A 115343-nucleotide genomic window follows, 5' to 3' on the forward strand; every position below is an offset into this window, starting at 1 on the left:
CGCCGATGGTACTGCAGGGGGGACCCTGTGGGAGAGTAGGACACCGCCGGACTTGATTTGGTAGTAACGGGAAGGCCCGTCGCACATCGTGCGACGGGCCTTCTCGCGTTAACGCCCGCTGCATCGAGAACGACCCGTCATCTAGGTCATGCAGCCCCCGTCGTTGCCGTGGTCCTGCGACACGGCGGTCCTGCGTCGCCGTCGGGTCGGGCAGCGCGGTCCTCTCCCCGCGAAGGTGCCGAGGCGCTTGTCTTCCGTGGCTGCATGGCACCGCATTGGATGCTCGCAGGGGCCGTACTCGTGCGCGACTCGAGCAGCCGGCGCGGAGTAGTCGCCTGGGGGACCGCGTTCGAGAGCTCGCACCGGTTAGCCTGGGACCTGACTTCGGCGACACCCACAACACCACAGACATCATCTGGCCATGCGGCCGACAGGAGCACAGTGAGCGACTCATCCGACCGAGACAGCCGGCCCGAGGGCCAGGACCGCGGATCGTCGCACTCTGCGCGCGGCCGCGATGCGGGGAAGCCGCCCTACGAGCGCGGATCCTCCGGCGCTCCGCGTGGTCCTCGCGATGGCGGTCGGACGTCGGGTGCTCGGGGCGCCGCGGGAGACAGGCCGGTCCGCGACGGGGAGCGGAAGCCGTGGTCGAAGGACGGTGGCGCCGCGAGGCCGCAGCGTGACGGTGAGCGCAAGCCCTGGTCGCGCGACGGTGCTCCGGGTTCCGGTGCGGCTCGGCCGGCTCGTGATGGGGAGCGGAAGCCGTGGTCGAAGGACGGCGGCGCGGCGAGGCCGCAGCGCGACGGTGAGCGGAAGCCCTGGTCCCGCGACGGCGCTCCGGGATCCGGCTCGGCACGACCCGCCCGTGAGGGGGACCGGAAGCCGTGGTCGAAGGACGGCGGAGCCGCGAGGCCGCAGCGCGACGGTGAGCGGAAGCCCTGGTCCAAGGACGGCGGCCGTGAGAGTGGCGGGCGTCCGCCCGGAGGACGCGACGTCGGTCGTGGTGGCGCTCGACCGCCTCGCGAGGGTGACAAGCTCTGGACGCGCGACGGTCGTCCGGCGCGGAACGATCGCGATGCCCCTCGCTACGAGGAGGCCCTCACGGAGGAGCAGCTGCGAGCTCGGGAGCTGCGTTCCGTGCGGCCGCGGCACGAGGATCCGGAGATCCCCGAGGACGTGAAGCCGGGCGATCTCGATCGGATCGCCCGCAACGAGTTGAAGACCCTGAGCAAGGACAACGCCGAGGGCGTCGCGCAGCACCTCGTGATGGCCGCTCGGCTCATCGAGGACGATCCGGAGCTCGCGCACCAGCACGCCACCTCTGCCGCACGCCGGGCGGGTCGCATCGCGGTGGTCCGGGAGTCCCTGGCGATCACGGCGTACGCCGTGGGGGACTACGCGCTCGCCCTCCGCGAGCTGCGGACCTACCGGCGCATCTCGGGCAAGAACGACCAGCTCGCCCTCATGGTCGACAGCGAGCGCGGGCAGGGACGCCCTGACAAGGCCCTGGAGCTGGGACGTTCCGTGCCGAAGGAGACGCTGCCGGCGGCGGAGCAGGTCGCGCTCGCGATCGCGATGTCGGGCGCGCGGCTCGACCTCGGCCAGGCGGAGGCCGCTCTGGCGGAGCTCTCCATCGCGCAGCTGAACCGCGACGTGGCCTACTCCTACAGCGCGGGTCTGTTCCACGCCTACGCGGAGGTGCTCGAGGAGCTCGGCCGTGGCGCGGAGGCCGAGGAATGGCGGCAGCGGGCGGACGCGGCCGATGCGGCGTTCGCGGATCCCGACGAGGGGTGGGATGACATGGTCGAGGTCGTCGAGGAGGAGCTGGGGGACGAGGACCCGGTCGAGGAGGGCGCATCCACCGAGGAAGGCGCATCGAGCGCGGGCGACGGACCCGATTCGATGGCGGACACCGAGCGCGCCCCGCAGGCAGCGGACGCTGCGGACGAGGCGGAGGAGGCCGGCGAGGCTGACCCGGCGGGGACCGCGGATGACGGATCCGGCGATCCCGTCGCGGAGGAGCCCAGCCCGCCGAGCGAGGACGGCGACAGCGCGGACATCGCGGTGGACGTCGATGACGAGCTCCACGCGGATCCCGCCGCGGACGCCGCTGGGGAGGGCGAGCACGATGTTCGCTAGGGCGGCGAAGGGCAGCGCCCCCCTCGAGGGCGTGGACGTGATCCTCGCGGACCTCGACGGCGTCGTGTACGCGGGACCGGACAGCATCCCGCACGCCGTCGACGCGCTGAACCGCGCGGCCGGCGACGGGATCCGGCTGGGGTACATCACCAACAACGCGTCGCGCACGGATGCGTCCGTCGCCGAGCACCTGAGCTCGCTCGGGCTCACGGTCGCGCCCGACGACGTCGTCACGTCGCCGCAGGCCGCGCTGCGTCTCCTCGCGGACCGGGTGCCCGCGGGATCCACCGTGCTGGTCGTCGGCGGCGAGGGGCTCGTGCACGAGCTCGAGAAGGCCGGCTACGTGGTCACGCGCTCCACGGAGGACGGGCCGGCAGCCGTCGTGCAGGGATTCGCGCCGGAGGTGGGCTGGACCCAGCTCGCCGAGGCCGCCTTCGCGCTGGCCGACCCGGACGTGGTGTGGGTCGCGACCAACACCGACTGGACCATCCCCGTCGCGCGCGGCATCGCGCCCGGCAACGGCACGCTCGTCTCGGCCGTGCACACGGCCGTCGGCCGCCTGCCCGTGGTGGCCGGGAAGCCGGAGACGCCGATCTTCGACGTGGCCCGCGAGCGCTTCGGCGCGACGCGACCCGTGTTCCTCGGCGACCGGCTGGACACCGACATCCTCGGGGCGACGCGCGCCGGCATGGCGTCGGTGCACGTGCTGACCGGGATCGACCGGGCCAAGCAGCTCCTGGCGGCCGAGGAGGACCAGCGGCCGACCTTCATCCTCGAGCACCTCGGGCAGCTGCACGAGCCGTACCCGGAGACGCGCTTCTCCCAGGAGGGCCGCGTGGCCACGGTCGGGAAGTCGTCCGTCCGCATCGCGGGCGATCGCGTCGAGGTCGTGAAGGACGGCGGATCGACGATCGACACGCTGCGTGCCGCGTGCGCCGTCATCTGGAACTCGGGGCGGCCGATCTACGGGCTGGACGTGCAGGAGTCGCTGTACGTCGCCGCGGGCGTCGGTGCCGCCGGTCGGGCGTAGCGTGACGGCGTGAGCGACGACCCGGATGACCGCGGCCGAGCGGGTGCCGTGCCCGACGACGACCGCGACGACCGCGAGGACCGCGACGACCGCGAGGACCGCGACGTCGCCGAGGAGCTGGTCTCCCGGCTGCAGCTCATCGAGGAGCAGCCGCTCGGCGACCGCGCGGCGTCCTTCGCGCTGCTGCACGACGAGCTGCGCGCGCGGCTCGAGGGCGGCGACGGGGCCGCGGCGCGTGGCTGACCCGGGCGACGGATCCGCCGACGCGGCCCCGGCCCCGGCCCCGGCCGCGCCCGCGCCCGGCGAGGCGCTCGGCGGCGCCCTCCGGCTCGACGCCGCCCTGCCGGCCCTCGGCCTCGCGCGCTCGCGCACGCACGCCGCCCGTCTCATCGCGGACGGGCTCGTGACGGTCGACGGGCGCGGGGTCGTCAAGGCGTCGTACCGGGTGATGCCCGGATCCGTCGTCGAGGTGGCCGGGACGGACGCCTACGTGAGCCGCGGCGCCCACAAGCTCGTCGGCGCGCTCGACGCCTTCCCCGAGGTGGTCGTCGCCGGTCGGCTGGCGCTCGACGTCGGCGCGTCCACCGGCGGGTTCACGCAGGTGCTCCTCGAGCGGGGCGCGCGGCGCGTGATCGCGCTCGACGTGGGGCACGGTCAGCTCGATCCGCTCATCCGCGAGGATCCGCGCGTCGACGTCGTCGAGGGGTTCAACGTGCGCGACCTCACGCCGGAGTCCCTCGCCGGCGTGACCCCCGACGACCTCGCGGGGGAGCGGCCCGCGCTCGTCGTGGGCGACCTCTCCTTCATCTCGCTCGGGCTCGTGCTGCCGGCCATCGCCCGCACGATGGCGGAGGACGCGGACGTCGTGCTGCTCGTCAAGCCGCAGTTCGAGGTGGGGCGGACGGGGATCCGCGAGGGCATCGTGCACGACGCCGGGCTCCGCGACGACGCGGTGATGCGGGTGCTCTGGGCGGCCTGGGACCTGGGGCTCGGCACGGCCGGCCTCGTCTCCTCCCCGATCGTCGGCGGCGCCGGGAACCACGAGTACCTCGCCTGGTTCAGCGGTCGTGCCGGTGGCAATCCGACACAATGGAGATCGACGTCGAACGAGATCACAGGAGCGTGAGCGAAGTGGCTGGACCCGCGAGGCACATCCTGGTCGTCTCCCACACGGGGCGCCGCGACTCCATCGACGCCGCGCTCAGCGTGTGCGGCCAGCTCGCGGAGGCCGACGTGCAGCTCGTGCTCACGGCCGAGGAGAAGGCCGACATCCTGCCGTTCGCGCCCGGCATGCAGGGCGTCGCGGTCCTCGGGCAGGACGTCCAGACGGCGGACCTGGAGATCGTCATCGTCCTCGGCGGCGACGGCACCATCCTCCGCTCGGCCGAGCTCGTGCGCGGCACCTCGGTCCCGCTGCTCGGGGTGAACCTCGGCCACGTCGGGTTCCTCGCGGAGAGCGAGCGGGAGGACCTCGCGGCCACCGTGCGCCGCGTGCTCGACCGCGACTACACGGTCGAGGAGCGCATGACGCTCGACGTCACGCTCAAGGTCGGAGCCGACATCGTCTACCGCACCTGGGCGCTCAACGAGGCGACCGTCGAGAAGGCCAGCCGCGAGCGGATGCTCGAGGTGGTCGTGGAGATCGACGGCCGGCCGCTCGCGTCCTACGGCTGCGACGGCATGGTGGTGTCGACGCCCACGGGATCCACCGCGTACGCGTTCTCGGCCGGCGGCCCCATCGTGTGGCCGAGCCTCGAGGCGATGCTCGTCGTGCCGCTCAGCCCGCACACGCTCTTCGCGCGCTCGCTCGTCGTGGGCCCGGAGTCCACGGTCGCCGTCGAGGTGCTCAGCCGCACCTCCGGATCCGGCGTGCTCTGGTGCGACGGACGCCGCACGCGCGACATGCCGCCGGGCGCGCGCGTCGAGGCCCGCAGGTCGCCCATCCCCGTGCGCCTCGCGCGCCTCAAGCAGTCGCCGTTCACCGACCGCCTCGTCAACAAGTTCGAGCTGCCGGTCACCGGCTGGAGGGGGCCGGTCGACCGTGATTGAGGAGATCACCATCCGCGACCTCGGGGTGATCGGCCAGGCCACGCTGCCGCTCGGGCCCGGCTTCACGGCCGTCACGGGCGAGACCGGCGCCGGCAAGACCATGGTCGTCACCGCCCTCGGCCTGCTGCTCGGCGCGCGCGCCGACTCCGGCGCCGTGCGGCAGGGCAGCGAGCGCGCGGTCGTGGAGGGCCGCTGGATCATCGCGGCCGACGGTCCCGTGCCCGAGCGCGTGCGCGACGCCGGGGGAGACGTGGATCCCTTCGGCGACGGCACGCGCGGCGAGCTCATCGTCACGCGGCAGCTGTCGTCCGAGGGGCGCAGCCGCGCGTCGGTCGGGGGTCGGGGCGCGCCGGCGGCGCTGCTGACCGAGATCGGCGAGCAGCTCGTCGTGGTGCACGGCCAGTCCGACCAGATGCGGCTGCGGTCGTCCACCGCGCAGCGTCAGGCGCTCGACCGGTTCGCCGGATCCGCGCTCGCGCCCGTGCTCGGCGAGTACCAGGACGTGTTCCGCCGCTGGCAGGGCGCCCGCGCGGAGCTCGACCGGCTCGTCACGGAGCAGGACGCCCGCACGCGCGAGGCCGAGGAGCTGCGCGCGGCGATCGACGCCATCGAGGCCGTGGCGCCGCAGCCCGGCGAGGACGAGGAGCTGCGCGAGCGCATCGACCGCCTCACGAACCTCGAGGACCTGCGCGCCGCCGCGTCCGCCGCGCACGAGCTCATGTCGTCCGAGGACGCGGCAGGCGAGATGGCGGACGCCGCGTCCGTGCTCGACACCGCGCACCGCCGCCTCGACCGGGTGGCCGCGCACGATCCGGGCCTCGCCGAGATCATCGAGTCGCTCGACAGCGCGCGGATCCTGGTGTCCGAGATCGCCGTGCAGCTGTCCGGCTACCTGGCGGGGCTCGACGCCGACGGCGCCCGTGAGCTGGAGACGCTGCAGGACCGCCGCGCGGAGCTCGCGGCCCTCACGCGCGCCCACGGCCCCACGGTCGAGGACGCGCTCGCGTTCCTCGACACCGGCAGCGCGCGGCTCCTGGAGCTCGACGGCGACACCGACCGCATCGACCTGCTGCGCGTCGAGGTGGAGCGCGACGAGCAGCTCGTGGTCGAGCTCGCCGCGCGCGTCACCGCGGTCCGCGCGGAGGCGGGCGCGCGGCTCGCCGCGGCCGTCACGACGGAGCTCGGCATGCTCGCCATGGCCGACGCGTCGCTCGAGGTGCGCGTGTCGCCGCGGGAGGAGCCCGCGCTGTCGGGTGCCGACCGGGTGGAGATCCTGCTGCGGCCGCACGCCGGCGCCGAGGCGCGTCCGCTCGGGCGCGGGGCGTCGGGCGGCGAGCTGTCGCGCGTGATGCTCGCCATCGAGGTCGTCGTGGCGGGCGACGACCCGGTCCCCACCTTCGTGTTCGACGAGGTCGACGCGGGCGTCGGCGGTGCCGCGGCCATCGAGATCGGCCGGCGGCTGGCGCGGCTCGCCGAGCGCGCCCAGGTCATCGTCGTCACGCACCTCGCGCAGGTCGCCGCCTTCTCGACCAACCACCTCCGCGTCGTCAAGGGCGGCGACGGGCAGGTCACGGCGTCCAGCGTCACGCAGCTCGAGGGCGACGCCCGGATCCAGGAGATGGCGCGCCTGCTCTCCGGCCTGCCGGACAGCGAGAGCGGCCTCGCGCATGCCCGCGAGCTCGTGGAGACCGCGGCGTCCCTCCGCTGAGCGGACGACCCGCGGCGCGGCGAGGGTGTCGCGGCGTCCCGAATCCCACGTAGGATGGAAGCCCGTGGCGGACATCAATTCAGCGGACACGGACCCGAGCTCGACGGACAGCATCAGCAGCACGACAGGCGCGGCGAAGACGACCAGGCACATCTTCGTGACCGGCGGCGTCGTCTCCTCGCTCGGCAAGGGCCTCACGGCGGCCAGCCTCGGCAACCTCCTCACGGCGCGCGGCGTGCGCGTCGTCATGCAGAAGCTCGATCCCTACCTCAACGTGGATCCGGGCACCATGAACCCCTTCCAGCACGGCGAGGTCTTCGTGACCGACGACGGCGCCGAGACCGACCTCGACATCGGCCACTACGAGCGCTTCCTCGACATCGAGCTGGACCAGGCGGCCAACGTGACCACCGGCCAGATCTACTCGGAGGTCATCGCCAAGGAGCGCCGCGGCGAGTACCTCGGCGACACCGTGCAGGTCATCCCGCACATCACCGACGAGATCAAGCGCCGCATGCGCCTGCAGGCCTCGGACGAGCCGCAGCCCGACGTGATCATCACCGAGATCGGCGGCACGGTCGGCGACATCGAGAGCCAGCCCTTCATCGAGGCCGCGCGCCAGGTGCGCCACGAGCTCGGCCGCAACAACGTCTTCTTCGTGCACGTCTCGCTCGTGCCGTACATGGGCGCCTCCGGCGAGCAGAAGACCAAGCCCACGCAGCACTCGGTCGCGGCGCTGCGCTCCATCGGGATCCAGCCGGACGCGCTCGTGCTCCGCAGCGACCGGCCCGTCTCCGAGTCCAACAAGAAGAAGATCGCGCTCATGTGCGACGTGGACGAGCAGGCCGTGGTGAACGCGGTCGACGTGCCGAGCATCTACGACATCCCGGAGATGCTGCACCGCCAGGGCCTCGACAGCTACCTCATCGACCACCTCGGCCTGCCGGCCGCCGACGCCGTGGACTGGTCCGGCTGGAGCGACCTGCTCGACGCCGTCCACGACCCCAAGCACGAGGTGACGGTCGGCCTCGTCGGCAAGTACATCGACCTGCCGGACGCGTACCTCTCCGTCACCGAGGCGCTGCGTGCCGGCGGCTTCGCCCACTCGGCGCGCGTGAAGCTGCGCTGGGTCGCCTCCGACGAGTGCGAGACGCCCGAGGGCGCCGCGAAGATGCTCGGCGACCTGGACGCGCTGTGCGTGCCGGGCGGGTTCGGCATCCGCGGCATCGAGGGCAAGCTCGGCGCGCTGAAGTTCGCGCGCGACAACAAGATCCCCGTGCTCGGCCTGTGCCTCGGCCTCCAGTGCATGGTCATCGAGTACGCGCGCAACGAGGCGGACCTCGCCGGCGCCTCCTCCAGCGAGTTCGACCCCGACAGCGAGTTCCCCGTCATCGCGACGATGGCGGAGCAGGTCGACATCATCGCGGGCGGCGACCTGGGCGGCACCATGCGCCTCGGCCTGTACGAGGCGGCGCTCGCGCCCGGCTCGCTCGCGGCCGAGCTGTACGGCGCGCCCGTCTCGCACGAGCGCCACCGCCACCGCTACGAGGTCAACAACCAGTACCGCGAGCGCATCCAGGACGCCGGCCTCGTGTTCTCGGGCACCTCGCCCGACGGCACGCTGGTGGAGTACGTGGAGCTGCCGCGCGAGGTGCACCCGTTCTACATCGGCACGCAGGCGCACCCGGAGCTCCGGTCGCGCCCGAACCGCGCGCACCCGCTGTTCGCCGGGCTGATCCGCGCCGCCCTCGACCGCCAGGCCGCGAGCACGCTGTTCGTCGAGGACGACGCCGAGGCCGTCGCGTGACCGACGCCGCCGCGGGATCCCCGGCGGACGGGCTGCACGACGACGAGGTCGCGTACGACATCACGTCGAGCGAGCGCGTCTTCGCGGGGAGGATCTGGGACATCCGGCGCGAGACCTTCGCGTACGGCGACGGCGAGATCACGCGGGAGTACGTCGACCACACGGGCGCCGTCGCGGTGCTCGCGATCGACGACGAGGACCGCGTGCTCCTCATCAAGCAGTACCGGCACCCCGTGCGCATGCGCGAGTGGGAGATCCCCGCGGGGCTCCTCGACGTGACCGACGAGCCGCCGCTCCAGGCCGTCCAGCGCGAGCTGGCCGAGGAGGCCGACCTGGTCGCCGCCGAGTGGAGCGTGCTCGCCGAGTACTACACGACGCCCGGCGGCAGCGACGAGGCGATCCGCGTGTACCTCGCGCGCGGGCTCACCCCCACGGCGCAGGCGTTCGCGCGCACCGACGAGGAGGCCGACATCGAGACGCGCTGGGTGGACCTCGACGAGGTCGTCACGGCGGTGCTCGAGCGGCGGATCCAGAACCCGTCGACCGTGATCGCGGTGCTGCAGGCGCACGTCGCGCGCTCGCGCGGCTGGGCGACGCTGGGTCCCGCCGACGCCCCGTGGCCGCGGCACCCGAAGCTCCGCGGCGGCGACGGCGACGGCGACGGCGGGGTCGCGTCCGGCTCGTGACCGACGCGGCCCAGGGATCCGGGGGAGCGGTGCCCGACGCCGTGCCCGAGGTCCCGGTCGCGCTGCGGCGGGCCGTCGACCGCTGGCTCCGGCACGTCGAGGTGGAGCGCGGCCTGTCCCGCAACACGATCCAGGCCTACCGCCGCGACCTCGCGCGGTACACGGCGCACCTCGCGGCCGAGGGCGTCGCGGATCCCGCCGGTGCGACGGCGAGCCACGTCGCCGGCTTCGCGCAGCGCCTCCGCGATCCCGAGCGCGACGGCCTGACGGCGTCGTCGCTCGCGCGCATGCTGTCGAGCGTGCGGTCGTTCCACCGCTTCCTCGTGGAGGAGGGCATCGTCGAGGTGGACGTGTCCGCCGACCAGAAGCCGCCCAAGCTGCCGAGCCGCCTCCCGAAGGCCGTCTCCATCGAGACCATGGGGCGGATCCTCGACGCGACCGACGGCGACGAGCCGCTCCGGGTGCGCGACAAGGCCCTCCTCGAGCTGCTGTACGCGACGGGCGCGCGCGTCAGCGAGATCACCGCGCTGACGGTCGACGACGTGCTCGGCCCCGACGGCGCGGCCGACGAGCTGGTGCGGGTGCTCGGCAAGGGCGGCAAGCAGCGGATCGTGCCCGTCGGATCCTTCGCGCGCCGAGCCGTCGACGCCTACCTCGTGCGCGTCCGCCCGATCCTCGCCGCGCGCGGCACCGCGACGCCCGCGCTCTTCCTGGGCTTGCGCGGCCACGCGCTCTCGCGGCAGAACGCGTGGCTCGTGATCAAGGCCGCCGCCGAGCGCGCCGGCGTCACCGAGGAGATCTCGCCGCACACCTTCCGCCACTCGTTCGCCACGCACCTCATCGCGGGCGGCGCCGACGTGCGCGTGGTGCAGGAGCTGCTCGGCCACTCGTCGGTCGCGACGACGCAGATCTACACGCGCGTGACCGTCGACACCCTGCGCGACGTCTACACGACCGCGCACCCGCGTGCCCGCCGGGCGTGACGAGCCCTCCCCGGTAGACTCGCAGGATCCGGCGGACCCCCGCGCCGGACGAGCGGCAGGAAGAGATCCACGTGACGCGCAAGCCAGATGTGACCGAGCTCCCGGGAATGGACGTCCCCGTGCTCGGACCCACCGGTCGGGAGCTGCGCGAGTTCGTCGAGCCCGAGCCGCTCGCCGGGCACGGACCCGCGAAGATCATCTCCCTCTGCAACCAGAAGGGCGGCGTCGGCAAGACCACCACCGCCATCAACCTGGGCGCCTCGCTCGCGAGCTACGGCCGCCGCGTGCTCGCCGTCGACTTCGACCCGCAGGGTGCCCTCTCCGCCGGCCTCGGCGTGCAGACGCACGACGCCGTCACCATCTACGACCTCCTGCTCGGCACCGTGAAGGACCCGCGCGAGGCCATCCAGACCACGGGCTTCGAGGGCCTCGACGTCATCCCCGCGAACATCGACCTGTCGGCCGCGGAGGTGCACCTCGTCAACGAGGTGGCGCGCGAGCAGATCCTCGCGAGCGTGCTGCGGAAGGTGAGCGCCGACTACGACGTCATCCTCATCGACTGCCAGCCGTCGCTCGGCCTCCTCACCGTCAACGCGCTCACGGCGAGCCACGGCGTGCTGATCCCGCTGGAGTGCGAGTTCTTCGCGCTCCGCGGCGTCGCGCTCCTCGTCGAGACGATCGACAAGGTCAAGGACCGGCTGAACCCGGGGCTCGCGCTCGACGGGATCCTCGCGACCATGTACGACTCGCGCACCCTGCACTCCCGCGAGGTGCTCCAGCGCGTGGTCGAGGCGTTCGACGACAGCGTGCTCGAGACCGTGATCGGCCGGACGGTCAAGTTCCCGGACGCGTCGGTGGCGGGCAAGCCCATCATCCAGTTCGCGCCCGAGCACCCGGCAGCCCTCGCGTACCGCAAGGTGGCGCGGGAGCTCATCGCGCGTGGCGCCGTCGCGTAGGGGTGCACCCCTGGCCGAGCCGGAGCTCGCCGCCGACGCGGACGCCGCGGCCCTCCGGGCGGATCCGGAGCGCGCGTTCCGCGTCAGCATCGGCAACTTCGAGGGCCCGTTCGACCTGCTGCTCTCGCTCATCGGCAGCCACGAGATGGACATCACCGAGGTGAGCCTCAGCCTCGTGACCAACGAGTTCATCGCCCACATCCGCGGGCTCGACGGACCCGAGGACCTCGACGAGGCGAGCTCGTTCCTCGTGGTCGCGGCGACGCTGCTCGACCTCAAGCTCGTCGGGCTCCTGCCGCAGGGCGAGCTCGTGGACGCCGAGGACGTGGCGCTGCTCGAGGCGCGGGACCTGCTGTTCGCCCGTCTGCTGCAGTACCGCGCGTTCAAGCAGGCGGCGTCGTGGTTCCAGGAGCGGCTCGCCGCCGAGTCCGGCCGCGCGTTCAGGGACGTGCCGCTCGAGGAGCGGTTCCGCGCGCAGGTGCCGGAGCTCGTGTGGACCACCTCGCCCGCCGACCTCGCGGCCATCGCGCTGCTCGCGCTCGCGCCGCGCGAGATCCCGACCGTGGGGCTCGACCACCTGCACGCGCCGCTCGTGAGCATCCGCGAGCAGGCGGCCGTGGTCGTGGCGCGCCTGCGCGGCGGCGAGCCGGTCACGTTCCGCGAGCTCGTCGCGGACGCGGGGCTCACGGGCGTCGTGATCGCGCGGTTCCTCGCCGTGCTGGAGCTGTATCGCGTGGCCGCGATCGAGTTCGACCAGCCCGAGGCGCTCGGCGAGCTGACGCTCACGTGGACCGCCGAGAGCTGGACCGACGACGCCCTCGCGAGCCTGGGGGCCGGCTATGACAGCTGAGCCGGTGGATCCCGTGGACGGCATCGCGCCCGACGCCCCGCTCGACCTCGACCGCGCGCTCGAGGCGCTGCTCATGGTCGCCGACGAGCCGCAGACCGTGACGACCCTCGCGACCGCGACCTCGACGCCCGTGCGCGAGGTGCGCCGCGCGATCCAGCGGCTCGTCGACGACTTCGACGGCAAGGCCGGGGGAGTGCGCCGCGGCTTCGAGCTGCGCGAGGTCGGCGGCGGCTGGCGCGTCTACGTGCGGCCCGAGTACGACACCGTGATCCGCGACCACGTGCTCACGCAGAACCCGACGCGCCTCTCGCAGGCCGCGCTCGAGACGCTCGCGGTGATCGCGTACAAGCAGCCGATCAGCCGCAGCCAGGTCGCCGCGATCCGCGCCGTGAACGTCGACTCGGTGGTGCGGACGCTGCTCGCGCGGGGCCTCGTGACCGAGGCCTTCACCGACGGCGAGACCGGCGCGATCCATTACGGTACGACAGACCACCTGCTCACGCAGCTCGGCATCAACTCGCTCGACGAGCTCCCCCCGATCTCCCCGTTGCTCCCCGACGGGGCGGAAGGCTTCCATGACCCCCTCCTCTGACCATGCCTGGAACCCGGACGAGCCGGTGCAGGGCGTCCGCCTGCAGAAGGTGATGGCCGCCGCCGGCGTCGCCAGCCGCCGCGTCTGCGAGGACATGATCGCCGCGGGCCGCGTCACCGTGAACGGCGAGACCGTCACCGAGCCCGGCCGCCGGATCGACCCGGACGTGGACGAGGTCGCGGTCGACGACCAGGCCGTGCAGCTCGACACCTCCAAGCGCTACCTCATGCTCAACAAGCCGGTCGGCATCTACTCCTCGCTGCGCGACGAGCGCGGCCGACCGGACCTCCGCGAGTTCACGGAGGAGTTCGAGGAGCGCCTGTTCAACGTCGGCCGCCTCGACGCGGAGACGAGCGGCCTGCTGATCCTCACCAACGACGGCGACCTCGCGCACGTGCTCGCGCACCCGTCGTTCGGCGTGCTCAAGACGTACATCGCGAAGGTCACGGGCCGCGTCACGCCGCAGACGATCCAGCGGCTCACGCAGGGCGTCGACCTCGAGGACGGGCCGATCCAGGCGGATCGCGCGCGCATCCTCTCCGGCGGCGGCGACCAGACGCTCGTGGAGATCACGCTGCACTCGGGCCGCAACCGCATCGTGCGCCGCATGCTCGACGAGGTCGGCCACCCGGTGGAGGAGCTCGTGCGCCGCCAGTTCGGGCCGCTGCACCTCGGATCACTAGGGGTCGGCCGCGTGCGCGACCTCACCTCCGACGAGCTCGGCCAGCTGCTCACCATCTCGCGCGAGGCCCGCGCGCAGGCCGGACCCGCGACCCCGCAGGGTGCCGGCGCCGCCGCCGAGGCGCAGGGGGACGTGGACCGCGAGGACGGCGAGTGAGCGAGGCCGCGGGCGCGGCCGCCGCGACCGACACGCGCGTGCAGGGGACCGTCCGCATCGTCGGCACGGGCCTCCTCGGCACGAGCATCGCCCTCGGCCTCCGCGCGCGCGGCGTCGACGTGGTGCTGGCCGACGCGTCGCCGACCACGCTCCGCCTCGCCGCGGACATGGGCGCGGGACGGATCGCCGACATCGGCGCGGCGCCCGACCGGCCCTCGCTCGTCGTGGTCTGCGTGCCGCCGGACGTGACCGCGCGCGTGGTCGCGGCCGAGCTCGCCGCGCACCCGGACGCCCTCGTCACCGACGTCGCGAGCGTGAAGGCCGCGCCGCTCGCGGAGCTGGCCGCGATGGGCGCCGACCTCTCCCGCTACCTCGGATCGCACCCGCTCGCCGGGCGCGAGCGCGGCGGCCCCGTCTCCGCGACGGGCGACCTCTTCCTCGGCCGGCCCTGGGTCATCGCGGGCCACGACGGGATCACGTACTCCGCGGGCGCGCGCGTCGAGCAGCTGATCCTCGATCTCGGCGCCGTGCCCATCGAGATGACGGCCGAGGAGCACGACGCCTCGGTGGCCCTCGTCTCGCACGTGCCGCAGGTCGTCGCGAGCCTCCTAGCGTCGCGGCTGACCGACGGCGCCGCGACCGCGCTCGGCCTCTCCGGGCAGGGCCTCCGCGACACCACGCGCATCGCGTCGAGCGACGCGGCGCTGTGGGTGCAGATCCTCGGTGCGAACGCCTCGCGCATCGTGCCGATCCTGAAGGCGCTCCGCACCGACCTCGACGAGGTCATCGACGCGCTGGACGATGTCGACGCGCAGGGGGCCCGGCTGCGGGTGGCCGAGCGGATCCACGCGGGCAACGCGGGCGTCGCCCGGATCCCCGGCAAGCACGGCCAGGACCGCCGCTTCGCCGCCATCACCGTGATGATCGACGACCGCCCCGGCCAGCTGGCCGCGCTGATCTCCGAGGTCGGCGCCGCCGACGTCAGCATCGAGGACCTGCGCCTCGAGCACTCGCAGGGGGCGCAGGTGGGTCTCGTGGAGATCGCCGTGCTGCCCGAGGCCCGCGACCGCCTGGTCGCGCGGCTGGAAGAACGGAACTGGAGGATCGCCGGATGACCGGAGACGCTGTGAACGCACCCGACCCGCTGGAAGACGCACTGCTGGTGGACGCCACGCTCAACCGCACGGTCGTCGCCGTCGACGGCCCCGCGGGCAGCGGCAAGTCGAGCGTGAGCCGCGCCGCCGCGCGCGCCCTCGGCTTCGACTACCAGGACACGGGCGCCGCCTACCGCGCGCTCAGCTGGTTCGCGCTGGAGAGCGGGGTCGACACCGAGGATCCCGCCACCGTCACGAGCCTCATCGAGGGCTTCGACTACGACATCGCGATCGATCCCGACCAGACGCGCGTGAGCGTCCGCGGCACCGACGTCACCGAGGCGATCCGCGAGCCGCGCGTCTCCGCCGTCGTGAGCCGCGTGGCGCGCGTGCCCGAGGTGCGCCACTACATGGTGGAGCTGTTCCGCTCGCTCATGGCCTCGAGCGACAAGCCCGGCATCGTCGTCGAGGGCCGCGACATCACCACGGTCGTCGCACCGGACGCCCAGGTGCGCATTCTCCTCACGGCCTCCCCGGAAGCTAGGATGATGAGGCGTTCCGCGGAGACGTCGACCCAGTCGGCAGCCGCGGTCGGCGAATCACTCGCCTCCCGGGATCGGGCCGACTCGCAGGTCGTCGATTTCATGAACGCCGCAGATGGTGTGACCACCATCGACTCCACGGACATCGACTTCGACCAGACCGTCCAGGCGGTGGTCGATCTCGTTCACGCACGAACAGATTGAGGCGCGGCCCGGCGACGGGCCGACACGCCAGAGGAACAACATGGCTGATCACGACGACGACTTCCCCGAGCTCGACAGCGGGCTCCACGAGCGCCTGTCGAGCATCGACGAGGAGCTGGCCGCCCAGCGCGCGCAGACGCTCCGCGCCGGGCTCGAGGACTACGACCTGGACGACGAGGACCTCGAGGTCCTCGAGTCCGCGACGGACGACCCCGACCAGGTCACGTACCTGCCGGCGCTGCCCGTGCTCGCGGTCGTCGGCCGCCCGAACGTCGGCAAGTCGGCGCTCATCAACCGGATCCTCGGCCGCCGCGAGGCCGTCGTCGAGGACACCCCCGGCGTCACGCGCGACCGGGTCTCCTACAAGGCCGAGTACGGCGGACGCTGGTTCACGCTGGTCGACACCGGCGGCTGGGAGCCCGACGCGAAGGGCATCAACGCGTCCGTGGCCATGCAGGCCGAGATCGCGATGGACCTCGCCGACGCCGTGCTGTTCGTCGTCGACGCCAACGTCGGCGCCACGAGCACGGACGAGCACGTCGTCCGCCTGCTCCGCAAGACCAAGAAGACGGTGATCCTCGCGGCCAACAAGGTCGACGACGCGCGCCAGGAGCCGAACGCCGCCTCGCTGTGGTCGCTCGGCCTCGGCGAGCCGCACCCCGTCTCCGCGCTGCACGGCCGCGGCGTGGCCGACCTGCTCGACCTGGTCCTCAAGACCCTGCCGCTCGTCTCCAAGGTCGCCAAGGAGGAGGTCGGCGGACCCCGCCGCGTCGCCATCCTCGGCCGCCCGAACGTCGGCAAGTCGAGCCTGCTCAACAAGGCCGCGGGCGAGGAGCGCGTGGTCGTCAACGAGCTCGCCGGCACCACGCGCGACCCGGTCGACGAGCAGGTCGAGATCGCCGGCAAGGTGTGGCGCTTCGTCGACACCGCCGGCATCCGCCGCCGCATGCACCTCGCCCAGGGCGCCGACTTCTACGCGTCGCTCCGCACGAGCGCGGCGCTGGAGAAGGCGGAGGTCGCGGTCGTCATGATCGACGTCTCCGAGGTCATCAGCGAGCAGGACATCCGCATCATCGAGCTGGTGCTCGAGTCGGGCCGCGCGCTCGTGCTGGCGTTCAACAAGTGGGATCTCCTCGACGACGAGCGCCGCCGCTACCTCGAGCGGGAGATCGAGACCGACCTCGCGCACGTGTCGTGGGCGCCGCGCGTCAACATCTCGGCGCGCACCGGTCGCCACATGGAGAAGCTCGTGCCGGCGCTCGAGACGGCGCTGGAGTCGTGGGACACCCGCATCGCGACGGGCAAGTTCAACGCGTTCCTCGCCGAGCTCACGGCCGCCCACCCGCACCCCGTGCGAGGGGGCAAGCAGCCGCGCATCCTGTTCGGCACGCAGGCCTCGAGCCGCCCGCCGACATTCGTGCTCTTCACGACCGGGTACCTCGACCCGCAGTACCGCCGCTACATCCAGCGTCGGCTGCGCGAGATCTACGGCTTCGAGGGCAGCCCGATCATCGTCAACATGCGCGTGCGGGAGAAGCGGAAGCGTTAGCTCGCGCTTCTGCGCGCTCTTGCTCGCAGCACGACGGACGGCGTCGATCCCTCTCGGGGTCGGCGCCGTCCGTCGTCTCGCGGGCGGGGATCACGTGTACCAGGTCGGCTCCGGGATCTCGCCGAGCAGCACGTGCCGGCCCACCTCGCGGCGCTTGTAGGGGATCGGGTCGTGCAGCGTGTGCGTGCGGAGGTTCCGCCAGAAGATGTCGAGCCCGGCCTTCGACGACGAGGCGCGCGCGCCCGTGAGCTCGAGGATCCTGGTGCCGACCTCCAGCCCGTCCTCCGCGATGCGGGCCTTGGCCGCCGCGACCCGCACCGCGATCTCGCCGCGCTTCCGCTCCGTCAGCTTCTCGCGCGGCGCGTGCAGCACGGCGCTGATCTCCGCGCCCACCCGATCCAGCAGCGCCTCCGACGCCCAGAGCTTCGACTGTAGCTGCCCGTAGCCCTCGAGCACGTACCACTCGTCGGTCGCGCGCTCCTTGTCGTCGCCGCCGTACGGCCAGGCGCGCGTGGTGCTGCGCGTGTACGCGGCGGCCGTCTCGAGAGCGCCCTCCGCGATCCCCAAGTAGAAGTTCGCGAACACCAGCTGGATCGCCGGGACGTTGAGCGTGCCGTAGACGAGCGGCTGGAAGACCTTGTCGACGAAGCCGGCGGCGTCCGTCCACGGCACGCGCACGTCGCGGATCTCGACGGAGCCGGACTCCGTGAGCCGCTGCCCGAGGCTGTCCCAGTCGTGGCCGAAGACGATGCCCGGCTGGTCCGTCGGCACGATCGCGAAGACGTGCGTGTCGGTGCCCTCGATGACGCCCTCGAGCACCGTGAGGTCGGAGACGACGCCGCCCGTGGAGAAGGACTTCCGGCCGGAGAAGATCAGGTCGTCGCCGTCCTCGCGGATGACGAGGTCGGAGTCGCGCGGGTTCACGGCGCCGCCGAAGAGGAGGTTGCCGGTCGTGGCGAGCTTCTCCACGGCCTCGATCTGCGCGTCGGTCGCCACGAGCCGCGCCGCCCACGCCCAGAGGTAGTGGTAGCCGAGGAGCTGACCGATGGATCCGTCGCCGCGAGCGACCGCGCGGATCACCTTGTAGGCGGTGTCCCACGTCTGCCCGCCGCCGCCGTGCTCCGCGGGTCCGAGCAGCGTGACGAGGCCGGCGTGCTTGAGCAGCGCCACCTCCTGGTGCGGGCTCGCGCCGGCGCGGTCGCGCTCGACCTGGTCGACGGCGAGGATGTCGGCGACCTCGCGGGCGCGGGCGATCCACGCGGCGGGCGTCGTGGGGCGCGGGGCGCCCTTCCAGCGGTCGACGGGGGCGTCGCCGAGCGGGGCGGGGCGCTGGCGGTCGGCGTCAGTGCTGCCGTGGGCGGGCGCGGGGGAGCCGGATGCGGGTCGGGGCTCGCGGTCGATCAGGGTCATGTCCTGTCCTCTCGTGAAGGGGCGCGACCGGTGCCGCGCCTCGCGGTGGGGCCACGGTAGGGGCGGGTTGCTGGGGCTGGCGAGGGGTGTGACGCGGGGTTGCCTCGCGTGACGACGCAGAGCGTCACGGGGTGTCATGCGGGGGAGCGGTCGCCTGTCCGGATCGCGTCCCCTCGCGGGTTCGCGGGCGGCTCGCGGCGTCACGTCGTACCCTGATCCGGGCGCACCCGACGCCCGCTCACGAGACACGGAGGATCGCACCGGTGGACCAGCTGCTCAGCCGTCTCGATCGGATCGCCGCCGGGCGCCAGGCGGGCCACGTCATCGCCGAGGACATGCGCGACCACCCGTTCACGGCGCGGGCGTTCCGCTGGATCCGGTGGATCCTCATCGCCGAGACCGCCGTCGGTGCGACAGCGGTGGCCATCGCCCTCACGCTCGCCTCCGACGGCATCGCCATCGCGCCCGCCGTCTGGTTCCGCTCCTTCGTGGTGCTCGCGATGACCCTCACGCTCTACTACTTCGCCTGGCGCGCCTCGGCCGGCTACTGGTGGGCGTACTCGCGCCTGCGGCTCTTCAGCCAGATCTTCCCCATCGTGACCCTGGTGATCGCGGCGATCCCCGGCCTCTACCCGCTCTGGATGGTCGTGGAGCAGATCGTCTTCTCGCTGCTGCTCATCGGGGTGGCCGACATCCTCCGCAGCGACCACATGCGGGACGCGTTCCCGAAGCCGGGGCGGGCTGACGGCTCGGCGCCGGGTTCGTCCGCGGCGCAATCGACGGGCGGCACTCCGGCCTGATCTGGGCTGCCCGACGTGCCGGAGCAGTGTCGCTGATGCGGTAGGCTCTACGAGTTGCCCAGCGATGGGTAGCGGGCTGTGGCGCAGCTTGGTAGCGCACTTGACTGGGGGTCAAGGGGTCGCAGGTTCAAATCCTGTCAGCCCGACGGACATGCCTCGGAAGGACCTTAGGGTCCGGCCGGGGCATTCGTCGTTTATGAGGTGGTCCTACTTGAGCCGCCAGGCCACGAAGCCGCAGCGGCGCTTTGCGCTCCTCGCCGCAACCCGCACTCGGGTATCTGCTGGTGTCGCGATGAAGCTGGCACCGGGCTTTGCTAACCGAGTACGATGCAAAGGTGAGAGCACACATGGGTGAAGTTGCCGCCATCGATCTTTTCTGTGGAGCAGGCGGCTTGTCTCTCGGTCTCAAACAAGCGGGCATCGACGTCGTAGCGGGCATTGACCTCGATCCAGCTTGTGCGTATCCATACGCAGTAAATCTCGATGCAGAGTTTATTTTGGCCAGTGTCGCTGAAGTGACGAAGGAAGATTTAGAGCGACTTTGGCCGCAGGGCAAGCTAAGGCTTCTGGCCGGATGCGCCCCTTGCCAGCCTTTTTCTAGTCACCGGCGAGGAGCCGACACCAGCGACGAAGAGAATTGGGATCTTCTGGGACATTTTACTCGACTGGTCGAGGAAACGTTACCAGATTTCGTAACGATGGAGAATGTGCCGCGCCTCAAAAAGATGAGCGTGTTCGCATCCTTTGTTGCGAAGCTCGAGGCGCTCAATTACTCAGTCGCTCATGAAGTTGTGTACGGGCCAAATTACGGATTACCTCAGGAGCGCCGCCGACTCGTTCTTCTCGCGACGCGAGTAGGTACGCTAGTAAAGCCAATGCAACCTACTGGTGCAGTAAGCTTTGCGACTGTAAGGGAATCGATCGGAAGTCTGCCTGCGCTACGAAGCGGAGAATCGGATTCAGTCGACTCGCTGCATGCTGCTCGCCAATTGTCTCCTCTCAATATGGAGCGTATTAGGGCTTCGAAGCCGGGTGGAACTTGGCGGGATTGGCCTGAAAGGCTCGTAGCGGAGTGCCACAAACGTGTGTCCGGAGCCAGCTTTCAAGCCTTCTATGGACGCATGGAGTGGGACAAGCCGTCTCCAACCATCACCACTCAGTCGTTTAACTATGGAACAGGGCGTTTTGGGCACCCGGATCAAGACCGCACTCTCACGTTAAGAGAGGCGGCCATGCTCCAAGGCTTTCCCCGCGATTATGTATTCGTCGAGCCGGGCAAGCGCCCGTCCATGCAATCGGTTGGTCGCCTAATAGGCAACGCGGTTCCGCCAGCATTCGGTAAGGCCGTTGGCTCACAAATTATGGCCCTAACCGCAGCTGGTGACCATTACGTCGCTTAAAGTGTAGTACGGGTTTCGCCGCATTTTGGTTGTATGGTCAAAGGAGATTCTGCATGAAAGAGTATAAGCTCGAAATCGACCCACGTATTTTGGAGCTCCTAGGCCCCAGCCTCTACTCGAATATATATTACGTTCTCGCTGAACTTATCGCAAACGCGTATGACGCAGATGCTCAAAATGTGTGGATTATCGCCTCTGACGACGAGATTCGGGTGGAAGATGACGGTCGGGGTATGTCCTACTCGAATGGCGAGGTAGCGCAGTACCTGAACGTCGCTGGACCTTCTAGGACTTCTGAGAAAGACGCGGTTACCTCAAGGGGCAGGCGCCGCATGGGTCGAAAAGGTGTAGGCAAGCTGGCCGCCCTGTCCGTTTCTGCTGACGTCGAAGTGTTAACAGTTTCGCAAGGAGAGCGTTCGGGTTTCATTCTGTCTCGGGAGCCAAATGAAGGGGAGCTTTTGGCCCCAATACCGGATGATGCGATTATTTTCGAGTACGTCGATGATCACGGCTCCGCTATCGTGATGAAGTCTCCGCAGTATCAGCTTCACAAGACTCAGTCTGTCGTTAGGCGAAACATCAGTAAGATGTTTCCACTCGTCAGCAAAGAATTTCGGATACACATAGTTCGTGATGGTGTGTTTGACACGTTGGACGGTTTTGACGACACCGTCATGCGGGACCTCAGTACCTTAATCACGCTTGGGGATGATTACAGACGCCTAGCCGGGCTCGTTCCCAATCCCTATCCGGCCGAAAGGGACAAGCTCGTGTCCTCGCGTGAGGCCGTAACGCGCCCAGTCACTGTAGCGAACAAATCTGGAGTAGAGCGTGAGTACACGCTGGAGATCAAGGGTTGGATTGGTACCTACAAGTCCACAACTAACAGAAAGAGTACACTCACGGACTTCCCGGATAACTTTATCTCACTGTTTGCCAATGGCAAGCTTGGGGAGTTCAATATTCTTCCCCTAGTAGGTCAGAACAAATTGAGCGAGGTCTACGTAGTCGGGCAACTGCATGTTGACCTCTTCGAATTAACAGAGTTGCCTGATATGGCGCTTAGTAACCGGCAAGGATATAAGTCGGATGACCCGCGATATCAAGAGCTTCTCATGTATGTCCGAAAGGAGCTTCTAGCGGATTCGCGGCGACGAAGGGACCTTTTTGGTCAACTGACAAAAAGCCAAAAAGCGGAGTCGAAAATCGCTCGTCAACGTCAAGATGAGGCTGAGTTCCGGGTAGCTGTCGATGAGTTCCGGCGAGATGTCAGCCGTTCGACGGCGGAGACCATTAGTACTACTGCCACGTTGACGACCGCCGCCTCCATCGAGGAAGCACTAGACAGGTCAATAAACAGACACGTAGGTCACCTCGGCATCAAGTCAAAAATTGATGCTCAGAAGAAGAAGATATTGATTAGTCACACTTCTGCAGATTCCGATTTTGCGGATATTATATTTGACATGTTGATATTTAACGGGGCCGTTCCCGACGACATACTCTATAGTAGTAGCGCAAACTCTGTGTGTCGAATTCCGAATGGGGTGCCAATCTACGAGTACCTTCGTGATTTTTTTGTCGACAGCTATTCTACTCAAAAGCTAACGGTGCTCTTCGCTACCAGTGACAAAATGGCAGCGTCTTGGGGTGCAGTGTCTGAAGTTGGAGCATCTTGGATCACACAGATGCACCACGAAGTATTTAATTTGTCGCCTTTTACTCCGATAAAACCACTAAATGCAGATGCCGTTTGGCAAACTACGCACTATGACGACGATACGGATGCCTTTTCCATGGATGCTATAAACATGGACGTATTTTGCGTCAAAATTGAGGATGTATGCGCTTTGCACGGATACGCTGTCCGATCACGGACAGATAACATGGCTCACCTCAAGCGACTGATCGAGTCGCGTTAGAGTTAGCTCAAATGAAATCCGGGTGGCGATGGGCACTTTCATGATCAAATCATTACATGCAGACTATGTCTCGTACTTATGAGGCTCGACGTGTCACGTAGCTCCATGGTTAGTAACAGGGGGAGAGACACGAAGCCCGAACTAGCGGTTCGGAAGCTGATTCATGCGAAAGGCCTCCGATATAGAGTTGATATGAGGCCCTTTGCGGCCATAAGGAGTCGAGCCGACATAGTTTTTCCGCGCCTGCGTATTGCAGTTTATATCGACGGATGCTTTTGGCATTCCTGCCCTGAGCACGGTTCGACACCAAAGACCAACATTGACTATTGGGGCCCCAAGCTTGAAAGAAATAAGCAACGTGACCTAGAGGCCACATTAGGTTTGCGGGATCAAGGGTGGACTGTTCTGAGGTTTTGGGAGCACGAGGGCGCAGAAGAAGTGGCCGACGAGATAGTTGTAGTTGTTCGTGCGGCGGCGGGCCGGATTTGACATCGATTTCACCTGGGCCTTGCTGTTTGGGGGTATCCAGTGAGACTGTTTGGATGCGCTAACGTCAGCGACCGTGCTAGAAGAGGCCGCACATCGATTCAGCCCAACAAAGTCGGCATGCTAAGTGAGGGTGTCTTTGGGGTGGGCGTGAACGAACGTCGACGGAGTGCCTTGGTTCTCTCTCTAACGGTGCTCGTATCGTCCGGTGGCGATGTAAGTACGATGCTTTTGGCTCGCTAGCACGGCGCCGGCTCTGCTTCGCAGGAGGAGTTCCGCCGGTCTGGAGTCGTATCACCCCCATGCGAGGGCTTACGGACGGGAGAGCTCGCTCGTAGCCTCAGGCGTCGTCACTCGACGGCACCATCTGCCGCCTACCCCTTCGCCGCGGCACGCACCCGAGGAGCTCCATGCCCGACGTCCCCTCCGCCGCTCCTGCCGGCTGGTTCCCCGACGGATCCGGGCAGCTCCGCTACTGGGACGGATCCGCGTGGACGCAGCACGTCGCGCCGATGGTGCAGCCCGCCGCAGCGCCGGCGCCCGCTCCGAGCGCGGCCGCGACTGCCGCCGTCGTCGCGTCGCAGCAGGTCGACGCCGTGCGGAACGCCCAGGCAGCTGAGGCCGCGCACGACAAGGCGATGCGGGCCGCCGAGGCCGCGCAGGCGAAGGCCGTGCGTGCCGCAGAGGCCGAGCAGCAGGGCGTCGCGAAGCTCGCGCAGCGCGAGGCGGCCATGCAGGCGAAGGCCGCGGAGCGCGAGGCGGCGGCACGGGACAAGAGCGCCCGCGCGGCGGCGGCGACCGTCGCGATGCCGGTGCCGCCGCGACAGCATGCCGTCGCGGCGCCGGTCGCTCCTGCGGCTCCTGCCTCCGTGATCACCGACACGCGCCCGAGCCGCCACCCTGCGGCGACCTGGGTCATCGGGTCCGTCGTGGCGCTGGCCGTGCTGATCATCACTGCCCTCGGCGGCTTCGGCGGCATGTTCGTCTCGCTCGGCCTCGTCGGGATCGCCACTGCTCTCTACCCGTACGCCACGGGCCGTCGCAGCTGGATCCCCGTCCTGACGACCCGTTCGCGCAACGGCGTCGCCGCCCTGGGCGCGGCCGTGCTCATCGTCATCGGGGCCACGGTGCCGGTCGCGGCGTCCGCACCCGCTCCGCGCCAGACGGAGGCGATCTCCGCCAGCGCGAGCCCGACCCCGTCCGCGAGCCCGACGCCCACGGCGTCGCCGACCCCGGTGGTCCACGTCGTCGAGGACGTCAACGCCAAGAGCGCCTCCGACGCCCGGGCGCTCCTCCGCGAGGCCGGCTACGTCGTCCAGTACGTCCTCGAGTCGGGTGAGGCGACGAGCGTCACGGACGGCATGACGGTCAAGTCGCAGAGCCCGGTCGCGGGATCACGCACCGATGCCGGATCCACCGTGACGCTCACGCTGCTGGCGCCCGCCCCGACTCCGACGCCCGAGCCCACTGTTGCGCCGACGGTCGCGCCAGCGCCCGTCCAGCAGCCGGCGGCTCCCGCTCCGGCGCCCGTCGCGCCTGCTCCTGCACCGGCTCCGGCCGCCCCGGCTCCCGAGCCGGCGCAGCAGACGGGGCTCATCCGACCGGGCGCGTACTGCTCGCCGTCGCAGGTCGGCCAGGTCGCCCAGGCCGAGAACGGCCGGAGCTACCGCTGCGGTGGCAAGGGAGCCGACGCGAGCGGCGACTTCCACTGGAACACGATGTGACCGACTCCCGGGCGGCCCCACGACGGCCGCCCGGGCACCCTCACCGCACCATCCGCACCGTGACCATCTCCGCGCCCTGGAACGTCTGCGTCTCCACGCCGCCATCCCGCGCGAACCCGTTCCGCCGGTAGAACGCCTCCGCGCGCGGGTTGTCGTCCGCGGCCCAGAGGTACGCGGGGGAGTCGCCGACCGCCGCGTCGAACAGCGCCTGGCCCGCGCCCGAGCCGTGGGCGGACGCGATCACGTTGATCGCGTAGAGCTGGAAGTCGCGCGGCGGATCCTCGTCGCGCGCCGGTCCCGCGAGGGCGAAGCCGACGATGCGGTCGCCGTCGAGGGCGACGAACGGCGGCGCTGCGGACGAGGAGGTCAGCGTCCCGCGCCACTGCTCGGCGCGCGTCGCGACGTCGAGCCCGTCGAGGTACGAGGCCGGCAGCAGGTGCGCGTACGTCTCCTGCCAGGTGCGGATGTGGACCTCGGCGATCCCGTCGGCGTCGTCGGGAACGGCGGGGCGGACGGTCACGGGCACGGTCATGCGGCCACGATACGGGGCGGCCGGCGCCCGCCGATCCCGTGCCACGCGCCCGCGCGCGCGAACGATACCGCGGCCCGGATCCGGCTTGCGGCCGGGGGAGGGCCCCTCGCTATGGTGGTCGCGCAACCCGGCGTGGTCCGTGAGACCCCGGGTGTCGACCGAAGCCTCATTCCCCTCCCAGCGAAGGACGCGATGAGTACTCGCGCACGTCTGCCCTCTTCCGCCCCCACCACCCCGGCCCCCGTCGTCGACGGCGCGCCGCCCGGCCGCCCCCGCCTCAACCGGCCCGTCTTCCTCGGATCCTCCCTCGGGATCATCGCCATCGTCGCCTGGGCCTCCCTCGCCCCCACGGCCGCCGCCGAGGCGATCGGCGCCGCCGTCGCGTGGGTGTCGGAGAGCTTCGGCTGGTACTACATCGCGGTCGTGACCCTGGTGGTCGCGTTCGTGGTGATCGTCGCGGTGTCCCGCGCCGGATCCACCCGCCTCGGGCCCGACGACTCCCGCCCGAAGTTCAACCTGTTCACCTGGTCGGCGATGCTCTTCGCCGCGGGCATCGGCATCGACCTGATGTTCTTCTCGGTCTCCGAGCCCGTCACCCAGTACCTCGCACCGCCCACGGGCGACGGATCCACCGTGGAGGCCGCGCGCCAGGCGATGGTGCTCACGCTCTTCCACTACGGCCTCATCGGCTGGGCGCTCTACGCGCTCATGGGCATGGCGTTCGGCTACTTCGCCTACCGGCACAACCTGCCGCTCAGCATCCGCTCCGCGCTGCACCCCATCTTCGGCAAGCGCATCCACGGCTGGATCGGCCACCTGGTCGACATCGCCGCGGTGCTCGGCACCATCTTCGGCATCGCGACCACGCTCGGCATCGGCGTGGCCCAGCTCAACTACGGCCTCGACTTCATGCTCGGGATCCCCGAGAACCTCGCCGTGCAGGCGGGCCTCATCGCGCTGTCGGTGGCGATGGCCGCGGTGTCCGTGCTCACGGGCGTGGAGAAGGGGATCCGCCGGCTCGCCGAGCTCAACGTGATCCTGTCCATCGCGCTCATGCTCTTCGTGCTCATCGCGGGGAAGACCAGCTTCCTCATGGACGCGATCGTGCAGAACCTCGGCGACGTCCTCAACCGCTTCCCGGCGATGACGCTCGAGACGTTCGCCTACGACCGCCCGAACGCGTGGCTCAGCAGCTGGACCCTGTTCTTCTGGGCCTGGTGGATCGCGTGGGCGCCGTTCGTGGGCCTCTTCCTCGCGCGCATCTCCCGCGGCCGCACCATCCGCGAGTTCGTCATCGGCACGATGGTGGTGCCGTTCGCGTTCATCCTGCTGTGGATCTCGATCTTCGGGAACAGCGCCCTCGACATCGTCATGGGCGGCGACACGGCCTTCGGCGACACGGCCATGAACACCCCGGAGCGCGCGTTCTACTCGCTGCTCGCCGAGTACCCGGGGGTGCCGCTCACGGCCGCCGTCGCGACCTTCACGGGGCTCCTGTTCTACGTGACCTCGGCCGACTCCGGCGCGCTCGTCATGGCGAACCTCACCTCGCACCTGCCGGACGCCGACACCGACGGCCCCAAGTGGCTGCGCCTGTTCTGGGCGGTCGCGACCGGCGCGCTCACCCTCGTGATGCTCGCGGTGGGCGGCGTCCCGACCCTGCAGAGCGCGACGGTCGTGATGGGGCTGCCGTTCTCGGTGGTGCTGCTGCTCATCATGCTCGGTCTGTTCAAGGCCCTGAAGGTGGAGAACTCGCTCGCCGCCAGCTACCGCTCGAGCCTGCCGGGCATCCTGTCCGGCCGCTCCGGCGACACCGCCCCCGGGCGCAGCTGGCGTCAGCGGCTGTCGCGGTCGATGACCTACCCCGACCGCGACCGCACGCAGCGCTTCACCGAGGAGGTCGCCCTGCCGGCGCTCACCCAGGTGCGCGACGAGCTCGCCGCCCACGGCGCGACCGCGCACCTCGTGGAGGGCGAGCACTCCGAGTACGGGATCCGCGAGCTCGACCTCGACGTGTCCATGGGCGAGGAGCGCGACTTCCGGTACGCGATCCGCCCGGTGCGCTACGACACCCCCACCTACGCGCCGCACGCGGCCGCCGGATCCCAGGAGCACTACTTCCGCCTCGAGGTGTTCTCCCTGGAGGGCAGCCGCGGCTACGACGTGCTCGACTACACGCCGGAGCAGGTCATCGCCGATGTCCTCGACCACTACGAGACGCACCTCGAGTTCCTCCACCTCAACCGCGACGAGCCGGGCAACACCCTCGTCGTCGTCACCGACCAGCCCGAGAGGTAACCCATGACCACGACCGAGTCCACGACGGGTCACGCCGCCACCCTGTTCATCGACGGCCGCTGGGTCGCCGCCTCCGACGGGGGCGAGCGCGAGATCCGCTGCCCCGCCGACGGATCCCTCGTCGGCCGCGTCTCCGAGGCCACCACGGCCGACGTCGAGCGCGCCATCGCCTCCGCCCGCGCCGCGTTCGACGGCGGCGCCTGGTCGCGTACGCCCGCCCCCGAGCGCGGCGACCTCCTCCTCCGCGTGGCCGACGGCCTCGTCGAGCGGAAGGCCGAGTTCGCCCGCGCCGAGACGCTCGACACCGGCAAGCGCCTGGTCGAGAGCGAGATCGACATGGACGACATCGCCGCGTGCTTCCGCTACTTCGGCAAGCTCGCCGGGCAGGACGCGGGCCGCGTCGTCGATGCGGGGAACCCGGACGTCGTGAGCCGCATCGTGCACGAGCCCGTGGGCGTCTGCGGTCTCATCGCGCCGTGGAACTACCCGCTGCTGCAGGCCGCGTGGAAGATCGCCCCGGCGCTCGCCGCGGGCAACGCGTTCATCTTGAAGCCCAGCGAGCTGACGCCGCACACCTCGATCCTCATGGTGCAGCTCCTCCACGACCTCGGGCTTCCCGCGGGCGTCGCCAACCTGGTGCTCGGCGCGGGCGCCGTCGCCGGCGCGCCGCTGTCGAGCCACCCCGACGTCGACATGGTCTCGTTCACGGGCGGCCTGGCGACCGGCCGCACCATCGCGGCGGCCGCGGCGGCCACGGTGAAGAAGGTCGCGCTCGAGCTCGGCGGCAAGAACCCCAACGTCGTGTTCGCCGACGCCGACTTCGACGCGGCCCTCGACAACGCCCTCAACGCGGCCTTCGTGCACTCCGGCCAGGTGTGCTCCGCGGGCGCGCGGCTCGTGGTGGAGGAGTCCATCGCCGAGCGCTTCGTCGACGAGCTCGTGCGCCGGGCCGAGGGGATCCGCCTCGGCGGCCCGTTCGACCCCGACGCGGAGACCGGCCCGCTCATCTCCGCCGCGCACCGCGAGAAGGTGCACGCGTACGTCGAGAAGGGCGTGGCCGAGGGCGCGCGCCTGCGCACGGGCGGCGCGTTCGGCACGGGCGACCTCGAGGCCGGCTACTACTACCTGCCGACCGTCCTCGACCGGGTCGAGCGCGGCATGTCCGTCGTGGTCGACGAGGCCTTCGGACCGGTCGTCACCGTGGAGACGTTCCGCACCGAGGAGGAGGCGGTCGCCATCGCGAACGACACCGACTACGGGCTCGCGGGCGCCGTGTGGTCCGAGGACGCCGGCAAGGCGCAGCGGGTCGCGCAGGCGCTCCGCCACGGCACCATCTGGATCAACGACTTCCACCCCTACCTGCCGCAGGCGGAGTGGGGCGGCTTCGGGCAGTCCGGCGTCGGGCGGGAGCTCGGGCCGACGGGCCTCGCCGAGTACCAGGAGGCCAAGCACATCTACCAGAACGTGCGCCCGCAGGTCACGGGCTGGTTCGCCGCACGATGAACGACCGGACGGGAGACGACATGACGCACACCGAGTACGACTACGTGGTGGTCGGCGGGGGATCCGCGGGCGCCGCGGTGGCCGCCCGCCTCAGCGAGGACCCGGACATGCAGGTGGCCCTCATCGAGGCCGGCCCGCACGACAAGGACCTCGACGTGGTCCTCCGCCTCGACCGCTGGATGGAGCTGCTCGAGTCCGGCTACGACTGGGACTACCCCATCGAGCAGCAGGAGAACGGCAACTCCTTCATGCGCCACGCGCGCGCGAAGGTGCTGGGCGGATGCTCCAGCCACAACTCCTGCATCGCCTTCTGGGCGCCGCGCGAGGACCTCGACGGCTGGGCGCACGAGCACGGCGCCACCGGCTGGGACGCCGACAGCACCTACCCGCTGTACCGGCGGCTGGAGACGAACGAGGATCCCGAGCCGCACCACGGCCACGACGGCCCGGTGCACCTCATGAACGTGCCGCCGCGGGATCCCTCCGGCGTCGCCCTGCTCGACGCGTGCGAGCAGGCGGGCATCCCGCGCACGCGCTTCAACACCGGCGCGACCGTGCGGAACGGCGCCGGGTTCTTCCAGATCAACCGGCAGGCGGACGGCACGCGCGCGTCCTCGTCGGTCTCGTACCTGCACCCGCTCGCCGACCGCGCGAACCTCACGGTGCTGACCGACCTCAAGGCGCGCGCGCTCGAGTTCGACGACGCCGACCGCTGCACGGGCGTGCAGGTCGTCGACAACGCGTTCGCGAAGACGCGCACCGTCCGGGCCCGCCGCGAGGTGATCCTCTCCGCCGGCGCCATCGACTCGCCCAAGCTGCTGATGCTCTCGGGCATCGGCCCGAAGGCACACCTCGAGGATCTCGGCATCCCGGTGCGCGTCGACTCGCCCGGCGTGGGCGAGAACCTGCAGGACCACCCCGAGGGCGTGATCCAGTGGGAGGCCAAGCAGCCCATGCCCACGGAGAGCACGCAGTGGTGGGAGATCGGGATCTTCGCGACCACCGAGGAGGGGCTCGACCGGCCCGACCTCATGTTCCACTACGGGTCGGTGCCGTTCGACATGCACACCGTGCGCCAGGGCTACCCGACGACCGAGAACGGCTTCTGCCTCACGCCGAACGTCACGCACGCCCGCTCCCGCGGCACGGTGCGCCTCCGCAGCCGCGACCACCGCGACAAGCCGCTCGTGGACCCGCGCTACCTCACCGACCCGCACGACATGCGCGTGCTCATCGCCGGGATCCGGCTGGCGCGCGAGATCGTGGCGCAGCCCGCGATGTCCGAGTGGGCGGGCCGGGAGCTGTACCCGGGCGTCGAGGCGCAGACCGACGAGGAGATCGCGGACTACCTCTCCCGCACGCACAACACCGTCTACCACCCGGCGGGCACCGTGCGGATGGGCGCCGTCGACGACGCGATGTCGCCGCTGGATCCCGAGCTGTGCGTCAAGGGCGTGACGGGCCTCCGGGTCGCCGACGCGTCGGTCATGCCCGAGCTCACGACCGTGAACCCCAACATCACGACGATGATGATCGGCGAGCGCTGCGCCGACCTCGTGAAGGCGTCGCGCGCGGCGGAGCTGGTCTCCCGCTAGGCGCCGAGCCGGACCGCGTCGACCGGCCGCCGTCCACACGGGACGGCGGCCGGTCGCGGCGCAGGGCCTACCGGGCGGGAACGCGCTCCCGGTCGTGCTCGTCCGCATGCGCGGATCCCGCCACGGCGACGGCCGGGTGCACGGGGTCGGCGTCGGCGTCGGCGGCACCGCGCGCCTTCCGCTCCGCGATCGCCTCCCGCGCCGGGTCCTTCGCGGCGAGCGCCGCGGCGATCGTCAGCACCGCGTACAGCCCGATGTAGGCGCAGAGGATCCACGGGGAGCCGCCGCCCCACTGCAGGAACAGCACCGCGAGCAGCGGCGTGAGGCCGACGGAGAAGATGCTGCCGACCTGGTAGCCGAGCGAGACGCCGCTGTAGCGGACGCCCGTCGGGAACTGCTCGGCGAACCACGCCGCCTGCGGGCCGTAGATCGAGTCGTGGAAGACGTTCATGCCGAGCGCGAAGACGAGCGGCAGGAGCAGCAGCGGGCCGGAGTCGAGGAACGCGAAGAACGGCCAGATGAGGATCCCGATGCCGGCGGCGCTCCCGATGGTGAGGCGGCGGCGGCCGACGCGGTCGGAGATCCAGCCCCAGAGCGGCGTGGTCAGCAGGCTCAGCGCCGAGACGATGAGCACCGACGTGAGCGCGACGCCCGAGTCGCCGCGGTTCTCGGCGAGGTAGGAGAGCGTGTAGACGGTGAGGATCGAGTAGAGCGCGGGCTGCACGAGGCGGAGACCCGCGGTGATCAGCACGGCGCGCGGGTGCTTCCGCAGCACGACGCCGAGCGGGAAGCGCTCGACCTTGCCGGACGCCTTGATGTCGCGGAACTCGGCGGCGTCCTCCACGCGGAGGCGGATCACGAGGCCGACGCCCACGAGCACGGCGCTGAGGAGGAACGGCAGGCGCCAGCCCCAGGCGAGGAACTGCTCCTCGCCGAGCGAGAAGCGCGTCGCGGCGAAGACGCCGGTGGCGAGGAGCATGCCGCCCGCGGATCCCATCTGGGTGAACGCGCCGAAGAGGCCCCGGCGGTGGGCGGGGGCGTGCTCGACGGACAGCAGCGCGGATCCGCCCCACTCGGCGCCGGCCGCGATGCCCTGCACGAGCCGCAGGAACACGAGGCCGACGACGCTCGCCAAGCCGATGGTCGCGTAGGTCGGCAGGACGCCGATGAGCGTCGACGCGATCCCCATGAGCACGAGCGAGTACACGAGCATGCGCTTGCGGCCGATGCGGTCGCCGAGGTGGCCCGCGACGATCCCGCCGATGGGCCGCGCGAGGAAGCCGACGCCGTACGCGGCGAACGACGAGAGCAGGCCGACCGCGGGCGTCTGGTTCGGGAAGAACTGGCTGCCGAACACCAGCGCGGACGCGGTGGCGTAGAGGTAGAAGTCGTAGTACTCGACGGTCGTGCCGACGAACGACGCGGTGAGGACGCGGCGTCGGCGGCGGGAGACGTCGGCGGGGGCCTCGGGATCGGAGGGCGAAGCGGGCGACGCGGGCGGCGGGGGCGTCGACGCGGCGGATGCGGCGGGCGGTGCGGTGGTCATGGGGTCTCCAGCGGTGCGGCTGCGGTGCAGGGGAAGGCCGGGCGGGGATCCGCTCGGCTGCCGCCCACCGTGGCCCGTGATCCCCCGGCCGGGGAAGGGCCGCGGTCACGCCGCGTAACGCGCGCCGGTAACCCCGCGTCACACGGGCCGCCCCGGATTCCGGCGCCCGGGGAAGCGGGTGGGAGGGTGGAGGTCCGACGAGAGGATCCCCATGCCCGACGCCCGGCCCCCGCTCCGCTTCGCCGCGTTCGTGATGAACACCGCCAGCCACATCCAGCACGGGCTGTGGCGGCACCCGTCCGCCCGCCAGCACGAGTTCGACGACGTCGAGCTGTGGGTGGACCTCGCGAGGACCCTCGAGCGCGGCCGCTTCGACGCCATGTTCTTCGCCGACGTGGTGGGCCTCTACGGTCCGGGCGACGGCGCCTACGACGTGAACGCGCGCGAGGGCCTCCAGTTCCCGAGCAACGACCCGTCCGTGCTGATCTCCGCGCTCGCCGTGAGCACCGAGCACCTCGGCTTCGCGTTCACGAGCTCGGTGCTCCAGGCGCACCCGTTCGACTTCGCGCGCAAGGTGTCGACGCTCGACCACATCTCGAAGGGGCGCATCGCCTGGAACGTCGTGACGAGCGCGCTCGACGGCGCCGCCCGCAACTTCGGGCACGACGGCCTCGAGGACCACGACGCCCGCTACGCCTGGGCCGACGAGTACCTCGACGTCGTCTACAAGCTGTGGGAGGGATCGTGGGACGACGACGCTCTCCAGCGCGACAAGGAGCGCGGGGTGTTCTCGGATGCGTCGCGGATCCACCGCATCGACCACGAGGGGCCGCGCTACAAGGTCGCAGGTCCCCACCTGTCGTCTCCGTCGCCGCAGCGCACGCCCGTGCTCTTCCAGGCGGGATCCTCGCCCGTCGGCCGCCGCTTCGCCGCCCGGAACGCGGAGGCGCAGTTCATCCTGTCGTCGACGCCGGAGAAGACCCGCGCCCTCATCGAGGACACCCGGGCGCTCGCCGTGGACGCGGGCCGGCGGGCCGACGACCTCTCCTTCTGGCTCGGGCTCTCCTTCATCACGGGCAGCACGGAGGAGGAGGCGAAGCGCAACGAGGCCGAGATCGACGAGTACCTGAGCGCCGACGGCTTCCTCCTGCACTCCAACCTCGGCTTCGACCCGAAGACGGGCGAGCAGCTGGATCCGGCCACCCCGCTCTCCGAGGTCGAGACCCAGGCCGGGCAGAGCCACCTCAACTGGCTGCGCGAGGCGTCGCCCGACCGCGAGCCGACCATCGCCGACCTCGCCCGCCTCTCGGCGAAGCTCCGCGGCCGCGTCGTGGGCACGCCCGAGCAGATCGCGGACGTGCTCGCGGGCTGGCAGGAGGCGGGCGTGGACGGGATCAACGTCATCAACTGGACCCTGCCCGGCAGCTACGAGGACTTCGTCGACCACGTCACGCCCGTGCTGCAGGAGCGCGGGCTGCAGCAGAAGGAGTACGAGCCGGGGACGCTGCGGCACAAGCTCACCGGACACGACCGGCTGCCGGAGTCGCACCCGGCGGCGGCGTACCGGGGCGCGTTCTCGTGACCGTGACGGCCGACGGGGCGACCGCGACCGCTACCCGCGCCGACCTGCGCGCCGAGTTCCTGCCGCTGTTCGACCGGATCCGCCAGGGCGCCGTCGCCCGCGAGCGCGACCGGCAGCTCGCGTTCGACGCCGTCGCGCTCCTCCGCGAGGCGCGGTTCGGTGCCATCCGCCTGCCCGTCGCAGACGGCGGGCGCGGCGCCTCGCTCGCCCAGCTCGTCGAGCTCGTGATCGAGCTGTCCGCCGCCGACGCGAACGTCGGGCACCTGCTGCGCGGCCACTTCGGCTACGTCGAGCTCGTGCTGCGGCGGCCGCCGGGCCCCGCGCGCGAGGAGTGGATCCGCCGCATCGCGTCCGGCGCCATCGTCGGCAACGCCACGAGCGAGCAGACCGGCAACACGCTCGCCGACATCTCCACGACGCTCCAGGAGCGCGACGGCCGCTGGATCCTCGACGGCACCAAGTACTACTCGACCGGCACGCTCTACTCCGACTGGATCTACCTCGCCGCGGGTCGCGCGGCCGCCGACGGCGTCGAGCGCGTGACCCTCGCGATCCCGACCGACGCGCCCGGCGTCACCGCGGTCCACGACTGGGACGCGTTCGGCCAGACCCTCACCGCGAGCGGCACCACCACCTTCGCGGGCGTGGAGGTGGATCCGGCGACCGTCACCGCGTACCGCGAGGCGCCGCTGAGCCACATCCAGGCCTTCTACCAGCTGCACCTCGTGGCGGTGCTGGCGGGGATCGCGCAGGAGGTCGAGCGTGACGCGGTCGCGTACGTGCGCAGCCGCACGCGCACCTACATCCACGCGAACGCGGCGCTGCCGAAGGACGACCCGCAGGTGCTCGACGTCGTCGGCCGGATCTCCACCGCGGCGTTCGCCGTGCGCGCCGCCACGCTCGCGGCCGCCGCCTGGCTCGACGACGCGGTCGCGACCGCCCCGGCCGGCGAGGCCCTCGACCGGCCGTCCCTCGACGCCGCCGAGAACGCCGTCTACCAGGCGCAGGTGCACGCGGTCGACCAGGTGCCCGCCGCCGCGACGCTGCTGTTCGAGGTCGGGGGAGCGTCCGCCACCTTCCGCGAGCGCGCGCTCGACCGGCACTGGCGGAACGCCCGCGTCGTCGCGAGCCACAACCCGGCCATCTACAAGGCCCGCGCGATCGGCGAGCACGCGGTCGCGGGCCGCGGTCCTGTCGAGGCGTGGGCCGCGTACGAGAAGGTGGGCGCGACGGCGTTCCCGCGCTGACCGGCGCCGATCCGCGCAGACCCGTGCCGCCCGAGCTGGGGGCGTCCGCGCGCCCGGCGGCGGTGCACGGCGTCGGTACGGTGGACGGGCGGCCGGGACGCCGCGGGACAGGGGATCCATGACGACGCACGCGCCCAGCCGGCCGCAGCTGGACACGACGCCGCTGACCGGACGCATCGACCGCGACGACCTCCGCCGCTTCCGCCGCGAGTTCACCGCCCGGTTCCCCGTCCTGGTCTCGCCGCTGTTCCTATTCGGCCGCATCGCCATGGGGATCCTCGCCGTGCTCACCATCCCGCTCGGCGGCGTCTTCGTGCTCGTCGCCGGCCTCGCCGCGATCTTCACCGACGACCCCGAGATGCGCGGCGACGCCCTCGGCATGACCGTCTTCGGCATCCCGCTGCTCGGCACAGGCGTCTTCTTCGCCTGGCGCCTGATCCGCACCCGCCGGCGTCGGAGCACCATCCGCAGCCACTACCGCCTCGCGCGCTTCGGGCGGGTCAACGGCCTCAGCTACACGCCCGGTCCGCTCTCCGACGGGCACATGGGCGAGGTCGCGGCGCGCGGCATGTACCTCACCCGGATCATGCGGCCCCGCACCGCGCGCCCCGTCGAGTTCGGCAACCACGAGCTGGCCTCCGCGTCGAAGGCGTCCGGCATCACCCAGTACGGCGGCTACGCGATGATCGGCCTGCGGCGCGAGCTCCCGCACATCCAGGTCATCTCGAACCGGACGCGCCTCCGCCGAGCGATGACGCCGACCGTGGACGTCGCCCGCTCCCAGCGCCTCGAGCTCGAGGGCGACTTCGACCGGCACGCCGCGCTCTACTGCCCGGAAGGGTACGAGCGCGACGCCCTCTACCTCTTCACCCCCGACGTGATGGCGGTGCTCGTCGACCGGGTGCGCGGCTTCGACGTGGAGATCCGCGGCGACCGCCTGCTGCTGCGCTCGCCCGCGGACATGGTGACGCTGAGGCCCGACCGCTGGCACGACGTCATCGACGCGACCGCCGCCCTCATGGCGAAGGTCGACCGGTGGGAGCGCTGGCGCGACGACCGGCTGCTGTCGCTCGAGGGCGAGGAGGCGTCGGTGCTCACGGCGTCCGACGAGGCGCTCGCCGTGCCCGAGCCCGGGAAGGCGCGCCGCCGGGCCCGTCGCGCGCGCGGCGTCGCGACGGCCGGCCGACGCCTCCGGATGCGGCCGACGCTCGGGCTCCTCCTGCTCATCGCGCTCGCCGTCGTCTTCCTCGGGCTCGGCTTCCTGATCACGACGCTGCCGTGAGCCGCGTCACGGCGCTCACGCGAGCCAGGCTCGACACGGATCCGCTCACCGACCGCATCCGCCGCCGCGACCTCCGCACGTTCCGCCGGGAGTTCCGGCGTGAGCACCCGGAGGCGGAGGGGATCGGCGTGAAGGCGCGCACCTTCCTCATGCACTTCCTCCTGTGGGACAGCGTCATCGCGCTCGCCCTCTTCGCCGGGATCATGGTGGAGACGCTCCAGAAGGGCGCGCCCGACGCCGGCGAGCAGGTCCTCTTCCAGGCGCTGTTCGCGTCGATCTTCGCCATCCTGCTCGTCGTGTTCGGCAGCTGGGTGATCCGCTCCCGCGAGCGCCGCGGCGGCTACCGGGCCCACCTCCGGCTCGTGCGCTTCGCCGAGGCCAACGGCATGGAGTACCTCCCGGGGCCGATGTCGGACGGGCGCTTCGGATCCGCGCGCCGCTTCTTCGACCTCACGCGCGTGATGCGGCCGACCCTGGCGCCCGGCATCGAGTTCGGCAACCACGAGATCGTCACGGCCGGCCGGCGCGAGGGGGCGCCGCGCTTCGGCGGGTACGCGATGATCCGGCTCGCGCACGAGATGCCGCACATCCGCGTCATCGCCCGACGGGGGATCGTCCGGCGCGCGCTGACGATGATGTCGAGCCCGGACCGGGAGCAGCGCCTCTCGCTCGAGGGAGACTTCGACCGCCACTACGCGCTGTACTGCCCGGCGGGCAGCGAGCGCGACGCCCTCTACCTCTTCACGCCCGACATCCTCGCCCTGCTCATCGACCGGGTCCGCGGGCTCGACGTCGAGGTCGTCGGCGACCGGCTGCTGCTCACCTCGTTCGACGACGTCGTGACGCGCGATCCCGAGCGCTGGCGCGACGTGATCGAAGCGACGACCGCGCTCGTCGCGAAGGTCGACCGCTGGGAGCGCTGGCGCGCCGATGCGATCGCCCGGCCGGAGGATCCGACCGCCGTCGACGCCGTGCTCGAGGCGATCGGCCTGCCCGACCCGGGTCGCGCGTCCCGGCCGCGACCGGTGCGACGCCTGCGTATGACGCCGACCCTCGGCGGCGTCATCGCGGTCGGCGTGCCGCTCCTGGTGTTCGCCGCGATGTGGATCGCCGTGCTCGTCCTCGATTGACGCGGATCATTCGCCCGTGACACCGTCGACCAGCTCCCGCACCACGTCGACGTGGCCCGCGTGGCGCGCGGTCTCCTCGATGAGGTGCACCACGATCCAGCGCAGCGACGGCATCTCGTCGGGTGGACCGGCGGCGGCGATGTCGTCGAGGTCGTGCCGGGCGATGACGGCGTCGCTCCCCGCGCACGCCAGCTCGTAGTCGGCCACGATCTCCGCGAGGGAGTCCGCCGGCGCGACGCGCCACTCGCCGTCCGGGTCGTCGTCGCCTCCGAAGCGCCGGTCGTAGTCGCCGGCCTCCATCAGCTCGACCGTCCACGAGCGCTCGACGTCGGCGAGGTGCCGGATGGCGCCCGCGACGGAGGTGAGGCTCGGCAGCACGCGGCGGGCGGCGTCGGCGTCCGAGAGGCCGCGGGCCTTGCGGATCACGGTGGCGCGGTTGAGCGCGAGGAAGCCGGTGAGGCAGGCGCGCTCGTCGGCGCGCGGCGGTCGGGGGCGGTCGTCGTGGCCGAGGAGATCGGCGTCCGCGCCGGTCGCCATGTCGGGTGGATCGAGGGTCATGGCGGGAGCCTAGGACCGGTTCCGGCGGGTGGGGAAGGTGCGGTACCGCGGGGATCCGCATGGAGGGGCCGCGCATCCGCCCCGCGTCAGACTGGGCGCATGACCACGAGCCCCGCGTCCCGTTCGACCGCCGACCCGCGCATCGCCCCGGACGGCGGCCGCCGCTCGCTCCCGCGGACGCTCGCGCGGATCCTGCTCGGCCTCGTGCTGGTCATGGCCGGCACGGGCCACCTCACGGTCGCGCGCGAGTCGTTCCAGGCGCAGGTGCCGACGTGGCTGCCGATGGATCCGGACTTCGTGGTGCTCGCATCGGGCGTGGTGGAGATCGTGCTCGGCCTGTCGCTCGTGCTCCTCGGCCGCTGGCGCGTGTGGGTCGGACTCGTGGTCGCGGCGTTCTTCGTCGCGATCTTCCCCGGCAACATCTCCCAGCTCGTCACCCGCACGCCGGCCTTCGGCCTCGAGACCGACGCGGCCCGCGCGATCCGCCTCGTGTTCCAGCCGCTCCTCGTGATCTGGGCGCTGTGGGCGACCGGCGCGTGGTCGGCCTGGCGGAACAGGCGCGCCCGCCGCTGACCGGGGTCGAGCGGCGGGCGCGGGGCTGCGCGGGGAGCGGCTAGAGGCTGAACCGGAACCGGTCGACGGCGCGCTGCGCGTCGGCCGTGCGGTGCCCGACCGCGAACCAGGCGATCGCGCCGAAGACGGGGACGACCACGAGCGCGACGACCCAGAGGTCGCGCGCGAGCCCGGCGAGCGAGCCGTCGCGGACGACCTGGACGATCGCGGTCACGATGAGCGCGACGTAGGCGATGACGAGCGGGGCGACGACGGCCCCGGCGATGAGTGCGTCGGACACGGTGGTTCCTCCTGTCGTGTGCGCGTCCCTCGACCCTACGCGCGGGCCACGCCGACGCGCGAGAGGAGGGCGGCGGTCGCGGCCTTGACGCCCGTCTCGATCGTGCCCTCCATGGTGGGAGCGAACTGCGGCGTGTGGTTGCCGGGAGGCGGGGTCTCGCCGCCGAAGGCCTCGGGCTCGACGCCGCCGAACGCCCAGTAGACGGTGGGGACGCCGATCGCCTCCCCGAGGATCCCGAAGTCCTCGCTGCCCATGATGGGCGGCGACTCGACGACCCTGTCCGCCCCGAGCTGCGCCGTGAGCGCCGCGACGACGCCGCGCGTGGCCTCCGGGTCGTTGCGGTTGAGCGGGAACGAGACGATCTCCTCGATCTCGGGCTCGGGCGCCCCGCTCGCGGCGGCCTCGGCCACGATGATCCGCCGCACGGACGCCAGCACGCGCTCGCGCACCGCCGGGTCGAACGTGCGGATGCTGAGGCCCAGCGTCGCGTGCTCGGGGATGATGTTCTCCTTCGTGCCCGCCTGGAACGTGCCGACGGTGACGACGGCCGCGGCCTGCGGGTCGATCTCGCGCGCGACCACGGTCTGCAGGCGCAGCACGATGGCGCTGGCGGCGACGATCGGGTCGATGGAGTTCTGCGGCTGCGAGCCGTGCGCGCCGCGGCCCTTCACGGTCACCTTCCACGAGTCGGACATGCTCATGAACGCGCCCTCGCGGGTGGCGACCATGCCGACGGGGAGCGGGAAGACGTGCTGGCCGAGGATCACCTCGGGGCGCGGCGCCCGGTCCCAGAGGCCGTCGGCGAGCATCGCGCGGGCGCCCTCGCCGGTCTCCTCGCCGGGCTGGAACACGAAGACGATCGTGCCGGCCCACGCCTCGCGGTTCGCGGCGAGCGCCTGGGCGGTGGTGAGCGCGGCGGCGACGTGGAAGTCGTGGCCGCAGCCGTGCATCGTGGGCACCTCGGTGCCGGACGGGTCGATGCCCGTGTCGCGGCTGGCGTGCGCGAGGCCGGTCTCCTCGAGGATGGGGAGGCCGTCGGTGTCCGCTCGGAACGCGACCACGGGGCCCTCGCCGTTGCGGAGGATCCCGACCACGCCGGTGCCGCCGCAGCGGCTCGTCTCGGCGCCGATCGCCTCCAGGTACGCCTCGATCGCCGCGGCGGTCGCGTGCTCCTGCATCGAGAGCTCGGGGTGCGCGTGCAGCGAGCGGAACAGCTCGTGCGCGTCGCGCACGTCCTCGTCCAGCAGGGTGACACCGGGGTGCACGTCCATCGGGGATCCTCCTCGGGAGTGGGTGGCGTCCCTCGTGGGGACCTGTCCCTCCAGGCTATGCCCGGCCTCGGGGGCGGATCCCGGCCGGCGGAGCGGGGTACTCTCCGGCGCCGCGCGACCCGCGCGGGAGGGACCGCCGGGCGTCAGCCGAGGTCGACGCCGCCGCCCGCCGGTCGCGCGGGGGGATCCACGAGCTCCGGGTCGCGGATGATGCCGATGGGCGTCGTGTCGAGCCGCACCGACTGCACCACGACGCGCTTGGCCCGGCGGCGGAGGTGGCGCCGCGCCTGCGGGGTCGCGAGGAGGCTGCCGAGCACGAGGCCCGCGCCGATCGCGAGGGTCGTCGCCATCGCGCCGACGAACGCGCCCGTGGCGCCGGACGTGCCCGCCATCGAGTTGAGGAGCGCCGACGCGACCGCGAGCGACGGCAGGAGGGATCCGCAGAAGGCCGGCACCGCGATCGCCGTGGCCGACACCCGCAGGCGCGCCGCGACCACCGTCCCGAGCGCGCCGAGCAGCGTCGCCACCAGGAACGTCGCCGCGAGCAGCGGGATGCCGGCCGCCTTGAGGATCCAGAGCGAGACCGTGCCCACGAGCGCCATGGCGATGGCCACGGGCATCACGCGCGCGTTGGCGCCCTGCGTGATCCCGGTGGCGCCTGCCGCGAAGAACGTGGTGATGAGCAGCATCCAGAGGGGGAGCGCCCGCAGCGTGATGTCCGTGGGATCCACCTCGATGTCGACGCCCGCGGTGAGCGCGAGCCCGCCGGGGATCCCGACGGCGATGCCCGCGACGACGAGCACGATGATCATCGCCCGCGACAGCGCCATGGCCCGGAACCCCGAGATGGCGTCCTGCGCCCAGGTGACGATCGTGACGTGGGGGAGGATCAGCACCACCACGGCCGCGACCATCGCGGCCGCGCTCCCCGCGGGCATGACGCCCCACCAGATCGCCATCGTGCCGATCGCGGCGACGGCCGCCGACTGCACGGCGACCACGAAGAACGGCGGGATGCCGCGGCGCGACAGCTGCCGTCCGAGCACCATCACGCCGATCATGAGGAGGAACGCCCCGACCGCGCCCGCGAGCGAGCCGCCCGCCTGCAGCGAGACGGAGACGCCGAAGAGCCCCATGGCCGCGTCGGTGATCCACGACGGCCAGCGCGGCGGCGACTTGAGCACCTCGACGAGGCCCTCGACGGCGCTCGTCATGTCGCGGTCGTCGTGGAGGAGCTCGTCGACGATCTGGTACACGAGCGAGAGCCGGTGCAGGTCGCTGCCCTCGGCGGTGACGACGCGCAGCTTCACGAGCGGTGGCCCCTCGAGCGGCGCGTACTGGATCGTGATGGCCGTGCCCGTGATGTCGAGCTCGAGCGGCGCGAGGTTCCACTTGGTGCTCACGGCGACGATCGCGATCTCGACCGCGCGCACGTCGGCGCCGGAGGCGAGCATCACCTCGCCGAGGTCGAGGCAGAAGTCGATGATCTGACGCGGCGAGTAGAGGTCGCCGAGGCGGCCGTGCGCGGGCTCCGTGCCCTCGTAGATGGTGCCGCGGAGTCGCGCGCGGACGTCGCGCATCTCCTGCGGGTTGACGCGGCGGCGGCGCTGGCGTGGCGGGCGTGCGGCGCCGGGATCCCGGCGGGGGCGCCGCGGGTCGCCGGGCGGCGGGGTGGTGCTCAGCGCGATCAGCGCTCCGTTCGGTGGCCGGCCCGCGTCGAGCGGGGGCGGATGGTGGATCGGGTCCACCCTAGGCGTCGCGTCGGGGGACACGCCCGCGGCGCAGCTGACAGCATGGGCCGATGGACGAGGCCGAGGCGATCGCGCGCGCGGACCGCCTGTGGGAGAGCGGCCGGCGGGCCGCCGCGCTGGAGTCCCTGCGCACGCGCGTGCGTCGCGAGCCGGCGGATGCGGGCGTGCGTCGGGCCCTTGTCGGGCGCTACCGCGAGCTCGGCGCCGCCGACCAGGCCGGGCGGTACGGGCTCGCGATCGGAGGGCTCACCACCCGGCGCGAGCGCCAGCTCGCGGCCCGCCAGTTCGCGGCGTCGTGGACGGGCACGGCGGGGCTCGCCGACTTCCTCGCCCTCCCCGCGGGCGACCTGCCGTCGGAGGTCCTCGACCTGGTCGTCGAGGTCGAGCGCCTGCGGCAGGAGCGTCGCCTCGCGTGGGGCACCGACCACGCGGGAACGGGCGACGCCGACGACATCTCCTTCGCCTTCTGGGCCGTCACCGGGACGCTGCTCGTGCTGTCCCTGCTCGCCGCCGTCGTGGTCGACCTCGCGGGTGCGCCCTGGACGGCGCTCGCGCGGTGGATCGCCGTCGCGGTCGTCGCGGTGATGCTGATCGGCTGCGGCCTGGAGCGCCGCCGAGCCGTCAGGTCACGGCTCGTCGCCGCCGCCGAGGGCTGGGGCATGGCGGCGGTGGTCCTGGCGCTCGGCCTCGCGTGTCTCGTCGCCGCCGCGGTTGCGGTCAGCTGAGACGACGCGCGGCGCCCGACCCGGAGGCCGGACGCCGCGTGGAGGGGAGCGGGCGGATCAGCCCCGGGGGCAGGAGCTGAGCGACGCGCTGATGGGGCCGACGGCCTTCGGGGCCGGGCAGATGAACCTCCCGTACGCGCTGTTGCCGTCGAGGTAGCGCTTGAGGAACGCCGTGACCGCCGTGCGGACCGTGGGGACCGGCATGTGCTCGCCCGCGCCGTGACCGAGGCCCTTCAGCTCCAGGTACTGCTTCGGGGTCCCGGCGGGGATGGAGTCGTACGCGGGCTTGCCGAAGTACTTCGGGTCGGCGACGTCGTCCTCCTGCCCGGTGATGACCAGGGTCGGGGTCGTCATCCTCGGGTACGCCGGGGTCGTCGCGTTCGGGTCGCTCTCCGGCGGGGCGTCGAACGGCATCATGCCGACCACGGCCTTGATGGACGGGCGCGACTGCGCCGCCTGCATCGCGCCGCCGCCGCCGAACGAGTAGCCGAGGAGGGCGACGCGGTCGGGGGAGACCTCCGCCTTCACCGGGCTCGATCCCGTGAGCCAGTCGACCGCCGCGAGCATCTGGGTGGCGCGGTCGGCGGGGATGTCGCCGGTGTCGAGCGTGTCGATCGCGAAGGCGACGAAGCCCTGCGAGGCGACGAGCTCGGCGTACTCCTTCTCGTCGGCGTTCGTGTCCGTGAAGCCGGGGGTGATGACGACGGCGCCGAGGACGGGCTTGCCGGTGTCCCGGGGCTCGTAGATGACGCCGCCGCCGAACTTCGTGACGGCCGTCCTCGGGACGACGGTGGTGCGGAGCGCGAAGGGCGCGTGGTGGTGGACCGCGGCGTGGGCGGGTGCCGCGTGGTGGGCGGGCGCTGCGGCCTGCGCCGCGGTGGGGATCGCGAGCGTCGCGACGAGGGCGAGCGCGGCGACGGCCGCGGGGCGGCGCAGCGGGGAGGACATGGCGGACATGGTCGTCTCTCTGTTCGAGGTGAGGGGGAGTCGGCGGCGAGCGCCGCCGGGATGCGGCACGACGCTACGGGTCGGGCCCCGGCGGACACCGCCGCTCTCCCCAGCGGCGGGCCCTGGGGGTGATCGGCTCGCGGCAGCCGCGGCCTCGCGTGCGGACACCCCTCGGAGTGGCGCCAGCGACGCGCGACGTCGGCCGCTCCGCTGACGTGCGACGTGCGACGTGCGACGTCGGTCAGTTCAGGCGACGCGCCAGCTCCGCCAGCTCGCGGGACAGGGCGAGCGCGTGGGCCGCGAGTGCGGCGTCGGACGCCGACCCGCCCGCACCCGGGGCGGCCGTCGCCGTCGAGGCGCCGGGCGAGGAGGCCGCGCGGGCCGGGGCCCCCGAGTCGCCCTCGTTCGTGAGGACGTCGATGTCGAAGACGAAGCGGTCGGCGCGGTGCCAGGTTCGGAACACCTCGACGGGATCCCCGGATGCGTCCGTGCTCGTGCCCTCGAGCACCAGGACGGGAGCGCCCTCCGCGACGCGCAGCGCGGCGGCCACCTCGGACGACGCGCCGACGGCTCGCACCTGGCGGCGTCCGGCGGCGACCTGGACCCCCAGCCGGGCGCGGAGGAGGGCGTGCAGGGAGGCGTCCGTGAGGTCTTCGGCGGTCAGCCGCCCGGCGATGCCACTCGGGAGCCAGGTGTGGATGAGCGCCACGGCCTCGCCACCCGCCGAGCGGAGGCGGCGCAGGAGGTGCACGTCGGATCCGCCGAGCACGCGCTCGGCGTCCGCGTCGCGCCCGGGCGCCAGCTCCAGCACGCGCGTGGTCACCGACGGCACCTGCGTCGATAGCCCCGACACCCGCTGCACGAGGCGGTGCAGCTCACCGCGCGGCGCGACGATGCTGCCGCGCCCGCGTCCACGCTGGACCAGCCCCTCCGCCGTCAGCGCGTGCAGCGCCTGGCGGACGACCGAGCGGGACACGCCGAAGCGCTCCTGCAGCTCGGCCTCGGTCGGGAGCTGGGAGCCGGGCGGCCACGCGCCGTCCATGATCGGAGCGCGCAGCACGGCGGTGAGCTGCGCGTGCAGCGGCCCCGCGTGCGACGAGGAGACCGCGCCGGGATCCAGGTCGTCGATCCGGTTCGGCACGGTCTCCTCGGGTGTCACGGGTCAGGCGGCGGGGGCGTCGATCTTCTGCGCCGTGCGCCAGACGTGGTCCCACCCGGGGGCCAGGGACGCGGCGCGCTCCACCGACAGTACAAGGCTCGCCTCCCTCGCGATCCCCTGGCCGGCGATGTCGAACGCGGTGCCGTGGTCGACGGACACCCGCACCACGGGCAGGCCCACGGTGATGTTCACGCCGTCGTCGCCGTAGACGGCCTTGAAGGGCGCATGCCCCTGGTCGTGGTAGCAGACGACGACGAGCTTGTACTTGCCGCGGACGGCGGCCGGGATCAGCGCGTCGCCCGGCACGGGGCCGACGACGTTCAGGCCCCGCTCCTTCGCGGCGGCGACGGCGGGCGCGAGGATGTCCGCGTCCTCGTCGCCGAACAGCCGGTTCTCGCCCGCGTGCGGGTTCAGGCCGGCGAGGCCGATGAGCTCGTCGGGCGTGCCCATCGACGCGGCGAAGGCGCCGGCCAGGTCGAGCACGTCGCCCGTGCGCTGCGGAGTGATGTCGTCGATCGCCTGACGCATCGAGACGTGGGTCGTCAGGTGGAAGAAGAACAGCTCGCCGGCGGAGAGCACGAGCGAGAAGTTCTCGACGCCGAACTCGTGGGCGAGCAGCTCGGTGTGGCCGGGCCACTGGTGTCCGCCGGCGTGCATCGCGGCCTTGTTGAGCGGCGCGGTGACGATGCCGTCGACCTCGCCCTCGCGCGCGAGCCGGCACGCCTCCACGACGAAGCGGTACGACCCGTCGCCGGCGACCGAGCTGAGCACGCCCAGCTCCACGTCCGCGAGGGAGGGGCCGGTCTGGATGAGCTCGATCGTGCCGGGCTCGTTGCGCGCGTCGGCGACGGACGCGATGACGCGCACCATGTCGGGGTCGCCGCCCACGTTCTCCACGCCGCGGCGCATGGCGGCCTCGTCGCCGATGACGACGGTGATCGCCTTCTCGCGCAGGTCGTCGTGGCCGAGCAGGGTCTTCGCGGTGATCTCGGGGCCGACGCCGGCGACGTCTCCGAGGGTGAGGGCGAGTCGGGGGAGGGTCATGCGGGATCTCCTTGCGTGGTGGGTTCGGTGGGTCGGGGGTCGAGGAGCTCGGGCACGATCTCGGTGAGCGCGGAGGGGGAGCCGAAGCCGCCCGCCTTGGTCACCACGGGCATGCCATGCAGCAGGCCGCCCTCGATGGTGCCGCGCGGCATCCCCTCGCGGATGGCGTCGCGGACCAGGATCGCGTCGGCTCCCTGGCGGCCGAGGACGGCGCGCGCGCCCTCGCCGCCCAGGAGCACGAGGGCGGTGGCGCCGTCCCGGGCGAGGATCCGGCCGGCGAGACGGGCGAGCGCGGCCGCGACGCGCTCGGCGGCGGTCGGCAATCCGGCGGTCGGCTCCGGCGGGGTGTCGGATCCGCGCGCCGGGGCGAGCACGACGGTCACCGACGCGGCACCGTCCGGACCCGAGGGCAGCGCCGGGAGCGCGGGCAGCCGGTCGTCGAGGATGTCGTCCATGCTCGGGGCGAGCGTCCGCACGGAGGCGCGCAGGTCACCCGCGTCCGCCGCCTCGATGAGGTGCGCGTGCTGGCGGCGGGAGACCTCGTGCAGCGAACTGACGACGACCACCACGTGACGCGGCCCCGTCCACCTGGCCGGCCCCGCGCCGATGTTCACCGCGCCGGATGCGGCGAGCCCGGCACCCCAGACGCGCGCCATCTCCACGGCGAGGCCGGCGGATCCCACGGGGACAGCCCGCGGGCCGAGCAGCAGGAGGGCGTCCGCGAGGAGGCGGAGGTCGGCGTCGGTCGCGGCGTCGATCGTGACGACGCGCGCGCCGTCGGCGACGCCGGACGAGATGCGCTCGGCGAGCGTCCGCGCGTCCTCCCGCGGCGAAGCGGCGAGGTGCGTGCTGCCGGGCAGGAGCTCGGCGAGAGCGCTCGTGTGCACGGGCGTCACGGGATCGCGACCCACCGAGGTGGTCTCGACGCCCGCGCCGTCGACGAGGAGGCGACCGGCCTCGACGGTTCGGCCCATCGCCGGGTAGGCCGGGCAGACGACGGCGAACGCGCCGTCCTCGCGGGCGCTCCAGGCGCGGACCGCACCGTCGACCTGGTCGGCGACGGAGCCGCGCATGGTGGAGTCGATCTTGAGGAAGACCCGGCCGTCTCCGTTCTCGACGGCCGTGGCCACGGCGGCCGCGGTCGCCTCGCGGGCCCGGACCGGGGACAGGGCGCGGGCGTCGGTGACGATGGCCACGACGGATCCGTCCGCGCCGTGCTGCTCGGCGGCGTCGCCGAGGGCGAGCCGCGCGATCCACCCGGCGCGGGCGAACTGCACGGCGGAGTCGTTGCCGCCCGTGAGGTCGTCGGCGACGATGGCCACGGATCCCACGGCCGTCCCGGGATCCGGATGCGTCAGGGGCATCGCGGGCGTCGCGGCGGCCGTCACGCGGGCCCCGCCCCGGGGATCCCGCGGTCGTCCGGGCGTGCCTCGCGGGCCGCAGCGGCGGATGCGCTGGACGCCTCGGCGGCGGCGACCGCCGCGGTCTCCTCCCGCTTGCGGTCGTCGGAGATGGCCTTCATGCCGCCCTCGCGCTTGAGCACCCAGGCGGCGAGGATCGGCGCGAGCACGGCCGAGACCAGCACCGCGGAGGCGACCTGCGCGGTCGCGACCTCGACGTAGGGCGCGAAGGACGGGTCGGCAGCGCCCACGATCGCGGGGGTCGCGATCGCGTTGCCCGCCGTGGTGGCGGACGCGATGCCGAGGCCCGACTCCTTGCCGCGGCGCAGCAGGAAGCGGTAGCCGAGGTAGGCCACGGTCCCGGTGAAGACGGTCGCGATCACACCCACCACGATGCCGGACAGGCCGCCCGAGACGACGTTGCCGAGGTCGATGCCCGTGCCGAGCGCGAAGGCGAAGAACGGGATGACCATGTTGGGGATCGGCCGCATGACCTCGGTCCACTTGGCGTCCATGTTCCCGATGATGACGCCGAGCAGGAGCGGGATGACGGCCGCGAGCAGCAGCGTGTACGGGATGTCCGCGAGGCCGGCGGCGCCGAGGAAGAGCAGCGAGAAGAACGGGCCGTCGTTCACGGCGCTCGCGATGTAGGCGCCGCGGTCACGCTCCCGGCCGTAGCGGCCGGTGAAGGCGAGCCAGATGCCGCCGTTGCTGTTGTCCATGCTCACGAGCAACGCGAGGATCGACACCCCGAGCAGGCCGTCGAGGCCCACGAGGTTGCCGAGCACGACGACGCAGGTGGCCGGGATGATCGACTTCGTCAGCAGCAGCACGCCGGACGTCGCGAGCACGGGACCCGAGGTGCGGAGCGTGATCTGCATGCCGGTCGCGAAGATCAGGATGCCGATGAGGGGGAGCGCGCTGTCCCGGAAGAGCGCCGTGGTGAAGTTCCCGAGGTCGAGGAAGCCGGGCGCGAAGGTCCCGACGACGGATCCGATTATCAGCGGGATGAGCATGAGCCCGCCGGGGATCCGGTTCATCCCGTCGAACAACGGGACGCGGCTGGTGGGTAGGGGGTCGGGTGCCATGGCGGATCTCCTCTGATCGTCGGCTGGCCCGCGCGCACCCTCGACATTGAGTACGTACACGGTGTACTTACATTAGCCCGGCCTCGGGGAGGGCGTCAACGGGACCCGGCCGTCACCGCAGGAGCAAGCGGACGTGCTGCAGCGACACGCGCGCCGCGACCGCGATCCGGTGCTCGTCGAGCCCCGCGGCGTGGGCGGAGCGCACCGCGTCGGCGAGCGCGTCGAGGGACGCCTGCGCTGCGTCCGACGCCTCCGCGAGCCGCGCCGCGTGCCGGTCGAGCTCCGGATCCGGGGCGCGCGGCGGCGCCCCGACGTCGATCACCCAGCCCGCGTCAGGGTGCCGGGCCTCGAGCACGAGCCGCCGCACGGCCGGCAGGTCCGGCGCCGACCAGCCGAGGTCGCCGAGGTCCGCGAGCGGCACCCAGCGCAGCTCGTCGTGGTCGGTGCTGGTGGTGGGCAGCGGCCCGACGGGATCCGCGAGGTAGCAGGCGAGGTCGATGATCCGCTCGCCCACGGGCACCTCGGAGCGGTCGACGAGCGCGCCCACGGTGACGTCGACGCCGAGCTCCTCGCGGATCTCCCGGGCGAGCGCCGCCTCGGGCGTCTCGCCGGGCTCGACCTTGCCGCCCGGGAACTCCCACGTGCCCGCGCCCGGCTTGTGCGCCGCGCGTCGGCAGGCGAGCGCCCGCCCGTCGCGCACGATGACCGCCGCCACGACCTCGAGTCCCGCCATGCCGTGCCTCCCCGTCGACGCCGTCCGCCGCCTCGACGCTACCGGCAGGGTCGCGTGCGCCCGGGCCGCGGGGACGCGGCCTGTACCGTGGGTCCTCCGGCATCCGCCGCGACGAGAGGCACCACGCGTGAAGATCAGCCACCAGCGTCACTTCGTGGTCGCGGCCGAGGTGCTGCACCTGCCGAAGGCGGCGGATCAGCTCGGCATCTCGCGCGCGAAGCTCGCCTCCTCCATCCGCGCGATCGAGGAGCACTACGGCAAGGCCGTCTTCGACCCGCAGAGCACCGAGACCCGGCTGACCAAGACCGGCCGCCTGGCCTACGAGGAGGCGCTCGAGGAGCTCGCGAAGCCGTCGACCCCGCCCGAGGCGCCGAAGCCGCCGGCCGGCGGGAAGGCGAAGGCCTCCAAGGGCCAGGGCCGCGCGCCCGTGGTCAAGGGCCAGCCGAAGCCGTACAAGCGCACGCAGGGGCGCTGACCCGATCGGATCAGCGCCCCCGCGGCAGGTGGTGGGTCCTACTTCTTCAGGAACTCCAGCACGGCCTGGTTCCACTCCTCGGGGTGGCTGACCGTGACGCCGTGCGGGGCGTCCTTGACCACGTGCAGCTCGGAGCCCGCGATGGCGCGGTGGGTGCGCTCGCCGGATCCCTCGAACGGCACGGTCGCGTCGCTGTCGCCGTGGATGACGAGGGTCGGCACCGTCACCTTGGTGAGGTCGTCGCGGAAGTCCGTGGTCGCGAACGCCTTCATGGAGGCGAGCGCCGCGTGCTTCTTCGACTGGTGCGCGAGCGCGATGGCCTCCTGGCGCTCGGCCTCGGTGACCTTGAGCACGCCGTCCGCGGAGTAGAAGCCGGTCGTGAACTCGTCGTAGAAGGAGTCCTCGTCCTTGGTGAGGCCGGCCGTCATCTCGGCGGCGGCGTCCTTCGTGAGCGGGCCGTCGGGGTTGTCGTCGGTCTTCTCCAGGTACGGCGGCACGGCGGACGCGAAGACCACGCTGTGCAGGCGGGCCTCGCCGCGGGTGCCGATGTAGCGGGCGATCTCGCCGCCGCCCATCGAGAAGCCGACGAGCGTGACGTCGACGAGGTCGAGCTCGGTGAGCACGGCGTCGAGGTCGGACGCGAAGGTGTCGTAGTCGTAGCCGGTGAGCGGCTTGTCGCTGCGCCCGAAGCCGCGGCGGTCGTAGGTGATGACGCGGTAGCCGGCGGCCTGGAACGCGGGCACCTGCTTGCTCCAGGACTCGCCGGAGAGCGGCCAGCCGTGGATGAGGACCACGGGGCGGCCCGTGCCCCCGGTGTCGTCGACGTGCAGGTTCGTGTCCTTCAGGAGCCCGTGGTGGGCGGTGATCTCGGTCATGTGGTCGTCCTTCCCTCAGTGATGAGTTCGTGCACTACGGAATTGCTTCGGAGCCGACGGTCGTGCGGTGCGGTCTCTGGATCCTCTGTGCTCGGCACCACGGCGCGGGCAGCAGGATGGACCCATGACCCGAGCCAACTCCTCCTACCGCGCCGCCCGTGACCTCCTGCAGGAGATGCGCACCGACCGGACATCCGCGGTCGAGCGCTTCCGGTGGCCCGACGTCGGGGAGTCGTTCAACTGGGCGGTCGACTGGTTCGACCAGATCGCGCGGGGGAACGATCGGGTGGCGCTGCGGGTGGTCGCGGGCGACGGATCCGAGCGCAGCGTGACCTTCGACGAGATGGCGACGCGCTCCGACCGCGTCGCCACCTGGCTCGTCGCGCGGGGCGTGCGGAAGGGCGACCACGTGATGCTCATGCTCGGCAACCGGGTGGAGCTGTGGGAGACGATGCTCGCGATCATGAAGGCGGGCGCCGTGATCCTGCCCACCTCCACGGTGCTCGGATCCGCGGACCTCACGGACCGCGTGGAGCGCGCGGGCGTGCGCCACGTCATCGCCGACCTCGCGCACACGGCCGTCTTCGACGACGTGCCGGGGGAGTACGCGCGCATCGCGATCGGCGCGCCCGGGGACGCCTCCGTGCCCGCGGGCTGGAGCGACTACCGCGACGCCGACGACGCGCCCGCGGACCGGGTGGGCGTCGAGGTCGCGTCCACGGATCCCGCGCTCGTCTACTTCACCTCCGGCACCACGAGCAAGCCGAAGATGGTCGTCCACACGCACGTCTCGTACCCCGTCGGCCACCTCACCACCGCGTACTGGCTGGGCCTGCAGCCCGGTGACGTGCACCTCGCCATCAGCTCGCCCGGCTGGGGCAAGCACGCGTGGAGCTGCTTCTTCGCGCCGTGGATCGCCGAGGCCACCGTCTTCGTGCACGACTACGCCCGGTTCGACGCGCACGCGCTCGTCGAGCAGCTCGACCGCGCCGAGGTCACGACGTTCTGCGCGCCGCCGACCGTGTGGCGCATGCTCATCCAGGCGGGGATCCGCGAGCGGCCCGGCAGGCTGCGCGAGATCATGTCGGCCGGGGAGCCGCTCAACCCCGAGGTCATCGCGCGCATCGAGGAGTGGTGGGGACTCACCATCCGCGACGGCTACGGCCAGACCGAGACCACCGCCATCGTCGCCAACGCGCCCGGCGACCCCGTCGTGCCGGGCTCGATGGGCACGCCGCTGCCGGGCGTCGACCTCGTGCTCGTGGATCCCGTGACCGGCGAGCCCGCCGACGAGGGCGAGATCTGCCTCGACCTCACCACCCACCCCGTCAACCTCATGGCCGGGTACCTCGGCGACGACGCCCGCACGGCCGAGTCGCTGCGCGACGGGTACTTCCACACGGGCGACGTCGCCCGGCGCGACGCCGACGGGACCATCACCTTCATCGGCCGCACCGACGACATCTTCAAGTCCTCCGACTACAAGGTCTCGCCGTTCGAGGTCGAGAGCGTGCTGATCGAGCACCCGGCCGTCGCCGAGGCCGCGGTGGTCGGCGCGCCGGACGCCGTGCGGCTCAACGTCGCGAAGGCCTACGTGCACCTCGCCGCAGGCTGGGAGCCCGACGAGGCGACCGCGCTCGCCGTGCTGAAGCACGCGCGGGAGAAGAGCCCGGCCTTCATGCGCGTGCGCCGCGTGGAGTTCGGCGAGCTGCCGAAGACCGCGTCGGGGAAGATCCGCCGGGTGGAGCTGCGGCAGCGCGAGGTGGAGGCGGCCGACGCGGGCGAGCGGCTCGACGGCGAGTGGCGCGACGACCAGTTCCCGGGGCTGCGCGCCCGCTGATCCGCGGCTCGCGAGGGCCGCGGACCGGCCCGCCGCGGCGTGACGGGAGCGGTGCCCGGCGGCCGGTAGCATCCCGTCATGCCCCTCGCCACCTCGCCCGCCCTCGAGCCGCGGCGGGTCGCCCGGTGAGGGAGAACCCGTCGTACGCGCTCGAGGACGTGACCGAGATCCGCCGCCTCGTCGACGAGAACCCGTGGGCCACCATCGTCAGCGGCACGAGCGCGGGTCTCGTCGCCTCGCACTACCCGGTGCTGCTGGATCCCGCGCGCGACGACCTCACGCTCCTCACCCACGTGGGCCGCCCCGACGAGCGGATCCACGAGCTCGGGCTCCGCGACGGCGCCGACGGCGAGGTGCTCGTCATCGTCCAGGGCCCGCACGGCTACGTGTCGCCCGGCTGGTACGACGCCGCCCCGGCGGTGCCCACCTGGGACCACGTCAGCGCGCACCTGACCTGCCGGGTCGAGATCCTCTCGCCGGAGGAGAACCTGCGCGTGCTCGGGCAGCTCGTCGACCGGTTCGAGGACCGCATGCCGGAGCCGCGCCGCATGGAGGGCACGCCCGCCGACGCCGCGTACGCCGCCCGGATCAGCGCCGGCACCGTGGGCCTCCGCCTCGTCGCCACGCGGTTCGTCGCGAAGGCGAAGCTCAGCCAGGACAAGCCGCCGCACGTCGTCGAGCGCGTGCTCCACGAGCTCGAGCACGGCGCCGAGTACGCGAACCCGGCGCTCGCCGCGGAGATCCGCCGCGCCCGAACCCGGGCCGAGACCGGTTCCGCCGGGGCCGACGCGTGAGCGCGCTGCTCCTCGCGGGCGGCCGCCTGCCCGGCTCCGACGCGCCCGTCGACGTGCTCGTGCGCGACGGCGTCATCGCGTCCGTGGGCCCCGCCGGATCCGCCGACGCCGCGGGCGTCGAGACCCGCGCGCTCGACGGCCGGTTCGTCATCCCCGGCCTCTGGGACAACCACGTGCACTTCACCCAGTGGACCAAGGTGTCCCGTCGCCTCGACCTCTCGCGGGTGTCGTCCGCCGCGGAGGCCGTGGACCTCGTGCGCGCCGCGCTCGCCGCCCGCGCAGCGTCCGCGGGATCCGGTGCCGTCACGAGCCCGGGCACCCCCGAGGCGCTCGTCGGCTACGGCTTCCGGGACGGCCTCTGGCCCGACCTCCCCACGAAGGACCTGCTCGACGCCGTCGCGGGCGACACCCCCGTGCTCCTCGTCAGCGGCGACCTGCACTGCTGCTGGGCGAGCTCCGCGGCGCTCGCGCCCCACGGCTACGGGGACCACCCGACCGGGCTCCTGCGCGAGGACGACTGCTTCGACTTCATGTACCGCGTGGAGGAGGGCGACGCGTCGTCGCTCGACGCGCAGGCCGTGCAGGTCGCGCGCGAGGCCGCCCGCCGGGGTGTCGTCGGCATCGTCGACCTCGAGATCGACTGGAACCCGGCTCGCTGGCGCCGCCTCGCCGCCCTCGGCCACGACGCGCTACGGGTCGAGTTCGGCGTCTGGCCGCAGCACCTCGACCGGGCGCGCGACGAGGGCCTCCGCACGGGCGACGTGCTCCCGGGCACGCGCGGACTCGTGCGCGTGGGACCCGCGAAGGTCGTCACCGACGGATCCCTCAACACCCGCACCGCGTACTGCTTCGACCCGTACCCCGACCTCGACGGCCAGGGTGGCGACGCGCACGGCGGCGCCTGCGGCACGCTCTCGGTGCCGCCGGAGGAGCTGCGGGAGATCATGGTGCGGGCCGCGCGCCAGGGGCTCTGGCCCGCGATCCACGCCATCGGCGACCACGCCAACCGGCTCGCGCTGGACGCGTTCGCGCACCTCGACCGGCTGCTCGGCGGCGCGCACCGCGACGCGGACGGGCTCGCCGGATCCATCGAGCACGCCCAGCTGCTCACGCACGAGGACGTGGCGCGCTTCGCCGCGCTCGGCGTGGTCGCGAGCGTGCAGCCCGAGCACGCGATGGACGACCGCGACGTGGCCGACGTCTACTGGGCCGGCCGCACGGGCCGCGCCTTCGCCCTCGCCGACCTCCGGGCCGCGGGGACGCGCCTCGCCCTCGGGTCCGACGCGCCCGTCGCGCCGCTGGATCCGTGGGCCACCATGTCCGCCGCCGTCGGCCGCGCGCGCGACGGCCGGGAGCCGTGGCACCCCGAGCAGGCCATCGACCGGGCCGCCGCGCTCGACGCCTCCGTGCGCACGCGCGTGGCGGCGGGGGAGCGGGCCGACCTCGCGGTCGTCGACGCGGATCCGCTCGCCGACACCACCGCGCCCGACGACCTCCGCGCGATGCGCGTCTCCGCCACGCTCCTCGGCGGCCGGCTCACCCACGACACGCTCGGCGGCTGACGCCAGGAACACCGCGCGGGCGCCGGGCGTTGTCCCCGTCATGAGAGCGATCACCTACACCCGCACCGGTTCCCCCGACGTCCTGCAGCCCGTCGACCGCGACGAGGCCGCGCCCGGCCCCGGCGAGGTGCGCGTCCGCGTCGTCGTCTCCGGCGTGAACCCCACCGACTGGAAGTCGCGCGACGGCGGATCGCCCGGTCAGGAGCTGCCCTTCCCCGAGGTCGTCCCCAACCAGGACGGCTCCGGGATCGTCGACGCCGTCGGTCCCGACGTCACCGACCTCGCCGTCGGCGACCGCGTCTGGATCATGCTGGCCGCGCACGGCCGCCCCACCGGCACCGCGCAGGAGAAGACGGTCCTCCCCGTCGACCGCGTCGCGCCCCTGCCCGACGGCCTCTCCTTCGACCTCGGCGCGAGCCTCGGCGTGCCCGCCGTCACCGCGCACCGGGCCCTCACCGTCTCCGAGGACGGCCCGTCGCGCCTCGCTCCCGGCGTCCTCGCCGGGAAGCACGTGCTCGTCGCGGGCGGCGCGGGAGCGGTCGGCCACGCGGCCATCCAGCTCGCGCGCTGGGCCGGCGCCACCGTGATCACCACGGTCAGCTCGCCGGAGAAGGGCGCCCTCGCGACGGCCGCGGGCGCGCATCACGTCGTCGACTACAAGCACGGCGACGCGGTCGCGGAGATCCTGGGGCTCGCGCCCGACGGCGTCGACCTGATCGTCGAGGTCGCCCCCGCCCAGAACGCCGAGCTCAACCAGGCGGTCGCGAAGAACCGCGCCTCGGTCGCCGTGTACGCCAACAACGGCGGCGACACCGTGACCCTGCACGTCGTCGACAGCTTCGTGAAGAACCTCCGCTACCAGTTCCTGCTGCTGTACACGGTGGGCCAGGAGGCGCTCGACGCCGCCCGCGCCGACATCCACCTGGCGCTCATCGACGGCGCCCTGCCCGTCGGCGAGGACGCGGGCCTCCCCCTCACGCGCTTCCCGCTGGAGCGGACCGCGGACGCGCACCAGGCGGTCGAGGACGGCGTGACCGGCAAGGTGCTGATCGACGTGACCGAGGCCTGATCCGAGGCCCCGGACGACGGATGGCCGCACCGCCCTCGGGCGGTGCGGCCATCGGCCTGTCGGGCGGATCCCTGTCGCGGGCTAGTCGGTGCCCGCTACCCGGCGCCGCGAGCGCGGCGCGCGGGTGAGGACGCGCTGCATGAGGAGCGGCCCGAGGGCGCTCGCGTTGAGGCACGTCGAGATCAGGAACGCGATCGCGAGCGCGTTCGCCGGGACGCCCCACGCGTCCGCGCCCAGGTGCAGCGCGAGGACAGCCAGCGCGACCGCGAGCAGCAGCCACGAGGATCCGCGGAGCCACCGCGGCGTGCGCGCCCCCGCGAGGGCGACGACGGCCATGATCGCGGCGTTCGCGATGGCGAGGACGAGCGGGCCGGTCATGCCGGCCCTCCCGCTCGGGTGCGGTGCGTTGTGGCGTGACCGTGCATGGTGTCGTCCCCCTTCGACGGGCCGGATGGCCTGCCTCCACCCTCTCGTGACGGGAGCGTCGGGTGAAGTCGGCGATATCGGGGACACGGGGCGGCCCGGGCGCGTCGTCAGCGTGCGGCGCGCACCAGCGGGGCCGTGCCGGAGAGGTCGAGCCCGACGTCGACGAGCTCCACGCGGCCGGCGAGCGCGCGGCCGGGTCCGCGCATCAGGCCGGGCTTCCCCGCCCCGAAGGTGACCGTGACGTCGGCGGGCAGCACGGTCGGATCCGGCACCTCGCCGTCGTCGCAGCCGACGCCGCTCGGGATGTCGCACGCCACGACGGCCGGGCGTCCCGCGCCGCGGACGACGGGCAGGAGCGCGGCCACCACGCGGCGCGCCTCGCCCCGGAGGGCCGGGCTCGCGGTGGTGCCGATGCCGAGGATCCCGTCGACGACGAGCGCGGACGCCCGGCCGAGACCGGCGACCTGCGCGTCGTCGAGCTGCTCGGACGGCGTGATCCGGATGCCGGCCGCGACCGCGCGGGCGGCGCCGGCCTCGTGGACGCGCGCCGCCGTGCGGATCACGCGCACCTCGCGGCCGTCCCGCGCGAGCTCGGCCGCGACGAGCAGCGCGTCGCCGCCGTTGTTCCCCGCACCGACCAGCACGAGGACGGCGCCGGCGGGGACCTCGGCGCGGCAGACGCGCGCGAGCCCGGCCGCGGCGACGCGCATGAGCTGCGCCCCGGCCGCGAGCAGCGGGGCCTCGGCGGCGCGGATGTCCGCGGCCGCGTAGCCGTCGGCGAGCGCGTACCCGTCAGCGACGGCGGGGCCGTCGGCGGCCGCGTGGCCGTCGGCGGGGGAGGCGGCCCCGGTCACGACGGCGCGATCCGCTCGACCAGCAGCTCCGCCCACGCCCGGTAGACGCGGCCGTAGAGCGTGTCCTCGGGGTTCGGCGCGGTGAACTCGGGGATCCGCCAGGCCGGGAACGGCACGCTCTCCGCCCGCTCATGGCGTGCGACGACGCGGCGGGTGCTGCGGTTGAGCGCGTCCGCGTGGCGACCGACGGCGCCCGCGATGAGCGGCGGCGTGACGGGTGAGATCTCGAGCGGCGGCACCTCCGTGACGAGCACGAGGGAGCCCTCGGGCATCCGCTCCTGCATCCCCGTGATGCACGCGTCGAGCAGCGACTCCCACAGCGGCGTCGGCGTGAAGCGGATGGCGTCGCCGATGCCGAGGGCGAGGACCGCCACGTCGGTGCTCGCCCAGGCGGGGAACGCGTCGAGGCCCGCGCGCCAGGAGCGCACGGTGAAGTCGGGGAAGGACTGGACGGACCAGAAGACGCCGCGTCCGGTGCGCACCGAGAGCTTGTGCGCGACCTGCCCGGCCACGCCGAGGTCGTGGGACACGGTCTGGTAGCCGACCGCGGTGCCCTCGCCCACGACGGCGAGGCCGTAGGGATCCGGCCCCGGCAGCGAGCCGGTGGGGGAGTCGCGCGGGAACGTGGCGCGCCGCATCTCGCGGTAGAGCACGCGGTACTGGAGCCGGCCGACGGTGCCCGACCGCAGCGACGCGAGGGGGCCGGCCGCCAGCATCCGGGGCCCTGGAGCGGGGCGGTCCGCCGGGTCGCCGTGCGGCCCGACGGCGGGGTCGCGGCCCGGTTCGGGGTCGGAGGGCGGTGCGCCGGTCATCGCAGCCCGTCCCGTCCGTCGCGATGCCCCCGGAATGGGGACGATCGCAGGATATCCCGCGCTCGGGCGCCCCCTCCACCGCGGAGGGACGGAGGGGGCGTCCGGAGGGCGGATCAGGCCAAGATGTCGCGGACCATGGGCGCCACGATGGTGCCGTAGCGCTCGATCCCGCCCATCATGCGCTCGTGCGAGAACGGGCCCGCGCTGTACTTGAGGTCGAACCGGGTGGCGCCGACCGCCTTCAGCGTCGCGGCGATCTTCCGGGCGACGGTCTCCGGGGATCCGACGTACAGCGAGCCGTGGTCGATCTCCTGCTCGTACGAGGCGCGGGCGAGCGGCGGCCAGCCGCGGTCCTTGCCGATGCGCGCGTGCATCACCTGGTAGTCCGGGAAGAAGGCCTCGCGCGCCTCGGCGTCGGTCTCGCCGACGTAGCCGGGCGAGTGGATCCCGACGGGCAGGCGCGGCTGCTCGAGCTGGTCGAGGGCGCGCGCGAACAGGTCGGCGTAGGGCGCGAAGCGGTGCGGCTCCCCGCCGATGATGGCGAGCATGAGCGGGAACCCGTGGCGCGCGGCGCGCACGACCGACTCGGGGCTGCCGCCGACGCCGACCCACGTCTTGATCCCCGCGGCGGTCTTCGGGAACACGTCGTGGTCGGTGAGGCCGGCGCGCGTCGAGCCGCTCCAGGTGACGGGCGTCTCCTTCACCAGCTCGGCGAAGAGGCCGAGCTTCTCCTCGAAGAGGCGCTCGTAGTCGCTCAGCTCGTAGCCGAACAGCGGGAACGACTCGGTGAAGGACCCGCGGCCGAGGATGACCTCCGCGCGGCCGTCCGAGACGGCGTCGAGGGTCGCGAAGCGCTGGAAGACGCGCACGGGGTCGTCGGAGCTGAGTACCGTGACGGCGGAGCCGAGGCGGATGCGCTCGGTCTTCGCGGCGATGGCGGCGAGCGCGACCTCGGGGGAGGAGATCGCGTAGTCGTCGCGGTGGTGCTCGCCGAGGCCGATGAAGTCGATGCCGACCTGGTCGGCCAGCACGCCCTCGGCGACGACGTTGCGGATCACCTCGGCGTAGGGCAGCTCACGGCCGTCCGGTCCGACCGTGACGTCGCCGAACGTGTCCAGTCCGAGCTCGATCTCCTGCGCCATGCTGCCCTGCTTCCTTGATCCATGCGAACGTATGCATTCGGGTCAACTGTAGGGGCGGGGTCGGCATTCCCGCGAATCGTGCCCGAGGCGTGCGGGGTCAGTCGACGACGGTCTCCGCGCGCGCGATCTCGGTGTCCTCGACGCGCGACTCCGGCATGAGGAACCCCGCCACGACGGTCGCGAGCGCGCACACGCCGACCGCGAGGAACACGGCGCCGGACGCGGCGATCACGGCGTCCGGATCGCGCTGGCCGCCGTCCGACGCGGCGAAGATCGCGTTCGCGATCGCGCCGAAGACCGCGACGCCGACCGCGCTGCCGATGGAGCGCGCGAAGAGGTTCGCGCCCGTGACGACGCCGCGCTCGCCCCAGCCGACGCTCGACTGCGCGCCGATGAGGCTGGGCGTCGCGACGAGGCCGAGCCCCAGGCCCACCACGAAGCAGCCGGCAGCGATGCCGACGAGGGTGGGCGTGCCGGCGAGCAGCGCGATGGATCCGGTGCCGACGATCGTGAGCGCCATGCCGATGAGCACCGTGCGGCGGAACCCGATGCGCAGGTACAGACGGCCCGACAGCGACGCAGAGATCGGCCAGCCGATGGTGAGCGCCGCGAGCGCGAGGCCCGAGACGAGCGGGGTGACGCCGATCGATCCCTCGAGGTAGGTGGGCACGTAGGAGGTGAGGCCGATGAGGATCGCGCCGACGCCGAGCGACACGAGCGTGGTCGTGAGCAGCAGTCGACGCGAGAACACCCACAGCGGCAGCACGGGCTCCGCCGCGCGTCGCTCCACCAGCAGGAACGCGACGATGAGCACCGCGCCGATCGCGAACGCGCCGATGCTCGGCGCGGAGTCCCACGCCCACGCCTGGCCGCCCTCGAGCACCGCGAGGATCAGCAGGCTGAGGCCCACCGTGAGGAGCGCGGCGCCCGCGTAGTCGACCCGGTGCCGCGTCCGCTCGATGGACTCGTGGAAGCGGCGGACGATCATCCAACCGGCCAGGAGGCACAGCGGGACGTTGACGAAGAAGATCCACCGCCAGGTCGCGAACTCGGAGAACACGCCGCCGAGGGTGGGGCCGACCACGCTCGACACCGCCCACACGCTCGCGAGGTAGCCCTGCGTCTTGGCGCGCTCGGCGACGGTGTAGATGTCGCCCGCGATGGTGATCGCCATCGGCTGCACGGCGCCCGCGCCGAGGCCCTGGATCGCGCGGGCCGCGATGAGCGCGGGCATGCTCCACGCGAAGCCGCACAGCACGGATCCCACGAGGAACAGGCCGATGCCGATGAGGATGATCGGCTTCCGGCCCACGGTGTCCGCGAGCTTCGCGTACAGCGGCACCGACACGGCCTGCGCGAGCAGGTAGATGGAGAACAGCCACGGGAACGAGGCGAAGCCGCCGAGGTCGTCCACGATGGACGGCACCGCGGTGGCGAGGATGGTCGAGTCGATGGCCACGAGGCCCGTCGTCATCATCAGGGCGATGAGGATGGGTCCGCGCTCGGATCGGAATCCGACGCCAGTGCTGTCAGTCATGGGCCTCCCGGGTCGAACGGTGAACGGACGCAGGGCCGACGGCATTCCCGCACCGGACGGAACGGGTGTGGTCGACTGGGGGCATCCCACCGGAAGGACCCCCCGTGACGTTCCGCGCGCCCGACGCATTCACCACCCGCCCCACGCTCCGCGGCACGTTCGGCATGAGCGCCTCCACGCACTGGCTCGCCTCCGGCACCGGCCAGGCCGTGCTCGAGCGCGGCGGCAACGCGTTCGACGCGGCCGTCGCCAGCGCGTTCGTGCTGCACGTCGTCGAGCCGCACCTCAACGGACCCGGCGGCGACATGACCGCCGTCGTGCACGTCGCGGGGGAGGCCGCGCCCAAGCTCCTCATGGGGCAGGGATCCGCGCCCGCCGCCGCGACGCCCGAGCGCTTCCGCCAGGAGGGCCTCGACCGCGTGCCCGGCGCCGGTGCGCTCGCCGCCGCCGTGCCCGCCGCGGTCGACGCCTGGCTGCTGCTGCTCCGCGACCACGGCACGTGGGAGCTCGCCGACGTCTGGGCCTTCGCCATCGGGTATGCGCGCGACGGGCACCCGGTGCTGGAGAGCGTGCGCCGCACCATCGCGGGCGTCGGCGACCTGTTCCGCGAGCACTGGTCCGCGTCCGCCGCGTTCTGGATGCCGGACGGCGAGGCGCCCGCGGCCGGATCGCTCGTGCGGAACCCGGCCTGGGCGGCGGCGATGGAGCGGATCCTGTCGGAGTCCGCGTCCGCCGCCGGCCCGGACGCGACGCGCGAGGACCGCATCGAGGCCGCCCGCACGGTCTGGGCCGAGGGCTTCGTCGCGGAGGAGATGGTGGCGAGCGTGCAGGATCCGCACCGGCACTCGACCGGCGCCGACCACGCCGGGCTGCTCACCGCCGAGGACCTCGCCGGCTCGCGGGCCTCGTGGGAGGACGCGGTGTCGATCGGGTTCCGCGGCCTGCGGATCTGGAAGACGGACGCGTGGGGTCAGGGGCCGGCGCTGCTGCAGGCGCTGATGATCCTCGACGGGTTCACGGACGAGGAGATCGACCCGTCGACGGCGGACGGCATCCACCGGATCATCGAGGCGCAGAAGCTCGCGCTCGCCGACCGCGAGGCCTACTACGGCGACGCCGTGCCGGGTGGGGCGCCCCTCGACGTGCTGCTGAGCCCCGAGTACGCGGCCGAGCGTCGCGCGCTCATCACCGACGAGGCGTCGCACCAGCTGCGCCCCGGACGCGTCGACGGGGTGGAGCCGTTCATGCCGCCGCTCGTGGTCGAGGGCGACGCACCCGCGTCCGCCGGCGGCACGGGTGAGCCCACCGTCTCGCGCACGGGCGAGACCCGCGGCGACACCTGCCACCTCGACATCGTCGACCGGTGGGGCAACATGATCTCCGCCACGCCCTCCGGCGGCTGGCTCCAGTCGTCGCCGTTCATCCCCGCGCTCGGCTTCTGCCTCGGCACGCGCCTGCAGATGACCTGGCTCGAGCCCGGCGGCCCGTCCTCGCTCGCGCCCGGGCGCCGTCCCCGCACGACGCTGACGCCCACGCTCATCACGCGCGACGGCGAGCCCGTCGAGGCGCTCGGCTCGCCCGGCGGCGACCAGCAGGACCAGTGGCAGCTGCCCTACCTGCTGCGCACGATCGTCGGCGGCTCCACCCCGCAGCAGGCCGTCGACGCGCCCACGTTCCACACGACGAGCGTCCCCGGATCCTTCTGGCCGCGCACGTGGACGCCCGGCGGCCTGGTGGTCGAGGGGCGCGTGGGCGACGACGTGATCGCCGACCTGCGCGCCCGCGGGCACGAGGTCGAGGTGTCGGGCGACTGGACGCTCGGGCGCCTCTCGGCCGTGACGCGGGATCCCGCCACCGGGCTGCTCGGCGCCGCGGCGAACCCGCGCGGGGCGCAGGGGTACGCGGTCGGGCGATGACGCTCGACCGGCAGATCGCCTCGGCGCTCATCGCCGACCACGCCCGGCGACGCGTCGGCAGCGACGCGGCGCTGCGGGCGGCCTCGGCGCCCGGCCGGTTCGTCGCGGAGCCGGACGCCGCGACGCCCGCGGTCGGCGTCGTGCTCGGTGCGTCCGAACAGCGGAACGCGACGTGCGGCGACGTGGTCGACCTGCGGGTGCTCGCGGTGGATCCGGCGCGGGCTGGGCTCGCTGCGGGAGCGGCCGTCGACCCCGCCGACCGCATCGCCGTCCGCTGGCACGGCCGCGGTTGCACGGTCTCGCAGGCGTCGGCGTCGATGCTCGCCGAGCTGGTCGAGGGGCGGACGGGCGCGGAGGCGCAGGCGCTCGTGGTCGAGCTGCGCGCCCTGATCCGCTCCCACGAGCTCCGGCCCGGCGCGGAGGACCGCCTCGGCGACGCGTTCGCCCTCGCCGACTCCGGCCGCTACCCGCTCCGCGGCACGTGCGCGCTGCTCGCCTGGCACGCCCTGGAGGAGGCGCTGGGGCGCTGAGACGGGACGGGGTCTCCGTCAGGGATGTCGGTCGACGTCCGCGCCCGTGCTGAGGTCGGCGGCCTCGACGAGCCGTGCGTCGTGGGCGGAGAGGTAGGGGCGGGCGCCCGCGTCGCCGCGCACGCCGGCGGCGAGCGAGGACCAGTGGTCGCGGCCGATCAGGGCGGGGTGGCCGGGACGGCCGCGGAACACGGCCTGGCGGATCGTGGCTGCGTCCACAGGTCCGGCCTCGAGCACGTGGCGCACCGTCGCGGCGTCGAGGTCGGGCACGTCGACCGGCACGACCGCGAGGGCGACGGGCTGCGGATCCAGCGCCGCGGCGGCCCGGAGCGCCGCGCGCAGGGAGGCGGACATGCCGTCCGCCCAGTCGTCGGCGCGCACGACGACCGCGTCAGCGGACTCCGAGAGCGTGCCGAGCAGGGCCGCCGCCTCCTCGGCCGCCGCGCCGAGCACGACGAGCACGGGGGAGCAGCCCGTGTCGGCGAGCGCGCGGATCGCGGTCGCGAGCCAGGGCGTCCCGTCGGGGTGGGCGGCGAGCGCCTTGGGACCGCCGAACCGGGTGCCGGCGCCGGCGGCGAGGACCACCCCGGCGACGCGACCGTCCGATCGGTCGGCGCTCGTCCCCGCTGATCCCGGCTCCGCCATCCGCCCATGCTAGGAGGGCCCCGCCGTTCCCTCGCCCTCCGGAGGCGCGCGGCCTACGCTCGACGCATGGATCCCGACACCGCCTTCGCGCTCGCCCTCACCCTGACGCTCGGCGTGCCGGTGCTCGTGATCGTCGCGGCCGTCGTCCTCGTCGTGGCGAAGGCCCGCGGCGCCGGCTGGGGCTGGTACCTCGTGGGGACCACGATCGTCGCGCTCGTCCTCGCCCTGGGTCTCGCCGTGCTCGCGGCATGGGCCACGCGGGACGTCGTCGGGCAGGTCGACGAGAGCGCCGGCGCCTTCGGGATCGTGCTCATGGGCGTCATCGGCGCCGTCGCCACCTTCGTCATCGGCTTGATCGCGGGCACGGCCGGGCTCATCGCCTCCGCGGCCCGCCGACGCGACCGCGTGTCGTCGTCGGCGCTCGTCCGCGGGTGATCCGCCGCCCGCCGCCCCCGGCACGCGCGACGACCGCCCTCGATCTGCCTGCGCCCCGTCGCGGCAGGAGCCACATCTGACTCAGGCGAGTCATCGGTGACTCACACGACCCGGGGCGGAGCGGCTCGTGGAGGCGATGGAGGGCGTGCTCGCCCGCGCGAGGTGACGCCTGCCTCCGTCAGCCCGCCGACACCCGCCGCCCCTGCACGTGGACGGCCGCGATGGCCGGCTCGCGGAGCCCCATGAGGAGCGTGAAGAGGATCTGATCGGTGGCGCGGGCCTCGTCGTCCGAGCGGATCCCGTGGGCGAGCGTGAGGGCGAGCGGTTCCCAGAGGTCCGGCCTGATCGTCAGGAAGTCGGCGTCCTTGCCCACGTCGAGGTTGCCGTAGCGCTCCTCCATGTCGAGCGCGCGGGCGCCCGCGAGCGTGCCGGTGAAGAGGAGCTCGGCGGCGTCGATCTCCACCCCCGCGTCGCCCGGCTCCGACAGGTGCACCTTGAACGCGTCGTTGAGCACGCGCGAGACGAGCCACTCGTCGCCGGCGCCCACATCGGATCCGATCGCCACGTTCACGCCCGACGCCACCGTGCGCCGCCACGGCATGGTGCCGCTCCCGAGGAACTGCTGCGACGTCGGGCAGTGGGCGATGCTGCTGCCGGTCTCCGCGAGGCGCGCGAGCTCGGAGTCCTGGCAGTGCACCGCGTGCGCGAAGACGCTGCGGCGGCCGAGGAGGCTGGATCCGCCGCGCTCGGATCCCGGGAGGAACCGGCCGTCGTACGTGTCGAGGTAGGTCTCGGTGCCGTAGACCTGCCGGACGGCGGCGATCTCGCCCGTGCCCGGCCGGTCGTTCTCGTTGAGGTGCGAGTGGAAGTGGACGCCCTCGCCGCGCGCCACGTCGTACAGCTCGCCGAGGCCGCGGAACGTCGTCGGCGTCACCGACAGGCTGAAGCGCGGCACGATCGCGACCTGCAGCGTCGCCGTCGTCGCGTCGCCCGTGTCGACGGCGTGCCAGCGGTCGATCTCCGCGCAGGACAGCGCGATCGCGTCCTCCTCCGAGGTGAGGAGCGGGGCGGCCGGGCCGGAGCCCACCGTCTGGATCCCGCGGCCGCTGACGAGCCGGAGGCCCGCGTCGCGGGAGGCCTCGAACAGGGCGTCCTGCGCGTGCGGGAACGCGGATCCGAACACCAGCGCGCTCGTCGTGCCCGCCATGATGCGACGGCGCGTGAAGTCCCCCGCGATCATGCGCGCGAAGCCCTCGTCCTCGAGGCGCGCCTCGGAGGGGAACACGCACGAGTCGAGCCACTCGAGGAGCTGGCCGCCGCCGTGCGCGCTCGTCGTGTACGTCTGCGGGAAGTGCACGTGCGCGTCGACGAAGCCGGGGATCAGGAAGTCGGACGCGTCGCCGTGGACGGGCGCGCCCGCGAACGCGGCGGGGAGCTCGCGGAAGGGGCCGACCCAGGCGATGCGGCCGGCGTCGTCGATCGCGAGCGCGCCGTCGGGCACGGAGACGAGGTGGCGGCGGGCCTCCTGCACGAGGGGCGATCCCGTGATGTGGAGGACGTGGCCGCGGTGCACCGCGCGGCGGGCGGCGGACGCGGGTGCGCCGGGGGAGGGCGTGCTGCGGTGGTCGCTCATGCGGGTCCGTTCGCTCGGATGGTGCGTGACGGTGCGGGGCGTCGGGACGCGGGGTATCGGGCGGAGTCCCTGGACGATGCTCGACCGCGGACGACGCGTGGGCACCCGACACGCCGCGCGCGTCGGCCGCGCTCAGGAAGCCGTCCTACTCCTCCGATCGCGGGCCGCCGTCGACATCTCGTGCGGAGGCGGCGGACTCCTCCGCGAGCAGCGGCTGGAGGAGGGCGTCGATCCGCTCGAGGCGACGACGCCGGACCACGGCCATGCCCGCGACCATCAGGGCGACGACCGCCGGCAGCGTCCACGCGAGCGGCGGCCCGCCGGTCGCGCCGAGCGCGATCGTGCCGGCGAGGACCATCGACGCCGCGAGCACCGCCCACCGGCCGCCGAGCTGGTCGTGCACGTCGCGGCGGCGGAGCAGGAGCCACCGCCAGGCGTCGGCGTCGTCCTCGGCGTCCGCGGGCAGCCGTCCCGCGTCGATCGCCTCGGACACGTCGATCCACCGCAGGAGGGGAACGCCGCCGCGTCGGCGTCGGCGTCGCGCGAGGACGAGCGTCAGGACGGCGGCCGCGAGCAGGGCCACGGTGGGGGTCCCGAGGATCCGGTCGCCGCTCGCCTCGTGCCCGAGCGCGACGCGCGAGCAGAGCGTGATCCCCGCGTAGGCGGCGGCGGCAGCCAGGGCGGGCACCGCGGGGTGCCGGTCGGCGAACCGGCGAGCGCGCCAGACGCGGCCACGCGCGGGGTCCGTCGGGTCGATCACGGGCGGAGACGGATCAGGCGCCGCCCGTCGGGCTCGTGGGAGCCCGCCGGGTCGCGTCGCCGGTGTCGTCGACGGGATCCGCGTCGGCCCGGGCCCCGTCGCGCGCGCGGAGCTGGGCAGCAGCTCGTCGATGCGCGGGAGGGTGCGGCGCGCCTGCACCACGCTGACGATCCCGAGGGCGAGGAAGACGACCACGATGATCCAGCCGGCGGGGGAGTCGGGGACCAGCATCGCCGCCGCGACGCCCATCGCGACCAGCACCACGACGAGCACGGGCATGAGCCACATGGAGCGCCGGAACTGCCGGCGCCGCCACTCGAGGGCGGGGATCCAGGCGGCGGGGTCGGCGTCGAGCGGGAGCCGGCCGGTCTTCAGCGACGTCGTCACCTCCGCCATCGTGTGGGCGCCGCCGCTGCGACGGCGCTGCCGGGCGACGACGAGCGTCATCACGCCGGCGATGAGCAGGGAGCTGACGAGGGTCGCGATGGTGCGGCCCGGCGACAGGGCGTCGTCGAGCAGGAGCGGCCCGACCAGGGTGCGGACGACGAAGACGACGACCGCGAGGACGAGGAAGACGATCCCGAGGGGAGCGCGCTGGAACCGGTCGGACAGGGCCTTCATGCGGCGGGGCCGTACGTGCGGCGGGTCGTCGTCGTCATGCTCGCTCCTCGGATCGGTCGGGCGCCGGGTCGTCGCGCGCGGTGCTGATCATCCAGCAGCCGGGGGAATGCGGTCGTCGGGCGACGGCGGCGCCCACCCGGTGCGGCGCTCCTCGTCGGCGCGCGCCTGCTCCTGGAGCGGGACGAGCAGCGCGTCCACGCTGTCGCGGCGCCGGGAGCGCGACACGATGAGCGACACGGCGTAGGGGACGAACAGGGCCAGGAGGACGACGTACGCGAAGGACACGCTCGTCTCCGCGGGCCGCGGCAGGAAGATCAGGCCGACCAGCAGGACGAGCGCGACGGGGATGGCCCACGCCTCCTGGCGGATCTGCCGCCGCCGCCGGACGAGCGCGTCCTGCCACGCGGTCGGATCCGCGCCCGGCGGCAGCGCGCCGTCCTCCGCGGCCTCCGACACGTCGACCTCACTGGGCGAACCGGGGTGGTACAGGCGGGTGATGCGGCGCCCGCCCGCCATCGCGACTCCGACGGCGAGGGCGACCACGGCGCGCACGACGACCGTCCCCGTGCCCACCGACGTCCGATCGAGGTCGAGCGCCGACAGCCACGCGAAGACCAGGATCGCGAACGTCAGCGCCGGCACGGCGAAGGGGGCGTGGTACCACCCGCGGCGGATCCGCCGGAACAGCGGCTGCGGACGATCGGGTGCGGTCGACGTCATGGGTCCCCCTCGGTGGCGCCGGATGCGGCGCGCGACACCTAGGGAGGATCCCCCCGGCATCCGCGTCCCAGCCTACGCACGAGGCGGGAGGGGCTTGACGGCGGCGGTACCCTCCCGCGCGGGCGGATCCCGTCCCGTCGCATGGCAGGCTGGGCCCGGCCGCGCGCATCCGCATCCGCATCCGCCGTCGCCGCCGTCCGTCCGTCCGCTCCCGCGTCCCGCCCTGGAGGTGCCGTGCTCGAGATCGCCGCCGAGGTGCTCGACGCCCTCGCCGACGGCCGCCGCCTCGCCGTCGCGTGCGTCACCGACGTGATCGGCAGCGCGCCCCGCACGGCAGGCACCGCGATGGCGGTCGACGACCGGGGCCGCGTCATCGGATCCATCTCCGGCGGCTGCGTCGAGGGAGCGGTCGTGGAGGTGGCCGAGGGGGTGCTCGCCGACGGCCTCCCGCGGGTCACGTCGTTCGGCGTCAGCGAGGACGACGCGTTCCAGGTCGGCCTCACGTGCGGCGGGCGGATAGGCGTGGTCGTCGTCGAGCTGGCGCCGCCGGGCGACGCGCGGTCGCCGATCCCCGCCGCCGTGCGCACCGCCCTCGAGGACGCCCGGGACGGCCGCGCGGCGTCGCTCGCGCTCGTGCTGGAGGGACCGGCCGCCGGCACGTGGATCGCCGCGGACGCCGACCCCGCGGTCGACGCGCGGATCGGCGCCGACCCCGCCCGCCGGATCCGCGCCATACTGGCCGCCCGCCTCGCCGCCGGACGCTCGGGCACCACGGAGGTCGACTGCGCCGACGGCCCGCTGCGCGTCCTGCACCTCGTGGCCGCGCCGCCGCCGCGCCTCCTCGTCTTCGGCGCCGTCGACTTCTCCGCGGCCCTCGCCGACGCGGCCGCGCTGCTCGGCTACCGCGTCACCGTCTGCGACGCCCGGCCCGCCTTCGCGACCCGCGCGCGCTTCCCGTCCGCGCACGAGGTCGTCGCCGAGTGGCCGGACGAGTACCTGGCCCGCACCGAGGTCGACGCCCGCACCGTGATCTGCGTGCTCACGCACGACGACCGCTTCGACGTGCCGCTGCTCGTCGCCGCTCTCCGCCTGCCGGTGGCGTTCGTCGGGGCGATGGGATCCCGCGCCACGCACGACCGCCGCCGCGCGCGCCTCGTCGAGGAGGGCCTGACGGACGCCGAGCTCGGGCGCCTGCGCTCGCCCATCGGCCTCGACATCGGCGCGTCGACGCCCGAGGAGACGGCCGTCTCGATCCTCGCCGAGGTGCTGGCCGCGCGCGCCGGATCCGCGGGCGCACCGCTGACGACCACCACCGGACCGATCCACGGGGAGACCGCATGACCGCCGCATCCGCCGCGCCCGCCCAGCCCGGGCTCGCCCGCCGCCTCGGCCTCCTCGACGCCATCGTGCTCGGCCTCGGCGCGATGATCGGCGCCGGGATCTTCGCCGTCATGCCGGCGGCCTCCCGCGCGGCCGGCGGCGGCCTCCTCGCAGGGCTCGCGATCGCCGCGGTCGTCGCGTTCTGCAACGCGACCGCGTCCGCGCAGCTCGCCGCCCGCTACCCCTCGTCCGGCGGCTCGTACCTCTACGGCCGGGAGCGGCTGGGCGAGTGGCCGGGCTTCCTCGCGGGCTGGTCGTTCGTCATCGGCAAGACCGCCAGCTGCGCGGCCATGGCCCTGACCTTCGCGGCGTACGCGGTGCCCGCGGCGTGGCAGCGGCCCGTCGCCGCGCTCGCCGTGGTGGCCCTCGCGGTCGTCGGCTGCCTCGGCGTGACCCGCACGGCCCGGCTGGCGCGCGTGATCATCACGGTCGTCCTCGCGGTGATCGTGCTCGTGCTCGTGGCCGGCCTCGTCGCGGGCGGGCCGACCGGCGCCGCGGAGCCCGTCGCGGGCGTGGCCGACCCCACGCCCTACGGGGTGCTCCAGTCCGCGGGCCTGCTGTTCTTCGCCTTCGCGGGCTACGCGCGCATCGCGACCATGGGGGAGGAGGTGCGGGATCCCGCCCGCACCATCCCGCGCGCGATCCTCCTCGCGCTCGGCGGCGCCCTCGTCGTGTACGCGCTCGTCGCCGTGACGCTGCTGGGGGTGCTCGGGGAGGCGCGGCTCGGGGGATCCACCGCGCCGCTCGCCGACGTCGTGCGCGACGCGGGCTGGGCGTGGGCGGTCCCGGTCGTCGGGATCGGCGCGGCCGCCGCCTGCCTCGGCGCGCTGCTCGCGCTCCTCGCCGGGATCGGGCGCACGTCGCTCGCGATGGCGCGCGAGGGCGACCTGCCGCGCGGCCTGGCCGTCGTGCACCCGCGCTACCGGGTGCCGCAGCGGGCCGAGATCGCCGTCGCCGTGGTCGTCGTCGCGCTCGTGCTCACGGTGGACCTTCGCGGCGTCGTCGGCTTCTCGTCCTTCGGCGTGCTGCTGTACTACGTGGTCGCGAACGCCGCCGCCTTCACGCAGGAGCGCGCCGACCGGCGGTATGCGAAGGCGCTGCAGGTGCTCGGCGTCGTCGGCTGCCTCGTGCTCGTGGCGACGCTGCCCGTGCCGTCGATCGCGGTGGGCGTCGGCGTGCTCCTCGTCGGCGTGGTCGGGCGGATGCTCGTGCTGGCCCGTCGACGCCGGGCCGCCGCCGGCTGACCGCCCCTCGCCACGGCCGGCCACCGCCCCTCGCAACGGCGCCCGCGGCGCCCGCTACTCCCGCGTCCCGCGCTCCCCGAGCGTGGTCGGGCTGTCGAACCGCGGCTGGGGTCCGCCGCCGTCGAGGAGCCGCCACACGCGGTCGCGCGACATCGGCAGGTCGTGCGGGCGGATCCCGATGGCGTCGCGCACCGCGTTCGCGAGCGCGGGCGCGACCGGGTTGTAGGGCGCCTCGCTCATCGACTTCGCGCCGAGCGGCCCGTTGTCGTCGTGCGTGTCGGCGAACAGCACCTCGGTCACGGGCAGGTCGGCGAGCTGGGGGATGTGGTAGTTCCGCAGCACATCGGTGAGGATCCGCCCCTCGCCGTCGTGCACCACCTCCTCGAACATGGCCGTGCCGAGCGCCTGCGCCGTGCCGCCCTCGACCTGGCCGCGCAGCTGTGCCGGGTTGAGCACCGTGCCGGCGTCGACGGCCTGCACGGAGCGGAGGACGCGGACCTCGCCGGTCGCGGGATCCACCGCCACCCGGAACGCGTGCACGTTGAACGCGAGGGAGCGCAGGGCGCCGTCCTCGTGCGCGTCCGCGGCGAGCCCGTCGGGGCCGACGAGATCGGCGATCGGCACGCTCGTCCCGTCGGGAGCCGTGAGCGCGTCGGGCGTCAGCGCGAACGCGTCGGCGGCGATGCCCGTGCGCACGGCGGCCGCCTCCCTCAGCATGCCGGCGAGCGCGGTCGCGGCGACGTGCACGGCCTTGCCCGCGACGACCGTGCCGGCCGAGCCGAACGCGCCCGTGTCGTAGCGCGTGACGTCGGTGTCGGACTGGCGGATGCGGATCCGGTCGGGAGTCGTCCCGAGCGCCGTCGCGGCGAGCTGCGCGTGCACCGTGGTGGTGCCGTTGCCGAACTCGGCCGTGCCGACCGACACCGTGACGATGCCGTCGGCGTCCATCGCCACCGTCACGTCGGCGAAGTGCCCGCGCGGCGGCATGGTGGCGATCATCGCGGCGGCCATGCCCTCGCCCACCAGCCACCGGTCACCCGCGGGCACGGGATCCCCGCCGCCGTCGCCGAGGGCCTGCTCGGCGAGGTCGAGGCACTGGTCGAGGCCGTAGCTGCCGCCGAAGCCGAGGTCGGGGCCCTCGGCGTGCGTGATGATCAGCGGGTCGCCGGGCACCACGGCATTGCGCCGCCGGATCTCGAAGCCCGAGATGCCGAGTCTCCGCGCCAGCTCGTCGAGCGCGGACTCGATCGCGAAGATCACCTGCCCGAGGCCGTAGCCGCGGAACGCGCCCGACGGGAGGTTGTTCGTGTAGACGCTCTGCGCGTCGACGCGCTTCGCGGGCACGCGGTACAGCGCGACCGACTCGTTGCAGCCGTGGAACATGACGCCGGGGCCGTGGTTGCCGTACGCGCCCGTGTCGGAGAGCACGTCGACCGTGAGGGCCGTGAGCACCCCGTCGGCGGTCGCACCCACCGTGACGGCCACCCGCATCGGGTGCCGGGCCGGCGACAGCGTGAACTCGTCGGATCGCGTGAACTCCAGCTGCACGGGACGGCCCGTGGCGAGGACGGCGAGCGTCACGACGTCCTCCGTGAGGATCTCCTGCTTGCCGCCGAACCCGCCGCCGACGCGGGCCGTGAAGACGCGCACCCGCTCCGGTTCCAGCTCGAACAGCCGGCAGATCTCGCGCTGCACGAGGAACGGCACCTGCGAGCTGGTGCGGAGGACGAGGCGGCCCTCCTCCATCCAGCCGACCGTCGCGTGCGTCTCCAGGTGCGTGTGCGCGACGCGATGCGTGGACCACGTGCCGGAGACGACCTCGTCGGCCCGGGCGAGGCCGGCCGCCACGTCGCCGTGCTCGCCGTGCATCTCCGCGACGACGTTGCGCCCCGGGTCGGCGAGGCGGGAGACGGCCGGGTCCTTGTCGCCGTGCACGAGCGGCGCGCCCGGTCGACGCGCCTCCTCCGGGTCGAAGACGGCGGGCAGGACCTCGTAGTCGACCCGCACCAGGCGCACGGCCGCCTCGGCGATCCCGACGTCGTCGGCGATCACCGCCGCGACGCGCTGCCCGCGGAAGCGCACCACGTCGTCGAAGACGCGGCTGTCGTCGGGGTCGTCGAAGCGGTCCTCGTGCCGGGCGGACGAGTAGAGGGTGGCGGGGGAGTCGTGGTGGGTGAGCACGGCGTGCACGCCCGGCAGCGCGAGCGCCTCCGTCGTGTCGATGGAGCGGATCCGCGCGTGGGGGTGCGGGCTCCGCACCAGGCTCGCGTGCAGGAGGCCGGGGATCGCGACGTCGAGCGTGTACGGCTCGAGGCCGCTGACGACGCGCTCGCTCGCGGGGGCGTGCAGCGACGTGCCGACCCGGCCGGTCTGCGCGCGCTCGGCGGCGCGGGCGTCGCGGTGCGCCTCGTCCTTCGACAGGTCGGCGGCGGGGGCCGTGGATCCCGTCGCCCGCACCGGCCCGAGCCCCTCGGGCCGCGCGCCGCCGCAGCCCGCCGTGTGCGCGTGATCCGCGCCCCCGTGCTCGCCGCGGATCGCCTCGTCGATCGCCCGGTACCCCGTGCACCGGCAGAGGCTGCTCTTCATGAGGCGCGGGAGGTCGTCGAGGTCCGCGTCGTCGAGGGACGCCGCCGTGACCACCATGCCGGGCGTGCAGAACCCGCACTGGAACCCGGCCGCCGCCACGAACCGCTCCTGCACCGGATGCAGGTCGCCCGGCGTCCCGAGCCCCGCCGCCGTCGTGACCTCCCGGCCCTCGGCCCGGAACGCCGGCATGATGCACGAGTGCACGGCCTCCCCGTCGATGAGCACCGAGCACGCGCCGCAGTCGCCCGAGTCGCAGCCCTTCTTCACGCTGAACACCTCGTGCTCCCGCAGCCAGGTGCGGAGGCTCTGGCCGGGCGCCGGCTCTCCCGGGATCTCGTGTCCGTCCACCGTCATGCTCACGCGCGTGCTCCTGCCGTCGTCGTGGCCGCGGCGCCGTCCGGGGTGCCGCGCTCGCCGGAGGGCGGGCCGTCTCCTGCGCCCGCCGCGTCGCCCGCCAGCTCGGAGCGGATCTCCTCCGCCAGCAGCGCGCTCACGGCCCGGCGCCAGTCGGCGGCCCCGTGCGCGTCGGTGAACCAGGATCCGATCGCCCGCACGTCCTCGGCGAGCGCATCCGCCGCGGGAAGCTCCGGGTAGCGCAGCTGCTCCGGCCGGAGGGTGGCCCCGGTCACGGTGAGCGCGAACGCGCCGTCCTCGTCGAGCCGGCCGATCACGACGGACCCGGAGCGGCCGAGGGGCGACAGCGCGATCTTCCGGAACGCCGTCCGGGCGCGCAGCGACGCCGCGGGCACGTGGATCGACCGCAGCACGTCGCCCGGGTCGAGCGCGGTGGTGCGGTCGCCGGTGACGAGCTGCGCCACGGGCATGCGCTCGTCGCGCGCCGGTCGGTCGGCCGTGGCCGCCCGCCAGATCAGCGCATCGGCGTCGAGGGCGGCCGCGAGCGCCGTCATCGGTCCCGCGGGGAGCGCCGAGCAGATGTTCCCGCCCACGGTCGCGACCCGCCAGATCTTGGTCGACCCGAACAGCGCCGTGCAGGTCTGCAGGAACAGCGGGTGCGCTCGCCAGCCCTCCCGCGGCGCGATCCCGGCGACCTGGGCGATGGTGCAGGTCGCCGCGATCTCGAGCCCCTCGTCCGTGACGACGAGCGGCTCCCAGCCGAGCGCGTGCAGGTCGACGAGGCCCGTGAGGTGCGGGTGCGGCTCCGCGAAGATGCCGGATCCGCCCGCCAGCGCCGCCACGGCCGGCCCCAGCGCGGCGAGGTCGTCCCGTGTCCGGGCGGGCACGACGGAGCGGACGGTCGGCTGGTCCATGGGCCTCCTCTGAGGGCGTCCCGGTCGACGGCCGCGGATCCTCCGGGAGCGCGGTCGTGCGTGGGCGTGTGACAGCGATCCTCGCATCCGCCGCTGCCCGCCCCCGCCGGGGCGCCCCCGACTTGCCGCGGCCGCGGTCCGGCTGCCACCCTCGGGGGGAGACCCGGGGAGACCATGAGCATCCGCACCACCGCCAGCGCCGCCCGCCGTCGCCGTCGATCCCGCGGTCGCGCCGCGCTCGCCGCCACCGGATCCGCGCTCGCCGCGTCCCTGCTCCTCGCCGGCTGCTCCTTCGGTCCCGACGGCCCGCCCGCCCCGCCGTTCGACGCCGTGGCCATCGACGGCGAGGTGCCCGCGGCCGCCCCCGGCCAGCGCGTCGCCGCGGGCGAGGTCGTCGCGCTCCCGAGCGCCGACGCCGAGGGCACGGCCGGTCCCGTGGTCGCCACGTCCGTGCTGGGCGTCGCCGAGGGCCAGCCCACCTACTGGTCCGGCTACGAGGACGGCGCGCGCTTCGCCGACCGGATCCCGTTCTTCGCGTTCGTCCAGACGCGCTTCCTCGAGGGCGAGCGCGGGCCGCAGAACGGTCCCGTCCTCCGCCCGTTCCTCGCCGACGGCACCGAGGTCGACATCATCCAGCGCCAGCTGGGCGGCATCAGCGCGGCCGCGGAGTGCCCGTACGAGGTGCCGGACCTCCGCCTCGAGGACGGCCACGACATCGAGGAGCGCCTCGAGTGCGTCGTCTACGCGGTCCCGGTCGGCCAGGAGCTCGCGGAGCTGCGCTGGCACGACGTCCCGCGGGCGATCCTCGAGACGCCGGATCCCGCGACGCACCCCTACCTCGAGGCCCCGGTGGTCTGGGAGGTCGACGCCCTCCCGGCCGCGAACGTGGAGGGGTGATCCGGCCAGCGCCCCCGACCGGGGGCGCGCCCCGACGCTCGGTAGAATGATCCGTCGCCACCCACCGGGTCGGGCGACAGCACACGAGCAGTGACAAGGGGATGATCCATGGCGGGCAGCGCACGGCAGTTCAACGTAGCGCTCGAGCCGACGGTCGATCCCGCCACCAGCGAGGAGGAGTACTCCCGCCAGGACGACGCGGTCGCGCCCGCGCCCGCCACGTGGCCCACCACGCACCACCGCCCGGACGTCCTCGTCCGCAAGGGCCTCGCCACCCTCGTCAACCGCACGCTCACGCCCCACCAGGCGCTCGTGACGGACCTCCTCTTCATCCGGGACGCGCTCCTCGCGACCGGCATCGACTTCTGGCTCATCCGCGGCAACGACGAGCGCCCGGTCATCGCCATCGACGTGCAGAACCGCGACACCGTCGTCCGCGCCCTCGTCGCCGCGTGCGCCGACGAGCCCCTCTACGCGAAGACCGTCGACGGCCGCCGCCGCCCGCCGCTCCTGGTCGCCGACGGTCGCCTCACCGACAACCCCGACGCCGGGATCTTCCGCCTCTACCGCCCGCGCATCGAGCCGGAGGGCCTCCTCGCCTACGGGGCGTCCACCGCGGTCGAGCTGCAGTTCTTCCGCTTCGAGGGCGAGACCATCGTGTGGCCGGTCGAGAACTCGCTCACGCGCGAGATCCTCCCCGCCGCCGAGGTCGTGCCGGCGACGGTCGAGATGTACGGCCACGAGTGGAAGACGCTCCGCGGCATGTTCGACGCGCAGGCGTCCGACATCACCTTCGACATCGACATGGTCTTCTCCTGGGTCGACGGCAACGACCCCGAGTTCCAGAAGCGCCGTGCCGAGCGCATGAAGGACGTCGTGGTCGGCGAGGGCGACGACTCCGAGGCCCGCTTCCGCCAGATCGACGAGCTGAAGTACGCGCTCCGCTCCGTGTACCTGTTCGCGCCGTGGGTGCGGCGGATCTTCATCGTCACCGACTCCCCGAAGCCGGCCTGGCTGGCCGACCACCCGGGCGTCACGTTCGTGCGCAGCGAGGAGTTCTTCACGGATCCCGCCGCCCTGCCCACGCACAACTCGCAGGCCGTCGAGTCGCAGCTGCAGCACATCCCGGGGCTCAGCGAGCACTTCCTCTACTCGAACGACGACATGTTCTTCGGCCGCCCCGTGCAGCCCGGCATGTTCTTCTCGCCCGGCGGCATCACGAAGTTCATCGAGGCGTCCACCCGCATCGGCCTGGGCGACAACGACTCCGACCGCAGCGGCTTCGAGAACTCCGCGCGCGTCAACCGGCGCCTCCTCATGGACCGCTTCGGCCGCCTCATCACGCGCCACCTCGAGCACGCGGCCACGCCGCTGCGCAAGAGCGTCCTGCTGGAGCTCGAGCGGGAGTTCGCGGAGGACTTCCACCGCACGCAGCTCAGCCGCTTCCGCTCGAGCACGGACATCTCGGTCACCAACTCGCTGTACCACTACTACGCGCAGATGACCGCGCGGGCCGTGCAGCAGGAGAGCGCCAAGGTCACCTACGTCGACACCACGTCGCGCGCCGGGCTGGATCTCCTCCCCGGCCTCCTCAAGCGCCGGTCGCAGGACTTCTTCTGCCTCAACGACGGCTCCTTCCCGGAGGTGCCGGCCGACGAGCGCCAGGCGCGCGTGCAGGACTTCCTCGAGCGCTACTACGGCATCCCGGCGCCGTGGGAGGCGGAGGTCGCCGACGCGACCACCGCCTCCGAGTCGTCGGCCACCCCGGCGGAGTGAGCCGCGCGGGCAGCCCCGCCGACCGCACCCCGTACGAGGTGCTCGGCGTGGATCCCGCGGCCGGCACCACCGCCCTCCGCGCCGCGTACCGCCGGCTCGTCCGCGCCACCCACCCGGACACGGGCGGCGAGGCCCACCTGTTCCACGCGGTGCAGCGCGCGTGGGAGCTCGTCGGGGATCCCGCCGACCGCGCCGCCTACGACCGCGGGCAGGGCCGCTCGTCCGCCGTGGACGACGACCCGCTCGGCCCGGACGACGCCGGGTACGCGCCCGCGCCCGGATCCGGCACCCGCCTGGGCGCCGCCGTCCACGGCGTCGCGGGCGCGCTCGCCCGCGCCCACTACCTCGACCGCGTGGCCGCGTGGCAGGGCGTCGCGCCGGGCGCCGACCTCGGCGTGGACCCCTGGTCGCCCGAGCTGGTGCGCCGCGCCCCGCGCGACGTCCGCTGGCTGCTCGCGAAGGCCCTCGCCGAGGAGGCGACCGCGCGCGCCGCGGCCTCGCTCGGCATGGGCGCCACGATCTTCCACGACGTGCGCCCGCTCGACGGCGCGGGCAAGGTCGACCACGTCGTTCTCGCGCCCGCGGGTCTCTTCGCGCTCAGCTCCGAGGACTGGGGCGCCGGCGTCCAGCTCGTGCGCGGCGAGCTGCAGCCCGTGGTGCCGGATCCCGACGGCGCCTTCGCGCCGGGCGACGCGCCCGTGACGTGGCTGGTCGGCGCCGCCCGGTCGCTCGCGGCCTCTGCGGGCGTGCGCTTCGCGGCCGCCGTGGTCGTCGTCCCGGACGACGCGCTCGCGCAGCCCGTCGAGCGGGTGGAGCGCGGCCGGAACCGGGGCGCGCTCGTCGTCCGCCGCTCGGTGCTGCCGCTCGTGCTGCGCGACGGCGTCTCCGAGGAGGGACGCCTCAGCGTCGCGGATCCCTACGCCGTCCGCGCGCTCCTCCGCGAGCGGCTGACGCTGCTCGGGCCCGCCGCGGGCTGACGCGGCGCCCCGGCACGCACGAGGGCCCGCCGCGACGATCGCGGCGGGCCCTCGGACGTGCGGGTGGATCAGGCGGGCAGGTCCGTCGGCGCGTCGCCCGCACCGCCCGCGGTGTCGGCCGCGTCCTCGTCGGATCCGAGGGAGTCGCCGCCGCTGGACAGCCCGCCGTCGCCGGGCGCCTCGTCGTCGTCGACGTGCTGGATGCTCTCGCCGTCCGGCACGGTGCCGCCGACGCTCGCGTCGGAGTCGCCCTCGCCGGGCACGGACTGCGTGACGCCGGGGGCGCCCTGGACGGTGGACAGGGGATCGATGTCGGAGTCGCTCATCCCTCGACCGTACGCCGGAGCCCCGCGCGCGTCAGGGCGGGCGGGGCTCCGGTCGTGCGGCGGGCGGCGATCAGTCGATGCGCGGCAGGCTCTCGAGGCGGCCGAGCAGGTCGCGGTCCTGGGCGTCGAGGTCGCCCTCGGCGGCGACCACGCGGATGGCGGCCTCGAAGTCGAGGTCCTGGTCGTCGGCGACGCCCGCGACGTCGGCCACGACCCAGAGGAAGCTCACGAGCTCGGGGAGGATCTCGGACAGCACGGCGTCCGGGAAGATCGCCGCGGCCTGGCGGAACATGCGGTCGGTGGCCGGGCCGCCGTACGCGTGGTCGAGGTCGGCGACGATGCCGTCGTCCTCGTCGAGGTCGGTGGAGATCCAGTTGGCGACGTGCTCGCCGTCGAGGTGGATCGCGGAGATGAAGAGGGGCTCGCCGCCCGACTCGCTCTCGACGATCTCGGTGATCGTGTAGCCGGCGACGCCGGGAGGCGTGAGAAGGGAGTCGTCATCCATGCGCTCATGCTAACGGGGCGGAGGCCGCCGCCGGGGCCGGATCGGGCGCCCGTCGACGGCCGACGCGTCCGGGACCGCGGGTAGCCTCGTCAGGTGATCCCCGCCGCCCACCTCCGCCCCGCTCCGTCGGCGGACTCCCCGGCCGACGGGCCGGCGGACGCACCGGCCGACGGGCCGGCGGACGCACCGGCCGACGTGCCTCCGGGCGCGCCTGCCGACGCGGGGGAGCGGCCTGTCGCGGAGGTGCTCGATCCCGTGGTCTGGCGTGACCGCGCCGGCCGTCACGCGGAGCGGGCCGACGCGTTCTCCGCGGGCTTCCGCGCCCGCCGCCTCGCCGGCCGCACCCACGAGGTCGACGACTTCCTCTTCACCTACTACCCGCACAAGCCGTCGCTCCTCCGGCGCTGGCACCCGGGCGCGGGCGCCGTGCTCGCCGACGCCGCCGATGACGAGCGCGCGGCCTGGCGCTGGTACGTCGCGGACGCCGAGCGCACGGCCGGCGGCCTGCGGGTCGACGCGTCCGCGTACCTCCGGGCCCGCGGATCCACCGCGTCCTTCGTCGAGCGGATCCTCGGCCGCACCGCCGCGCGCCCCGGCCGCTTCTCCTGCTTCGGCCTGCACGAGTGGGCGATGGTCTACAGGGTCGGGCCCGGCGAGCAGCGGCACGAGCGGCTGCCGCTGCGCCTCGGATCCGCCGCCACCGACGAGGTCGTCGAGGCGCACAGGCTCGCCTGCACCCACATCGACGCGTTCCGCTTCTTCACGCCCGAGGCGGTGCCGCGGAACGCGCTCGCGCCGACGCGCGAGACGCAGCCGGACCTCGAGCAGCCCGGGTGCCTGCACGCCGGCATGGACGTCTACAAGTGGGCGACCAAGCTCGGCCCGCTCGTCGCCGGCGAGGTGCTCCTCGACGCGTTCGAGCTGGCCCGCGACATCCGCTCGCTCGACATGCGCGCGAGCCCGTACGACGTGTCCGGCCTCGGCCTCGAGGCCGTGCGCATCGAGGAGCCGGCGGGCAAGGCGCGGTACGCGGCCGAGCAGCGCGGGTTCGCGGAGCGGTCGAACGCGCTCCGGGCGCGGATCCTCGACGAGCTCGCGCACGCGCGTCGCGCCGCCGACGCGGGGCTCTGAGGCCGCCGGTCCCGGATCGCGTCCGCCTCGCGCCCGCGACGGTCAGCGCCCGCGCACGCCGTCGGGGTCGCGCAGCCGCTCGATCTCGCGCCGGTCGCGCTTCGTCGGACGCCCCGCGCCGCGGTCGCGCACGATCGTCGCGGGCGCGGCCTCGCGCGGCGGCGGCGGGGGAGTGAGGTCGGTCATCGCCTCGGCGGCGATCGCGGGTCCCACGCGCTTCACGAGGGTGCGGCGCACCACGAGGATCCGCTCGGCGCCCGAGATCCGCACGCGCACCTCGTCACCCGGCCGCACCGACTGCGACGCCTTCGCGCGCTCGTCGCCCACCCGCACGTGCCCGGCCCGGCAGGCGGCGGTGGCCTGCGACCGGGTCTTGTAGACGCGCACCGCCCAGAGCCAGCTGTCCACGCGGACCGCGGCCTGCGCGCCGGACGAGGCGGACGCGCCGGATCCGCCGGACGGAGCGGCTGCGTCGGAAGGCATGATCCGACCCTAGGCGACGGCTCCCCGGTACGCTGGCCCGAGCATGTCGATCTCCCGCCGCACCCTCCTCACCGCGTCCGTGTCGGGGCTGTCGCTCCTCGGGCTCGCGGCGTGCACGCGGACGACGCCGACGCCCGCGACCCCGACGGCGACCGCGTCGCCCACGCCGACACCCACCCCGACGGTCGGTGCGGCGGGCCTCCCGGAGCCCGTCGCCTTCGCGCGCTCCGACTGGGCCGGCGACCCCTTCGCGCGCGGATCCGGCAGCTTCCTCCGTCCCGGCGCCACGAGCGCCGACCGCGAGGCGCTCGCCCGCCCGATCCAGGACCGCGTCTTCTTCGCCGGCGAGGCCACGAGCGCGGATCGCCCCGGCACGGTGGCGGGGGCCTACGCGTCCGGGCTGCGGGCCGCCGCGGAGGTGGACCGCGCCGGCGCCGGATCCGAGCGCGTCGCGGTCGTCGGCGCCGGCATCGCGGGCACGACCGCCGCCCGCGCCCTCCGCGACGCCGGCCACGACGTCGTCCTCGTGGAGGCGCGCGCGGAGCTGGGCGGCCGGATCCGCGCAGCCGGCGGCACCGACTGGCCGGACCCCGCGGAGCTCGGCGCGCTGTGGATCGCCGCCGACGGCGACGACCTGCTCCGCGACGGGATCGAGGCGGCCGGCATCGCACGGTACGGGCTCGCGCTCATCGCGGAAGACCGCGGCCCCGACGGCCAGGTGCTGGATCCGTCGAGCGCCGGGTCCGACGCCCTCGCCTCCGCGCGCGCGTGGGCCCTCGCGCAGCCCGGAGCCGTGAGCCTCGCGGCGGCCCTGCGGGAGACCGGCGGCGACGCGCTGTCCGCCGAGGGCGGCGCCGGCTCTCCCGCCTCCCACCTGGCCGCGCTCCTCGCGACGGACGTCGCGATCGCCCACGGCGCGACGCCGGAGGAGCTCTCGGGCTCCCACGGCCTCGACGAGCCCGCGCCCGTCGGGAACGTCGCCGTCACGGGCGGGTTCGCGGGCCTCGTGCAGCACCTCCTGCGCGACCAGGACATCGACGTGCTGCGCGAGTCGACCGTGTCGCGCATCGCGTACGGCGACGGCCGGGTGGGGCTGCGGCTCGGATCCGGCGAGTCGCTCTCGGTCGACCGCGTCGTCGTCACCGTGCCGCTCGGCGTGCTGCAGGAGGGCGCGATCGCGTTCGACCCCGCGCTGCCGTCCGCGCACGACGTCGCCATCCGGGCGCTCGGCCCCGGCCGCGCGGACCGGATCTGGCTGCGCTTCGACGAGCCGTTCTGGTCGACGGCGGCCACCGTCTGGACCTCCTACGACGCCGGCGGCAGCTTCACGCGCTGGTACAACCTGATGCCGATCTCGGGCGAGCCCGTGCTCATGGCCGAGGTGGGCGCGGCGGCGGCGGAGCGGGTCGCGGCCATGGACGACCAGGCGCTGCGGGCGGCTGCCCTGCGCACGCTCGTCCCGTTCGCGGATCCGGAGCTCGTCGCGACGCCCACCGCCACCCCCGAGCCCGACCCGAGCGCGACCCCGACGCCCTAGGCCGGATCCACGTCCTCCGCGGGCTCCGGCCCGAGCGCGTCCCGCCGCAGCACGGCCTCGGCGACCTCCCGGCGGGTCGCCTCCGCCGAGTACCGCAGGAGGTCCTGCAGCTGCGCATGCAGAAGGAGCTGGGCGTGCTCCTCGTCGAGGTCGAGCAGCCCGCGGATCCGCGCCACGGCGTCCGCGCGGGAGGCGACCCCTGCCAGCTCCGCCACGAGGGGCCCGAGCGCGTCCGCGGCGGCGACGCGCGTCCGCAGCCACGCGATGCGCGCGTCGTACGACCGGCGCATGTCGGAGTCCGTCGGCGGCCGTCCCGACCTGGCGACGGGGCGGCGACGCGCGATCGCCTCGGCCGTGACGGTCACGCGGAGGGGTCCGCCCTGACGGGCGCGCGGGGAGGACGAGCGCCGCGTGGAGGTCGTGCGGGCCCGGACGCAGCTCGGCCCAGTCGCCGGCCGGGATCGCGACGGGCACGCGCGTGCTGTCGCCGGGATCCAGCGCCACCGCGCCCCGCGGTCCGCCCGTGACGGCGAAGGAGATGCCGGGAACGGGTGCGCCGGGCTCCGTGAACGCGCCGATCGCGACGAAGGCGTCGCCCTCCCGTGGGATCCACCGCTCGGCGCCGACGTTCACGACGTCGACGACCGGGGCCTCCGCGTCGCCGCCGTCGGTCATCACGGTCGGCCAGCGCAGCTCGAGGGCGGGGCGGTCGTCGTCGGGGGCCCGGGCGTCGTCGGGAGCGGTCATGCACCCAGGCTCGCACGCGCGCATCCGCCCGTCCGGAGTCGGCGGCGGCTCAGCGCTCGGCGGCCGCCGTCGCGCGCGGGGGCGCCGGCGACGCGTCCGTGGGCGGCGACGCGTCCGCCGAGGCCGGCTCGTGCCCAGGCGCGACGGCCGCGTCGTCCGGGTCCCCGCCTCCCGGGCGGGCCCCGCCCCGCGGTCCGGGTTCCGCCGGCCGCACGCGGCTGAGCGCCACGACGAGCGCGGAGACCGCCGCGAGCACGCCGGCCACGAGCGCCAGCCATGCGGCGATCCCCAGCGGGACCCCGACCTGCGCGGGATCCAGGAAGAAGTACGGGTACCAGCCGACGCGCGGCCCGCGGTACTCCGTGAACGCGCACCAGGCCACGGGGAAGAGCATCGCCCACCCGACGGCCTTCCACGTGACGCGCGGGCGCCCCGGCGCGAACGTCCAGTCGAGGAGCGCGTACGCGGGGATCACGAAGTGCAGCAGCCGGCTCGACCACGGCACCTCGACGTAGTACGCCTGCGAGCTCGCCTCCAGCACGATGAGCCCGAACACCACCCCCGAGACCACGATGTAGCCGAGCACGACGGCGCGCACGGCGGCCATGAGCGGCGGCTCGACGCCGCCGCGGAGCGCGTGCACGCCGGACGCGGCGAGCACGACGACCCCGGCCATCGCGCTCTGCGTCGTGAAGTAGCTGAACCAGTTCTCGGCCGCGAAGGTCGTGAAGCCCTGGACGTAGTCGAAGTCCGCCATGAGCGCGACCACCACGACGAGCGCGGCGGCCAGGCGCACGCCACCGAGGATCCTCTGCACGTGACTCCGATCGCGGCCGGCTCCTGGCATGCCGGCCGCGTCCAGTCTACGAACGAGGTCTCACGATCGGCTCCGTCCCCTCGCGCGTCGCGGCCGGGAGCGGCAGGATGACGCGCATGAGCCCTTCATCGCGATCCACCAGCCAGCAGGTGCAGTTCGGGTCCTTCGGCGGCGTCGACGTCCTCGAGGTCGTCGAGGTGCCGCGCCCGTCGCCCGGCCCCGGGGAGGTGCTCGTCGAGGTCTTCGCGGCGGGCATCAACCACATCGAGGCGTACATCCGCCAGGGGCGCTTCCCCGACGAGGTGCCGACGGCGTTCCCGAACGGCCAGGGCAGCGACTTCGCCGGATGCGTCGCCGCGGTCGGCGAGGGCGTCACCCGGTTCCGGAAGGGCCAGGACGTCCTCGGCCACACGGTGATGGCGGCGCACGCGACGCACGTGGTCGTGCCCGCGGGCAACGTCGTCCTGAAGCCCGCGCAGCTCCCGTGGGAGGTCGCCGGGGGCCTGTTCCTCGCCGGCCTCGTCGCGCACGACGTGCTGCACGCCGTCACGGTCGGCGAGGGCGACACGCTCGTGGTCACCGCGGCGGCCGGCGGCGTCGGCAGCATCGAGGCGCAGCTCGCCATGCGGCGCGGCGCCCGCGTCATCGGCACCTGCGGCGAGCGCAACTTCGACTACCTGCGCCAGATCGGCGTCACCCCCGTCGTCTACGGCGACGGCCTGGCCGACCGGATCCGCGCGGCCGCCCCGAACGGCGTGCAGGGCTTCGTCGACAACTTCGGCGGCGGCGAGCACGTGGCCGAGGAGCTGGGCGTGGCCGGGAAGCGCTTCAGCTCGAGCGACGACCGCCGCGAGCTCGAGCTCGAGGCCGTCCTGCCGCCGGTGGACGAGGACGACGTGCACCGCTCCCGCACGCTTGCGACGGTCGCCGAGCTCGCCGCGAAGCGCGAGGTCGACGTGCTGGTCTCCGGCTTCTACCCGCTGGCCGAGGTGCAGGACGCGTTCGACGACCTCGAGCGCCGGCACGCGCGCGGCAAGATCGTGCTCGGCATGCGGCCCGTGCACTACCCCGGCGACCGGCGGAGCACCACCAAGGCCCGCGACGTGGCGGAGGGGAGGGCCTGACGCGCAGCGCGTGACGCCTGCAGGGTTACGCCGGCCGGGTGATGCGTGCCGGGTCGACGCCCGGCGGGTCAGCGCGCGACGACCTCCGCGGGCTCCGGCTCGGCCGGCGTCTCGATGTGGGCCTCGCGCCAGCGCAGCAGGTCGCGGACCGCGGGCGACTCGTCGCACTCGAGCATCGCGACGGCGGCTCGCGGCGTCGCGTCGTTGACGGCGAGCCAGGAGCGCACGCGCTCCGAGGTGTCGCCCACGAGCATCGAGAGCACGGCGGCCGGCGCGGCGGAGTTGCGGGCGAGGCACGCGCGGACGCCCTCGTCGGCGTCCCGCGCGAGCGCCTGCTGCACGTCGAGCGGCGCGTGCAGGCTGCTCGCCACGCTCTCCCGCACCTTGGGGTCGCGGTGCTCGGCGAGCAGGCGCAGCCGGCGGATCTTGCTCGGCGTGACCTCGGGCGCGGGATGGAGCGCCGCGGCCTGCTCCGCGGTGAGGACGGCGGGCGCGGTCCGGTGCAGGGCCTCGAGCTGCGCGGCGGTGGTGAACCTGATGCACGACATGCACCGACGCTATCGAAGGTGCCCGTGAGATGGTGGATCCATGACCGCCGAGCGCCCGCCCGAGCCCCCGCGCGGGGCGCATCGCGACAGCGGCGACGCGTGGGTCGAGGGCCCGGACGGCCAGCGGTTCTGGGGCGCGTTCGGCGCCGCCGGCCTGCTCGTGCACGACCCGGATCGCGGGGTGCTGCTGCAGCACCGCGTCGCGTGGAGCCACCACGGCGGCACGTGGGGCCTGCCCGGCGGGGCGCGACACCAGGGCGAGTCCGCGGTCGACGGCGCCGCCCGCGAGGCGGCCGAGGAGGCCGGGGTGCCGCCCGGGGGGATCCGGCCGGTGCTCGCCACCGTGCTCGACCTCGGCTTCTGGAGCTACACGACCGTCACCGCCCGCGTCCACCGCCCGTTCGCGCCGCGCGTCGCGGACGCCGAGAGCATCGAGCTGCGCTGGGTCCCGGTCGACGAGGTCGACGGCCTCGAGCTGCACCCGGGCTTCGGCGGGGCGTGGCCGATGCTGCGCGCCGAGCTGGCGCGCGAGGTCACGCTGGTCGTCGACACGGCCAACCTGCTCGGCTCCCGACCGGACGGCTGGTGGCGCGACCGCGCCGGATCCACCTCCCGTCTCCTCGCCGAGCTCGACCTGATGGCGCGCGACGGCGTGCCCGCCGCCGACCTCGGCCTGCCGGGCGACGTCAGGTGGCCGGACGTCGTGGCCGTCGTGGAGGGCGATGCGCGCGCGGCGTCGCTGCCCGCGGCGCCCCGCGCGGATCTCGCCCAGCCGACGCTCCGCGCGCCCGGCGTCGCCGTGGTCACGGCGCCGTCGGACGGCGACGGCGAGATCGTGCGCGTGGCGGGCGCCGCCCGGGATGCCGGCCGCGAGGTCGTGGTGGTCACGGCCGACCGCGGCCTCGTCGGGCGCGTCGAGGAGCTCGGCGCGCGCGTGCTCGGGCCTGGTCGGATCCGCGCGCTGCTCGACGCGCGCGCGGACCGCGACGCGGGCTAGCCCGCCGGGGCGGGGACCGACGACGTCGTCGCGTCCGCCGGCAGCGCGGCGGACGCCGCGTCGACGATCCCGGTGCGCCAGAGCGCGTGCAGGGCCTCGGCGGTCGGCCGGTCGCGGGCCGCGAGCACGCCGCCTGATGCCGGGAAGAGCGTGTCCTCCCCATCCGCGTCGAGCACCACGCCGCCCGCCTCGCGCACGATGAGCGTCGCCGCCAGGTGGTCGACCGGGCCGAAGGACCCGATCACCGCGCCGACCCCGTGGCCGAGCGCGACGCCGGCGACCGTGAGGGTGCCGGATCCCATGATCCGCAGGGTGCACCACCGCTCGGCGAGCGCGTCGAGCAGCGGCAGCATCCCGGGCCAGGGCGCGTGCCCCGCGAGCTCGGTGCTCACCATGCGGCCGCGGAGCGGATCCGCGTCGGGCGCGTGGACGCCGCCCGGCGCCGCCGCGAGGTCGAGGCGCGCGCCGGCGGACCAGGCGCCCTCGCCCGCGGCGGCCTCGACGACCGTGCCGCGCCAGGGATCCGCGACGACGCCCACGACGGGCTCGCCGTCGACCACGAGGGCCAGCGAGAAGCTCGTCCAGGGCACGCCGTTCGCGAGGTTCGCGGTGCCGTCGACCGGGTCGAGGTACCAGCACGGTCGGCCGGGCACGGCCTCGCCGCCGTACTCCTCGCCCACGAGCACGTGGTGCGGGAACTGGGCGGCGACGACCGCGCGCACGTCGCGCTCGACGGCCCGGTCGACCTCCGTCACGTGGTCGGCGGGGTTCGCCTTCGTTGTGACCGGGCCGACCGCGTGCGATCGGACGTGGTGCATCGCGCGCGCGGCGAGGTCGCGCGCGGCGGCACGGGCCCGGGTGCGCTCGGCGGCGGGCGCGGTGGCCCGGGCGTCGGCGGCGGCGGGATCCTCCGCGCGCCGCGCGAGCACGTCGAGGAGCGTCGGCAGCTCGTTGGTCGTGATCGCGTCGACGCCGATCGCCGCGAGCCACTCCATCTGCGCGGGATCGTCGACGGTCCAGGCGGCCACGGCGGCGCCCAGCGCGTGCACGGCGTCCACGAGCGCGCGGCCGACGACGAGGTGCGGCATGTTGACGACCGCCGGCCGGAGCTCGGCGAGGTCGTCCGCGGTGGGCGGCCGGTGGTCGGCCCAGGGCAGCCAGATCACGGCGGACGGATCGAGCTCACGGATCGTGCGCATGCCGTCGACGTGCCCGCACCAGGCGACGCGCGGCGTGCGGGGGGCCGCGGCGACGACCGCGTGGGCGGCGGCGGCGGGATCCCCGGCCGCCATGTCGATCACGAGCTCGACGTCGGTGCCCGCGAGGAGCTCGAGCGCCTCGGCCAGCAGCGGGATCCGCAGCTCGCCGCCGCCGAGCGCCCGCACGTCGGCGAGGTCGAGGTCCGCGACCCGCGCGTCGACGCCCCAGAGGCGCTCGAGCGTGTCGTCGTGGAGGAGCACCACGCCGCCGTCACGGGTGACGTGCACGTCCACCTCGACCGTGCGGGCGCCGGCGTCGGCCGCCGAGCGGATCGCGGCGAGCGTGTTCTCGCGGTGCCGGGAGGAGTCGCCGCGGTGGGCGGTGGCGGCGGTCATCGGGCGGCGTCCGCGCCGGCGGGCGCGACGGGCTCGACAGGCGCGGCGGGCGCGGGCGGGGCCGACGCGGCCGCGGCGCGCTCCGGCACGAGGATCCCGTCGCGGTAGTGCCGTACCTCGCGGAGCGTCACGGTGCCGGCCTCGCCGACCGCGGGCGCGGATCCGGTGACGAGCGCACGCACCTCCACGCCGCCGGCGTCGAGCACGAGCTCCTGGAAGTGGCCGTGCGGCAGCACCCGGCGGACGACCACGGAGGTGGCGTCGTCGGCGGGCCGGGTGCCGCGCGGCGCGTAGGCCACGTCCTCGGGGCGGACGGCCCACACGTCGGCGTCGGCCGAGGTCGGCACGAAGGCCGCCGGCGGCCCGGCCGTGAGCGTCTCGGGCGTCGTGCCCGCGAGGCGCGGCGCGGGCAGCAGGTTCATGCTGCCGATGAACGACGCGACCACGAGCGTCCGCGGCCGGGCGTACAGCTCCGTGGGCGCCGACACCTGCTCGATGCGGCCCTGGTGCATCACGGCGACGCGGTCCGAGATGGCGAGCGCCTCGTCCTGGTCGTGCGTGACCATGACGGTCGTGATCCCCAGCCGCTGCTGGATGTCGCGGATCTCCTCGCGCACCTTCACGCGCAGCTTGGCGTCGAGGTTCGACAGCGGCTCGTCGAGCAGCAGCAGGTCGGGCTCCTGCACGATCGCGCGGGCGAGCGCCGCGCGCTGCTGCTCGCCGCCGGAGATGTGGGCGGGCCGCGAGTGCGCGTGGTGCGCGAGGTTCACGGTCTCGAGCGCCGCCATGACCCGGCGGGCGACCTCGTCCTTGGGCAGCTTCCGCAGCGTGAGCGGGAAGGCCACGTTCTTGAACACGCTGAGGTGCGGCCAGAGCGCGTAGTTCTGGAACACCATCGCGCTCGGCCGCCGGTCGGGGCCGGCGGCGGTGACGTCGCGGCCGTCGATCACGACCGATCCGCGGTCGGGCTCGAGGAACCCGGCGATCATGCGCAGCGTCGTGGTCTTGCCGCAGCCCGACGGGCCGAGGAGCGCGACGAGCTCGCCGCGCGCGACGTCGAGGTGGAGGTCGTCGACGATGGTGCGGCCGCCGAGGTCCTTGGAGAGCCCGGCGACGACGAGGCCGGACGGGGCGGCCGTCGCCGTGACGTCGTCGTGAGCGCGCGGCGGGGCGGCGATCGTGGTGAATGGAGCGGATGCGGTCATGGCCGGCCTAACGGATCTGGAAGCCCTCGGCCAGACGCCCGCCCATGATGTGGCGGCGGGCGAGCAGGAGGAGGGCGACGGAGGGGACGGAGAGGAGGATCGCGAACACGGCGGCGACCTGCTTCGGGTGGTTGAGGACGAGCGAGTACATCTCGGTCGGCATCGTCATGTAGGCGGGGGCGCCCACGAGGTACGTGCCCTGCGCCTCGTCGAACGCGGCGAGGAACGACATGAGCACGGCCACGAGGATCCCGGGCAGCGCCAGCGGCAGGGTCACGTGCAGGAACGTGCGGATGCGCCCCGCGCCCGCGTCGCGCGCGGCCTCCTCGAGGCTCCGCGGCACGGCGCTGAACGCGGCCGCCGGGATCCAGGTCATGAACACGATCGTGCCGATGAGCTGCACGATGACGATGCCCGTCACGGTGTTCATGAGGTGCAGCCCGTAGAACAGCGACGCCATCGACACGAAGAGCCCCATCTTGGGGAACGCGTTGGTGGCGAACAGGCCCACCAGCAGGATCCGCCGGCCGGGGAACGAGAACCGCGAGAACGCGTAGGCGGCCGGCAGGCACACCACGGCCGACACGAGCACCGTGATGGGTGCGAAGTACAGCGAGTTGCGGACGGCCGCGGCGAGCTCGGCGTCCTCGAACACGACGCGCCACCAGTCGAGCGTGAGGCCGGCGGGGACGAGGCTCGGGTAGTCCCAGCTCGTCGCGAAGGCGTGCGCGGCGAGCCAGAGCAGCGGGCCGAGGATGAACACCGCGACGACCGCGAACAGGGCCGCCTGGATCCACCCGCGGGCGGAGAGGAGCGCGCGCATCAGACCCGGCCCTCCTTCTTCGCGGACCGGAAGTTCGCCCGGACGTAGAGGAACGCGATGCCGGAGGCGAGGACGAAGACCACGATCGCCATGACGATCGACTCCTGCGGGTGGTTGAAGCCCGTGAAGTACTTCGAGATGTCGACGCCGAGCATGCTGGGCGCGTTCGGGCCCGTGAAGTACGGCACCGTGAAGGAGCCGAGCACGCCGATCGCCGTGAACGTCGTCGCGATGACGAGCGGGATCGCCGCGAGCGGCACGAGCACGCGCGTGACGATGGCCCTCGTCGACGCACCCGCGTCGCGCGCCGCCTCGATCATGGCGTCGGGGATGGCCTGCACGCCGCTCGTCGCCATGAGCGTGGCGAACGGCAGGCTCGTCCAGACGGATCCGATCACGACCGCGACGGTCGTGTAGCCCCAGGTCGGCCCCTCGAGGCCGACCAGCGCGAACACCGTGCGGACGAAGCCGTCGCCCGAGTAGAAGGTGAGGATCGCCCACGAGGCGATGACGACGGGGATGAACAGCGGCACGATCGCGAGCCCGGCGAAGACCGACGCGAGCCGGCCGCCGCGCAGGCGGAGGTTGAGCGCGATCGCGAGCGACAGGGCGATCACGATCGCAGTGGACACCAGGGTCACGAGCACCGTCACGCCGAGGTCGCGGAGGAAGCGCGGGTCGGTGAACACGTCGACGTAGGCGTCGAACGTGCCCCACCAGCTCGTCGCCGTGCGCGTGCCCAGGCCGATCGTCGCGATCGTGCTGTTGAGCCCGCCCGTGTGCCCGAGGCTGAAGCCGATCGCGAGCACGACGGGGATCCCGACGAAGACCGCGAGCAGGAGCGCCGGCGGGAGGGCGAGCGCGAGGCCCACGCCGGCGCGGCGGGCCTCCGGGGAGACCCGCCGCGCGCGCACGGCCGGTGCGGCGGGCGCCGCGGTCCGGACGGCCGTCACTGCCCGGGGACCTTCTGGTCCCACAGGTTCGACATGTCCGACGCCATCTTGCTGTAGTAGCTGGGCCGGAGCGTCGACGGGTCGGCCGAGGCGAACTGGTCCTCGAGGTCCTCGGGCACCTGGTCGAGCGAGATCACGGGGTAGCCCGCGATGGTGCTCGCGATGATCGCCTGGCCCTCGGCGGAGAGCACGTAGTCGGCGAGCTCCTGCGCGACGTCCGCGTGCTCGGCCGTCTTCGGGATGCCGAGGAAGGACGCGCTGCCGGTGAAGGCCGGGTCGGAGATCTGCGCGTACTTGACGGTGGACGGGAGCGTGCCCGACTTCTGCGCCGTGATGACCTGGTCGCTCCAGACGGGGGCCATCTCGATGGCGCCCGTGCCGAGCAGGTCGAGCACCTGGTTGTTGCCGTTGGGGTAGACGCCGCCCTGGTACATGGAGGCGTTCAGGCCCTTGAGCTCGTCGAAGCCCGCGTCCCACGCGCCCTCGAGCGACTGGTCGTAGCCGGTCGTCATCTTCTCGCGGGTGGCGTCGTCGACGTGCGTGTCGAGGACGGTCGTGACGAAGGCCGCGCCGGATCCGCCGGTGGAGGGGGAGTTGTAGGCGAACCGGCCGGGGTTGGCCTGGATCCACGAGAGCAGGTCCGCGAGGGTCTTCGGCGGGGTCTGCACCTTCGTGGAGTCGTAGGCGAGCAGCACGGAGGAGGCGCGGTAGGGGATCCCGAAGCCGCCGCCGGCCTGCACGGTCGAGTCGGGGACGGTGGCGAGGTTCGGGATGGTGTCGGCCGAGACGGGCGCGAGGAGGCCGCCGGTGCCGGCCGCCGCGGTGAAGCCCGCGTCGATGAGGTCGTAGCCGGGGTCGGTCCCGCCCTGCACCGCGCTCGTGAGCGTGGCCATGGTCTGCGCGTCGTGCTCGCCGTGGAGGTCGAGCGTCGTGGTGACGCTGGCGCCGGGGTTCGCCTTCTCGAACGCGGGGATGATCCCGTCGTCCCAGAGGGCCTTGACGTTGGTGTCGCCGGAGATGAAGACGCGGGCGGTGCCCGATGCGTCGGTGACGGCGTGGTTCTGGGCCTGGGCCTGCGTGCTCGTGGTGGGAGCGCAGCCGGCGAGCGCGACCGCGGTGGACGCGGCGGCGGCGAGGGCGAGGAGGTGACGGCGGGGGATCACGGGTCGGGTGTCCTTCTGCTCGGGGGAGCGATGCGGATCGCATCGTTTCGATGGTGCGTGCCGACGGTGGCCCGGGAGTGAACGCGGCGTGGCGATCGGGCTCCCCGGCGGCGAACGCGCCCGGCGGCCGACGCCCGATGAATAGGGTGAGGCGCATGAGGAGGAACTCGCCGCGCACCTCCGTGACGCTCGCCGACGTGGCCGCCCTCGCGGGCGTCTCCACCTCCACGGCGTCGCTCGCGTACCGCAGCACCGGCTCGATCACGCCGGCCACGCGCGCCCGGATCCTGCGGGCCGCCGCCAGCATCGGCTACGCCGGGCCGGATCCCACGGCCAGGTCCCTGAAGAGCGGCCGCTCGGGCATCGTGGGCGTCGTCGTGGCGGGCAGCATCCGCCGGGCCTTCCAGAACCCGGTCGCGCTCGCGACCATGGCGGGCCTCAGCGAGGCGCTCGACGACCTCGACGTCGGCCAGCTGCTGCTGCCGGGTCGGCGTGAGCCGCGGGACGGATCCGCGCCCCTGCTGGAGGGCATGCCCGTCGACGCCGTGGTCTTCCTCACCCGCGGCGAGGAGGTGGACGCGCTCCTCCCCGGGCTGCGCGCGCGCCGGATCCCCATGGTCGGCGTCGAGGGCCCCCATGGCGACGGCGTCGCCGTGGTCGACATCGACGACGCCCGCGGCATGGGCGAGCTCGCCCGGCACGTGCGGGCCCTCGGCCACCGCAGGGTCGCCGTGCTGATGCGCACCACGCGGATCGAGGAGGACGGCCCGCCCGGACCCGTGGTCCCCGTCGGCCGCGAGCTCGAGGCGATCGTCAACCGCACGATCCGCGAGCGGCTCCGCGCCGCGCGGAGCGTCTTCCCCGACGCGGTCCGCGTGGAGGCCGGCGGGCGGGACCTCGAGGCGGGGGAGGCGGCCGCGGGCGTGCTGCTCGACCTGCCGTCGCGGCCGACGGCGATCCTCGCCCAGAACGACATGCTCGCCGCGGGCGCGCTGCGGGCGGCCGCCGCACGGGGGCTGCGCGTGCCCGAGGACCTCACGGTCACGGGCTTCGACGGCGCCCACCTGCCGTGGCTCGAGCGCCGCCTCACGACCGTGGAGCAGCCGCTGCACGACCGCGGGGTGCGCGCCGGACGCATGGTCGGCGAGCTGCTCGCGGGCCGGGCGCCCGCGAGCGTCGTGCTGCCGGTGCGCGTGCGGATCGGCGACACGGCGGCGGCGCCCGCCTGACCCGCGGCGCCGCGGTGCCGGGCGCTACCGGCCCGCGGGATCCGTCACGAAGTCGATGAGCTGCTCCACCCGGCCGAGGAGCGCGGGCTCCAGGTCCTGGTACGAGCGCACCTGGCCGAGGATCCGCTGCCACGCCCGGGCGATGTCCGCCTGCTCGGCGTGCGGCCAGCCGAGCGCGGCGCAGATGCCGTGCTTCCACTCGACGTTCCGGGGGATGACCGGCCACTCCCGGAGGCCCAGCCGCGCGGGCTTCACCGACTGCCACACGTCGACGTACGGGTGCCCGACGACGAGCGCGTGCGCGCGGTGCGGTCCGCGGGCGACGGCCTCCGCGATCCGGCTCTCCTTGGATCCGGGCACGAGGTGGTCGACGAGCACGCCCACGCGGCGGCCCTTCCCGGGGCGGAACCGGTCGAGCTCGTCGTCGAGGTGGTCGACGCCCTCGAGGTACTCGACGACGACGCCCTCGATGCGGAGGTCCTCGCCCCACACCTTCTCCACCAGCTCGGCGTCGTGCCGGCCTTCGACGAAGATCCGGCTGGGCAGCGCGACGCGGGCCTGCCGGTCGGCGACGGCGAGCGACCCGGAGGCCGTGCGGGCCGGCCCCCGCGGCGCGGCGCGGGGCACGCGGAGCGCGACGGGCTCACCCTCGAGCAGGAAGGATCCGCCGAGCGGGAAGGTGCGCTGCTTCCGGCGGAAGTCCTCCAGCACGACCATGCCGGACTCGACGCGGACGATCGCGCCGCAGAACCCGGTGGACAGCTCCTCGACGACGAGGTCGCGCGTCGCGTCCTGCGGCCGCGGGGCCTTCTTCGCGGGCCCGCGCCAGCCGGCGGCGAGCACGTCCTGTCCGTAGCGGTCGTCGTCGAAGGGAGGCGGCGTCATCCTCCGAGGCTCTCACGGGACGCGTCGCGCACCCGGTCGACGAGCCGACGCCAGGGACCGTCGACCGCGGCCTCGCCGAGCCGCGCCTCCCGGTCGCCCGCGCGCACGAGGTACACGAAGCGGTCCGCGCCGGGCGACGGCGGTGCGGGGTCGTCCCACGGGCACGCGTCGACGAGCGCGCTCCAGTCGCCCCGCTCGTCGGATCCGTCGTCCACGCGCACCGACCAGGTGCGGGTCATGCCCGCCACCCCGCCCGTGCGCGACACGGCGATCTCCACCTAGACCTCGATCCCGACGCCCTCCCACGCCGCCTGGACCGCGGCGACCTCGGACGCGCCCTCACCGTATCGCGCCGACGCCGCGGCGATCGTGGCGCGGGCGAAGGCCTCGAAGTCGGCGTCGGCCCGGACGGCGCCCGACTCGATCACGTCGTACCAGACGCGTCCGGCGCCCTCCCAGGCCTCGCCGCCGATCGCGGTGGCCGCCAGGAAGAACGCCCGGTTCGGGATCCCCGAGTTGATGTGGACGCCGCCGTTGTCCTCCTGCGTCTCCACGTAGTCGTCCATGTGCCCGGGCTGCGGGTCCTTCCCGAGCACGTCGTCGTCGTACGCGGTGCCGGGCGCGCGCATCGACCGCAGCGCGAGCCCCGTCGACCGCTCGAGGAAGAGCTCGGCGCCGACGAGCCAGGTCGCCTCGTCCGCGGTCTGCCCGAGCGCGTGCTGCTCCACGAGCACGCCGAACACGTCGGAGATGGACTCGTTGAGCGCGCCCGACTGGCCCTGGTAGACGAGGCCGAGCGTGAGCTCGGTGACCCCGTGCGCCAGCTCGTGGCCGATGACCGTCAGCGAGCGCGTGAACGGCGCGAAGACCTCGCCGTCCCCGTCGCCGAAGACCATGCGCGTGCCGTCCCAGAACGCGTTGTCGTACTCCTCGCCGTAGTGCACGGTCGCGAGCAGGGGCAGCCCGCGGTCGTCGAGCGACTCCCGGCCGTACACCTCCGAGAACAGGGCGTAGGTGGCGCCGAGCCCCGCGTAGGCCTCGTCGACCTGGGCGTCGCCCGTGTCGGGCGCGCCCTCGACGCGCACCGTGCGGCCGGGCAGCTCCTCGCGGTTCCCCGCGTCCGAGATCGTGCGGTGGATCCCCGACGGGTCCCGCTCCGCGAGCGCCGACGCGTCGGGAGCGGCGCCCGGCCCGCGGCGGTCGTGGATGAGCGGCCCCTGGTCGCGGAGCGCGCGCCGCGCGGCCTGCCGGGCGGCGGCCATGCGGTCCGGGTCGGCCTCGGCGAGGCGGGTCAGCAGGTACGGCGGGAGGATCGTGCGTCTCATGACCCGAGACTCGCACGAGGCGGCGACATCGTCACGGGTCCCGGCGGATCCGGCGCCGGGGTCGCGGACGCCGGTCCCGTGCCGTACGGTGCGTCAGCTCGTCCAGCGGTAGCCGAGCTCCGGCCGGCCGGGCGTCCCGTAGCGCGGCACGCGCTCCACCTGGCCGACGTCGGCGAGGTACTCGAGGTACCGGCGCGCGGTCACGCGCGACACGTCGAGCGCGCCGGACACCTCCGCGGCCGAGACGCCCTCCTGGCCGCCGGTCGCGGACCCGTCGCGGCGGGCGATCCCGCGCACGAGGTCGAGCGTCTCGGTCGACATCCCCTTGGGCAGCCGGGCGTCCGACGCGGGGGAGCGGAGGGCCGCGAGAGCCCGGTCGACCTGCAGCTGCGTGGTGCTGCCGCTGCCCGCGCCGAGGCCCTCGCGGTATCCGACGTACGCCGCCATCTTCTCGGCGAACGCCGCGAACGTGAACGGCTTGATGAGGTACTGCACGATCCCCGCCGTCACCGAGCTGCGCACCACGGCCTGGTCCCGCACGGCGGTCACCGCCACGACGTCGGTCGCGCGCCCGGCCGCCCGCAGCCGCCGGCAGACCTCGAGGCCGTGCACGTCGGGCAGCGTCATGTCGAGGAGCACCAGGTCGATCCCGTCGGGCCCCGCCTCGGCGACGAGCCGCAGCGCCTCGCCGCCCGTGTGCGCGACACCGGCCACCTCGAAGCCGTCGAGCCGGCCGACGTAGAGGGCGTGGGCCTCCGCGGTCAGCACGTCGTCGTCGACGACCAGCACGCGGATCACGCGCGCACCCCGCCGTCGCGAGCGCCCGCGCCGTCGGGATCCCGGGCCGCGTCGGCCCCGTCCACGGAGCGCGCGGCCGCATCCGCGGGCAGCTCGACGCGCACGCGCGCCCCGCCCAGCGGAGCGTCGGCGTCGCCCACCTCGACCCGCCCGCCGAGCCGCTCGGCCGAGCGCGCGACGAGCGCGAGCCCCACCCCGCGCGGCCCGGCATCCCCCGCCTTCGTCGTGATCCCGAACTCCAGCACGCGCGGCCGCACCGCCGGATCCACGCCCGGCCCGTCGTCCGCCACCTCGACGACGAGCCCGCCCCCGTCCGTCCGCGACAGCGACAGCTCCACGCGCCCGCGGTCCGCCCCGCGCGCCGTCGCGACCGACGGGTCCGCCGCCGCGTCGATCGCGTTGTCGACCAGGTTCCCGACGATCGTCACGAGCTCCGTCGCGGGGACGCCGGGATCGCCCGTCCCGTCGGCCACGTGCACGGTCAGCTCCACGCCCCGCTCCGCCGCCTGCGCCGTCTTGCCGCGCACGAGCGCCCGCACGACGGGATCCGCGTCCTCCGCCAGCCCGCCCTCCGACGCGCGCCGGTCCGTCTCGAGCTCCGACGCCGCGAGGTCGAGCGCTTCACGCGGCCGCTCCAGCTCGATGAGCGAGACGATCGTGTGCAGCCGGTTGGCGAACTCGTGCGTCTGCGCGCGCATGGCGTCCGAGAGCGTCCGCAGCGTCGCGAGCTCGCCCGACAGGCGCTGGATCTCCGTCCGGTCCCGCAGCGTCGTCACCGTGCCGAGCCGCGCGGCGCTCCCGGTGCGGCCGGTCGGGAGCGCCGGCCGCTGCGTCACCACGAGGACGCGTCCGCTCGGGAGGTGCACGACCTCGTCGGCCGTCGTCCCCGCCACGAGCAGCCGCTCGATCGCGGGCGGCAGCCCCAGCGCGCGGACCTCGACGGGACCCGTGGCGGGATCCAGCTCGAGGTCGAGCAGCTCGGCCGCCTGGTCGTTGTGGAGCACGAGCCGCCGGTCGCGGTCGACGAGCACGATCCCCTCGCCGACCGAGTGCAATACCGACTCGTAGTACGCGAGCATGCGCGCCATCTCCTCGGGCCCGAGCCCCCAGGTGGTGCGCTCGAGCGACCGGCTGAGGAGGACCGCCCCGGCCGCGAGCAGGAGCGCGAGCGCCCCGACCGTGCCGACGAGGCCGGGGAGGCGCGCGCCGAGCACCTCGGTGACGCGGTCGACGGTGACGCCGGCGGCGACCAGCCCGACGATGCCGCCGTCCGCGTCGCGCACCGGCACCACCGCGCGGACGCTCGGCCCGAGCGTCCCGGTGAAGGTCTCGGTCATCGACCGCCCGGCGAGCGCGGGGCCCGTGGTGCCCAGGTACCTCCGGCCGATCTCGTCCGGGTCCGGGTGGGTCACGCGCACGGTGTCGCGGTCCATGATCGTGACGAAGTCGACGCCGGTGTCGCGCGTCACGTCGCGCGAGTAGTCGAGGAGGGCGCCCGTGGGATCCGCGGACGCGAGCCCCTCCGCCACCCGCGGCGAGTCGGCCACGGTCGTCGCGACCGCGAGGCTCCGGTCGGCGGCGGCCTGCTCGGCGCGCTGGCGGGAGTCGGCCCACAGGGCCGCGGTCGCCACGACGGCGACCAGCACGAGGACCGCGAGCTGGACCACGAGGAGCCGGGCGGCGATCCCGCGGGGGAGGCCCACGGGCGAGCGGCGGACCCGGTCGGCGAGCGCGCGTCGGGCCATGCTGCCTCCTCGCGTCCGCGGCCGGCACCCGGCAGGAACATTATGAACACAACGCGAGGGCGCCCCCGCGCGTGGGTCATCCTGACGAGGACCGCCTGGCGCACCCGTGCGCCGGCGCCGCTCACGAGACAAGGACGTCCCATGACCAACCCCATCGCCGCGCTCCGTCGCCTGGACCGCCAGCACTACCTCTACATCGCCGTCATCGTCGCGGTGATCCTCGGCGTCACGGTCGGGCTCGTCGCCCCGGAGACCGGCGTCGCGCTCAAGCCCGTGGGCGACGCGTTCGTCGCGCTCATCAAGATGATGATCGCGCCCATCATCTTCTGCACCATCGTGCTCGGCGTCGGATCCGTGGCGAAGGCCGCGACGGTCGGCCGGGTCGGCGGGCTCGCGCTCCTCTACTTCATCGTCATGTCGACCTTCGCGCTCGCGATCGGCCTGGTGGTCGGCAACCTCATCCACCCGGGCGAGGGCCTCGACCTCAGCGGCCTGCGCGCGCCGGAGGGCTCGACGGAGGCGGCGGGGGAGACGGACTTCCTGCTCTCGATCATCCCCACGTCCCTGCTGTCGTCGCTCACCTCGGGCAGCATCCTGCAGACGCTGTTCGTCGCGCTCCTCGTCGGCTTCGCGCTGCAGCAGCTCGGGAAGCGCGGCGAGCCCGTGCTCGAGGGGATCCGCAACATCCAGATCCTCGTGTTCCGCATCCTCAGCATGGTGATGTGGGTCGCCCCGCTCGGTGCGTTCGGCGCCATCGCCGCGGTCGTCGGCGCCACCGGGTTCCAGGCCGTCATCAGCCTCGCGACCCTCATGATCGGCTTCTACATCACGTGCGCGCTGTTCATCGTGGTGGTGCTCGGCACGCTCCTCTGGTTCGTCGCCCGCGTCAGCATCTTCAAGCTCATGCGCTACCTCGGCCGCGAGTACCTGCTCATCGTGTCCACGTCCTCGTCGGAGGTCGCGCTGCCCCGCCTCATCGCGAAGATGGAGCACGTGGGCGTCTCCAAGCCCGTCGTCGGCATCACAGTGCCCACGGGCTACTCGTTCAACCTCGACGGCACGGCCATCTACCTCACGATGGCGTCGCTGTTCATCGCGAGCGCGCTCGGCAGCCCGCTGGCCATCGGCGAGCAGGTGTCGCTGCTGGTGTTCATGATCATCGCGTCCAAGGGCGCCGCGGGCGTCACGGGCGCCGGCCTCGCCACCCTCGCGGGCGGCCTCCAGTCCCACCGCCCGGACCTCGTGGACGGCGTCGGCCTCATCGTCGGCATCGACCGGTTCATGTCGGAGGCGCGCGCGCTCACGAACTTCACCGGCAACGCCGTCGCGACGCTCCTCATCGGCACCTGGACGCGCGGCATCGACGCCGACCGCGTCGCCCTGGTCCTCGGCGGCGGCGACCCGTTCGACGAGAAGAGCATGGGCACGGAGCACGAGGGCGAGCTGGAGGCTCCGGCCGAGGCCCTGGAGGCCGACGTCACGCGGTCAGGCGAGCTCGGCGACGGGCCCCGCGCCGCCGCCCGCTGACGGGGACCGGGGCCACGCCCGGGTGCCGCCCGCCGTGGTCCCGGCCGTGTCCGATCCGTTACGCTGTCAGGTCACAGGAGGTACGACCATGGATGGACGCGAAGAGGGTCACGGCGCCACGCGCGTGCCCGAGCAGTACACGAGCACGGACACCACGGCCACCTTCCGCGATGAGCTCGGAGCGGCTCTCGCGGGCCTCGACGGAGCCGTCTCTGCGGAGGAGAAGGACGCCGTCACGGCGCTCCCGTCGGGATCCGCCCTCCTCGTCGTCCGACGCGGCCCGAACCAGGGTGCGCGCTTCCTGCTCGACGCGGACGTGACGGTCGCCGGCCGCCACCCCGACGCCGACATCTTCCTCGACGACGTGACCGTGTCCCGCCGTCACGCGGAGTTCGTCCGCGAGGGCACGTCGTTCCAGGTCAAGGACCTCGGCTCGCTCAACGGCACCTACTTCGACGGCGTGCGGATCGACACCGCGCTCCTTCAGGACGGCGCGGAGGTGCAGGTGGGCAAGTTCCGCCTCACGTTCTACGCGTCGCGCACCGACCTCGTCGGCCGGACGATCGAGTAGTGCCGGCGTCCGCCGCCCGGTCGACGCCAGCCCGCACCCCCGGACTCCTCAGCATCGGGCAGGTGCTCGCGCGCCTCACCCCGGAGTTCCCCGACCTCACCAACAGCAAGCTCCGCTTCCTCGAGGAGCAGGGGCTCGTCCAGCCGTCCCGCACGGAGTCCGGCTACCGCAAGTTCAGCCCCGCGGACGTGGAGCGCCTCCGCACCGTCCTCGGGATGCAGCGGGACCACTACCTGCCGCTGAAGGTCATCCGCTCCTACCTGCACGACCTCGACGCCGGGCTGTCGCCCGCGCTCCCCGGCGGCACGCCCGTCCCGCACGTGTCCATGCTCGACCAGGAGCGGCGGTACAGCCGCGCCGAGCTCGTCCGCGAGTCCGGCGCCACGGCCCCGCTCCTCGGCGACGCCATCACGGCCGGGGTGCTCATGCCGGCGGAGGTCTACGGCGAGGAGGCCGTGCAGGTGATGCGCGCGCTCGTCGAGCTGCAGCGCACCGGCATCGACCCGCGCCACCTCCGCGGCTTCCGCCAGGCGGCGGAGCGCGAGCTGAGCCTCATCGAGTCGGCCCTCGTGCCCGTGTCCCGGCGTCGCGACGCCTCGAGCCGTGCCCACGCCGCCGAGCTCGCGCGGGAGATCGCCACGCAGCTCGAGGTCGTGCGGGGGAGCCTCATCCGCTCCGCCCTCGGCCGCCTCTCGTCCTGAGGTCGCGCTGGTGCCGGGGTCCGCGCTCGGCCGCCTCTCGTCCTGAGGTCGCGCTGGTGCCGGGGTCCGCGCTCGGCCGCCTCTCGTCCTGAGGTCGCGCTGGTGCCGGGTCCACGCTCGGTCGCCTCTCGTCTCGAACGCGCTCGGCCGGCCGGGCGCGGCACGTAGACTGACGTGTCCGCACGGGGCCGTCCGCACGACGGAGGGGCCCGTCGGGACCGGTCGATGCGCGCCCCCCGCGGGGGCGCGGTGGAGGGCCGGGACGACACGCCGGGCGCTTCCGCCGGATGTCGTTGATCGGGCCCGCGGGCCCCGCTACCGTGAGAACACGATCCCGACGAACCGACCCGAGCAGCGCACGGACCCCACCGGGGCCAGCGCCGAGGGGTGGAAGGCAGAACGATGAGCGACTCCACCCCGGACTCCGGGCGCTACGACCTCGGTCTGCTCTTCACCGACGGCCTCCCCGAGATGGACGCGAGCGCGGGCTACCGCGGCGCCGTCGCCGCCCGGGCCGCGGGGATCACCTACCGCCAGCTCGACTACTGGGCCCGCACCGGCCTCGTCGAGCCCACCGTCCGCGGGGCGTCCGGTTCCGGCACCCAGCGCCTGTACGGCTTCCGAGACATCCTCGTGCTGAAGCTCGTCAAGCGCCTCCTCGACACCGGCATCTCCCTGCAGCAGATCCGCACCGCCGTGAACCAGCTCCGCGAGTCCGGCGTCGTCGACCTCGCGCAGACCACCCTCATGAGCGACGGCGCCAGCGTCTACCTCTGCACCAGCAACGACGAGGTCATCGACCTCGTGAGCCGCGGCCAGGGCGTGTTCGGCATCGCGGTCGGCAAGGTCCTCCGCGAGGTGGAGCACTCCCTCGTCGAGATCGACACGCAGACCGTGGATCCCACCGACGAGCTCGCCGCTCGTCGCGCCGTCAAGGCCTCCTGAGCCGGCACGCCTCGTCCGCGTCTCCGGACCGAGCCGGGCGCCACCTCCGACGCATGGCAAGGCTGATGCGAAGCGCGCTCATGCCTCGGCGCGCGTCGCGCAGCGGGGCAGGCGGTCGGGGGGACCCGATCAGCGCGCGGTGTTCTCCGCGTAGTCGCCGATCTTCGCCGTGCGCATGATGCGCTCCAGCAGCTGGTCGAAGTTGCGCGCCATCTCCTGCGCGCTCTCGCCCGGCCACACGTGCAGCGGCTTCGCGGCGCCCTGCGCCTGCTGGAGGGACGTGCGCTCGGGCAGCTGCGGGCTCAGCACGAGCGGGCCGAACATGTCGCGGAGCTCCTTGATGCGGAACTGGTGCTCGAGCGACTGGACGCGGGCCCGGTTGACGATGATGCCGAGGGGCTGCAGGCGCGGGGAGAGCCCGCGGCGGATCTCCTCGATGGCGCGGAGCGCCCGGTCGGCGGCGGCGACCGAGAAGAGGCCGGGCTCGGTGACGACGGTGACCCGGTCGCTGGCCGCCCACGCGGTGCGCGTGAGGGCGTTGAGCGAGGGCGCGCAGTCGATGAGCACGAGGTCGTAGTCGGCCTCGACGTTCGCGAGCGCCTCCTCGAGCTTCCAGATGTCGCGGATGCTGGGGTGCGGGCCGTCGAAGTTGATGGCGGACGGGCTGCCGATCATGACGTCGATGGTGCCGGTGCGGCCCTTGGTCCAGCCGCTGGGCGCGATGGCCGCGCGGACGATCTTCTCCTTGGGGGAGGCGAGGACGTCGGCCACGTTGAGGTGGCCGGCGACCTGGATGTCCATGCCCGTCGACACGTCGGCCTGCGGATCGAGGTCGACCACGAGGGTCCTCAAGCCGCGGGAGAAGGCGGCGGACGCCAGTCCCAGGGTCACTGTGGTCTTTCCCACGCCCCCCTTGAGGGAGCTGACGCTCAGTACATGCACGTGGGAGAGGCTACCGTCGATACTCTGGGAAGACCTAAACGCGCGCGTCCCGAAGCCCGCCGACGAGAGGCCCCGCCATGTTCGAGAAGATCCTCGTCGCCAATCGCGGGGAGATCGCGATCCGCGCGTTCCGGGCCGCCGTGGAGCTCGGCGCCCGCACCGTGGCGGTCTATCCGCACGAGGACCGGCACTCGCTGCACCGGCTGAAGGCGGACGAGGCGTACCCGATCGGCGAGGAGGGGCATCCCGTCCGGGCGTACCTCGACGTCGACGAGATCATCCGCGTGGCGCTCGAGAGCGGCGCCGACGCCATCTACCCGGGCTACGGATTCCTCTCCGAGAACCCGGACCTCGCGCGCGCCGCGGCCGCCAACGGCATCGTCTTCATCGGCCCCGACGCGGGCGTTCTGGAGATGGCCGGCAACAAGGTGACGGCGAAGGAGCACGCGACCGCGGCGGGCGTCCCGGTCCTCGCGTCAACGCCGCCGTCCACGGACGTCGACCTCCTGCTCGAGCAGGCCGAGGCGATCGGGTTCCCGATCTTCGCCAAGGCCGTCGCGGGCGGCGGCGGTCGCGGGATGCGGCGCGTCGAGCGCCGGGAGGACCTCGAGGAGGCGCTCCGGGCGGCGATGCGCGAGGCCGAGAGCGCCTTCGGCGACCCGACCATGTTCCTCGAGCAGGCGGTGCTCCGGCCCCGGCACATCGAGGTGCAGATCCTGGCCGACGCCACGGGCGAGACCGTGCACCTCTTCGAGCGCGACTGCTCGGTGCAGCGCCGGCACCAGAAGGTCGTGGAGATCGCGCCCGCTCCGAACCTGGACCCGGCCGTCCGCGACGCCATGCACGCGCACGCCGTCGCGTTCGCCCGGAGCATCGGCTACGTGAACGCCGGCACGGTCGAGTTCCTGCTCGACACCGACGGCCCGCGCGCGGGCCAGCACGTGTTCATCGAGATGAACCCGCGCATCCAGGTCGAGCACACCGTCACCGAGGAGGTCACGGACGTCGACCTCGTGCAGTCCCAGATGCGCATCGCCGCGGGGGAGACCCTCGCCGAGCTGGGCCTCCGCCAAGAGGACGTCGTGCTGCACGGCGCGGCGCTCCAGTGCCGGATCACGACCGAGGACCCGGCCCAGGGGTTTCGGCCCGACACCGGCAAGATCACGACGTACCGCTCGCCGGGCGGCGGAGGGATCCGCATCGACGGCGGCACGGTCGCGACCGGCGCGCAGATCAGCCCGCACTTCGACTCGATGCTCGCGAAGCTCACCTGCCGCGGGCGCGACTTCCCGACGGCCGTCACGCGGGCGAAGCGCGCGCTGGCCGAGTTCCGGATCCGCGGCGTCTCCACGAACATCCCCTTCCTGCAGGGCGTGCTCGACGACCCCGACTTCCAGGCGGGCGACATCAGCACGTCGTTCATCGACGAGCGGCCGGGGCTCGTGCGCAGCAACGTCTCGAAGGACCGCGGCACGAAGATCCTCAACTGGCTCGCCGACGTGACCGTCAACCAGCCGAACGGGCCGCGCACCGCGGTGGTCCGTCCGGCCGACAAGCTGCCCGCCGTCGACCTCGGCCAGCCGGCGCCCTCCGGATCCCGCCAGCGCCTGCTCGAGCTCGGCCCGCGCGGCTTCGCGGACGCCCTGCGCGCGCAGACCGCCCTCGCGGTCACCGAGACGACCTTCCGCGACGCCCACCAGTCCCTGCTCGCGACGCGCGTGCGCACCCGCGACCTGGTGGCCGTCGCCCCGTACGTCGCGCGCACGACGCCCGAGCTCCTCTCCGTCGAGGCGTGGGGCGGCGCGACCTACGACGTGGCGCTGCGCTTCCTCGGCGAGGACCCGTGGGAGCGGCTCGCGGCGCTGCGCGAGGCCCTGCCGAACGTCGCGATCCAGATGCTGCTCCGCGGCGCCAACACCGTGGGCTACACGCCGTACCCCGCGGAGGTCACCGACGCGTTCGTCCAGGAGGCGGCCGCGACGGGCGTCGACGTCTTCCGCATCTTCGACGCGCTCAACGACGTCGAGCGGATGCGCCCCGCCATCGACTCCGTGCTCGCCACCGGCACCACGGTCGCCGAGGTCGCGCTCTGCTACACCGGCAACCTGCTGGATCCGGCCGAGGACCTGTACACGCTCGACTACTACCTCGGCCTCGCGGAGCGGAGCGTCGCCGCCGGCGCGCACATCCTCGCGATCAAGGACATGGCGGGGCTCCTCCGGCCGACCGCCGCCGAGCGGCTCGTCACGGCGCTCCGCCGCGAGTTCGACCTGCCGGTGCACGTGCACACGCACGACACCGCGGGCGGCCAGCTCGCCACGCTGCTCGCGGCCAGCCGCGCCGGGGCCGACGCGGTCGACGTCGCGAGCGCCCCCATGTCCGGCACCACGAGCCAGCCGTCCGCGTCCGCCCTCGTCGCCGCCCTCGCCGACACCGAGCGCGACACGGGCCTGTCGCTCGACGCCGTGAGCGACCTCGAGCCGTACTGGGAGGCCGTGCGCCGCCTCTACCGCCCCTTCGAGTCCGGCCTGCCGGGTCCGACCGGCCGTGTGTACCGGCACGAGATCCCGGGCGGCCAGCTGTCGAACCTCCGGCAGCAGGCGATCGCGCTGGGGCTCGCCGACGACTTCGAGCTCATCGAGGACATGTACGCCGCGGCCGACCGGATCCTCGGGCGCATCCCCAAGGTCACGCCGTCGTCCAAGGTGGTCGGCGACCTCGCCCTCCAGCTCGCGGCGGCGAAGGCCGACCCGGCCGACTTCGAGCGGAACCCGCAGGACTACGACATCCCCGACTCGGTCATCGGCTTCATGGCCGGCGAGCTGGGCGACCTGCCGGGCGGCTGGCCCGAGCCCTTCCGCACGCGCGTGCTCCAGGGCCGGGACGTGCGCATCGGCGTCACGCCGCTGTCGCCCGCGGACCGGCAGGCGCTCGGGATCCCGGGCGCCGAGCGGCGGCGCACGCTCAACCGCCTGCTCTTCCCGCAGCCGACCGAGCGGTTCGAGACCATCCGCGAGCTCTTCGGCGACCTCTCCGTGCTCGACACGGACGACTACCTGCACGGCCTCCGCCCGGGGCAGGAGCACGCGGTGCGGATCAGCCGCGGCGTCGAGGTCCTCATCGGGCTCGAGGCCGTGGGTGACGCCGACGAGTCGGGGATGCGCACCGTCATGGTCGTCATGAACGGACAGCTCCGCCCCGTGTTCGTGCGCGACCGCGGCATCGCCGTCACCACGACCGCGGCCGAGCGCGGCGACCCCGCGGTGCCCGGCCACGTGTCGGCGCCGTTCTCCGGCGTCGTCACGCTCAAGGTCGAGGAGGGCCAGGTCGTCGCCGCCGGCCAGGCCGTCGCGTCGATCGAGGCGATGAAGATGGAGGCGGCCATCACGTCGCCCGTCGCGGGCCGCGTCGCGCGCCTCGCGGTCCCCACCACCCAGCAGGTCGACGCGGGCGACCTGCTCGCGGTCGTCGAGACGTAGGAGATGAGCCGCGAGATGACGGACCAGGACCAGGACCAGCAGGCGGACGAGCGCTACGACCTCGTGATCGTGGGGGCCGGATCCGGCAACTCGATCGTCGACGAGCGCTTCGCCGACCAGCGCGTGCTGCTCGTCGACGACGGCGAGCACTTCGGCGGCACCTGCCTCAACGCGGGGTGCATCCCCACGAAGATGCTCGTGCATGTGGCCGACGTCGCGGCCGGGACGCGCGATGCGGCGACCCTCGGCATCCGCGCCTCGGTCGACGCCGTCGACTGGCCCGCGATCCGGGCCCGCGTCTTCGGGCGCATCGACGCGATCAGCGAGGGCGGCCGCGAGTGGCGCGAGAGCGGCATGGAGAACGTCACGCTGCTGCGCGAGAGCGTCGGCTTCGAGTCTCCCGGCGTGCTCGTCTCGGCGAGCGGCCAGCGCATCATCGCGGACCGCATCGTGCTCGCGGCGGGCTCCCGTCCCCGCCCGCTGCCGGCCGTCTACGCGCCGGACCCGGACATCCACGACTCCGACTCGATCATGCGCATCGCCGAGCTCCCCGCCTCGCTCCTCATCGTGGGCGGCGGCTACGTCGCGGCCGAGTTCGCGCACGTCTTCAGCCACCTGGGCGTGCACGTGACCCAGGTCGCCCGCTCCGCGCACCTCCTCGGCAACCTGGACCAGGACGTGTCCACGCGCTTCACGACGCTCGCCCGCACGCAGTGGGACGTCATCACCGACTGCGAGGTCGAGGAGATAGAGCGCGACGGCGACGTGCTCCGCTCGCGCCTCGCATCCGGCCACCTGGTCGAGACGGAGGCCGTGCTGGTCGCGCTCGGCCGCGTCCCCAACACCGACACGCTCGCGGTGGCGAACGCGGGCTACGACCTGCACGACGACGGACGCATCGTCGTCGACGCCCGGCAGCGCGTGCTCGCCGACGGCGAGCCCGTGCCCGGCGTCTTCGCGCTCGGCGACATCAGCGCCGACCACCAGCTCAAGCACGTGGCCAACCACCAGGCCCGCGTCGTGCAGCACAACCTGCTGCACCCGGACGACCTCACCGGCGGCGCACCGGGACCCGTGCCGCAGGCCGTCTTCTCGCGCCCGCAGATCGGCTCGTTCGGCCTCACCGAGGCCGAGGCGCGCGAGGCCGGACCCGTCGTCACGATCGAGCAGCCCTACTCGTCCACCGCGTGGGGCTGGGCGCTCGAGGACACGACGTCGTTCTGCAAGCTCGTGGTGGATCCGCGCGACGGCGGCACGCTCCTCGGGGCGCACATCATCGGCTCCGACTCCGCGGCCCTGATCCAGCCGCTCCTCACGGCGGCGAGCCTCGGCCACCGGGTCACCGGCCTCGCGCGTGCGCAGTACTGGCCGCACCCGGCCGTCACCGAGGTCGTCGAGAACGCGCTGCTCGCCGCCGAGTCCGCGGTGGCCGACTGGGCACGGGAGAATGGAGCGGGCCTCGCGCCCGCGGACGCCGATCGACCCTGATCGCCGGCCCGCAGGACCCACGGAAGCAGAGAATGACTGAACGACAGATCCGCCTGTTCGGCGATCCGGTGCTGAAGACCGTCTCCTCGGAGATCCGCGAGATCGACGAGGGGGTGCGCGCCCTCGTGGAGGACCTCCTCGACAGCGTGCGGCCCGACGGCCGCGCCGGCGTGGCCGCCGCGCAGATCGGCGTGAACCTCCGGGCGTTCAGCTACAACGTGGGGCCGGCCTTCGGGTACATCCTCAACCCCGTCATCGAGGAGCTCCGCGGCGAGGCCGTGCTCGTCGACGAGGGCTGCCTCTCGGTGCCGGGCCTCTGGTTCCCCACCATGCGCCACCCCGAGGCCGTCATCTCCGGGCTCGACCTCGACGGGAAGCCCGTCCGCCTCGAGGGCACGGGGGTCCTCGCCCAGGCCTTCCAGCACGAGGTCGACCACCTCGACGGCCTGGTCTACCTCGACCGGCTCGACAAGCAGCGCCGTCGCGAGGCCATGAAGCAGGTGCGCGAGTCCGACTGGTTCTGACCCGTCGGCCCGCGCACCCGCGGGTGCCGTCAGTGGACCAGCGAGTGGCCCTCGGTGTCGGGCGCCGCCTCGTAGATCCGCGTGACGACGTCGCCGAACGCGTCGAGCACCACCTGGCGCTTGATGCTGAGCTTCGGCGTGAGGTGCCCGGCCGCCTCCGTGAGCTCGACCGGCAGCACCACGAACTTCCGGATCGACTCCGCGCGCGAGACCGTCGCGTTGGCCGCGTCGACGGCGCGTTGCACCTCGGCGAGCACCGCCGGGTTCTGCGACGCCTGCTCGAGCGTCATGGCCGGGTCCTGCCCGTTGTTGCCGAGCCACACCTTGAGCATCTCCGGATCCAGCGTGACGAGCGCCGAGATGAACGGCCGCCGGTCGCCCGCCACCACCACCTGCCCGACGAGCGGGTTGGCCCGGATGGGGTCCTCGAGCGCGGCCGGGGCGACGTTCTTGCCGCCGGCCGTCACGATGATCTCCTTCTTGCGCCCCGTGATGGTGAGGTAGCCGTCGGCGTCGTAGCTGCCCAGGTCGCCCGTGCGGAACCAGCCGTCGTCGAAGACGGCCGCGGTCGCCTCCTCGTCCTGCCAGTAGCCGTCGAAGACGTTGACGCCCTTGACCTCGATCTCGCCCTCGTCCGTGATCCGCGTGGAGACCCCCGGCAGCGCCGGCCCGACCGTGCCGATGCGGAAGCCCTTCACGAGGTTGACGCTGACCGGCGCCGTGGTCTCGGTCAGACCGTAGCCCTCGAGGATCGTGAGGCCGAGCGAGCGGTAGAAGTGGCCGAGGCGGAGGCCGAGCGGCGCGGATCCGCTGACGGCGAAGCGCACGCGCCCGCCCATCGCCTGCCGGATCTTGGAGTACACGAGCGCGTCGAAGACCTTGTACTGGAGCTTCAGCGCGAGCGGCACCCTGCCCGCGTCGACGGCGACCGAGTGCGCGTACGCGACCTCGGCGGCCTTGCGGAAGACCTTGCCGCGCCCGGCGCCCTCGGCCTTCTGCTCCGAGGAGTTGTAGACCTTCTCGAACACGCGGGGCACGGCGAGCAGGAACGTCGGCTTGAACGACGCCAGCGCGGGCAGGAGCTGCGTCGTGTCGGCCTGGTGGCCGGTCTTCACGCCCGCCTGCACGTTGAGGATCGAGATGAAGCGCGCGAACACGTGCGCCGTGGTGATGAACAGCAGCGTCGACGCGCCGACCCGCACGACCTCCTCCATCGCGACCTCGGCGTTCCGCGCGAGCTCGACGAAGTTCGCGTGCGTGAGGATGCAGCCCTTCGGCCGGCCGGTGGTCCCGGACGTGTAGATGAGGGTCGCCATGTCGGATCCGACCGCGATGTTCCGCCGACGCTCGATCTCGGCGTCCGGCACGTCGACGCCCTGCTCGGCGAGCTTGTCCAGGTCGCCGAGGTCGATCTGCCAGACCCGGCGCACCGCGGGCAGCTCCGGGTGCACCTCGTCGAAGCGCGAGAAGTGCTCCGCGGACTCGAGGATCATCGCCACCGCGCCGGAGTCCTGCATGTTCCAGTGCACCTGGCCGGGGGAGGACGTCTCGTACACGGGGACGAGGACGCCGCCCGCGAAGAAGACGGCGAAGTCGACGAGCGTCCACTCGTAGCGGGTCCGGCACATCATGCCGATCCGCTCGCCCGGCTCGATCCCGGCGGACACGAGGCCCTTCGCGAGGGCGACGACCTGGCGGTGGAACTCGGAGGCCGTGACGTCGCTCCACCCCCCGTGGCCGTCCGGCAGCGAGAAAAGCGGAGCGTCGGGGCTCGTCCTCACGCGGTGCACCAGGACATCGCTGATGTTGTCGTCGGGTCTGGCCTCGACGACGGCGGGCATGGTGTGCTGTTCCACGGCAACTCCCTCGGTACCGGAAATGGATGGGATCAGCTTATGGGCGCGCGGCGTCCGGCGCTCGTCCCCGGACGGGGGCGTCGGGCGCGTCAGTAGGATCGACTGGCGAGACGGACGGAAGGGCCCGCGGAGTGCATGCAATAGGGATCGACATCGGCGGGACGAAGATCGCGGGAGCCGTGGTCGACGAGCTCGGCGTCATCGAGGCGGAGGAGCGCACGCCCACGGAGGCGAGCAGCCCGGACGCGATCGTCGAGGCGGTCGTCGGCATGGTCGAGCGGCTCCGAGCCCGACACCCCGACGTCGTGGCCGTGGGAGTGGCCGCTGCCGGCTTCATCGACGCCGCGCAGTCCACCGTCTACTACGCCCCGAACATCAACTGGCGGAACGAGCCGGTGCGCGAGAAGCTGCGCGGCCGGATCGACCTGCCCATCGTCATCGAGAACGACGCGAACGCCGCCGGCTGGGCCGAGTTCCGCTACGGCGCGGGCCGCCTGGTCAGCGACATGGTCACGCTCACGATCGGCACGGGCGTGGGCGGCGCGATCGTCGCCGACGATCGGCTCTTCCGCGGCGGCTTCGGCGCCGGCGCCGAGCTCGGCCACATGCGCGTGGTGCCCGACGGCCTGCCCTGCGGCTGCGGCGCCCGCGGCTGCATCGAGCAGTACGGATCCGGCCGGGCGCTCCTGCGCACCGCCGACGAGCTGGCCGACCTCGGCGGCACGCACGGCGAGGGCCTCGCCGCCCGCCGCCGCGAGGTGGGCGCGCTCACCGGCCACGACGTCAGCGACCTCATCCAGGCGGGCGATCCCGGCGCGCTCCTCGCCCTCCGGCGCCTCGGCGGCTGGCTCGGCGAGGCCGCCGCCAGCATCGGGGCGATCCTCGACCCGCAGATGTTCGTGATCGGCGGCGGCGTCGCCCAGGCGGGGGACCTCCTGCTCGACCCGATCCGCGAGGCGTACCTCGCGCACCTCCCGGCGCGTGGCTACCACCCGGAGCCGGAGTTCCGCATCGCGGAGCTGGTCAACGACGCCGGCGTCGTCGGCGCGGCCGACCTCGCCCGTCGGCACGCGGCCGCCCTGCGCCACGACGCCTGACGTCCGGGGCGCCGCGTCGGCCCCCGCCTGCCGGGCGCGGACGGCGCCGCCGCCTATGCTGGATCCCGACCCCGCCCGGAAGGTGGCCACCCGATGTTCTACTGGTTCATGAAGAACCTGGTCGCCGGACCCCTCCTGCGGAGCACGTTCCGACCCTGGGTCACGGGGCTCGAGAACATCCCCGCCAAGGGCGGCGTCATCCTCGCGAGCAACCACCTCTCGTTCATCGACTCGGTGTTCCTGCCGCTCCTGGTGGACCGGAACCTGGTCTTCCTCGCGAAGAGCGACTACTTCACGGGCACCGGCCTCAAGGGCTGGGCCACCAAGATGTTCTTCACGGCCACCGGCATGCTGCCCATCGACCGGTCCGGCGGCAAGGCATCCGAGGCCTCGCTGAACACGGGCCTCCGGGTGCTCGCCGAGGGCCGCATGCTCGGCATCTACCCCGAGGGCACGCGCAGCCCCGACGGCAAGATGTACCGGGGCCGCACCGGCGTCGCCCGCATGATCCTCGAGGGCGAGGTCCCGGTGGTCCCGATCGCGATGATCGACACCGAGAAGGTCATGCCCATCGGCAGCCGCATCCCCAAGGTCCGCCGGATTGGTGTGGTCATCGGCGAGCCGCTAGATTTCAGTAGGTTCGCCGGCCTCGAGGGAGATCGCTTCATCCTCCGCTCCATCACCGACGAGATCATGTACGAGCTCTCGAGGCTGAGCGGCCAGGAGTACGTCGACGTCTATGCGACCTCGGTCAAGGAGAAGCGCGCGAGCGCGGCCCGCTGACCGACGCCCGCCTGACTCCACCGCGCACCACGCGCACGACACGAACCGGGATCCCACCGTGGCCTCAGAGCACCTCGTCCCCGCCCATCCCGACGTCCTCGCCGGACTCGACCACTGGCGCACGCTCGAGGTCAAGCAGCAGCCGCAGTGGCCGGACGCCGCCGCCGTCCACGCCGCGTCCGCCGAGATCGCCCTGCTGCCGCCCCTGGTCTTCGCGGGCGAGGTCGACCTGCTGCGCTCCCGCCTGGCCGCCGCCGCCGACGGCCGCGCGTTCCTCCTCCAGGGAGGCGACTGCGCCGAGACGTTCGCCGGCGCCACGGCCGACGCCATCCGCAACCGCGTGAAGACCGTGCTCCAGATGGCCGTCGTGCTCACCTACGGCGCGGCCATGCCCGTCGTGAAGATGGGCCGCATGGCCGGCCAGTTCGCGAAGCCGCGCTCCAGCGACTCCGAGACCCGCGGCGACCTGACCCTGCCCGCGTACCGCGGCGACATCGTCAACGGCTACGACTTCACGCCCGAGTCGCGCGCGGCGGATCCGGCCCGTCTCGTGAAGGGGTACCACACGGCCGCCTCCACGTTGAACCTCATCCGCGCCTTCACGCAGGGCGGCTTCGCGGATCTCCGCGAGGTGCACAGCTGGAACAAGGGCTTCGCCGCCAACCCCGCGAACCAGCGCTACGAGCAGCTCGCCCGCGACATCGACCGGGCCATCAAGTTCATGGAGGCCGCCGGCGCCGACTTCGACGACCTCAAGCGCGTCGAGTTCTACACCGGCCACGAGGGCCTCCTCATGGACTACGAGCGGCCCATGACGCGCATCGACTCGCGCACCGGCACGCCCTACAACACCTCGGCGCACTTCATCTGGATCGGGGAGCGCACGCGCGACCTCGACGGCGCGCACGTCGACTTCCTGTCCCGCGTGCGGAACCCGCTGGGCGTGAAGCTCGGCCCGTCGACGACGCCCGAGACCGTGCACGAGCTCATCGAGAAGCTCGACCCGGACCGCGAGCCCGGCCGCCTCACGTTCATCACGCGCATGGGCGCGGGCCGCATCCGCGACGCCCTGCCGCCGCTCCTCGAGGCCGTGAAGGCGTCGGACGCGAACCCGCTGTGGGTCACCGACCCCATGCACGGCAACGGCCTCACCACCCCCACCGGCTACAAGACGCGTCGCTTCGACGACGTCGTCGACGAGGTGCAGGGCTTCTTCCAGGCGCACCGGGCGGCGGGCACGCACCCCGGAGGCATCCACATCGAGCTCACGGGCGACGACGTCACCGAGTGCCTGGGCGGATCCGAGCACATCGACGAGGCCACCCTCGCGACGCGCTACGAGTCGCTCTGCGACCCCCGGCTCAACCACATGCAGAGCCTCGAGCTCGCGTTCCTCGTCGCCGAGGAGCTCGCCGCCGCTCGCAGCTGAGCCCGCCCGCACGATGGAGCCCGCCGTCCTCGAGGACGGCGGGCTCCGTCGTGTCCGGCCCGCGGACCGCTCGCGGCTGGATCAGCCGGACGCGGTGATGCCCAGGTTGACGGTCGACCCGCGGCGGGCCAGGGCCTGCGCCTCCGGGCTCGCCGACGCCACCCGGGTGATGCTGTTGGGCAGCGCGTCCCAGAACGCCGAGTACGCGTACTTGAAGCCCGCCCTGTCGAGCGCGGCCTTCGCCTCGTCGCGCGTGAGCCCGACGACCTCCGGCACCGCGACGAGGTCCGGCCCCTTGGAGACCTCGAGGCCCACCTTGCTGCCGGGCGCGCCGTCGAGGCCGGAGCGCACAGGGTTCTCGTCCAGCGCGTAGACCGAGATCACGTCGCCCTTCTCCACGTCGTCGCTGAAGCTCTGCCTGCCGGCCTCGCCGACGAGCCCCGCCTGCGCGAGCGTGGTGACGGCCTGGTCCACCGGGCGATCGCGCACGTCCGGGATGGGTCCCGCGGCCACGACGAGCGTCACGGGCTGCCGCTCGGGGTACTGGGCGCCGACGGGCGCGCCCGACGGATCGAGGACCTGCACGACAGTACCCTCCTCGGCGTCGCCGTACTGGCGGACGGTCGCCTCCTGCACGACGAACGGCACCCCCTCGAGGCGCGTGCGGGCGTCCGCCTCCTGGGCCCCGGACACGTCCGGCACGTCGAGGAGCCGCGGTCCGGTCGAGGCGTACACGGTCACGGTGGATCCCTGGTCGACGGGCGTCCCGGACGCCGGGACGCTGCGGGTCACGTGCCCCACCTCGACCTCCACGCTCGGCTCCTCGGCCCGCGCCACGACGAATCCCTGGCCCTGCAGCGTGCCGGCCGCGTCGTCCACGGCCATCGCGGCCACCTGCGGCACGGGCACCTTGGCGCCGGGACCCTGCCCGTAGTACCAGCCGGTGCCGCCGGCGAGGGCGGCGAGCATGACGACGAGGAGCGCGAGGACCCAGCCCCGGGAGCGGCGGCGGGATCCGGCGGCCGCCAGCGCGACGACGGACTCGGGCTCGCGGCTCTCGGTCTCCTGCCGCGTCATGACGGGCGGCCCGCCGACGACCTGGGTCTCGCCCGTCGTGACGGAGGGGAGCGCGGGGGCGCTCGGGAAGACGACGGTGCGCTGGAGCGGGGCGGGGTCGCCCGATCGCGCATCGAGCCGGTTCTGCACGGCGTAGAGCTCGTCGAGGAGGGCCCGGGCGTCGCGGGGCCGCTGCTCGGGATCCCGGGCGGTCGCCCACAGCACCAGCTCGTCGAGCTCGACGGGCACCGAGGCGTTGGCGGTGCTCGGGGTGGGCACCTGGTCGTTGGCGTGCTGGTACGCGATCTGCATGGGCTGCTCGCCCTTGAACGGCTGCTCGCCCGCGAGCATCTCGTACATCATGATGCCGACCGCGTAGATGTCGCTGCGGGTGTCGGCGATGCCCCGCGTGACGAGCTCGGGGGAGAGGTAGGCGATGGTCCCGAGGAGGGCCTGCCCCGTCGCCGTGTTCGCGCTGACGGCGCGCGCGAGGCCGAAGTCCCCGATCTTGATGCGGCCGTCGTCGGCGAGCAGCACGTTCTCGGGCTTCAGGTCGCGGTGCACGATGCCGGCCTTGTGCGCGGCCGCCAGTCCCGAGAGCACCGCCTCGAGGATGTCGAGGGTCTGCTCGGGCGTCAGCCGCTCGTACTCCTGCAGCAGCTCGCGCAGGGTCATCCCGGGGAGGTACTCCATGACGAGGTACGCCATGTCCGAGTCCTGCCCCTGGTCGAAGACGTTCACGACGTTGGGGTGCGCCAGCCGCGCGGCCGAGCGGGCCTCCTGGATGAAGCGGTCGCGGAACGCGCTGTCGTCCGCGAGGTGCCCGTGCATCACCTTGACGGCGACGCGACGCTCCAGCCGCAGGTCGGTGGCGACGTAGACCGTCGCCATCCCGCCGCGCGCGATGCGGGACCTGACCTGGTATCGGCCGTCGAGGAGACGGCCGATCATCGGGTCGGTCGGGCTGGAGGTCACTGGATGATTCTAGGGATCGCCGGTCCGCTGGCCTCCCCGGCACACCGGTGCGCCGCCTCGCGGGTGCGCCTGGGGATCGGCGTCAGCCGATCTCGTCGAGCCACGTCCAGGCGGATGCCTCCCACTTGGCGTAGGCATCCGGGTAGGCCGAGTACTGCACGGCCTGGGCGGCCTGCGTCACGGTCATCGACTTCCAGCCGGGGATGTCGAGGAGGCCGCGCGTCGCGCCGGGGTTCGGGTTCACGC

103 protein-coding genes and 1 tRNA gene (1 of these 104 running past the window's edge) are annotated in these 115343 nt (G+C 73.4%); 59 read left to right on the forward strand and 45 right to left on the reverse strand.

The genetic code is table 11. From position 1 onward, the window contains the following. The first annotated feature begins 1137 nt into the window (after positions 1-1137). The 16 genes from BFL37_RS00765 to der all read left to right on the forward strand — a co-directional run bounded on the left by BFL37_RS00765 (position 1138) and on the right by der (position 17027). Positions 1138-2139 (forward strand): hypothetical protein, encoded by a 1002-nt coding sequence (locus BFL37_RS00765; protein ID WP_086513280.1) that lies wholly within the window; start codon positions 1138-1140, stop codon positions 2137-2139. Further along, on the forward strand, positions 2129-3169 hold the full coding sequence (locus tag BFL37_RS00770) for an HAD-IIA family hydrolase (RefSeq protein WP_086513281.1): 1041 nt from the start codon (positions 2129-2131) through the stop codon (positions 3167-3169). The genes BFL37_RS00765 and BFL37_RS00770 overlap by 11 nt, the downstream gene beginning before the upstream one ends. A 9-nt stretch (positions 3170-3178) precedes the next feature. Beyond that, a complete protein-coding gene (locus BFL37_RS00775) occupies positions 3179-3412 on the forward strand; it encodes a hypothetical protein (RefSeq protein ID WP_143331572.1) in 234 nt (77 codons plus the stop codon). Next, entirely contained in the window at positions 3405-4295 is an 891-nt protein-coding gene (locus BFL37_RS00780; RefSeq protein ID WP_172403704.1) for a TlyA family RNA methyltransferase, read from the forward strand. The genes BFL37_RS00775 and BFL37_RS00780 overlap by 8 nt, the downstream gene beginning before the upstream one ends. Before the next feature lie 5 nt (positions 4296-4300). Continuing rightward, complete coding sequence (locus tag BFL37_RS00785) at positions 4301-5218, forward strand: NAD kinase (RefSeq protein ID WP_431305844.1); 918 nt, start codon at positions 4301-4303, stop codon at positions 5216-5218. Then, positions 5211-6926: a DNA repair protein RecN gene (gene recN, locus BFL37_RS00790; protein WP_086513284.1), complete on the forward strand. Its 1716-nt coding sequence runs from the start codon at positions 5211-5213 to the stop codon at positions 6924-6926. The genes BFL37_RS00785 and recN overlap by 8 nt, the downstream gene beginning before the upstream one ends. A 112-nt stretch (positions 6927-7038) precedes the next feature. Then, on the forward strand, positions 7039-8733 hold the full coding sequence (locus BFL37_RS00795) for a CTP synthase (RefSeq protein ID WP_172403707.1): 1695 nt from the start codon (positions 7039-7041) through the stop codon (positions 8731-8733). Next, positions 8730-9419 (forward strand): NUDIX domain-containing protein, encoded by a 690-nt coding sequence (locus tag BFL37_RS00800; RefSeq protein WP_086513286.1) that lies wholly within the window; start codon positions 8730-8732, stop codon positions 9417-9419. The genes BFL37_RS00795 and BFL37_RS00800 overlap by 4 nt, the downstream gene beginning before the upstream one ends. After that, positions 9416-10402: a site-specific tyrosine recombinase XerD gene (xerD, locus tag BFL37_RS00805; RefSeq protein WP_086513287.1), complete on the forward strand. Its 987-nt coding sequence runs from the start codon at positions 9416-9418 to the stop codon at positions 10400-10402. Before BFL37_RS00800 ends, xerD begins: the two co-directional genes overlap by 4 nt. A 107-nt stretch (positions 10403-10509) precedes the next feature. Continuing rightward, the gene (locus BFL37_RS00810; RefSeq protein WP_419177468.1) at positions 10510-11358 is read left to right on the forward strand and encodes a ParA family protein; all 849 of its coding nucleotides are present in this window, start codon (positions 10510-10512) and stop codon (positions 11356-11358) included. Further along, positions 11342-12208, forward strand: coding sequence for a segregation and condensation protein A (locus BFL37_RS00815; RefSeq protein ID WP_086513288.1), 867 nt, complete (start codon positions 11342-11344; stop codon positions 12206-12208). The genes BFL37_RS00810 and BFL37_RS00815 overlap by 17 nt, the downstream gene beginning before the upstream one ends. Further along, positions 12198-12800 (forward strand): SMC-Scp complex subunit ScpB, encoded by a 603-nt coding sequence (gene scpB, locus BFL37_RS00820; RefSeq protein ID WP_086513289.1) that lies wholly within the window; start codon positions 12198-12200, stop codon positions 12798-12800. Before BFL37_RS00815 ends, scpB begins: the two co-directional genes overlap by 11 nt. Then, complete coding sequence (locus tag BFL37_RS00825) at positions 12784-13638, forward strand: pseudouridine synthase (protein ID WP_086513290.1); 855 nt, start codon at positions 12784-12786, stop codon at positions 13636-13638. The genes scpB and BFL37_RS00825 overlap by 17 nt, the downstream gene beginning before the upstream one ends. After that, positions 13635-14753: a prephenate dehydrogenase gene (locus BFL37_RS00830; RefSeq protein WP_086513291.1), complete on the forward strand. Its 1119-nt coding sequence runs from the start codon at positions 13635-13637 to the stop codon at positions 14751-14753. Before BFL37_RS00825 ends, BFL37_RS00830 begins: the two co-directional genes overlap by 4 nt. Continuing rightward, complete coding sequence (gene cmk / locus BFL37_RS00835; RefSeq protein WP_241533777.1) at positions 14750-15478, forward strand: (d)CMP kinase; 729 nt, start codon at positions 14750-14752, stop codon at positions 15476-15478. Before BFL37_RS00830 ends, cmk begins: the two co-directional genes overlap by 4 nt. A 40-nt stretch (positions 15479-15518) precedes the next feature. Then, on the forward strand, positions 15519-17027 hold the full coding sequence (gene der / locus BFL37_RS00840; RefSeq protein WP_086513292.1) for a ribosome biogenesis GTPase Der: 1509 nt from the start codon (positions 15519-15521) through the stop codon (positions 17025-17027). A gap of 90 nt (positions 17028-17117) precedes the next feature. Here der and BFL37_RS00845 read toward each other — a convergent pair whose 3' ends face one another. Continuing rightward, positions 17118-18437 (reverse strand): acyl-CoA dehydrogenase family protein, encoded by a 1320-nt coding sequence (locus BFL37_RS00845; RefSeq protein WP_206601261.1) that lies wholly within the window; start codon positions 18435-18437, stop codon positions 17118-17120. Between the two features lie 263 nt (positions 18438-18700). Between BFL37_RS00845 and BFL37_RS00850 the strand changes: the two genes are divergently transcribed. The 6 genes from BFL37_RS00850 (at position 18701) to BFL37_RS00875 (ending at position 24769) form a co-directional block, all read left to right on the forward strand. Beyond that, on the forward strand, positions 18701-19237 hold the full coding sequence (locus tag BFL37_RS00850; protein WP_086513293.1) for a hypothetical protein: 537 nt from the start codon (positions 18701-18703) through the stop codon (positions 19235-19237). Between the two features lie 72 nt (positions 19238-19309). Beyond that, positions 19310-19383, forward strand: a tRNA-Pro gene (locus tag BFL37_RS00855). 189 nt (positions 19384-19572) lie between these two features. Further along, positions 19573-20637, forward strand: a complete 1065-nt coding sequence (locus tag BFL37_RS00860; RefSeq protein WP_241533779.1) for a DNA cytosine methyltransferase — start codon at positions 19573-19575, stop codon at positions 20635-20637. A gap of 53 nt (positions 20638-20690) precedes the next feature. Then, entirely contained in the window at positions 20691-22559 is a 1869-nt protein-coding gene (locus BFL37_RS00865; RefSeq protein WP_086513295.1) for an ATP-binding protein, read from the forward strand. 105 nt (positions 22560-22664) lie between these two features. Beyond that, positions 22665-23048 (forward strand): very short patch repair endonuclease, encoded by a 384-nt coding sequence (locus BFL37_RS00870; RefSeq protein ID WP_086513385.1) that lies wholly within the window; start codon positions 22665-22667, stop codon positions 23046-23048. Positions 23049-23455: 407 nt separating this feature from the next. Further along, positions 23456-24769: a PASTA domain-containing protein gene (locus BFL37_RS00875; RefSeq protein ID WP_086513296.1), complete on the forward strand. Its 1314-nt coding sequence runs from the start codon at positions 23456-23458 to the stop codon at positions 24767-24769. A 40-nt stretch (positions 24770-24809) separates the two neighbouring features. On the opposite strand, the gene BFL37_RS00880 is transcribed toward BFL37_RS00875, so the two are convergent. Next, positions 24810-25301 (reverse strand): GNAT family N-acetyltransferase, encoded by a 492-nt coding sequence (locus tag BFL37_RS00880; RefSeq protein WP_086513297.1) that lies wholly within the window; start codon positions 25299-25301, stop codon positions 24810-24812. 192 nt (positions 25302-25493) lie between these two features. Here BFL37_RS00880 and betT point away from each other — a divergent pair, with 192 nt between their 5' ends. From betT to BFL37_RS00895, 3 genes are read left to right on the forward strand one after another with little or no spacing between them, the layout of a single operon-like run. Beyond that, the gene (gene betT, locus BFL37_RS00885) at positions 25494-27599 is read left to right on the forward strand and encodes a choline BCCT transporter BetT (RefSeq protein WP_086513298.1); all 2106 of its coding nucleotides are present in this window, start codon (positions 25494-25496) and stop codon (positions 27597-27599) included. Positions 27600-27602: 3 nt separating this feature from the next. Further along, entirely contained in the window at positions 27603-29102 is a 1500-nt protein-coding gene (locus tag BFL37_RS00890) for an aldehyde dehydrogenase family protein (protein WP_086513299.1), read from the forward strand. A gap of 20 nt (positions 29103-29122) precedes the next feature. Beyond that, positions 29123-30697, forward strand: coding sequence for a GMC family oxidoreductase (locus BFL37_RS00895; RefSeq protein ID WP_172403705.1), 1575 nt, complete (start codon positions 29123-29125; stop codon positions 30695-30697). A gap of 67 nt (positions 30698-30764) precedes the next feature. Here BFL37_RS00895 and BFL37_RS00900 read toward each other — a convergent pair whose 3' ends face one another. Continuing rightward, positions 30765-32243, reverse strand: coding sequence for an MFS transporter (locus tag BFL37_RS00900; protein WP_086513301.1), 1479 nt, complete (start codon positions 32241-32243; stop codon positions 30765-30767). 211 nt (positions 32244-32454) lie between these two features. Here BFL37_RS00900 and BFL37_RS00905 point away from each other — a divergent pair, with 211 nt between their 5' ends. The 4 genes from BFL37_RS00905 (at position 32455) to BFL37_RS00920 (ending at position 37484) form a co-directional block, all read left to right on the forward strand. Continuing rightward, positions 32455-33825, forward strand: coding sequence for an LLM class flavin-dependent oxidoreductase (locus BFL37_RS00905; RefSeq protein ID WP_086513302.1), 1371 nt, complete (start codon positions 32455-32457; stop codon positions 33823-33825). Beyond that, entirely contained in the window at positions 33822-35072 is a 1251-nt protein-coding gene (locus tag BFL37_RS00910; protein WP_241533786.1) for an acyl-CoA dehydrogenase family protein, read from the forward strand. The genes BFL37_RS00905 and BFL37_RS00910 overlap by 4 nt, the downstream gene beginning before the upstream one ends. Positions 35073-35190: 118 nt before the next feature. After that, positions 35191-36354, forward strand: a complete 1164-nt coding sequence (locus tag BFL37_RS00915; protein WP_086513303.1) for a hypothetical protein — start codon at positions 35191-35193, stop codon at positions 36352-36354. Then, a complete protein-coding gene (locus BFL37_RS00920) occupies positions 36351-37484 on the forward strand; it encodes a hypothetical protein (protein WP_086513304.1) in 1134 nt (377 codons plus the stop codon). Before BFL37_RS00915 ends, BFL37_RS00920 begins: the two co-directional genes overlap by 4 nt. A gap of 6 nt (positions 37485-37490) precedes the next feature. On the opposite strand, the gene BFL37_RS00925 is transcribed toward BFL37_RS00920, so the two are convergent. Then, a complete protein-coding gene (locus BFL37_RS00925; protein WP_086513305.1) occupies positions 37491-38042 on the reverse strand; it encodes a DinB family protein in 552 nt (183 codons plus the stop codon). 99 nt (positions 38043-38141) lie between these two features. On the opposite strand from BFL37_RS00925, the gene BFL37_RS00930 reads away from it, so the two are divergent. Then, on the forward strand, positions 38142-38615 hold the full coding sequence (locus BFL37_RS00930) for a DoxX family protein (RefSeq protein ID WP_086513306.1): 474 nt from the start codon (positions 38142-38144) through the stop codon (positions 38613-38615). Between the two features lie 40 nt (positions 38616-38655). Here BFL37_RS00930 and BFL37_RS00935 read toward each other — a convergent pair whose 3' ends face one another. The 3 genes from BFL37_RS00935 to BFL37_RS00945 all read right to left on the reverse strand — a co-directional run bounded on the left by BFL37_RS00935 (position 38656) and on the right by BFL37_RS00945 (position 41746). Further along, positions 38656-38895, reverse strand: a complete 240-nt coding sequence (locus tag BFL37_RS00935) for a PLDc N-terminal domain-containing protein (RefSeq protein WP_086513307.1) — start codon at positions 38893-38895, stop codon at positions 38656-38658. 35 nt (positions 38896-38930) lie between these two features. Continuing rightward, positions 38931-40166, reverse strand: coding sequence for an amidohydrolase (locus tag BFL37_RS00940; RefSeq protein ID WP_086513308.1), 1236 nt, complete (start codon positions 40164-40166; stop codon positions 38931-38933). Positions 40167-40309: 143 nt separating this feature from the next. Further along, positions 40310-41746 carry a threonine/serine ThrE exporter family protein gene (locus BFL37_RS00945; protein WP_241533787.1) on the reverse strand — a complete coding sequence of 479 codons (1437 nt, stop codon included), beginning with the start codon at positions 41744-41746 and terminating at the stop codon, positions 40310-40312. Positions 41747-41967: 221 nt separating this feature from the next. On the opposite strand from BFL37_RS00945, the gene BFL37_RS00950 reads away from it, so the two are divergent. After that, positions 41968-42642, forward strand: coding sequence for a hypothetical protein (locus BFL37_RS00950; RefSeq protein WP_086513310.1), 675 nt, complete (start codon positions 41968-41970; stop codon positions 42640-42642). 57 nt (positions 42643-42699) lie between these two features. Here the strand turns inward: BFL37_RS00950 and BFL37_RS00955 are convergent, their stop codons facing one another. The 6 genes from BFL37_RS00955 to BFL37_RS00980 all read right to left on the reverse strand — a co-directional run bounded on the left by BFL37_RS00955 (position 42700) and on the right by BFL37_RS00980 (position 49014). Further along, a complete protein-coding gene (locus BFL37_RS00955) occupies positions 42700-43590 on the reverse strand; it encodes an alpha/beta hydrolase (RefSeq protein ID WP_241533795.1) in 891 nt (296 codons plus the stop codon). Between the two features lie 241 nt (positions 43591-43831). Further along, complete coding sequence (locus tag BFL37_RS00960; protein ID WP_086513312.1) at positions 43832-44731, reverse strand: GntR family transcriptional regulator; 900 nt, start codon at positions 44729-44731, stop codon at positions 43832-43834. A gap of 21 nt (positions 44732-44752) precedes the next feature. After that, the gene (gene pdxA / locus BFL37_RS00965; protein ID WP_086513313.1) at positions 44753-45793 is read right to left on the reverse strand and encodes a 4-hydroxythreonine-4-phosphate dehydrogenase PdxA; all 1041 of its coding nucleotides are present in this window, start codon (positions 45791-45793) and stop codon (positions 44753-44755) included. Next, a complete protein-coding gene (locus BFL37_RS00970; protein WP_143331573.1) occupies positions 45790-47157 on the reverse strand; it encodes a four-carbon acid sugar kinase family protein in 1368 nt (455 codons plus the stop codon). The genes pdxA and BFL37_RS00970 overlap by 4 nt, the downstream gene beginning before the upstream one ends. Before the next feature lie 20 nt (positions 47158-47177). After that, the gene (locus BFL37_RS00975) at positions 47178-48281 is read right to left on the reverse strand and encodes a 2-keto-3-deoxygluconate permease (protein ID WP_086513315.1); all 1104 of its coding nucleotides are present in this window, start codon (positions 48279-48281) and stop codon (positions 47178-47180) included. A 112-nt stretch (positions 48282-48393) separates the two neighbouring features. Beyond that, positions 48394-49014 (reverse strand): (deoxy)nucleoside triphosphate pyrophosphohydrolase, encoded by a 621-nt coding sequence (locus tag BFL37_RS00980; RefSeq protein ID WP_086513316.1) that lies wholly within the window; start codon positions 49012-49014, stop codon positions 48394-48396. A 127-nt stretch (positions 49015-49141) separates the two neighbouring features. Between BFL37_RS00980 and BFL37_RS00985 the strand changes: the two genes are divergently transcribed. Continuing rightward, entirely contained in the window at positions 49142-49489 is a 348-nt protein-coding gene (locus BFL37_RS00985; RefSeq protein ID WP_053774742.1) for a LysR family transcriptional regulator, read from the forward strand. 38 nt (positions 49490-49527) lie between these two features. Here the strand turns inward: BFL37_RS00985 and BFL37_RS00990 are convergent, their stop codons facing one another. Further along, a complete protein-coding gene (locus BFL37_RS00990) occupies positions 49528-50364 on the reverse strand; it encodes an alpha/beta fold hydrolase (RefSeq protein WP_086513317.1) in 837 nt (278 codons plus the stop codon). A gap of 124 nt (positions 50365-50488) precedes the next feature. Here BFL37_RS00990 and BFL37_RS00995 point away from each other — a divergent pair, with 124 nt between their 5' ends. The 4 genes from BFL37_RS00995 to BFL37_RS01010 all read left to right on the forward strand — a co-directional run bounded on the left by BFL37_RS00995 (position 50489) and on the right by BFL37_RS01010 (position 55629). Further along, a complete protein-coding gene (locus BFL37_RS00995) occupies positions 50489-52204 on the forward strand; it encodes an AMP-binding protein (protein ID WP_086513318.1) in 1716 nt (571 codons plus the stop codon). 125 nt (positions 52205-52329) lie between these two features. Further along, positions 52330-52998, forward strand: coding sequence for an FMN-binding negative transcriptional regulator (locus BFL37_RS01000; RefSeq protein WP_086513319.1), 669 nt, complete (start codon positions 52330-52332; stop codon positions 52996-52998). Further along, positions 52995-54560, forward strand: a complete 1566-nt coding sequence (locus BFL37_RS01005; RefSeq protein WP_086513320.1) for an amidohydrolase — start codon at positions 52995-52997, stop codon at positions 54558-54560. Before BFL37_RS01000 ends, BFL37_RS01005 begins: the two co-directional genes overlap by 4 nt. Before the next feature lie 40 nt (positions 54561-54600). Next, a complete protein-coding gene (locus tag BFL37_RS01010; RefSeq protein ID WP_086513321.1) occupies positions 54601-55629 on the forward strand; it encodes an NADPH:quinone reductase in 1029 nt (342 codons plus the stop codon). Between the two features lie 81 nt (positions 55630-55710). Here BFL37_RS01010 and BFL37_RS01015 read toward each other — a convergent pair whose 3' ends face one another. From BFL37_RS01015 to BFL37_RS01035, 5 genes are all read right to left on the reverse strand, one after another. After that, a complete protein-coding gene (locus BFL37_RS01015) occupies positions 55711-56007 on the reverse strand; it encodes a hypothetical protein (protein WP_086513322.1) in 297 nt (98 codons plus the stop codon). 155 nt (positions 56008-56162) lie between these two features. Continuing rightward, positions 56163-56909, reverse strand: a complete 747-nt coding sequence (locus tag BFL37_RS01020; protein WP_086513323.1) for an NAD(P)H-hydrate epimerase — start codon at positions 56907-56909, stop codon at positions 56163-56165. Next, positions 56906-57625 (reverse strand): esterase, encoded by a 720-nt coding sequence (locus BFL37_RS01025; RefSeq protein WP_241533797.1) that lies wholly within the window; start codon positions 57623-57625, stop codon positions 56906-56908. Before BFL37_RS01025 ends, BFL37_RS01020 begins: the two co-directional genes overlap by 4 nt. Before the next feature lie 209 nt (positions 57626-57834). Beyond that, positions 57835-58863, reverse strand: a complete 1029-nt coding sequence (locus BFL37_RS01030) for an LLM class flavin-dependent oxidoreductase (protein ID WP_086513325.1) — start codon at positions 58861-58863, stop codon at positions 57835-57837. A gap of 97 nt (positions 58864-58960) precedes the next feature. Continuing rightward, positions 58961-60400: an MDR family MFS transporter gene (locus BFL37_RS01035; protein ID WP_086513326.1), complete on the reverse strand. Its 1440-nt coding sequence runs from the start codon at positions 60398-60400 to the stop codon at positions 58961-58963. Positions 60401-60504: 104 nt separating this feature from the next. On the opposite strand from BFL37_RS01035, the gene BFL37_RS01040 reads away from it, so the two are divergent. Together BFL37_RS01040 and BFL37_RS01045 are read left to right on the forward strand one after the other, a co-directional pair. Continuing rightward, positions 60505-62316 carry a gamma-glutamyltransferase family protein gene (locus BFL37_RS01040; protein ID WP_086513327.1) on the forward strand — a complete coding sequence of 604 codons (1812 nt, stop codon included), beginning with the start codon at positions 60505-60507 and terminating at the stop codon, positions 62314-62316. Then, on the forward strand, positions 62313-62846 hold the full coding sequence (locus BFL37_RS01045; RefSeq protein ID WP_086513328.1) for an iron-sulfur cluster assembly scaffold protein: 534 nt from the start codon (positions 62313-62315) through the stop codon (positions 62844-62846). Before BFL37_RS01040 ends, BFL37_RS01045 begins: the two co-directional genes overlap by 4 nt. 18 nt (positions 62847-62864) lie before the next feature. On the opposite strand, the gene BFL37_RS01050 is transcribed toward BFL37_RS01045, so the two are convergent. Then, positions 62865-63431 (reverse strand): nucleotidyltransferase family protein, encoded by a 567-nt coding sequence (locus tag BFL37_RS01050; RefSeq protein ID WP_346962696.1) that lies wholly within the window; start codon positions 63429-63431, stop codon positions 62865-62867. A 126-nt stretch (positions 63432-63557) separates the two neighbouring features. Between BFL37_RS01050 and BFL37_RS01055 the strand changes: the two genes are divergently transcribed. Next, positions 63558-63926 carry a hypothetical protein gene (locus tag BFL37_RS01055; RefSeq protein WP_086513330.1) on the forward strand — a complete coding sequence of 123 codons (369 nt, stop codon included), beginning with the start codon at positions 63558-63560 and terminating at the stop codon, positions 63924-63926. A gap of 178 nt (positions 63927-64104) precedes the next feature. On the opposite strand, the gene BFL37_RS01060 is transcribed toward BFL37_RS01055, so the two are convergent. The 3 genes from BFL37_RS01060 to BFL37_RS01075 all read right to left on the reverse strand — a co-directional run bounded on the left by BFL37_RS01060 (position 64105) and on the right by BFL37_RS01075 (position 67660). Beyond that, entirely contained in the window at positions 64105-65559 is a 1455-nt protein-coding gene (locus tag BFL37_RS01060) for an amidohydrolase family protein (protein WP_086513331.1), read from the reverse strand. A 145-nt stretch (positions 65560-65704) separates the two neighbouring features. Beyond that, entirely contained in the window at positions 65705-66940 is a 1236-nt protein-coding gene (locus BFL37_RS14645) for a hypothetical protein (RefSeq protein ID WP_241533799.1), read from the reverse strand. Between the two features lie 87 nt (positions 66941-67027). Continuing rightward, positions 67028-67660, reverse strand: a complete 633-nt coding sequence (locus tag BFL37_RS01075; protein ID WP_086513333.1) for a hypothetical protein — start codon at positions 67658-67660, stop codon at positions 67028-67030. 234 nt (positions 67661-67894) lie between these two features. On the opposite strand from BFL37_RS01075, the gene BFL37_RS01080 reads away from it, so the two are divergent. Together BFL37_RS01080 and BFL37_RS01085 are read left to right on the forward strand one after the other, a co-directional pair. Further along, positions 67895-69001, forward strand: coding sequence for an XdhC family protein (locus tag BFL37_RS01080; protein ID WP_086513334.1), 1107 nt, complete (start codon positions 67895-67897; stop codon positions 68999-69001). After that, positions 68998-70284 carry an APC family permease gene (locus BFL37_RS01085; protein WP_086513335.1) on the forward strand — a complete coding sequence of 429 codons (1287 nt, stop codon included), beginning with the start codon at positions 68998-69000 and terminating at the stop codon, positions 70282-70284. Before BFL37_RS01080 ends, BFL37_RS01085 begins: the two co-directional genes overlap by 4 nt. Before the next feature lie 54 nt (positions 70285-70338). Here the strand turns inward: BFL37_RS01085 and BFL37_RS01090 are convergent, their stop codons facing one another. Next, positions 70339-73230, reverse strand: a complete 2892-nt coding sequence (locus tag BFL37_RS01090; RefSeq protein WP_086513336.1) for a molybdopterin-dependent oxidoreductase — start codon at positions 73228-73230, stop codon at positions 70339-70341. Then, positions 73227-74138 (reverse strand): FAD binding domain-containing protein, encoded by a 912-nt coding sequence (locus BFL37_RS01095; protein WP_086513337.1) that lies wholly within the window; start codon positions 74136-74138, stop codon positions 73227-73229. Before BFL37_RS01095 ends, BFL37_RS01090 begins: the two co-directional genes overlap by 4 nt. A gap of 174 nt (positions 74139-74312) precedes the next feature. On the opposite strand from BFL37_RS01095, the gene BFL37_RS01100 reads away from it, so the two are divergent. The 3 genes from BFL37_RS01100 (at position 74313) to BFL37_RS01110 (ending at position 77788) form a co-directional block, all read left to right on the forward strand. Then, complete coding sequence (locus BFL37_RS01100) at positions 74313-75035, forward strand: hypothetical protein (RefSeq protein ID WP_086513338.1); 723 nt, start codon at positions 74313-74315, stop codon at positions 75033-75035. 108 nt (positions 75036-75143) lie between these two features. Then, positions 75144-76811, forward strand: coding sequence for a stealth family protein (locus BFL37_RS01105; protein WP_086513339.1), 1668 nt, complete (start codon positions 75144-75146; stop codon positions 76809-76811). Further along, positions 76808-77788 (forward strand): J domain-containing protein, encoded by a 981-nt coding sequence (locus BFL37_RS01110; RefSeq protein WP_086513340.1) that lies wholly within the window; start codon positions 76808-76810, stop codon positions 77786-77788. The genes BFL37_RS01105 and BFL37_RS01110 overlap by 4 nt, the downstream gene beginning before the upstream one ends. Before the next feature lie 68 nt (positions 77789-77856). On the opposite strand, the gene BFL37_RS01115 is transcribed toward BFL37_RS01110, so the two are convergent. Beyond that, the gene (locus BFL37_RS01115; protein WP_086513341.1) at positions 77857-78114 is read right to left on the reverse strand and encodes a hypothetical protein; all 258 of its coding nucleotides are present in this window, start codon (positions 78112-78114) and stop codon (positions 77857-77859) included. A 70-nt stretch (positions 78115-78184) separates the two neighbouring features. After that, positions 78185-78619, reverse strand: a complete 435-nt coding sequence (locus BFL37_RS01120) for a hypothetical protein (protein ID WP_086513342.1) — start codon at positions 78617-78619, stop codon at positions 78185-78187. Between the two features lie 195 nt (positions 78620-78814). On the opposite strand from BFL37_RS01120, the gene BFL37_RS01125 reads away from it, so the two are divergent. Beyond that, positions 78815-79750, forward strand: a complete 936-nt coding sequence (locus tag BFL37_RS01125; protein WP_086513387.1) for a 3-methyladenine DNA glycosylase — start codon at positions 78815-78817, stop codon at positions 79748-79750. A gap of 42 nt (positions 79751-79792) precedes the next feature. Here BFL37_RS01125 and BFL37_RS01130 read toward each other — a convergent pair whose 3' ends face one another. Further along, positions 79793-80233 (reverse strand): RNA-binding S4 domain-containing protein, encoded by a 441-nt coding sequence (locus BFL37_RS01130; protein WP_086513343.1) that lies wholly within the window; start codon positions 80231-80233, stop codon positions 79793-79795. A 43-nt stretch (positions 80234-80276) separates the two neighbouring features. On the opposite strand from BFL37_RS01130, the gene BFL37_RS01135 reads away from it, so the two are divergent. Further along, the gene (locus BFL37_RS01135; RefSeq protein ID WP_086513344.1) at positions 80277-81770 is read left to right on the forward strand and encodes a flavin monoamine oxidase family protein; all 1494 of its coding nucleotides are present in this window, start codon (positions 80277-80279) and stop codon (positions 81768-81770) included. On the opposite strand, the gene BFL37_RS14650 is transcribed toward BFL37_RS01135, so the two are convergent. Next, a complete protein-coding gene (locus tag BFL37_RS14650; protein ID WP_241533801.1) occupies positions 81767-82135 on the reverse strand; it encodes a hypothetical protein in 369 nt (122 codons plus the stop codon). The genes BFL37_RS01135 and BFL37_RS14650 overlap by 4 nt on opposite strands. Positions 82136-82566: 431 nt before the next feature. Then, on the reverse strand, positions 82567-83334 hold the full coding sequence (locus BFL37_RS01145) for a Pr6Pr family membrane protein (RefSeq protein WP_172403706.1): 768 nt from the start codon (positions 83332-83334) through the stop codon (positions 82567-82569). A 116-nt stretch (positions 83335-83450) separates the two neighbouring features. Between BFL37_RS01145 and BFL37_RS01150 the strand changes: the two genes are divergently transcribed. Further along, on the forward strand, positions 83451-84458 hold the full coding sequence (locus BFL37_RS01150) for an NADP-dependent oxidoreductase (RefSeq protein ID WP_241533804.1): 1008 nt from the start codon (positions 83451-83453) through the stop codon (positions 84456-84458). Positions 84459-84526: 68 nt separating this feature from the next. Here BFL37_RS01150 and BFL37_RS01155 read toward each other — a convergent pair whose 3' ends face one another. Continuing rightward, on the reverse strand, positions 84527-85006 hold the full coding sequence (locus tag BFL37_RS01155; protein WP_086513347.1) for a hypothetical protein: 480 nt from the start codon (positions 85004-85006) through the stop codon (positions 84527-84529). A gap of 40 nt (positions 85007-85046) precedes the next feature. On the opposite strand from BFL37_RS01155, the gene BFL37_RS01160 reads away from it, so the two are divergent. After that, positions 85047-86003 carry an NUDIX domain-containing protein gene (locus BFL37_RS01160; protein ID WP_086513348.1) on the forward strand — a complete coding sequence of 319 codons (957 nt, stop codon included), beginning with the start codon at positions 85047-85049 and terminating at the stop codon, positions 86001-86003. On the opposite strand, the gene BFL37_RS01165 is transcribed toward BFL37_RS01160, so the two are convergent. Genes BFL37_RS01165 through BFL37_RS01185 form a run of 5 tightly spaced genes read right to left on the reverse strand, consistent with a single transcriptional unit; the run spans position 86000 to position 91742 of the window. Next, positions 86000-87598 (reverse strand): inositol monophosphatase family protein, encoded by a 1599-nt coding sequence (locus tag BFL37_RS01165; protein ID WP_086513349.1) that lies wholly within the window; start codon positions 87596-87598, stop codon positions 86000-86002. The genes BFL37_RS01160 and BFL37_RS01165 overlap by 4 nt on opposite strands. Then, positions 87595-88803 carry an ABC transporter ATP-binding protein gene (locus tag BFL37_RS01170; RefSeq protein ID WP_086513350.1) on the reverse strand — a complete coding sequence of 403 codons (1209 nt, stop codon included), beginning with the start codon at positions 88801-88803 and terminating at the stop codon, positions 87595-87597. Before BFL37_RS01170 ends, BFL37_RS01165 begins: the two co-directional genes overlap by 4 nt. Before the next feature lie 7 nt (positions 88804-88810). Beyond that, positions 88811-89626, reverse strand: coding sequence for an ABC transporter permease (locus BFL37_RS01175; RefSeq protein ID WP_086513351.1), 816 nt, complete (start codon positions 89624-89626; stop codon positions 88811-88813). Then, entirely contained in the window at positions 89626-90579 is a 954-nt protein-coding gene (locus tag BFL37_RS01180; RefSeq protein ID WP_086513352.1) for an ABC transporter permease, read from the reverse strand. The genes BFL37_RS01175 and BFL37_RS01180 overlap by 1 nt, the downstream gene beginning before the upstream one ends. Next, positions 90576-91742: an extracellular solute-binding protein gene (locus BFL37_RS01185; RefSeq protein ID WP_086513353.1), complete on the reverse strand. Its 1167-nt coding sequence runs from the start codon at positions 91740-91742 to the stop codon at positions 90576-90578. The genes BFL37_RS01180 and BFL37_RS01185 overlap by 4 nt, the downstream gene beginning before the upstream one ends. Before the next feature lie 155 nt (positions 91743-91897). Here BFL37_RS01185 and BFL37_RS01190 point away from each other — a divergent pair, with 155 nt between their 5' ends. Then, positions 91898-92971, forward strand: coding sequence for a substrate-binding domain-containing protein (locus tag BFL37_RS01190; protein ID WP_086513354.1), 1074 nt, complete (start codon positions 91898-91900; stop codon positions 92969-92971). A 24-nt stretch (positions 92972-92995) separates the two neighbouring features. On the opposite strand, the gene BFL37_RS01195 is transcribed toward BFL37_RS01190, so the two are convergent. From BFL37_RS01195 to BFL37_RS01215, 5 genes are all read right to left on the reverse strand, one after another. Further along, positions 92996-93856, reverse strand: coding sequence for a DUF3097 domain-containing protein (locus tag BFL37_RS01195; RefSeq protein WP_086513355.1), 861 nt, complete (start codon positions 93854-93856; stop codon positions 92996-92998). After that, positions 93853-94134, reverse strand: a complete 282-nt coding sequence (locus BFL37_RS01200; RefSeq protein ID WP_086513356.1) for a protealysin inhibitor emfourin — start codon at positions 94132-94134, stop codon at positions 93853-93855. The genes BFL37_RS01195 and BFL37_RS01200 overlap by 4 nt, the downstream gene beginning before the upstream one ends. Next, a complete protein-coding gene (locus tag BFL37_RS01205) occupies positions 94135-95181 on the reverse strand; it encodes a M4 family metallopeptidase (protein WP_086513357.1) in 1047 nt (348 codons plus the stop codon). It abuts the gene before it with no gap. A 93-nt stretch (positions 95182-95274) separates the two neighbouring features. Continuing rightward, positions 95275-95979, reverse strand: a complete 705-nt coding sequence (locus tag BFL37_RS01210; protein WP_086513358.1) for a response regulator — start codon at positions 95977-95979, stop codon at positions 95275-95277. Next, positions 95976-97724: a sensor histidine kinase gene (locus BFL37_RS01215; protein WP_241533806.1), complete on the reverse strand. Its 1749-nt coding sequence runs from the start codon at positions 97722-97724 to the stop codon at positions 95976-95978. Before BFL37_RS01215 ends, BFL37_RS01210 begins: the two co-directional genes overlap by 4 nt. A gap of 141 nt (positions 97725-97865) precedes the next feature. Here BFL37_RS01215 and BFL37_RS01220 point away from each other — a divergent pair, with 141 nt between their 5' ends. The 4 genes from BFL37_RS01220 (at position 97866) to BFL37_RS01235 (ending at position 101468) form a co-directional block, all read left to right on the forward strand. After that, positions 97866-99251: a cation:dicarboxylate symporter family transporter gene (locus tag BFL37_RS01220; RefSeq protein WP_086513359.1), complete on the forward strand. Its 1386-nt coding sequence runs from the start codon at positions 97866-97868 to the stop codon at positions 99249-99251. 88 nt (positions 99252-99339) lie between these two features. Continuing rightward, the gene (locus BFL37_RS01225; RefSeq protein ID WP_086513360.1) at positions 99340-99822 is read left to right on the forward strand and encodes an FHA domain-containing protein; all 483 of its coding nucleotides are present in this window, start codon (positions 99340-99342) and stop codon (positions 99820-99822) included. Further along, entirely contained in the window at positions 99822-100523 is a 702-nt protein-coding gene (gene ftsR / locus BFL37_RS01230; protein ID WP_086513361.1) for a transcriptional regulator FtsR, read from the forward strand. The genes BFL37_RS01225 and ftsR overlap by 1 nt, the downstream gene beginning before the upstream one ends. Before the next feature lie 402 nt (positions 100524-100925). Further along, complete coding sequence (locus tag BFL37_RS01235) at positions 100926-101468, forward strand: MerR family transcriptional regulator (RefSeq protein WP_012038569.1); 543 nt, start codon at positions 100926-100928, stop codon at positions 101466-101468. Positions 101469-101597: 129 nt separating this feature from the next. On the opposite strand, the gene BFL37_RS01240 is transcribed toward BFL37_RS01235, so the two are convergent. Beyond that, on the reverse strand, positions 101598-102410 hold the full coding sequence (locus tag BFL37_RS01240; protein WP_086513362.1) for a ParA family protein: 813 nt from the start codon (positions 102408-102410) through the stop codon (positions 101598-101600). A 77-nt stretch (positions 102411-102487) separates the two neighbouring features. Here BFL37_RS01240 and BFL37_RS01245 point away from each other — a divergent pair, with 77 nt between their 5' ends. From BFL37_RS01245 to BFL37_RS01255, 3 genes are read left to right on the forward strand one after another with little or no spacing between them, the layout of a single operon-like run. Continuing rightward, positions 102488-105889 (forward strand): pyruvate carboxylase, encoded by a 3402-nt coding sequence (locus tag BFL37_RS01245; RefSeq protein ID WP_086513363.1) that lies wholly within the window; start codon positions 102488-102490, stop codon positions 105887-105889. A 15-nt stretch (positions 105890-105904) separates the two neighbouring features. Next, positions 105905-107377 carry a mycothione reductase gene (locus tag BFL37_RS01250; protein WP_086513389.1) on the forward strand — a complete coding sequence of 491 codons (1473 nt, stop codon included), beginning with the start codon at positions 105905-105907 and terminating at the stop codon, positions 107375-107377. 32 nt (positions 107378-107409) lie between these two features. Next, entirely contained in the window at positions 107410-107901 is a 492-nt protein-coding gene (locus BFL37_RS01255) for a peptide deformylase (RefSeq protein WP_086513364.1), read from the forward strand. A 29-nt stretch (positions 107902-107930) separates the two neighbouring features. Here the strand turns inward: BFL37_RS01255 and BFL37_RS01260 are convergent, their stop codons facing one another. Then, on the reverse strand, positions 107931-109757 hold the full coding sequence (locus tag BFL37_RS01260) for an AMP-dependent synthetase/ligase (protein WP_086513365.1): 1827 nt from the start codon (positions 109755-109757) through the stop codon (positions 107931-107933). Between the two features lie 131 nt (positions 109758-109888). On the opposite strand from BFL37_RS01260, the gene BFL37_RS01265 reads away from it, so the two are divergent. From BFL37_RS01265 to BFL37_RS01275, 3 genes are all read left to right on the forward strand, one after another. Further along, the gene (locus BFL37_RS01265; RefSeq protein ID WP_086513366.1) at positions 109889-110854 is read left to right on the forward strand and encodes an ROK family glucokinase; all 966 of its coding nucleotides are present in this window, start codon (positions 109889-109891) and stop codon (positions 110852-110854) included. A 93-nt stretch (positions 110855-110947) separates the two neighbouring features. Next, positions 110948-111637 (forward strand): lysophospholipid acyltransferase family protein, encoded by a 690-nt coding sequence (locus tag BFL37_RS01270; RefSeq protein WP_043675637.1) that lies wholly within the window; start codon positions 110948-110950, stop codon positions 111635-111637. A gap of 58 nt (positions 111638-111695) precedes the next feature. Further along, complete coding sequence (locus tag BFL37_RS01275) at positions 111696-113066, forward strand: class II 3-deoxy-7-phosphoheptulonate synthase (RefSeq protein ID WP_015490537.1); 1371 nt, start codon at positions 111696-111698, stop codon at positions 113064-113066. 81 nt (positions 113067-113147) lie between these two features. On the opposite strand, the gene pknB is transcribed toward BFL37_RS01275, so the two are convergent. Next, on the reverse strand, positions 113148-115097 hold the full coding sequence (pknB, locus tag BFL37_RS01280; protein ID WP_086513367.1) for a Stk1 family PASTA domain-containing Ser/Thr kinase: 1950 nt from the start codon (positions 115095-115097) through the stop codon (positions 113148-113150). Positions 115098-115179: 82 nt separating this feature from the next. Further along, positions 115180-115343 carry the 3' portion of a lytic transglycosylase gene (locus BFL37_RS01285; protein ID WP_086513368.1) on the reverse strand. 1108 nt of this gene lie beyond the right edge of the window, so 164 of the gene's 1272 nt are visible here — the last part of the coding sequence; its start codon lies off the right edge, out of view; the stop codon is at positions 115180-115182.

Origin of the sequence: Clavibacter michiganensis, assembly GCF_002151125.1 — a bacterium.
Lineage (GTDB): Bacteria > Actinomycetota > Actinomycetes > Actinomycetales > Microbacteriaceae > Clavibacter > Clavibacter michiganensis_C.

Excerpts from the sequence above, each read along its gene's own strand:
- BFL37_RS00875 (WP_086513296.1), top strand. The coding sequence starts at position 23,456 with ATGCCCGACGTCCCCTCCGCCGCTCCTGCCGGCTGGTTCCCCGACGGA.
- BFL37_RS01170 (WP_086513350.1), bottom strand. The coding sequence starts at position 88,803 with ATGACCGCATCCGCTCCATTCACCACGATCGCCGCCCCGCCGCGCGCT.
- cmk (WP_241533777.1), top strand. The coding sequence starts at position 14,750 with ATGACCGGAGACGCTGTGAACGCACCCGACCCGCTGGAAGACGCACTG.
- scpB (WP_086513289.1), top strand. The coding sequence starts at position 12,198 with ATGACAGCTGAGCCGGTGGATCCCGTGGACGGCATCGCGCCCGACGCC.
- BFL37_RS01010 (WP_086513321.1), top strand. The coding sequence starts at position 54,601 with ATGAGAGCGATCACCTACACCCGCACCGGTTCCCCCGACGTCCTGCAG.
- BFL37_RS01105 (WP_086513339.1), top strand. The coding sequence starts at position 75,144 with ATGGCGGGCAGCGCACGGCAGTTCAACGTAGCGCTCGAGCCGACGGTC.
- der (WP_086513292.1), top strand. The coding sequence starts at position 15,519 with ATGGCTGATCACGACGACGACTTCCCCGAGCTCGACAGCGGGCTCCAC.
- BFL37_RS01175 (WP_086513351.1), bottom strand. The coding sequence starts at position 89,626 with ATGCGCGCGCTCCTCTCCGCCCGCGGGTGGATCCAGGCGGCCCTGTTC.
- BFL37_RS01150 (WP_241533804.1), top strand. The coding sequence starts at position 83,451 with ATGAGCCCTTCATCGCGATCCACCAGCCAGCAGGTGCAGTTCGGGTCC.
- BFL37_RS01255 (WP_086513364.1), top strand. The coding sequence starts at position 107,410 with ATGACTGAACGACAGATCCGCCTGTTCGGCGATCCGGTGCTGAAGACC.
- BFL37_RS01225 (WP_086513360.1), top strand. The coding sequence starts at position 99,340 with ATGGATGGACGCGAAGAGGGTCACGGCGCCACGCGCGTGCCCGAGCAG.
- BFL37_RS01235 (WP_012038569.1), top strand. The coding sequence starts at position 100,926 with ATGAGCGACTCCACCCCGGACTCCGGGCGCTACGACCTCGGTCTGCTC.
- BFL37_RS01245 (WP_086513363.1), top strand. The coding sequence starts at position 102,488 with ATGTTCGAGAAGATCCTCGTCGCCAATCGCGGGGAGATCGCGATCCGC.
- BFL37_RS00865 (WP_086513295.1), top strand. The coding sequence starts at position 20,691 with ATGAAAGAGTATAAGCTCGAAATCGACCCACGTATTTTGGAGCTCCTA.
- BFL37_RS01035 (WP_086513326.1), bottom strand. The coding sequence starts at position 60,400 with ATGACTGACAGCACTGGCGTCGGATTCCGATCCGAGCGCGGACCCATC.
- BFL37_RS01195 (WP_086513355.1), bottom strand. The coding sequence starts at position 93,856 with ATGACGCCGCCTCCCTTCGACGACGACCGCTACGGACAGGACGTGCTC.
- BFL37_RS00940 (WP_086513308.1), bottom strand. The coding sequence starts at position 40,166 with ATGGACGTGCACCCCGGTGTCACCCTGCTGGACGAGGACGTGCGCGAC.
- BFL37_RS00930 (WP_086513306.1), top strand. The coding sequence starts at position 38,142 with ATGACCACGAGCCCCGCGTCCCGTTCGACCGCCGACCCGCGCATCGCC.
- BFL37_RS00770 (WP_086513281.1), top strand. The coding sequence starts at position 2,129 with ATGTTCGCTAGGGCGGCGAAGGGCAGCGCCCCCCTCGAGGGCGTGGAC.
- BFL37_RS00945 (WP_241533787.1), bottom strand. The coding sequence starts at position 41,746 with ATGCGCGACGTCCGCGCGCGACTCCGCGGCACCATCTACGAGGGCACG.
- BFL37_RS14645 (WP_241533799.1), bottom strand. The coding sequence starts at position 66,940 with ATGAAGGCCCTGTCCGACCGGTTCCAGCGCGCTCCCCTCGGGATCGTC.
- BFL37_RS00905 (WP_086513302.1), top strand. The coding sequence starts at position 32,455 with ATGCCCGACGCCCGGCCCCCGCTCCGCTTCGCCGCGTTCGTGATGAAC.
- BFL37_RS00950 (WP_086513310.1), top strand. The coding sequence starts at position 41,968 with ATGGACGAGGCCGAGGCGATCGCGCGCGCGGACCGCCTGTGGGAGAGC.
- BFL37_RS00890 (WP_086513299.1), top strand. The coding sequence starts at position 27,603 with ATGACCACGACCGAGTCCACGACGGGTCACGCCGCCACCCTGTTCATC.
- BFL37_RS00980 (WP_086513316.1), bottom strand. The coding sequence starts at position 49,014 with ATGGCGGGACTCGAGGTCGTGGCGGCGGTCATCGTGCGCGACGGGCGG.
- BFL37_RS00990 (WP_086513317.1), bottom strand. The coding sequence starts at position 50,364 with ATGACCGAGATCACCGCCCACCACGGGCTCCTGAAGGACACGAACCTG.
- pdxA (WP_086513313.1), bottom strand. The coding sequence starts at position 45,793 with ATGACCCTCCCCCGACTCGCCCTCACCCTCGGAGACGTCGCCGGCGTC.
- BFL37_RS01160 (WP_086513348.1), top strand. The coding sequence starts at position 85,047 with ATGACCGCCGAGCGCCCGCCCGAGCCCCCGCGCGGGGCGCATCGCGAC.
- BFL37_RS00975 (WP_086513315.1), bottom strand. The coding sequence starts at position 48,281 with ATGGCACCCGACCCCCTACCCACCAGCCGCGTCCCGTTGTTCGACGGG.
- BFL37_RS01075 (WP_086513333.1), bottom strand. The coding sequence starts at position 67,660 with ATGACGTCGACCGCACCCGATCGTCCGCAGCCGCTGTTCCGGCGGATC.
- BFL37_RS01165 (WP_086513349.1), bottom strand. The coding sequence starts at position 87,598 with ATGACCGCCGCCACCGCCCACCGCGGCGACTCCTCCCGGCACCGCGAG.
- BFL37_RS01130 (WP_086513343.1), bottom strand. The coding sequence starts at position 80,233 with ATGCCTTCCGACGCAGCCGCTCCGTCCGGCGGATCCGGCGCGTCCGCC.
- BFL37_RS01190 (WP_086513354.1), top strand. The coding sequence starts at position 91,898 with ATGAGGAGGAACTCGCCGCGCACCTCCGTGACGCTCGCCGACGTGGCC.
- BFL37_RS01250 (WP_086513389.1), top strand. The coding sequence starts at position 105,905 with ATGACGGACCAGGACCAGGACCAGCAGGCGGACGAGCGCTACGACCTC.
- BFL37_RS00810 (WP_419177468.1), top strand. The coding sequence starts at position 10,510 with ATGGACGTCCCCGTGCTCGGACCCACCGGTCGGGAGCTGCGCGAGTTC.
- BFL37_RS00925 (WP_086513305.1), bottom strand. The coding sequence starts at position 38,042 with ATGACCCTCGATCCACCCGACATGGCGACCGGCGCGGACGCCGATCTC.
- BFL37_RS01030 (WP_086513325.1), bottom strand. The coding sequence starts at position 58,863 with ATGGCGCAGGAGATCGAGCTCGGACTGGACACGTTCGGCGACGTCACG.
- BFL37_RS01115 (WP_086513341.1), bottom strand. The coding sequence starts at position 78,114 with ATGAGCGACTCCGACATCGATCCCCTGTCCACCGTCCAGGGCGCCCCC.
- BFL37_RS01060 (WP_086513331.1), bottom strand. The coding sequence starts at position 65,559 with ATGAGCGACCACCGCAGCACGCCCTCCCCCGGCGCACCCGCGTCCGCC.
- BFL37_RS00900 (WP_086513301.1), bottom strand. The coding sequence starts at position 32,243 with ATGACCACCGCACCGCCCGCCGCATCCGCCGCGTCGACGCCCCCGCCG.
- BFL37_RS01085 (WP_086513335.1), top strand. The coding sequence starts at position 68,998 with ATGACCGCCGCATCCGCCGCGCCCGCCCAGCCCGGGCTCGCCCGCCGC.
- BFL37_RS00970 (WP_143331573.1), bottom strand. The coding sequence starts at position 47,157 with ATGCCCCTGACGCATCCGGATCCCGGGACGGCCGTGGGATCCGTGGCC.
- BFL37_RS01015 (WP_086513322.1), bottom strand. The coding sequence starts at position 56,007 with ATGACCGGCCCGCTCGTCCTCGCCATCGCGAACGCCGCGATCATGGCC.
- BFL37_RS01155 (WP_086513347.1), bottom strand. The coding sequence starts at position 85,006 with ATGTCGTGCATCAGGTTCACCACCGCCGCGCAGCTCGAGGCCCTGCAC.
- BFL37_RS01045 (WP_086513328.1), top strand. The coding sequence starts at position 62,313 with ATGACGCTCGACCGGCAGATCGCCTCGGCGCTCATCGCCGACCACGCC.
- BFL37_RS00870 (WP_086513385.1), top strand. The coding sequence starts at position 22,665 with ATGGTTAGTAACAGGGGGAGAGACACGAAGCCCGAACTAGCGGTTCGG.
- betT (WP_086513298.1), top strand. The coding sequence starts at position 25,494 with ATGAGTACTCGCGCACGTCTGCCCTCTTCCGCCCCCACCACCCCGGCC.
- BFL37_RS00895 (WP_172403705.1), top strand. The coding sequence starts at position 29,123 with ATGACGCACACCGAGTACGACTACGTGGTGGTCGGCGGGGGATCCGCG.
- BFL37_RS00915 (WP_086513303.1), top strand. The coding sequence starts at position 35,191 with ATGACGACGCACGCGCCCAGCCGGCCGCAGCTGGACACGACGCCGCTG.
- BFL37_RS00825 (WP_086513290.1), top strand. The coding sequence starts at position 12,784 with ATGACCCCCTCCTCTGACCATGCCTGGAACCCGGACGAGCCGGTGCAG.
- BFL37_RS01220 (WP_086513359.1), top strand. The coding sequence starts at position 97,866 with ATGACCAACCCCATCGCCGCGCTCCGTCGCCTGGACCGCCAGCACTAC.
- BFL37_RS01270 (WP_043675637.1), top strand. The coding sequence starts at position 110,948 with ATGTTCTACTGGTTCATGAAGAACCTGGTCGCCGGACCCCTCCTGCGG.
- BFL37_RS00995 (WP_086513318.1), top strand. The coding sequence starts at position 50,489 with ATGACCCGAGCCAACTCCTCCTACCGCGCCGCCCGTGACCTCCTGCAG.
- BFL37_RS01215 (WP_241533806.1), bottom strand. The coding sequence starts at position 97,724 with ATGGCCCGACGCGCGCTCGCCGACCGGGTCCGCCGCTCGCCCGTGGGC.
- BFL37_RS01100 (WP_086513338.1), top strand. The coding sequence starts at position 74,313 with ATGAGCATCCGCACCACCGCCAGCGCCGCCCGCCGTCGCCGTCGATCC.
- BFL37_RS00845 (WP_206601261.1), bottom strand. The coding sequence starts at position 18,437 with ATGACCCTGATCGACCGCGAGCCCCGACCCGCATCCGGCTCCCCCGCG.
- BFL37_RS01135 (WP_086513344.1), top strand. The coding sequence starts at position 80,277 with ATGTCGATCTCCCGCCGCACCCTCCTCACCGCGTCCGTGTCGGGGCTG.
- BFL37_RS01120 (WP_086513342.1), bottom strand. The coding sequence starts at position 78,619 with ATGGATGACGACTCCCTTCTCACGCCTCCCGGCGTCGCCGGCTACACG.
- BFL37_RS01205 (WP_086513357.1), bottom strand. The coding sequence starts at position 95,181 with ATGAGACGCACGATCCTCCCGCCGTACCTGCTGACCCGCCTCGCCGAG.
- BFL37_RS01025 (WP_241533797.1), bottom strand. The coding sequence starts at position 57,625 with ATGCTGGCGGCCGGCCCCCTCGCGTCGCTGCGGTCGGGCACCGTCGGC.
- BFL37_RS01055 (WP_086513330.1), top strand. The coding sequence starts at position 63,558 with ATGGATCCCGACACCGCCTTCGCGCTCGCCCTCACCCTGACGCTCGGC.
- BFL37_RS00955 (WP_241533795.1), bottom strand. The coding sequence starts at position 43,590 with ATGTCCTCCCCGCTGCGCCGCCCCGCGGCCGTCGCCGCGCTCGCCCTC.
- BFL37_RS01095 (WP_086513337.1), bottom strand. The coding sequence starts at position 74,138 with ATGGACCAGCCGACCGTCCGCTCCGTCGTGCCCGCCCGGACACGGGAC.
- BFL37_RS00880 (WP_086513297.1), bottom strand. The coding sequence starts at position 25,301 with ATGACCGTGCCCGTGACCGTCCGCCCCGCCGTTCCCGACGACGCCGAC.